Source organism: Ectothiorhodospira shaposhnikovii, from assembly GCF_047222355.1.
In the GTDB taxonomy this organism is placed as follows: domain Bacteria; phylum Pseudomonadota; class Gammaproteobacteria; order Ectothiorhodospirales; family Ectothiorhodospiraceae; genus Ectothiorhodospira.
In genome coordinates, this window is the sequence record NZ_CP178333.1 from 2,529,071 (window position 1) to 2,644,413 (window position 115,343).

Below are 115,343 nucleotides of genomic sequence, written 5' to 3' on the forward strand. Positions count from 1 at the left end.
GCCTGGCCAGCTCGTCGCTGGCCAGGGCAATCTGATCGGAACCGGATGAAGTCTGCTCCACGGCCTGGGCAATATTGGTGATATTGCGGTTGATCTCCTCGGTCACGGCCGACTGCTCCTCGGCGGCACTGGCGATCTGGGCATTCATGTCATTGATATTGTTGACGGCGCCGCTGATGACCTTGAGCGACTCACCGGCACGGGCGGCCTGGGTCACGCTCTGACGCGCCCTGCCCCGGCCTTCCTCCATGGCTTTCACCGCACCGGAGGCGCCCGACTGCAGTCGCTCGATCATGGCCTGGATCTCCGTGGTGGAGGTCTGGGTCCGGCTGGCCAGGGTTCTCACTTCATCGGCCACCACCGCAAATCCCCTGCCCTGCTCACCGGCCCGGGCCGCCTCGATGGCGGCATTCAGGGCCAGCAGATTGGTCTGTTCGGCAATGCCCCGAATCACTTCCAGCACCTTGCCGATATCGTCACTGTCCTCGGACAGCCGGGTAATCACCTGGGAGGCATTCTCCACCTCCCTGGCCAGCGCCTCGATGGCACGGATCGTCTCCTTGACCTCCTTCTCACCCTCGGCGGCTTCCCGACGGGTGGAAGCCGCCGCATGCGCCGCCTCGGAAGCGTTGCGGGAGACCTCGTGCACCGTGGCCGTCATCTGGTTCATGGCCGTGGCCACCTGATCGGTTTCGGAGTGCTGGCGCCGAACCTGCTCGCGGGTGGCCTCCGTGGTACTGGATAACTCCTCGGCCGCCGCCGCCAGCTGACTGGACGCCGCGCTTGCCTGCCGGACCAGTTCGCGGATCTTGCCGACAAATTCGTTGAAGGCCCTGGCCAACTCGGACAGCTCATCCCGCCCTCGGGCATCCAGTTGTCGCGTCAGATCTCCCTCCCCCCGGGAAATGTCGTGGAGGGCATTGGACAACTGGAGGATGGGACCGACAATAACCCGGGCCAGAAAAATGGCCACGACCACTCCGACCGCCACCAGCAACAAGATACCCATCACCAGGCGGGTCACCATCTGGTTCACGCCCTGACTGACGATGGCATCGATCTGCTGTCGCGGAATGCCCAGGAACAGGATGCCGATGACCTGATTGGAGGCGTCCTTGATCGGCTCATAGACCGTGAGATGGGATACGCCGAGGATCTGGGCCTCACCGATGTAGCGCTGCCCTGCCGAAACAGGCACAAAGGCCGAACTGGCCTCTCCCAATTGGGTGCCCACGGCGCGACGTCCATCGGGCAGGCGGATACTGGTGGTCACCCGAGTGAAGTCCCTACCGTCCCGGGCAAATACCGTTGCCAGCACACCCAGCTCCTGCCCCAGCCTGTCCACCACCTCGAAACGGTCATTGATCGGCCTGCCCTGGGCGTCCACCAGCTTCCCGTCCACCAGTCGCAGCGCGCCCCACTCGCCGGCGACGTAATTTCCCGCCGACCAGATGTCACCTTCGATCTTCATCCTCAAGGTATGGTCCACCAATACGTGGCCCATGCGTCCAGCCCCCTGACTGGCGATGAGCAAGCTGGCCACACCGATCAGGATCAGCAGGGTCACGGTGACGGCGATCAAGCGCGTGCGGATGGTCAGGTGATTCCACATGGTGTCGGCCCTTGAAAGGCGAGAGTCAGGAAGATTCAGACTGTCACTGGATTCCCACTTGCGTGGGAACGATGCATTCACAGGCATCCCATCCCGGTGCGGTAAACCGCGTACCACCGTCAGTACACACGCACAGCCACCATTCCGAGACCGGCACTCCCAACATTAAGCCGGTATCTGAATGAGCATGATTCTTTTAATAACAATTAAAATCAATGACTTGAGATTTCAAACCAAAGATCCCTGATCCACCATTTTAATAATTATTCTAAATTTTACACCCAGTTTCCGCGCGTACAATGCCGCTTGGTGGTGATTATTCCGCATCCGTCGGATAAGCCCTTTCCAAACCCGTATCGGCCTTGCCGGCAAACGCTGAAATATAGGCATAGCAGGTATGGGCATCCTCGGCCAGTTCCAGCAGACTGATGGTGCGGCGCTGCCACTGGCTGAAATCCAGTTCCCCCGCGGATCGGGACATGTCCTGGAAGCCCATGCTCCAGTCCGAAAACACCCTTGAACGTATCTCCCCCTCCGCCACGATGCGAACATCCTCATGCCGGGGATCCAGACGGATCCGTGCCATCGTCGCATCCACCTGCGCCCTGGGCCCCTCCAACATCTGCATGAACTGGCCATCCTGATAAATCAGAAATCCGGTCACGCCGGAGCGGGCATTGGCGGTGCGCGCGGTTCGCAAAATCGCCTGCAGGGAATCGCCATCCAGCGGCTCGACGGTACGACTGACATACAGCACGAAACTTTCCTCGCCCTGATCCTCCCCATGATCAAAATCAGACTGTGCATCCATCAGGCGCACGAAATCCTCCGGCTTCATGGGGGCGTGAAACAGATATCCCTGAAACAACCCGCATCCCCCGTTGAGCAGTTCCAGATGCTGCCCCTGGGTCTCCACCCCTTCCGCCACCAGGGTCAACCCCAGCGACCGTCCCAGGCCGATGACGGCCCTGACCACCGCGCGGCTCTCATGACGGGTTTCGATCCCATCCACGAAGGCACGGTCAATCTTCAGAATGCTGACCGGCAGACGCGTCAGCTGAGCCAAAGAGGAATACCCCGTGCCGAAATCATCCACGGCCAGGCGCAGCCCCAGATCCGCCAGCCGGCGAAGCACCAGAAGATTGGCGTCGATATCCGCCATCAATGCCGTCTCCGTCACCTCCAGCACAATACGGGACGGATCGGCCTCGGTTTCCCGCAGCACGCGAGACATGTCATCCACCAGAGACTCGTCACTCAACTGGCGGGCGGAGAGGTTGACCGAGACATACGGTGCGTGCGTTCCCCAACGACGGCGCCACTCCACTTCGGCCAGGCATCCGGCCCGAAACACCCAAAGGCCGATGGGCAAAATGGCACCGCTCATCTCGGCGATGGGGATGAAGACGGCCGGAGACACTTCCCCCTGGGGAGGAAACCAGCGCAGCAGCAGTTCAGCCCCGACAATCCGCCCGCGATCCGAAGACAGGATGGGCTGGAAGCGGGCCTGCAATTCCTGATTCTCGATGGCACCCCGCAACCCCAGGGTCACATTCAGCCGCTGCAAGGCCTGGTGATGCTGATAGTCATTGAAAAATTGCCAACCGTCGCGCCCCTTCTGCTTGAGGGCATGCAACGCCGTCTCCGCGCAGCGCATGACATCATCGGCACTGTGAGTGCTGCCCTGCCCCGTTGCCACCCCGATGCTGGCGGTCACGATCACCGGCACTCCGTTGACCTCGAACGGCTGGCGCATGGCCTCGTTGAGGCGCTCGGCAAGACCGGCGATGGCCGCCGGCTGACCCACCTGCTCCGCCAGGATCGCAAACTCATCTCCGGCCAGGCGCGCCACCGTATCGCCGGGACGGACCTGTTCCAGCAAACGTCGAGTCACCGCCATCAGCAACGCATCACCGGTCTGCCGGTCATGACTGTCATTGATCAGCTTGAACCCATCCAGCCCCAGATGCAGCAGGGCGACGTTCAGACCATGGCGGCGGGAGCGTGCCAGGGCGTTACTCAGGCGCTCATGCATCAGGGCACGGTTGGGCAAGCCGGTGAGGACGTCATGGGTGGCGCGCCAGAGCAGTTCCTTCTCCGCCTGCTTGCGCGCCGAGATATCCAGCACGGTCACCACCAGATTCCAGGCGCCTTGCTGATGGAACTTGGCAATGGAAGCCTCCAGGGACAGGAAACTGCCATCCTTGTGATATCCGGTGATTTCCGACCGCTCCGCCATCCGCCGCTCATCTTCCGGGCCTTCGAGGAATCGCCGGTAAAACAGCGCATGACGTTCCCGCAGGTGCGGCGGCACCAGCAGATGCACGGACTGCCCGATCAGTTCGCCGTCCTCATAGCCGAACAGTTCACAGGCCCGCCGGTTGACGTGGGTCAGGATTCCCTGCGCATCCGCCGTCAGGATCGCGATATCCGCCCAGGCCAGGATGTGCCGGGCCAACCCGCCCACTTCCCCATCCTCGGCCGTCGCGGTGGCCATCAGCTGGCCGAACGGAGTCCGCGGCGGCAAACCAGGTACCGGGGAAGAGGACCGATAGCGTTCAGGAATCTCCGGGGGAATGGGACCGAAGCTTTCAATGATGCTGAAACCGCCGTCGCCATTGCAGCGTGCCAGATAGGCGTTGATCTCGGCATGTCGCAGTACCGGGTCCGTACTCACTTGCCCCTGAGGTGCCGATACCCGCACACGGGCAAGGGCTGAACACAATGCATCCGTCGCGCACGTGCCGGCTTGCCGGACGGCCTGGGCAAACGCCTGCACACAGACATGGGTGCCTTCGCCGAAATGGGTGAGGACACCATTACCCCGAGGCCAGATACCGGTCATGCCCGGCAGCCCGGACAGACGCCGGAGAACGTCGCGGTTGGCCGGGGTATCCACCGACATGAAATAACTGTTAACGGCATAGACGCCCTGGCGCGCCTCCCGGGAAAGCTGACCGGCCATGACCTCATCGAAATGACCGGTGACCAGGGCCATGCGCCGATTCAGTCCGATGGCGGCGCAACGGCGGAACAATCTGACCTGATCCTGACCGGCAAAATAGGGTACGAACACATCGGCGCCGGATCGACCGACCTGCTCCAACAGGATCGCCAGATCCTGTTCGCTCGCGTCAAAGGGCAAGTACTCCTCCCCCACCACGTCTCCCCCCAGGGCGAGCAAGGCCCGCTTGGCGGCATCGATGGAACCCCGGGGCCATTCGTAGTTATTGCCGGCAAAAAACATCTTCAAGCCATGACGCCGGGCCATGAATGGAATCATGGGCTCGATCTGCTGATTGGGCAGGGCGGAAAAACTGAAGAAGAAGGGCTCGTGAATGCTGCCCTCATAGAAGGAAAAATTCAGCAGGGGCACGCGCCGGGCCGTGGCCACCCGGGTGGCCACGGCAATGCGGGAATTGGACAGGAGATTACCGATCATGGCCGCGCAGCCATGCTCGTCCACCAGGCGCTGGGCCGCGGGCACCGCCGTTTCGGGCTGACTGCCGTCATCCTCGACCACCAGCGCCAGGGGACGCCCCAGAAGGCCGCCGCTTTCGTTGACCTCGTCCACGGCCATTCGGGCGGCCCGGCAGATTTCCTCGCCATAAAGACCGGCAATCCCGGTCAGAGGGGCCATCAGACCTAGACGGATGGGACCAGACAACGGCAAGGACATGGCGGATATACCACGTGATGCGCCATTACGGCAGGTACGCAGTAATGATAACCGATCAGGCCATGATGGGAACCGAGATTGGAGACCGGCGCGGTCAATCCACATCCCCTCCCGGATGGAATTGAGACCAGAACGACACGGGCGTCCAAGGGGGAATAATTCGCTTCGAATCGGGCGGTGATCAGCGATTAGGGGTGGGAAACAACACCTGGGCGGCAGCGAACGAATCCGCCCGGATCGCCTGGGACATGTGCACTTTCTGAGCTGCCTGGGCGGCCACTCAAGAGCACTCAAGAGTGCCTGTCCCTCTTCCCTGCACTCTTCCCTGCAGACACTGCGCGAGATGTCCGGCTCGGGGTTCGAACCCGTGCACCACCGACACCCACCTATGTCAAAAACGCCCGAACCAAACCCGTAACGATCACGCCCAGGGCGGCGAACAAAAACATCACCGCCAGATCCACCGAGGCTGCAGCCAACCCTATGGCGGCCAGCATGAGCAGAGCGCCTTGAAGCACTAATTTCACGAGTCACCCCGCTCCGGAAGCAAGTAGTAGTAAGGATAACCACCGACATGGGCGAGGTCACCTGCGGGGAGCGCGGAGCGATGCTTTACCAGGACATATCAAACAGCGGCTCATCCCCTCACTTACGGGGAATGCTAGAAACCCTTGTATCGACGTAATTGGCACATCGGTTCATCCCCGCACCCACGGGGAACGCCGTGCCGGCCTGTGCGGCGTCTGTGAAGGTCCCGGTTCATCCCCGCACCCGCGGGGAACGCATGGTCTGTTGCTGATTGCCGTATCCAACTATCGGTTCATCCCCGCACCTGCAGGGAACGCCGCATGCGGTTTTCCCCCACCAGTGGCCTGAACGGTTCATCCCCGCACCTGCGGGGAACGCTTCCGTTGTGTTGGCCCACGGCTCGAACTCGGCGGTTCATCCCCGCACCTGCGGGGAACGCATCATCGACGCCCAGATCAACGGCCAGCTCACCGGTTCATCCCCGCACCTGCGGGGAACGCGGCGCTGAACGCAGGCGACGGGACTTACTGCCCGGTTCATCCCCGCACCTGCGGGGAACGCTGCCGGATCCACCCCGGCAGCTGGGAGGAACGCGGTTCATCCCCGCACCTGCGGGGAACGCATCTGCCCGTGGTACTCCCGCTCTGCTCTACTCGGTTCATCCCCGCACCTGCGGGGAACGCGGACTTCGCGGAGACTTACGGGTTCAGCATCTCGGTTCATCCCCGCACCTGCGGGGAACGCCGGGATCTCGATGGTCCCGTCCTCGAACGCGGCGGTTCATCCCCGCACCTGCGGGGAACGCGCGCCCGTCCCAGAGGGTGAGCTGCATTTCGTCGGTTCATCCCCGCACCTGCGGGGAACGCGTCCGTGACGGCGGCGGACTCGTCCTTGAGGTCGGTTCATCCCCGCACCTGCGGGGAACGCAGCGGGCCTGATCGTGAACCTGACCGCTCTCGCGGTTCATCCCCGCACCTGCGGGGAACGCGACCAGCTGCAGGATGTTGAGGTCGTGCAGGGCGGTTCATCCCCGCACCTGCGGGGAACGCGTCTCCAGGCGGCCCGGTGGCAGGGCCAGCACGGTTCATCCCCGCACCTGCGGGGAACGCGGCCTCGATGACCTGGTCGATCAGGGGGCCGGCGGTTCATCCCCGCACCTGCGGGGAACGCCCCCCGACCGCAAGCAATGGCGGGAAGTCCTGCGGTTCATCCCCGCACCTGCGGGGAACGCTTTGGCGTCGGCCATCACCTGGTCGAACAGGGCGGTTCATCCCCGCACCTGCGGGGAACGCCCCCCGCCCCTGGACACTGGTGGCGGATGAGGCGGTTCATCCCCGCACCTGCGGGGAACGCGCAACCACGGAACGTAGACCCCGCATCAGTTACGGTTCATCCCCGCACCTGCGGGGAACGCATCCGCCAGGAGCTGCAGGAGGGAGTCGTAGGCGGTTCATCCCCGCACCTGCGGGGAACGCACCTCCGGCTTCCAGCGCCACGGCGGCGACGGCGGTTCATCCCCGCACCTGCGGGGAACGCTTGGCGGCGGCGTGGAAGTCGCAGATGTCCGGCGGTTCATCCCCGCACCTGCGGGGAACGCGGCATCCATGCAGGCGCTCGGACGCCTCAAGCCGGTTCATCCCCGCACCTGCGGGGAACGCTTCTCGGGTAGCGCCCGGCCGCCGCGTGGCGGCGGTTCATCCCCGCACCTGCGGGGAACGCCCCCTGGGACCACCAGGCCGCAATCCGTAACGCGGTTCATCCCCGCACCTGCGGGGAACGCGAGCGTACCGGCCGCGGTGACAACCGAAAACCCGGTTCATCCCCGCACCTGCGGGGAACGCGCCGATGGTCCGGCGGTCGATGGGGGTGAGCCCGGTTCATCCCCGCACCTGCGGGGAACGCCCGGCCCCGGCATTGCAGACATCCTCGATCCACGGTTCATCCCCGCACCTGCGGGGAACGCGGCCGGATCCGTGGTCTGCAGGGCCCGGAGCTCGGTTCATCCCCGCACCTGCGGGGAACGCTGCACGCTGGCGATCCGAGTGAGCGCGCCGCCCGGTTCATCCCCGCACCTGCGGGGAACGCCCCTCAGTGTCCGGCCCCAGCGTCAGTTCGCCCGGTTCATCCCCGCACCTGCGGGGAACGCTGGTGAGCGCCATTGTGGTAACGCCGGGGTAGCGGTTCATCCCCGCACCTGCGGGGAACGCTCCACCTCCCACACCAACGTTACGTCCTGAGTGCGGTTCATCCCCGCACCTGCGGGGAACGCTTCACGGCGGCCATTTTGTCGGACAGGTCCAGCGGTTCATCCCCGCACCTGCGGGGAACGCCGCCCCCTCCACCAGAGGGCGGCTGCCAGACTCGGTTCATCCCCGCACCTGCGGGGAACGCATGAGCCATATCTACGATTATCTCCAGGCTGGCGGTTCATCCCCGCACCTGCGGGGAACGCGCCGCCATACCCGGCACTAGCGGGGCAGCCCGCGGTTCATCCCCGCACCTGCGGGGAACGCGCCTGGCTGCACTCGGCTTCAAAGCCCGCGTCCGGTTCATCCCCGCACCTGCGGGGAACGCGATGCCCGCATTCAGGCGGATCATCTCGCTCACGGTTCATCCCCGCACCTGCGGGGAACGCGGGAAATGTATGTAGCCGGGGCCGGGCCGGGTCGGTTCATCCCCGCACCTGCGGGGAACGCTGCGCAAATCCGGATTCACGGGAGCCTGCGCGCGGTTCATCCCCGCACCTGCGGGGAACGCGTTCTCCGGGTACATGGACATCAGATGATCTACGGTTCATCCCCGCACCTGCGGGGAACGCTACTGGAAGCCGCCGAAAGGCGGTGGAATCAGCGGTTCATCCCCGCACCTGCGGGGAACGCCCCGGCAAACCCCACCCCGAAACCTGGGATGCCGGTTCATCCCCGCACCTGCGGGGAACGCCCCCTGCCGGTGACCAGCCTGAACACCTCCAACGGTTCATCCCCGCACCTGCGGGGAACGCTTCGGCAACCTGATCCCTGTGGCTGAGAAGGGCGGTTCATCCCCGCACCTGCGGGGAACGCTCGGGCGCGATCCGGCGCTGGAAGATCAGCGGCGGTTCATCCCCGCACCTGCGGGGAACGCTCGGGCGCGATCCGGCGCTGGAAGATCAGCGGCGGTTCATCCCCGCACCTGCGGGGAACGCGGGCTGGGCGATCATGCCGTGGGCATCGAGGACGGTTCATCCCCGCACCTGCGGGGAACGCATCCGCCGCCGCCCTCGTCGACCCAGTGATGGCGGTTCATCCCCGCACCTGCGGGGAACGCGGCGATGATTCGATAGCCGGCTCCACGTCCAGCGGTTCATCCCCGCACCTGCGGGGAACGCACCTCCCGGCGGAACCTCGCCAGGGCATCACCCGGTTCATCCCCGCACCTGCGGGGAACGCGTAATCCGCTCCGTGCGCTTGGCCCGGTGACCCGGTTCATCCCCGCACCTGCGGGGAACGCGCATCGGGGGCGGGCTCTCTCTCGGGTGTGGGCGGTTCATCCCCGCACCTGCGGGGAACGCCGACAGCCCAGATGTAGACCCACAAGTCCAGAGCGGTTCATCCCCGCACCTGCGGGGAACGCCACTGTTTTCTTCCTCGCAAAGATCCGGCCAGCGGTTCATCCCCGCACCTGCGGGGAACGCGCTTGCCTCTCCGCCTCCGGCTGCGCGCTCCGCGGTTCATCCCCGCACCTGCGGGGAACGCCCAATGAGTGATCGAGTCATCGACCTCATCAACGGTTCATCCCCGCACCTGCGGGGAACGCGTGCATGCAGCCACAACGCGAGTCAATGAAGCCGGTTCATCCCCGCACCTGCGGGGAACGCGCCATCCCAGGCAGGAGGTCTTGGTGGGGCCGCGGTTCATCCCCGCACCTGCGGGGAACGCGTGGTGAGCTCAATGAGCTTGCCAAGCGATGACGGTTCATCCCCGCACCTGCGGGGAACGCCGCTCTGACCCTGATGCTCGTTTCTACTGCATCGGTTCATCCCCGCACCTGCGGGGAACGCTTCTCGTGATTTGATTGCGTTTGGCACCCTCCCGGTTCATCCCCGCACCTGCGGGGAACGCCTGCCGGGTCTGGACCGGAACCTCGTGATCCGCGGTTCATCCCCGCACCTGCGGGGAACGCTTTAAGATTTTTGGCCGTGGCGTCGAAATCTGCGGTTCATCCCCGCACCTGCGGGGAACGCTGCTACTGATGCTGGTTTTGACAGTCTGGAATCGGTTCATCCCCGCACCTGCGGGGAACGCCGGCGGCCCGGCGGGGCCTTGCTCCGCCCTGCCGGTTCATCCCCGCACCTGCGGGGAACGCGGCTACCCGAAGATCCGGGTCCGCAATCATGTCGGTTCATCCCCGCACCTGCGGGGAACGCGAATTCGCGGGCGGCCTGGCTGGCGGATCGCCCGGTTCATCCCCGCACCTGCGGGGAACGCTGAATTCGTCGGCGCTGAGCTGGACGCGCATGCGGTTCATCCCCGCACCTGCGGGGAACGCGGCTTCCACTTGTTCGGCCACGATCTGGCGGGCGGTTCATCCCCGCACCTGCGGGGAACGCGGGTAGGGCGGTGCTGAACAGGGCATCCAGCACGGTTCATCCCCGCACCTGCGGGGAACGCCTTCGGCTATATGTTCCACGCGCAAATTGTTCCGGTTCATCCCCGCACCTGCGGGGAACGCTTCGTCTACGCTGCCAAACTGCGCGACGAATTCCGGTTCATCCCCGCACCTGCGGGGAACGCCTCCACGCCATGGGGGGAAGCTGCCTCGTTCACGGTTCATCCCCGCACCTGCGGGGAACGCGGGCGCCGGCTGGTTCACTCGTCCCCCTTCGCCGGTTCATCCCCGCACCTGCGGGGAACGCTACCGGCAGTTCATCGCGGACGGTGTTGAACACGGTTCATCCCCGCACCTGCGGGGAACGCGTCGGCTTCCGAAAGCTGGATGGGGTCCAGGCGGGTTCATCCCCGCACCTGCGGGGAACGCCTCCCAGGGGCGATTGCCGCCAACCCAGGCCACGGTTCATCCCCGCACCTGCGGGGAACGCGACCTTGGCCAGGGCGAACTCGAATTCGGCGGCGGTTCATCCCCGCACCTGCGGGGAACGCCGGTTCGGCCAGTTGCGACGGCCCAGGGCATGCGGTTCATCCCCGCACCTGCGGGGAACGCGCCTCGATGAAGTCATCCGTGGTGATGCCCATCGGTTCATCCCCGCACCTGCGGGGAACGCAAAGGTGCTCTCCCCGACCTGCAGAGACACCCCGGTTCATCCCCGCACCTGCGGGGAACGCGCGCTGGCCGAAGAGATGGGCGCCTCCACTGTCGGTTCATCCCCGCACCTGCGGGGAACGCCGGTTCGGCCAGTTGCGACGGCCCAAGGCATGCGGTTCATCCCCGCACCTGCGGGGAACGCATGCCACGCACCACGGCCAGCTGGGTGCCTGACGGTTCATCCCCGCACCTGCGGGGAACGCGGCAGCTGATCGAACGTGCCCGGCTCGGCATCCGGTTCATCCCCGCACCTGCGGGGAACGCGGGGTTTGCCCTTCACTCGTGCCGCCCTGACTCGGTTCATCCCCGCACCTGCGGGGAACGCGCGGGTGCGCCACTGCCCCGGTTCGGCGCTGCCCGGTTCATCCCCGCACCTGCGGGGAACGCACGTGGTTCCTCTCGTCATAGGCCGCGACGTTCGGTTCATCCCCGCACCTGCGGGGAACGCGCCCCGGGGTTCTGGATGGGATAGGCCAGCCACGGTTCATCCCCGCACCTGCGGGGAACGCTTCTGGATCTGGTAGCCGTGAGCGGCCATATCCGGTTCATCCCCGCACCTGCGGGGAACGCGTGACCGATGTACCGCTGCACCTGCCCGCTACCGGTTCATCCCCGCACCTGCGGGGAACGCGCCGGGCGCGTAGTCCCAGCCCGGGTCGACCCCGGTTCATCCCCGCACCTGCGGGGAACGCACCGCCTTGCGCAAGTCGGCCAGCAGATCCGCCGGTTCATCCCCGCACCTGCGGGGAACGCGCTGCCCTAATCGCCTCTACCAGGACAGCGACACGGTTCATCCCCGCACCTGCGGGGAACGCACTTCCTCTAACTCTATGAAAAAATTAAATTTTTAAAGCACAAAAAACTCTACCAACACTTATTCCTTTCATGACACTTCCCAAGTTTTTAAAGAGCATTAAAAATCAAATAGTTATATATACCAAACAGAAGAAGTCAGGATTTGTACCAGCACATGCGCATCAGTTTCCTCCTTCATCCCCCACTGGATCGGGAAAAAAAGACACGAGTTTCATCCCGTCATGGTCCAATGGAAGGCGTCTGTTTTTACCGCAGGTCTGAAAATCAAAGCCAGCCTCTGTATTGGTGGACCAAGCCATCACGGCATTGCCATCCTCTATACCGGTTACCACCTGTTCCCAGATCATCTCACGAACCCGACGACTGACCTTCCCAACGTAAACCCCGGCTCGCGTTTCCAATAGCCAGATAGCCAGACGCCCACGCAAGCGCGGCGGCACATTTTCAACCACGATGACCAGCATCACCCAAAGGCTCCGCAAGAGGAATGGCTGGCGCCACAGATTCAGGCGCCGGTTCCGGCACTGCAAGCTCGCCGGCGGCAAGCACCTGTTCGATGGTAGGGATGATGCGCGCAAGCACGCGCTTCTCACGAAACATATCCCGGCAGCCCTGCCTGACCTGCCTTTCAATCTGACGCTGAGGCTTCGAAGCGATTTTGAAAGCGATCGGAACCACAGTATCAAACTTGAACAGGTCAGCGATATCGTAGACGAACGACAGTGGCTTTCCGGTATGAATGAAGCCCACGGCCGGAGCATAACCAGCAGCAAGCACAGCGGCTTCAGTCACGCCATATAGGCAGGCTGTCGCCGCGCTGACAGCTCTGTTGATAGGATCTGCGGAATCCCATTCTCCCGGATCATAATGGCGACGGTCCCATTTGACACCATGTTTGCGAGCAAGCATTTTGTAAATTTCCCGGACGCGCGCGCCTTCGATACCACGAAGCTGCTCCACGCTACGTTTAGCAGGCGCCTTCTCCCCAAATCGAAGCTCATACATCTTGCGCACGACTTTCAAACGGGCATCGGGATCCAGTGCAAGCTTGGCCTGATACAGCAGACGATCCGAGCGGGCGCCCCCAGGTTGCCCGGAGGCATAAAGGCGAACACCGGCCTCCCCCACCCATACCAGTAAAGTTCCCACACGTGCCGCTAGCGCTGCCGCAGCATGAGAGACCCTGGTGCCTGGCTCCAGCATGATGCACGCAACGCTTCCCACAGGGATATGCATGCGTGTACCGGTCTTGTCCACCACGACGAAGGCGCCATCAAGCACATCAATCCGGCCCTTTTCAATGAACACCATGGAAATACGGTCTTTCATCGGGATTGGCCTCAGCGGTGGCAGCACGGTCTACAGCCTCGCCAGGGTCAACAGCCCGCAGCCGAATGCCTTGGCCGGGCCAATACCATGTGACTGCAGGTTCCAGAACCGTTCGGGTGATTCAACTCGCAATACGCCCTCGAAGGTAGTCTGCACAATCTTCCCGGCCTTACCGCCTTTACGGAAGTGAAGCACCTTTCGACTCATGACCATCGTTTCCTGTAGCGAAGCCACACCATCCAGTTTCTTTTGCAACCACAGAGACTGTTGCTGCTCGTCAATCAGAGGGACACGGCAACTTTTAACCCGCCCTTTTCCATTCATGCGGCCAGCCTCATCCTGAATCGTCTTGACTGGATTGGCCACCAGACGAAACCGCAGGGGCTGCCCTTCAGCCACCTGCGGCTGAAACGGTCGAGTTGCAATAACGGTGGAACACCCTCCCGAGGCAACAGGCTCCAGTGAGGACTGCATCAGCACCTCTACCCCACCACGTACCTGACGTTCCAGACGGAAAAGAAACGGACGATAGGCATCCGGTTGATCAGGAAAAAGCGCCCATAAGTTGCGATGCCATTGATAGGGCTGCGTCGCATCCTGTAGCAGGACTTTACTTAGATACATCACCATGCTGCTCCTTGCTGACGATAACCCCAAGCTGCCTGGTACCAAACTGCCGATGCCCCGGCAAGGGTACATCTCTGACCATGCGTCGACTACTCCCCAAGTCTGCATTGCAGCTATACACAAGGCCGTGACCTGGCGATATCTCCGCCAAAGCAGATAGCACACAGTCCGCCTGGCACCATCGCTCAAACAGTGGGCGGGTCAATGGGCAGGAGCGCCGACCGAGAAAAGGGGTGTAAAACGGTTTTTTTACTGCCTCCGCAATGGTTTCCAGATCGAAGACCGCTGCATCCCGTTGCGCCAATACCAAGGTAAAGCCAGCATCACAAAGATACTCCCGGCGCGACACCACGGGATGAGGATTCACACCACCACCTACCTTTCTGGCGTCCAGCACAGTGTGAAAGTCGGTAATGGTTACCGGATCCCTGCGAGGTCTTTGATCTGCCCGGATAGTCACCTCCAGACTATCACCAAGATCAATCAACCTGTCTCGCTCATGGCGATGTATGCCCAGACAGGCACCCAGCAGGCCGATAATAGCACTCAAGGTAGGAAACGGCTGTGTTGGGCGATAGTCTTCAAATGTATGGGTACCCCATGCCTGCATGGGGCCTTCCAATTTGAGAATCAGATAGTCCATGTTCAGACTCCGGCATGTGCCACCCAATCCTTGAGTGCTTTCAAGGTCGGATGTTGGTGACATACCGATTTTTCGGACATCTTTATCGTGGTGCTGAAGACGCCGGTCTCGTCCTCCAAGCCGTAGCCTTCCCGGAGACGCTGAGAATATTCCATCAGCTTTTCCGTGGAAGGCTCAAGGAAACCCTTTCTGCCATTGGAGTGAACCGGCGTTTCAAATGCATTGGCAAGGGAAACGGGCAAGTCGCTGAAACTGACCATGACCACATCGGCCAGGTTATGAGCTGCAAATGCCTGCTGCTTTGCAGACGGCACCACGGTTGCCATCAAATGAATCAGATGCGAGGCAATTTCAAGCACTTCCCGGCGGTCTGCACCACCCAGATTCCGTTGCAACTGTCTCAAATTCAGACTGGCGTAGCGGTAAAATACTCCAGCACTGAATTCCTGAGTATTCAGGTGGCCCGCTCCGGTTTCCTCATCTGCATCCACCAGATCATCCACTGCGGTAAACCAGTCAATGTCGGCGTCCACGGCATGGGTGGTCAGTGCATGGGCCACCGACATGGCGCCGTCTACGGAGGTCATGACACCGGAAGTTGCCATGCGCCCGGATAAGGCCACATCCAAGCCGTGGCGCAGAGCCTCATCAAAGCGTTTGCCCTGTTTTTTCATTTCCTTGCGCAGTTTTTGCTCATCTTCGCCGGCGTCCCGTGCTGCCTTGATCTGTTCACAGTAACTGGCAATTTCTTCCGCCACCCACGGTGCGACTGCCCGGTGCTTGAAATCATCATCGGCCGCCGCCTTGCCTTCATCAAAACCCAACCATTCAATGGCCGTGTCGATCAGGTCCGGTGGATAACGCTCTTCCAAGGCAGCATGCATGCGCTTGCGAAGACGGTCCAGATGGCGAGTACGCATGGATGGTTGCCCCAAATGTTCACAGTAATACTCACTGGTCCGCATGGCCCGCTTGAGGCTCTGGCTGGAGATACGCACCCGGCGTACCCCCCCAAACACCGCAGACTTCTGCATATTCATGTCATCCCGGTTAAGACAGGACGGGCTGTGAGAAATCAGAACATGGATATTGAGGAAGTTTTTTTCAGTCATAGCTTCATCCTTGGTCATTGGGCAGATCAGCAGTTTGAGAAGTATTGGAGGGCAAATCGATTTCGGTTATCAAAAAGTCCCGCAGAAGTTTTTGTTTGTCGAACTGGTTCCAATAACACAGGCTACGACCCAGCATATTGGCATCCATATCCGGTGAGCGGGCTTGCTGGAAGAGTCGGCGCAATTGCTCGATATCGCGGGGAGACTGGCTGCGCAAGACCTGAAAAATACGCATTTCATTGATGCGTGCCTTGCGCAAGGCACGCCCTGGGGAAAGGCCCAGAAGATGATTCCCCATATATGGGAGCAAAAAGGCAAAGCGTTGGAGTCCGGAAGTAGGCTTTCTATGGCCCAGCCAGCGGTAGTAGGCGGGTAGGTCGGCCACGGCATCCAGGTTTTTCACCCGGCGCAGATCAGCCTGGCCACCGGTGCCGAGTCGCTGGTAGGCATCAACCAATGGGATGAAGAAATCCGTTTGCTCCGCCTGATCGTGCTGTGTCATACCACTTTCTCCTTCGATTCAGACTCTCGTAGAGCCACATCCAGTGCGCGCCTGAACTTTGCATAGGCAGTCATACCGTCGACCGAGTGCCGATAGGGTGCCGTCAATTCATCGAACAGCCGACGAGCGATCCGATGTAGAGCGCAAATGAATTCATCCACCGCCATTCGGGCTTCACGTCGATCCATCTGGCGCAACAGTTCATGAAGTCTGTGTCCCGTCGCCTGGTAAAAGTGTTGTTCAGCCAACGGGTAGACAGCAGCGCCGCATTCCTTGGCAAATCCATAGGTTTTGCGGCGAAGCTCATCCTTCACCCGCAGGGCTTCATTAATGGCGCGTTGAACCTGCCTCTCGCTGATACGCCAGTCCATGGGGAGGCTGTAGAGTTCGTGTCGACGCTCAAGCACTGCCGCCTGATTGACCCGATAACCGGCGACAATCATGGCAAAACGTCTTTCACGGGCGCTCAGAGCACGTTCAAACACGTCGAGGAACTGGGTAACCACCTGAGCAGGCTGACGCCCCCCGCCTGCATGCTGCTCTCGTTGAAGCAGATAATGATTCATCCAGGTCCAGGCCGGCGCCATGGTGGTGAACGACAGATAGCGGTCACGGGCGCGTTCACCCTTCTTCAGATCCCATAGCCTGGGACTATGCGGGTGATGCCACAGCCCCTCCACGGTGTAATTGAACTTCTCCTTGTTAAAGGCGGTGTAAACCCGGCTGGTCGGCAGGCCACAGGCATCACAAGACTGGCCCACTTCCGATTCCACAAGCTCCAGACGGGCGGGTTGCCACAGCAGTCCCCTTTCCAGACCGATGTCGGCGGCAGGTATCGTTTTACCGGCCACCAACGGCTCCACCCAGTTGGGGATACACTGCGTTGCATCCCGGTAAATGCGATCACGCTCCTCGGCGGACAGGACATTCAGCCAGACGGTTTCCCGCAGATTAGTGCCGGCCACCAGCGTGGTAACCGGCGCCCCGCCCCGCAATCCCCCCTTAAACCCCCCGCCAAAACTTGGGCAGTTGGAGGCTTGATTGAACAGGGCAATCGCAGCACAGCCGGGACAGACGGCATGAATCTCTCCGGCATCATTAAAAAAGGCGTGATTGTTGCCCTCGGGCAATCCCACAAACAGTTTCTGGATAGGAGTCGGATCCTTGGCTGACACCCCGCGGCTCTGCATGAAGGGGGTCGCAGGATGGTCCAAGCGGAACCAATCCCGGTAAGAAGCGGCGGCTGAATCAAAGGATTCCGGGGTAATGGGTGAGGCGACGCGCTCACGTAAGACTTTTCGGTTCTCGGGGAGAAGAATGGTCTGCACCAGGCAGATCAGCAACTGTATGGCTGCCACTTCCATGTCATCCCGAGACAGGCTCACCGACCATGGGTGATCCTCGGTCAACAACTGGCGTAACCCAATACGCCGGACAGTCATCCCATCCCGACTACGAACAGGAATCCAGTCGGACTCCAGCAGGCACTCCATGGCAAACCTCCTTTGAAGTCGATGGTGAAGCCCTTCGCAGGAAGGACACACCTTGACTCTAGCACTTAAAAACAAAAACACAAGGTATTATCTTGAGGAAAAAAAACCCACCTTTGAGACAATGGTGACGGCCTGATTCAGACAGATAGTATCCCTCACATGAATCAGGTCCGCCCCTTCTTGGGGATGCACCGGTATTTTCTTGTCTCCGGTTTGGAGTATTTTCCCTGTTCCCCAGATCACTGGGGCTGTGACGGGAGGGAGGAATCGCCCTCCCGCCATTCCAGCCCGATCTCCCTGGAATACCTCATCGCACCGACAGACCAACTGCCATCAGCCTGTGGTTCCAGGATCAACCGGTAACGCCCATGTTCATCCGGATTACCCAAGGCCGCCTTCCAGCCTTTGGGCGCATTGACGGCGTTGAGATCCTCGGCTTCGCGGCGTTCAAAATCATCAAGGGCAGATTCCTGACGACCATTCAGGTAGGCAGGACCCTGCGGCATGCTTTGCAGCAGCAGCACCTTAAGTCCATTATCCCCATCACGCGTCATGGCCGCCGCGTTGGCATCGGTATCTTGCAAGGGCATCATGTCGGCTTCGGCAAGCTGGCGAGCACCGAAAAATTTGCCCAATGCTGAATTCTGGAAAGTTTCCCAGTTCTGGACAACGGCTTCCGGCTCATCCAGCCAAGCTTCTTCCGCGTACACGGACTCGATCCAAGGGCGGTAAACATCAGGGAACGTAATCCTGTCCGTTTCCTGCAACCGGCGGTGAGTTCGCCACAACACCCGACGACACTGGTAGATGACTTCGTGCAGACCATATTGCTCATCCGGCGGCAACAGCACCGTGCAGCGGGGGTCTTCAAATCCGGCCGGCCGATCAGTGCGTGGGTGACGATGCAGCCGCCCCATACGCTGGAACAGCAAATCCACAGGGCAGAGCTGAGTGATCAACCAGTCAAAGTCCAGGTCCAGGCTCTGCTCCACCACTTGGGTTGCAACCAGAATGCGGCCGGCGGCCATCCTGTCACGACCATAATATTCCATTACCCGCTGCTCGATGACCTGCCGATCTGCGAACAAATACCGGGCATGGAAAAGATCCACCGGCACATTGAGTGACCTTTCACGCAAACGTCGCCAAAGACCCTGCGCTTCACTCACCAGATTGCAGATCACCGCCACGCATGCTCCTTCATTGGCAGCCTGAATGACCTGATCGATATCCTGATCCGAGAGACGAAGATCAACCCGTTCCCGACATTCCAGGAAAACGGTCCTGGATTCCGGCAAATGCGCAGGTTCCCCTTTCAGATCCCAGTACCTGACGGGCGTGCCGCGCCCTGCCCAGGAAATCAATGGATAGGCACTGGATTGTTGTTCCGGTACTTCGCCACCCCAAGCGTCCAACAGCAGATCCCGCTGGTAGGCCGGCAAAGTGGCAGACATGAGTATGGCACTACCCCCGGCAGTGGCCTGAGCATGAAGGACACGAGTCAGCAGGCCATACATATAGGCATCATAGGCATGCACCTCATCCACAATCAGTACGGCACGACGCACACCGAAGGCACGGACGAAGTGATGACGGACCGCCAGCACGGAAATCAATACCTGGTCGATGGTGCAAACGCCAATCTGCCCGAGAAAGACCCGCTTGCGGCTCTGGGCAAGCCAATCGGCACACTGTACGGCAGCATCTTCCTTGCCCTGAGCAGTCGGGCGCCGACCGGCTTCCTTGAGAGCCATATATCCTTCATGGCGTGAAGCACGCCCATGAGCCAGTACCACGTTTTTCTGGCCAGGAAAGAGACGTGGCGCCACCTTTTCCAGCCGGTTTAGCATGGCATTGGCCGTGGCCTGAGTCGGCAGGGCGAAGATGATCGCCTCCGCCACCTCGGTAGCCAGAAGATGGGCGGCATAGGCTAGGCCAAACTCCGTCTTGCCGCAGCCTGTCGGTCCCTCCACCAGCAACAGACCCGCCTCCCGGGGCAGATCATCGACCAAACACTGGATCTGGCGGGGCGGGTAATCTGGAAAAATTTTTGACATACCTCCTTGGGATGGCCCTTTTCCCAGAATGCCCGTGCTTTCAAGTGCGAACAGAGCTCGTTTTTTTGCCTCGGTTTCCCAATATACCTGGAGAGGGTGAACTGTATCCCGATACTCAAACCAGTCGGCATTGGAACCGACCCAGTCAGCGACTGAACAAAATCCGGCCAAAATCTGGGGACAGATCGGCGGGTCATCCAAGAGGGAAAGCCCGGCAGGTTCCAGAAACAGCCGGGCCAGAGATTGCAGCCAGGCTCTCCTGGCCTCCTTGTCAAAGCGGCAAACCTCTTCGTCTGCATCCGGGTCAGCAGGTATCTTCGGACCGGAAAGATCGCCGTGATGCCCGGCCACGGCCTGCATCCAGGGCTGCCAGCAATCGTAACGATCATCACTGTGCAGGGGCACGGCATGCTCAAGCCAGCCACAACCCGAGGGACCATGAGCGTAAGGCTCCGGCTCCACGCTGTCGAGATCAAAGTCCGGGCGCAGATGCAGCAATGCGGGAATGGATTTGAGCTGGAAGCGGATATCGAACTTGCCCAGATCGTGCAGGGCAACAAAAAACAGCACCCAAGCGTGAATCTCTACCGGATCTGCATCGCCATGCACCAGCATGAGCCGCTGAATGACAGGGCTTGATTGCCACCATGCATCAGCGACTGCGGTAACGTCTAGGCAATGATAGGGAAGAAGATGGCAGAAATCCTGTGCATCTGCTTCCGGACGGGCCTTGCCCCAATATTTGTAAATGGCTTCCATCGCTCTTTTACTTTCCCTGAAAATACGGGCTCACGGCAATACAACCCAATTGAATCGACAATATACCCGGATGACCATGTAAGACTCTCCAATCCTGCCCGGACACCGCCATACCTGACTCCCCTCGGTATTCCATGTATATACATGGACCTACGAAGACAAGCGATTTCGCTACAGTGAGAGAAGATTCATTACAATTGGCTTATTGAAAAACACGGTTATCCTCATAGCCCACACAGAAGACAGCCGAGGCCTGCTGGGACAGCACAACTCGGGATCGTATTGATGTTTTTACGCGCAAACAGCGCCTGCCTCCATCTCCCGCTGCTGGTCTCCCGCTTTCGCGGGAGTGATGGGCAAAGACCCGAACAGGTATGCAGCGCCGGTGAATCGCCTTCAATCCCCCACCACCACCCGGTCCCGCCCTGCCCGCTTGGCCTCGAACAAGGCGTCATCCGCCCGCTTCAGCGCTTCGTCCACGTCTTCTCCCGAGCGCAGCAGGGTGACGCCGAAGCTGGCGGAAAGCCGGATGGGATCATCCTCGCCCACGGTGAGGGTGGAGATGGTCTGCCGGATGCGCTCAAGCACCATCATCGCTTCATCCCGCCTCGTATCCGGCAGCATGAGGAGGAATTCTTCCCCGCCCCAACGGCCATACACATCGTAACGCCGCACGCCTTGGCGAACGGCACCGGCGATCTCGCACAGGGCCACGTCGCCCACTTCGTGGCCGAAACGGTCGTTGATCTGCTTGAAGTGGTCCACGTCCATCAGGGCAATGGCGAGACGCGTATCCTTGCGGGTGGCGCGCTGGGTCTCGTCCTTGAGCCGCTCCATCAGAAAACGTCGGTTGGCCAGTCCGGTCAGGGAATCCTGGTTGGCCGCCTGACGCAGGGTTTCAGTGACTTCCCAGAGATTGCGCTGGTACTGGTCCGAAATGCGGGCGAGCTTTTCCATGCGCCTGAGCTGTTTTTCGCAGCGCTCGGCCAGGGTCAGGCTCTGGTTGTGTTCGAGCAGATGGTAGCCGTCCGATATCCTCAGCAGTCGCTCCATGCGCTGATTCTGACCAAGGATGTGAGCACTCACTTCCTCCAGCAAGGGTCTGAGGGGATGACGGGCGTGGTCGGGCTCTTCCAACGCGGCCTGGATACGTTCCAACAGGATCTTGCCATCCTTGATCGAACCGGATGGCCTAGTCATCGGCGGTGGGGAGGATCTGGAACGGGAAGGTGTAGTCCTCGCGGAATTCTTCCGCCATTTCCATGACCCGTTCATTGCGGGGATCGTAATACCAGTTCACCCGGACTTCCCGGGATTGGGCATGGGCTTCTTCGAGCATGTCGAAGACGTCCATCATGGCCTTCACACTGCTGGTGTTCATGTAGATGAGTTCCAGCTCCAGGTGCAGGGGGCCGTCCGTCTCATCCAGGTACTGCTGGATCCAGGCAAAAATCCGGGCAAAGAATTCGAAGGAGTTCTCGGGATAGGAATTACCCGCCATGTGCAATCGCCCCCGCGCCCGGTCGGTGGCAATGGCGGGGGTGGACTGAGTGCCGGGGATTTCCAGTTCGTGGATCACTGACGACATAAGCATGTATCTTTTTTTGATAATGATAGTTCAGATGACGGCACGCAGGCTGAAGAACACCCGGTCGTCGCCACCATTGACCGGCGAGATCCTGGCGCACAGCGGCTCCAGGGATTTCCGCGCCACATCCACCAGCCCCAGGCCGGCGCCGCTGAGCACGCCCTCGTCACGGGGCTTGCGCAACTGGGCCTTGTAGGCCGCCTTGAGTTCCGCCTTGTCCATGGCCGCCAGTTCCTCCACCCGGTTTCGCAGCAGTTCGCCGTCTTCCCGTTCCACCATGTTACCGGCCATGATGACGTAACGCCCGGCACCGTTGCGGGCGACGATGACGGTGGCGGAGCCATCACGCTCATCGTAGCCCATGCGGGTGACGTAGTGGCGGATGTTCTGGGTCAGTTCAATATAGATGCCGAAGACATCCATCGCCGCGCCGGGGAGTGCGTTATCCGCCTCCAGATAGTTTCTCAGGGCATTGCCGATCTCTTCGATCAGGCTGCGGGAGATGGGGCCGTTGAAGCACAGGAGGATATGGTCCTCGTTGAACTGGCGTCGCAGGCTGAACAGGTCGATCTCGGACATAAGGTGTGTTACCCCGTTGCGTATTTGACTTGCGGCATTTCCACTGGATCAGGATTGGTCGACGCGAAAGGCCAATACCGTGACGTCATCCCGCTGATCATGCTTGCCACGGTAATCATCCAGGGCCTGATCCAGGGCGGCGGCCTGCTCGGCCATGGGGCGGCGGGCGTGGGCCATGAGCAGCGCCTTGAAACGGCTCGTCCCCAGCCCGAAGCCCAGATCCCCCCCGGATTGGTCCAGGTAGCCATCGGTCACCAGGTAGTAGGTGGCGGCCGGGTCCAGTCTGAGTTCGGTATCTTCGTACTGCCCCACCCGACGATCCCCCAGGGCTCGGCGCCCGCCCTTGACGATCTCCACCTCGTGGCCATCGCTATGATAAAGACTGATGCGCGCCCCCGAGTAACGCAGGATACCCCGTCCCCGATCCACGAACACCAGTCCCGCATCCATGTGGGTGGCAATGGCCTGGGTGGTCTCGGCATCCTTGAGCATTTCCCGCACGATGCCGTCCGCATGGTGCAGCACGGCCGCCGGTGAGGCCATGCCCCGGGTGTTGATGGCCTGATCCAGGGCGGCCCGAGCGAGCATGGTCATCAGGGCGCCGGGTACTCCGTGTCCGGCACAGTCCACCACGCCGATCAGATAGCGTTCGCCGTCATTGTGGAACAGGTAGAAGTCGCCTCCCACCACGTCCCGGGGACGCCAGAGCACGAAGTGATGGGGACCCAGCAGATCCGCCATGCGGTTATCCGGCAGGATGGCCCGCTGGATGAGGCTGGCATAGTCGATGGACGCCTGAATCTGGCGCTGGGCCGTGGCCATTTCCTGGTTGGCCTGGCGCAGTTCCGCGGTGCGCTCCTCCACCCGCCCTTCCAGTTCATCGGTATGACTTTTCACCTGTTCGGCCATGCGCCCGAAAGCCCGAGCGAGATCGCCGAGCTCGTCCTTGCCGGCGCGGGGGAGCTGGAGGTCGTAGCGCCCCTGGGACATGGCGCTGGCGGATTGCTGCAGCTCACGCAGGGGACGCAGCACAATGCGATCCACGGCCAGACCAAACCCGATCAACAGGATCAGCAGTACCAGGGCCACCACCAGCAGACCGGCCCGCAGCCAGGCTTCCCGAATCACCGCGGCCGCGGCCAGATCCACCGCGGTGACCACATACCACTGAAGCTCCGGGATGTAGGCCAGGGCCAGCAACTGTTCACGTCCGTCCAGGGTCACCGACAGCAGGGGCACGGTATCGATCCGTTCCCGGGCCTGCTGCATGGCCTGGGCCAGCTCGGTGCGTTGCAGGTCGTCCGGCAGGCGTCGGGCCAGGGTGTATCCGTTGACGGCGCCCGTGGTGGTGGAGGCGAAGCTGATCAGCGTCGGGTCCGGGTGGGCCTGGATGGCACCCCCGTGATCCAGGATCATTGGTGTCACGCCCACCGGGCGGGTATGGATGAAATCCTCCAGAAAGCCGCTCAGGTCAAGGCCTGTTCCGGCCAGGCCGATGCGGCGTTCGCCATCCAGCACCAGGACATTGAGCCAGACCCGGGTGGTACCCAGTTCCAGATCCGGATTGACGTTGATGTTGTAGTCGGCCGCCTGTTCCAGGGTGTTGAAGAACCAGGCATCACTGGGCTTGTCCGGGTCCAGGGTGTAGCGGGGTTGATCACTGAATGGCTGGTCGGCACTGTTGAAATAGTAATGGCTGGTCAGGGCACTGATCAGAAAATAGGAAGCGTCACGAAAGTCGCGACGGTACCCCTCCGCCTCCAGGAAGAACATCGCCCGCTTTTCGGCATTGTCTTCATCCAGCAGCCACCGGCGTGACAGTTCCGAGTCCGCCAGGCGCATGGACAGGGCCAGGTCCCGGGAGACGGGGGCCAGAATCCGTTCCCGGTTCAGGCGCGTGAAGTTCTCGGCAAAGGCCTCGCCGAAGTATTGACGAACACCTTCCAGGAGTTGCCAGCCCAGGAGACCGGCGGGGACCAGGGCCACCAGGCAGGCCAGTGCCAGGGCCAGTATGGACTTGGCTCTGAGGCCCTGGGGGTATTTCAGCATGCGGTATCTCCGGGGACGTCAGGGCACATCGAATGCCTCCCGTTTTTGCATCAGGGTCAAGCACGCGGAAGCCGGCATGGGGCGGGCATAGAGATACCCCTGGGCCTGGTGGCAGCCCCGCTCATGCAGCCACTTGGCCTGATAGTGGTTTTCCACGCCTTCCGCCACGGTGATCAGCGACAGGCTACGGGCCAGGGCCAGCACGGCCCCGGCGATCAGTTCGGCCTCCCCGCCCATTTCCAGCTCCTTGACGAAGCGCTGATCGAGCTTGAGGCTGCTCACCGGAAAACGACGCAGGTAGGCCAACGAGGAGTAACCGGTGCCGAAATCATCCACCGACAAGCTCACCCCGAGCGTGCACAGGGACCGCAGTATCCGTTCCGCCACGTCCATGTCTTCCATCAGGCAGCTTTCCGTCAGTTCCAGCTCCAGCGCCTCGGCGGGCAGGCCGGTGTCGGCCAGGGCACGCTCCACCTGTTCGACGAAGTTGGCCTGGTAGAGCTGGACGGCGGACAGGTTCACCGCCACGGTGAGATCTTCAAACCCCTGCTCGCGCCATGCCTGACATTGCAGGCAGGCCTTGCGCAACACCTGTTCGCCCAGGGGGATGATACTGCCGTTGGCCTCTGCGCGGGGGATGAAGACGTTCGGGGGAATCATCCCTTGATCGGGATGGTTCCAGCGCAGCAGGGCTTCGACACTGACGATCGCGCCGGTGACCAGATCCACCTTGGGCTGGTAGTACAGCTCGAATTCGTCATGCTCCAAGGCCCATTCCAGGTCACGATCCATCTGCAGCAATTCGCTATGACGGGACATGATCACGGGCTCGAAGATGCTGTGACGACGCAGCAGGTCGTCCTTGGCGTTCTGCACGGAAAAGGCCAGATAGGCCAGCAGTTCCGAGGCATCAGTGGGATACGGCGGGCACAGGACGATGCCGATGTTGCCCTTGACCTCGATGCGTCGGGGGCCGATCTCCACGGGGGGCCGGAGGGCCCCCAGCAGATCCGCCGCCAGGCGTTCAGGGCTGTCCAGCTGGGGAGAATCGTAGAGCACCACGCCGAACTGATCACCATAGATGCGGGCCATCAGGACATCCGGCCCCATCAGTCTGCATAGACGCTCCGATACCCGGCACAGCAGTTCATCCGCCACCGACTCCCCCCAGATGCGGTTGATGTCGGTAAACCCTTCCAGGTCCAGCAGGAAGACGCCCAGGGACCGCTTTTCCGATCTGGCCAGGAACAGCAGTTGGTTCAAGTGTTCCTTGAAGTGATCCCGATTGGGAAGGCCCGTGAGGGCGTCGTGGGAGGCCAGAAACTGGATGCGCTGCATGGCCTGTGCGTGTCGGTCATGGCGTTGCAACAGCGTCCTGGCAATGGTCAGGGACAGTGCCAGGGTGAGAATCAGGAGAGCCAGGGTGACGCCGAGCAAGGTGATCCATTGACGCTGACTGGCGGCCTTGATGTCGCGGCCGGTATCGAGGATGTCGCGCACCAGCGTTCGCTCCAGCTGATGAAGTCCGTCGATCCGCTCCGAGGTGACCTGGAACCAATGCAAACCGTTCAGCCCGGCCGGCTTTTGTGTCTCGCCCTGCTGAGTGATGGCGGCGCGGATGGCCATCACTTCCTGGTGAGCCGGCTGTTGCTCCAGGGCATGGAGTCTGTCCACGTAAATGTCGGGCGCAAGCTTGAGAAACTGGCTGCGTTGCAGTTCCTGGACCGCCACCCGCTGCAGGTAATTACGAAAGATGACCGGATCCGGGGTGCCGGCGGTCAGCCAGGCACTGCCCAAGGAACGTTCACGGGCGGCCTGTTCCTTGAGCATGAGCAAGCGACGGTAGGCGGCCAGAAGGCTCAGCATGCCCGGGGTGGCGCCGGCCTCGGGCGTGGAAGAGGCGATCAGGATCAGGGGATCGATCAGACGGCCATAGGGCTCGGCGCTTTCCAGGGGATGGAGCAGATGGCGGTCCACCCGCTCGCGATGGGCCTCCAGCCGGGCCGCGCCTTCTTCCAGTTGCCGTCGGAACACCGCCAGGTCGGCGCCGGTCACCCGCTGATAAATGGTTTCATCCCGCTGATAGCGGCGCAGTGCCTGGTCCGTGGCATCCCGATGCTCGTCCAGGATCGCGCGAAAGTCATTGTCCAGGGCACTGAGATAACCGGCGGTGCTACCCCGTTCCGCCTGCAGCGCATGGATCAGGGCCTTGCCGTCCAGGGCCAGTTGGGCCACCTGGATCATGCGGGTGCGCTCCTCGTGGCGTTGATGATGCTCCCCAAGGGCAATGGTCGCCATGATCAGAAATGCCGTCATGGGTATTGCCACAGTGGCAGCGATGCGAAGCCACAGCCTGTCCATGCCTCCCCCGAGTGGTGATAAAACCGCTTGATTCACAGGATACATAATCGCAGCATATCCGAACCATGAATTCACCTTTTCACAACCGTTTATCCAAGAACTTTCGCCACTGGTCAAAATGGGCCAGACGGCGAGGCGTCGAGTGCTTCCGCGTCTATGACCGGGACATCCCGGAGTATCCCGTGGCGGTGGATGTGTACGCCGGCATCCCCCATGTGCAGGTTTACGAGACCCGTTGGGAGGCGGATGACGCCGCCTATGACACCTGGCTGAAGGAGGTCCGCGAGACGGTGGGGGCCGTTTTCGGGCTGTCGCCGGAGGCGCTGGCGATGAAGGTCCGGCGGCGCCAGAAAGGGACCGAGCAGTATGAGAAGACCGGGCAGGAAGGTGATGAGCTGATCGTGTCGGAGGACGGACTGAGGTTCTCGGTGAACCTGCACGCCTATCTGGACACGGGGCTGTTCCTGGATCATCGCCAAACCCGGGCGATGGTGCGGGAACGCAGTCAGGGCAAGCGGTTTCTGAATCTGTTTGCCTATACCGGGAGTTTTTCCGTGCATGCGGCGGCCGGGGGCGCCTCGGAGAGTCTAACCCTGGACCTGTCGCGGACCTATCAGGAGTGGTCGTTGCGGAATTTCCAGCTCAACGGGCTGGACCTGACGCGTCATCGGCTGGAGCGGGTGGATGTGATGCAGTGGCTGGAGGATGCGCCGCGACTGGGCCGGCGCTATGACCTGATCGTGATGGACCCGCCCTCCTTTTCCAATTCCAAGAAGATGACGGCGACACTGGATGTGCAGCGGGATCATGCCTGGATGATCAACCGCTGCCTGGGTCTGCTTTCGGCCCATGGGGAGCTGTTCTTTTCCAACAATCGGCGCGGTTTCAAGCTTTATGAGGACGAACTGGCCCCCTGCCGGGTGGAGGAGATCACCCGGCAGACCGTGCCCGAGGATTTCGGTCGCGGCCGACCGCACCGATGCTGGATCATCCGGCGGTTGGAGGATTAGCGCCGCTTCCCCGTTAGAGAACCCAGCAGGCCCCGCACGATCTGGCGCCCGATCTGGGTGCCTACCGCCCGGGCGGTGCTCTTGGCAGTGGCCGCCAGCACGCTGTCGCCCCGCCGGGATGCACCGCCGCCACTGCCGCGACGACTGCGCGCCGCCTGCTGGGTGGTGACCGTCGTGGTGGGTTCGCTCAGGGCCGCTTCCGCCTGTCGCTGCAGGATTTCATAGGCCGATTCCCGATCCACCGGGGTGTCGTAGACACCTGCCAGGGGCGAGGACTGAATCAGCGCCCGCCGCTCGGCATCGTTCAACGGGCCAATGCGGCTGGCGGGGGGGCGAATCAGGGTGCGCTCCACCGGCGTGGGCTGGCCCCGCTCGTCCAGCACGGAAACCAGGGCGGTGCCGGTGCTCATGGACAGGATCTCCGCCTCCGTATTCAGGCCCGGCTTGGCCCGGAAGGTCTGTGCCGCCGCCCTCACCGCCTTCTGATCCCGAGGGGTGAAGGCCCGCAGGGCATGCTGGATGCGATTGCCCAGTTGCCCCAGCACCGGTTCGGGCAGATCCAGGGGATTCTGGGTGACGAAATACACCCCCACCCCCTTGGACCGGATCAGCCTCACCACTTGCTCGATGCGGTCGGTCAGGGACTTGGGGGCATCCTTGAACAGCAGGTGGGCCTCGTCGAAGAACAGGACGAAACGGGGCTTGTCCGCGTCGCCCACCTCGGGCAACTGCTCGAACAGCTCCGACAGCAGCCACAGCAGCAAGGTGGAGTACACCAGGGGACTGGCCCGGTACAGACGCTCCGCGTGCAGGATGTTGACCACGCCCCGCCCCTGCTCGTCGGTCTGCAGGAAATCCTCCAGGGTCACCGCCGGCTCACCGAAGAACTGCTCCGCGCCCTGGGACTCCAGGGTGAGCAGACTGCGCTGGATGGCCCCCAGGCTGGCGGGGGCGATGTTGCCGTAGGTACGGCTCAAGGTCTGACGCTGCTCCCCCACCCAGTTGACCATGGCGCGCAGGTCCTTCAGGTCCAGCAGCAGCCAGCCGTTGTCGTCGGCCACCCGGAACACCAGCTGCATCAGCCCGCTCTGGGTCTCGTTGAGGTTCATCAGCCGGCTGAGCAGGGTGGGTCCCAGGTCGGCGATGGTCAGGCGCAGGGGATGGCCCTGTTCGCCGAACACATCCCAGAACACGGTGGGGGCGCCGTGCATGTCCAGGTCATCCAGGCCCACCTGCCCTGCCCGTTCCCGTACCCGGTCATTCATCTGGCCGGGGACGGCGATGCCGGAAAAGTCACCTTTGATGTCCGGCACGAACACCGGCACCCCCAGGTCCGAGAAGGACTGGGCCAGTGTCTGCAGGGTGATGGTCTTGCCGGTACCGGTGGCGCCGGCGATGAGGCCGTGGCGATTGGCCATGCGCGGGGTGATGGCCACCGGGTGGCCGTCCGCGGCACCGATCAGCAGGGGATGTGCGTTCAAGGGCGGTCTCCTTGTTCATGGGTCACGTAGATGAGTCCGTCCACGTCGTAATCCAGTTCCCGGGCCTGCGCGACCAACCGCCGGACCACGTCGGGGTCCAGTTCGGGGCTGCGCGCCAGGATCCAGAGATAGGAACGGGTGGGACCGGTCACCATGGCGTACTGGTAGTCGTCCTTGTCCAGGGCAATGATGTTGTAAGCGCCATGAAACGGTCCGAAGAAGGATACCTTGAGGCGGCCCACGGTGGGAGACTCAATGAACCGGGCCACGCCTCGCGCCTCCCGCCAGACCTCCCGATCCGGGTGATAGCCCCGGTTGAGCACGCTGATGGCGCCGTCTTCGCGCAGTTCGTAATGGGCCGTGACATCGGTCAGGCGCCGTTCAAAGGAATGATCCAGCCGGGCGATGGAGTACCAGGTACCCAGATAGCGTTCGGCCTCCAGCCCCCGGACCGGCTCCACGCCCTTGGGGATGCCGGTGCAGCCGGCCAGCAGGAACAGGGCCGTCGCGGACAGGCACAGACGCGCCCATACGGACAGGGTGTTGCGGGAAAGCCCGTAGTTCATCAGTTTGCCTCGCTTTCAAACAGGATGCGGTAGGGATGGGCGTCGAACAGGGCTTCGATCCTTGCAATACGCCCTTCCCTGACCTGCGCCCACTGCACCACGTCGACCTTCATCTTTTCGGAGATCTGGACATGGAACACCATGAAATGGCACACATCAGGCCCATCCACGAACTGCTTGCGGATCTCGATGCGCTGCAGGATGCCGCCGGTCAGCGACATGTGTTCGATGAAACGCTCGACGTCATCGAAGCGACTGATGGGGCTGACGTAGCGGAATGACCGCTCGTCCAGCAAGGCGCGCGCACGGTCATAGTCATGCCGCTCGATGGCTTGCAGATAATGATCGACCACCGTTGCCGGGGCCGGATGTTCGGCAAATGACGTCATTGGATCCAGGCAACCTCTCACGGTAGCGATTGACGCTAGCCCGGGCACCCGGGGGTGTCAAGGGAGCAAGGCCCGACCCACGTGCCGGGTCCGACACGTGGCCTTCGTCTCGTTCATGTTGTGTTCAGCCATGCGGGAGGAAACTGTACCCGAGGCTGGAGGAAGGACCGTCATCTCCCCGGCCAGTGTTCTGAAACTTCAGCGAGAAGGAGAATGACCATGAAAACCCTGAACGACAACGTGAGCCGCCGCCGTTTCCTGCAGTTCGGTGCCTATGGCCTGGTGGCTGTTCCGGTGGTGGGCGCCCTGGGCTGGGCCACCGCCGCACAGGCCGCCACCAAGGTGGACGAGAACTCGGACACGGCCCAGGCCCTGGCCTATCGCCATGATGCCGCCACGGTGGACCATCCGGCCTTTGTGGAAGGTAGCAACTGCGCCAACTGTCTGCTGTACACCGATACCGGTGGTGACTGGGGTCCCTGTGCCGTGTTCCCCGGCCAGCAGGTGGCCGCCAAGGGCTGGTGCACGGCCTGGGTGGCGCGGTCGTAAGGTCGCCCCCCTCCCCTCATCTCCTTCTCCCCTCGCGGGAGAGGGATTGGGGGGAGAGCCATGGATTTGAGGGCACGCCAAAATTGACCCAGCCAAGGGTGGCCCCACACGCTGAATGATGTAGACTTCCGGGCTGTCTGCCCGCCTTTCCGGCCTGCCGGACAGTGGGTGTGGCCCCAATGTCTACATAGAGCAGCTAAACCATGGCATCGACCGAACGTCTTTTGTTGAGCGGCAACGAGGCAGTCGCGCTGGCCTCCCTGCATGCCGGTGTACGCCTCGGAACCGGATACCCGGGCACCCCCTCCACCGAGATCCTGGAAGCCTTCTCCCTGATCGGCGGACCCGCCCAGTGGTCCCCCAACGAGAAGGTGGCCCTGGAAGTGGCCCTGGGCGTCTCCTTTGCCGGCGGCCGCACCCTGGTCACGATGAAGCACGTGGGTGTGAACGTGGCCGCCGACCCCCTGTTCACCGCCGCCTACATCGACCTGACCGGCGGCCTGGTGCTGATCTCCGCCGATGATCCGGGCATGGCCTCCAGCCAGAATGAGCAGGACAACCGCCACTACGCCCGCGCCGCCATCGTGCCCATGCTGGAGCCCTCCGATTCCCAGGAGGCCTATGACTTCACCCTGGCCGCCTTCGAACTCTCCGAGCGCTGGCGGGTCCCGGTGATCCTGCGCATGACCACACGCATCTGTCACGCCAAGACCGAAGTGATTCCGGGTGAACCCCGGCCGTCCACCATGGCGCCTCATTTCGAGCGGGACATCCCCGGCCGCGTGATGATTCCCGCCTATGCCCGTCCGGCGCACCACAAGGTCCGCGCCAAAATGGAAGAAATCGCCCGCTGGAACGAAGAGAGCGGTCTGAACCGCATCTATCCCGGCGACAAGTCCCTGGGCATCATTGCCTCGGGCATCTCGGTGATGCACGCCCGCGAGGCCGCGCCCGATGCCACCGTGCTGGCCCTGGGACTGACCTGGCCGCTGCCCATGCAGATGATCACCGACTTCGTCAACAGCGTGGACCGCTGCATCGTCATCGAGGAAGGGGATCATTTGCTGTACGAAGCCCTCACGGTGGCCGGACTGAAGGTGGAAGGCAAGCCGGAGATGTACCGCTTCAGTGAACTGAACGTGACCCGGGTGCGTCGCATCATCGCCGGCGATGTGAGCCCCGAGGCGCCCCGTCCCCGCGGCAAACCCCCGGAACTGTGCCAGGGCTGCTCCCACCGGGAGGTGTTCGAGGCCCTGAGCCGCCTGGACTGCATCGTCGCCGGCGACATCGGCTGCTACACCCTGGGCGTGCTGCCTCCCTTTGAGGCCATGGACACCTGCGTGTGCATGGGCGCCGCCATCGGCGTGGGCCTGGGCCTGCGGCATGTGCTGCCCGAGGCCGAGGCCCGGCGGGTGGTCAGCGTCATCGGTGACTCCACCTTCGTGCACTCCGGCCTGACCGGCATCGCCGAAATGGTGTACAACCCGCCGCCCACCGGCCATGTGGTCCTGATCGTGGACAACAGCACCACCGCCATGACCGGACGCCAGGAACATCCGGGGACCGGCCGCAGCCTGAACCACGAACCGACCAACAAAATGGACTTCGTGGCCGTGTGCAAGGCCATGGGCGTGAAGAACGTCGAGGTGGTGGATCCGCAGAAGGATGAAGCGAAGTTCGAGGAGATCCTCAAGGACATGATGGCCCGGGACGAGTTGTCCGTGCTGATCGCCGAGCGGCCCTGCATCCTGGCGGCACCGCTGATCCGCAAGCTGGAAAAGGCCGAGGCGGAAAAGCATTGTGCTGCCGGTTGTGCGGCCGCACCGGTGGAATGACCCATCCAACGAATCTTTAGGGGATCATCAATGGCAGTTACCAACGTAGTGCTGGCCGGCCTGGGCGGACAGGGCGTGGTCAAGGCATCCGACCTGCTCTCCACCACCGCCTTCTCCAGCGGGTTGCAGGTCAAGAAGAGCGAAGTCCACGGTATGAGCCAGCGTGGCGGCTCCGTCACCACCGACGTGCGCTTCGGCAAACAGGTCCTCAGCCCCATGGTGCCCATGGGCGAGGCGGATTTCCTGATGGTGTTCGAATCCACTCAGGTGGATCTCAACCTGGGCTGGCTGCGTCCCGGCGGCGTCCTGATCACTCCGGACCTGATCCCGGAGGGCGAGCTGAAGAATCGCAAGAGCCTGAATGTGGCCCTGCTGGGTGCCGCCTCCATGGTGATGGACTTCTCCGAACAGGAATGGGTGGCGGCCATCCATCAATGCTTCCCGCCCAAGCTCCATGCCGTCAATGAACACGCCTTTGCCCTGGGGCGCAAACTGGGGGCGGGACTGTCCCGCCCGGAAGTGATCGAGGGGGTTTGAATGCTGAGCGAACGCTGGAACGACGTGGAGGGTGGATTCCACCCTGCCAGTGCACCCGACTATCTGCCCGTGGAACGCCTGCGGGAAGTGCAGCTACGGCGCCTGCGCGCCGTGGTGACCCGCGCCTACGACAACGTGGACCTGTTCCGCTCCCGCATGCGGGAGCGGGGGCTGACCCCGGCGGACATCCGGACCCTGGACGACATCGCCCAGCTGCCGTTCACCGTCAAGGTGGATCTGCGCGACACCTACCCCTTTGGCCTGTTTGCCAGCCCCATGAGCGAGATCGTGCGCCTGCACGCCTCCTCCGGGACCACCGGCAAGCCCATCGTGGTGGCCTACACCCGTGAAGACCTGAATGTCTGGGCCGAGGTGATGACCCGCACCTTCGCCGCCTGCGGCTTGCACCGGGGCGACATCGTGCAGAACGCCTTCGGCTACGGCCTGTTCACCGGCGGTCTGGGCGCCCACTACGGGGCCGAGGCCCTGGGGGCAACGGTGATCCCCGTTTCCGGCGGCAACACCGAGCGCCAGCTGATGGTGATGAAGGACTTCAACGTCAGTGCCGTCTGCGCCACCCCCAGCTACTTCATCCATGTGATCGAACGGGCCAACGACATGGGGCTGGACCTGCGGGAACTGCCCCTGCACACCGGCATCTTCGGCGCCGAACCCTGGAGCGAGGAAATGCGCCGGCGTATCCAGGAAGGGGCCGGCATCCGGGCCTACGACATCTACGGCCTGTCGGAGATCATCGGCCCCGGGGTGGGCAGCGAGTGCGAGCACCAGGACGGCCTGCACATTTTCGAGGATCACTTCTACCCGGAGATCATCGATCCGGAGACCGGCGCGGTGCTGCCCGACGGCGAGGAAGGGGAACTGGTGCTCACCACCCTGAGCAAGCAGGCCATGCCCATCATCCGCTACCGCACCCGCGACATCACCCGCATCATCACCGAGACCTGCGGCTGCGGCCGTAGCCTGCGCCGTATCCGTCGCGTGGGACGCCGCTCGGACGATATGTTCATCATCCGCGGTGTGAACGTGTTCCCGTCCCAGGTGGAAGCGGCGCTGCTGGCGGTGGAAGGCACCCTGCCCCACTACCAGATCATCCTCACCCGCGACCATGGCCTGGACCAGATGGCGGTGGAAGTGGAAGTGACGCCCGAAGTCTTCAGCGACAAGGTCCGCGCCCTGGAGGATGTCCGCGCCGAACTGGCCAAGGCCATCGAGCAGATCATCGGCATCCGCGTGGCCCTGCGCCTGGTGGAACCCCGCACCATCGCCCGCAGCGAAGGCAAGGCCAAGCGGGTGATCGACAAGCGTGCCATCTAGTCGGCCCGCATCAAGGAGTATCGCTTCATGAAGCTGCAACAGCTTTCCGTGTTTCTGGAGAATCGTCCCGGGCACCTGGCCGAGCCCCTGGCCCTGCTGTCCCGGGAAGGCATCAATATCCTGAGTCTGTCCCTGGCGGACACCTCGGACTTCGGCATCCTGCGCATGATCGTGCGCGACTGGGAGCGGGCCGCGCAGGTACTCAAGGCGGATGACTGGGTGGTCAAGCTCACCGAGGTGGTGGCGGTGGACGTGGAGGACCGTCCCGGCGGCCTGGCCGAGGTGTTGCAGGCGGCCGGCAAGGCGGAACTCAAGATCGAGTACATGTACGCCTTCTCCCTGCGGCGCAACCACCGGGCCGCCCTGATCTTCCGCTTCGAGGAACCGGACCGGGCCATCGACGCCCTCTCGGCCGCCGGTTGCCATGTGATCGAAGCCGAAGCACTCTTCGCCGCGGTGGAATAAACAGGACGCTCACGGCCATGCCGCTGCCCTTCAAGGAACACCCCCTGCGCCATGCGGTCACCACCGAGCTGCATGCCCGTACCTTTGAGCCCATCAAGGCACCGGCCAGGGTCTCGCACCTGGCCTTCATCTGCGGGGAACGGGGCAGCGGCCGCAATACCGGGCACCTGATCAAGCTGCTGGAGTTCTTCGGTGCCCCGGTGCCGGAGTCCGTGGGTCAGTACCACGTGGCGGATCTGGGCGGCATCCGCCTGCACTGGGAGCGGCATACCGAGTTCGTCACCTATACCTTCACCGAGCCCGGACCTTACACGCACCCCTTTGACAACCCGGTCATCGAGCGGCTGCCGCCCCAGTGGCTGGCGGCCTCTCCGGGGGAGCTGGTCAGCGCCGTTTCCGTGGCGCTGGAGTCGAAGGACATGCCCGAACGCAGCCCGGCGGAGCTGTCCGAACTGTTCGGTCACAACATCATCATCGGCTCGGAAGTGGTGGGGGGACTGGGACGGGCCTGGTCGGATCTGCGCATCCACACCGACGGTTATGCCCGCATCCTGCTGCGCAACGAAGGCCTCACCGATGCCCAGGCCGGCCGCATGGTCAAGCGGGTACTGGAACTCAACGCCTACCGCTCCATGACCCTGCTGGCCCTGCCCGTGGCACGCAAGGTCAGCCGCACCCTGGACATGGCGGACCGACGTCTGGCGGAACTGGCCGCCGTCATGACGGAGCAACCCTCCCAGACCCCGGGCCAGCCGGTGGAAAGCCGACTGCTGGCGGAACTGACCGGCCTGGCGGCGGAAATCGAGTCGGCGGCGGCCCAGACCACCTTCCGCTTCGAGGCCTCCAAGGCCTATTACCGGGTGGTCAAGCAGCGTTTGGAACAATTGCGTCAACGGCGTATCGTCGGCCTGCAGACCTTCACCGAATTCCTGGATGCCCGGCTGGCGCCGGCGGTGGCCACCTGCGAATCCGTGGGCAGCCGGCAACGGGACCTGGCGGAGCGGGCGGCCCGTCTCACCGCCCTGCTGCGGGCTCGGGTGGAGGTGAGCCTGCAGGCCCAGAACCGCAACCTGCTCGAATCCATGGACCGCCGCGCCAAGCTGCAGCTACGGTTGCAGGAGACGGTGGAAGGCCTGTCGGTCATCGCCATCGGTTATTACGGCGTGGGCCTGGTGGGGTACCTGCTCAAGGGCCTGGAGTCCCAGGGTCTGCCCGTCAACGCCACCCTGGGCATGGGGATTGCCATGCCCATCGTGGTACTCAGTGCCTGGTTCTTCCTCAAACGGGTGAAGAAGCGCCTGATGCAGGGACACGGCGAATAGATCAGGTGAGGTATTTCTCCCGCAGGGCCACCTTGTTGGTCTTGCCCACGGAAGTCTTGTCCACCTGATCCACGAAGCGCACCTTGAGCAGGATGGACTCCTTGGGCAGCATGCCCTTGTCCACGAACTCACGGACATGGTGGGTCAGTTCGCGCTCACCCGGCTCGGTGCCGGCACGGGGCACCACCAGGGCCAGGGGGATCTCGCCCCAACGCGCCGCCGGCTGTCCGATGACCGCCACCTCGGAGACATCCGGGTGCTGCATGAGCACATCTTCCAGCTCCAGGGAACTGAGCCATTCCCCGCCCACCTTGATCACGTCCTTGGTGCGATCCGTGATGCGGATGCTGCCGGTATGGTCGCGGCAAGCCACGTCGTGGGTATGCAGCCAGCCACCGGCCCAAAGACGCTCGGATTGTTTTTCGTCCTTCAGGTACCCACGGGTCAGCCAGGGCGCACGGACCTGCACCTCGCCCGGGGCATGATCATCGGCCGTCACTTCCCTGCCCTCGGCATCCACCACGCGCAAGGCCACCAGCGGCAGCGGACGGCCGGTGCGGACCCGGCGCTCGATCTGTTCGTCCATCGGCAATGCCAGTTCGTCATCGCTCAGTTGGGACAGGGTGAGGATGGGACAGGTCTCGGACATGCCGTAACCGGTATAGATGTCCACGCCACGGCCCATGGCCTGACGGCACAGGGCCTTGGGCAGGCTGGAACCGCCGATCAGCACCTTCCAGCGCGAGAGGTCACAGTCCGCATTCTTCGCATCGTTGAGCAGCATGTGCAGAATGGTGGGCACGCAATGGCTGAAGGTGACCCCTTCCGTCTCGATGAGCCGGGCCAGCTGGTGAGGGATGTACTTGCCCGGATAGACCTGCTTCACCCCCAGCAGGGTGGCCATGTAGGGGATGCCCCAGGCATGGACATGGAACATGGGTGTGATGGGCATGTAGACGTCTTCCCGGTGAAAACGCCCCTGGGTGCCGTTGGAGGCCAGAGTCAGCAGGCTGGTCAGCGTATGCAGCACCAGCTGGCGATGGCTGAAATACACCCCCTTGGGCAGACCCGTGGTACCGGTGGTGTAGAAACAGGTAGCCCGGGTGTTCTCGTCCAGGTCAGGGAAGGTCTCCAGGGGCTGTGCCGCCTGCAGCAGCTGCTCGTACTCACCCACGAAATTCAGTCCCGCCGGATCGACCCGATCGTCGCTTTCGTCGGAGGTTTCATCCGTCAGCCGGATGAACTTCCGCACCGATTCGATCCGGCCGCGGATCGGGGCCAGCAAGGGGATGAACTCGTCGTGGACCAGGATCAGATCATCCTCGGCGTGGCTGATGGTATAGACCAGCTGTTCGCTGGACAGTCGCACGTTGATGGTGTGCAACACGGCCCCGATCATGGGCACGGCAAAGTAGCACTCCAGGTAACGATGGCTGTCGTAGTCCATTACCGCCACGGTATCCCCCGGCTCGACGCCCTGGGCTTTGAGCATGGCCGCCAGCCGGGCGACCCGCTGCCGAAACTCCGCATAACTGAAACGATGCTCGCCCTTGTAGACGATCTCTTGCGCCGGATCGTAATGGACGGGAGAAAACAGCAGGTGCTTGATCAGCAGCGCAGGCAGGGAACCCATGGGCATGGCATGAAATCTCCTTGTGGGCAACGTTGCCTGAGACTATACAGGATGCATCCGCACCGATTGTCGGACATTCTCTGCCGGTAATGGGGCTCAATGACAAAACTCAAAACCTGATCGCCCGATACGGCGCACAATAAGCCGTCGTACAGTCCACATTAGCCTTCCCGACAGGATGTTTCCAAGGATCGGCCCGATGTGTCACCACGGGACGAGTACTGTCGATCCGGAAAAATGCCTTGCCGCGCGACTCTGCCGGCAACAGGCCATCAACTTCTTGCCAACGCGGCCGATATCTACTCCATGCAGGGGCTGTTCAGGGCAGTGCCGCAATGATCAATGGGTATCCTGGGGAACCAACATGCAGCGTATCAATGACTTGCCGATCTGGGTCCGCCTGGTGGGGGCCATGTGGCTCATCCTGGTGCTGGCCTGGGGCGGCATGACCTTCTGGACGGTCCAGGAACAGCGGCAAACGGCCGTTCGTCAGGCAGAGTCTTTTTCCGAGACCCTGCATGAGATCACCATGGCCGGCCTGACCACGATGATGATCACCGGCACCATCAATCGGCGTGCCGAATTCCTCGACCAGATCATCGAACTCCAGAACGTCCACGATCTCAGGGTGCTGCGCGGTGATAACGTCTCCCGCCAGTACGGTCCCGGCGGCGAGCATGAAAGACCCCGGGATGCCATCGAGCGCAACGTGCTGGAAACCGGAGAGCCCTACATTGCCCTTTCCGAAGATCGCTCCACCCTGCGGGCGGTCATGCCGGTGAAGAATTCACGCCAGTATCTGGGCAAGAACTGCACCTTGTGTCACGCGGTGGCGCCGGAGGGCGCGGTGCTGGGCGGGGTGAGCCTGCAGATCAGCCTTGAGGATGTCAATACCGCCTCGCGTCGGTTCGGCTTCAACTTCCTTGCCGTGGCCACCCTGATCAGTTTGCCGGTGCTGCTGTTCCTGTTCCTGTTCACCCGCCGCTTCGTCACCAACCCCCTGCATGAAATGACCCGCGGGCTGCAGGGCATCGCCCAGGGCGACGGCGACCTGTCCCATCGTCTGCCCATCCACGGCAAGGACGAGATCGGCCAGGCCGCACAGGCCTTCAACGCCATGATGGACAATTTCCGCGACCTGATCAGCCGGGTCCTGCAATCCACCAGTCAACTGGCCAGGGCCGCCAGTGATCTGGCCTCGGTCACCGAGCGCACCAACGACGGCGTCTCCCGCCAGCGCAGCGAGATCGATCAGCTGGCCACCGCCATGAACGAGATGAACAGTACCGCCCATGAGGTGGCGCGCAACGCCCAGCAAAGCTCGGATTCCACCCGGCAGGCGGAAGAGGCGGCCCAGGAAGGCAAGCATATTGTCTCCGGCACCATGAAGCGCATCGAGCAGTTGGCCAAGGAAGTGCAGAAGGCGGCCGATGTCATCCGTGAACTGGACAACGGCAGCGAGGAGATCGGCAAGGTGCTGGACGTGATCCGGGGCATTGCCGAACAGACCAACCTGCTGGCGCTCAATGCCGCCATCGAGGCGGCCCGTGCCGGCGAGGCCGGTCGCGGCTTCGCCGTGGTGGCCGACGAGGTCCGCTCCCTGGCCAACCGCACCCAGAGTTCGACCCAGGAGATTCAGGCCATGATCGAACGGCTGCAGCAGGCCAGTCGTCGCGCGGTGACGGCCATGGACGAAAGCCGGCAGTCGGCCCAGGCCAGCCGCGACAGCGCCGCCCAGGCGGATGCCTCGCTGGATGCCATTACCCTGGCGGTCACCACCATCAGCGACGTGAACGCCCAGGTGGCCAGTGCCGCCGAGGAGCAAAGCGCCGTGGCCGAGGAGATGAACCGCAATGTGACCAGCATTTCCGATGCGGCCGAACTCAACGCCCAGGGCGCGGAGGAAACCACCCTCGCCTCCGAACAGCTGGCCCGACTGGCGGACGAACTGCAGGATCTGGTGGGCCGGTTCAAGGTGTGAAAACGACGCGGGGCGGGCCATGGGCCCGCCCCGCGTGACCATCAGCCCCACTCCACCGAATGGGGGCCGTGATGAATTACTCGGCGTCCACCTCGGACATCTCCAGGATGGAGGCGACGATGTCGTTCATCGTCACCAGCCCCACCAGGGTGTTGTCCTTGAGCACGACGATGCGGCGAATCCCCTGATTGACCATCAGCTTGGCCACGTGCTTGACCTCAAGCCCCTCCGGCACACTGATCACCGGCTTGGAGCAGACGTCGTAGACATTGATCAGGTCGATGTCCCCTTCCTCCGCCACGATGGTGCGCAGGATGGTGGTATAAGTGATGATGCCGTAGGCATCATGCTCATAGCGCTTGTCCACCACCAGGGACTTGACCTGGTGCCGGCGCATCTCGCGCATGGCCTCGCGAATGGTGGCGAGGGGGGAAATCATCGCCACGTCCTTCACCATGATATCTTTGACCAGCATGGGTTACCTCGGGCTTACAGCTCGTCCTTGAGACGGTCTTCAAACTGTTCGATCTGGCGCATGTCGATACCGGCAATATGCTCCAGGGGCACGGTGAACACCACGCCGTGGCTATGAGACTTCAGATCCAGTTCATCCCGCAGCGCCTTCATCACCGCCAGGGACAATTTCTTCTCCAGGACCATCAACAGAATCGACTGGCTGCCCTCATAGGTCAAGCCGAAGAAGGTTTTCTTCTCCTTGGCGCCGATCCCCCGGGCATCGATGATGGTCACCCCGCCGGCCCCCGCCTGCTTGGCGACGTCGATGGCCTTTTCTTCCAGGTTGTCGGCCACAATGGCCACCAGAACGGCAAACTTCATGATTCAGCTTCCCTCCACCCAGTGGTGAGTTCAACCGCGGTAGCATAGATCATCACGCCGATGATCGGGAAGACGATGATTTTAAGACGCGTTCCCGGCGCCACCGGAAAGCCGCCCGGGTCGGCATGCTGCAATCCGGTCAGTCCGTGATGGGCTTGACCGGCATTTGAGGTATGCTTGCCCCCTGACCGGAGCATTCAGAATCAAAAGGCGATCATGTCCCTTAAACTGCCCCACGAAATCATTCGCGAATCCGTCAAACTGGCCCTGATCGAGGATATCGGAGGCGGCGACCTCACCGCCGGCCTGATCCCGGAACAGACCCGGTGCCGGGCTCATGTGGTCTGCAAGGACCAGGCAATCGTCTGCGGACAGGCCTGGTTTGACGAGACCTTCAGACAACTGGACCCGACGGTGGAAATCACCTGGCATTGCCGGGAAGGCGAGGCGGTGGAGCCCGACACCCGGCTGTGCACGCTGAGCGGACCGGCCCGGCCCATTCTCACCGGGGAGCGCACGGCGCTGAATTTCCTGCAGACCCTCTCGGCCACGGCCACCCGGACCCGGCGCTACGTGGATGCCGTGGCCGGCACTCCCGCCAATATCCTGGACACCCGCAAGACCCTGCCCGGCCTGCGTCTGGCACAGAAATACGCGGTCAGCTGCGGCGGCGGCATGAACCATCGCCTGGGTCTCTACGATGCCGTGCTGATCAAGGAGAATCACATCATGGCCGCCGGCTCCATTGCCGCGGCCGTGGCACAGGCCCGCGCCCTGCCCGGCCAGGTAAAGGTGGAAGTGGAAACGGAAACCCTGGACGAGGTCCGTCAGGCGCTGGAGGCCGGCGCCGATGTGATCATGCTGGATGACTTCGACCTGGAAGGGATGCGCGCCGCGGTCGCCATGGTGGGCGATCGTTGCAAGCTGGAAGCCTCCGGCGGCGTGGACCTGTCCAGGATCCGGGAAATCGCCAAGACCGGCGTGCACTTCATCTCCGTGGGCGCCCTGACCAAGCACATCCAGGCGGTGGATTTGTCCCTGCGCCTGGAGGCCTGATCCTTTTCTTCTTTCTCTAGCCCACCCGGGTCTTGGCCAGCTGCCAGAGGGCTTCCAGGGCCTCCAGGGATTCGTCTTCCATGCGGCTGCCCTCCCGGGTCAGGGTCTCCTCCATGAAGCGGAAACGGCGCTCGAACTTGGCATTGGTGCGCCGCAAGGCCGCCTCGGGGTCCACTTTCAGGTGGCGGGCCAGGTTCGCCACGGCAAACAGGACATCCCCCAGCTCGTCCTCCAGGCGGGCATGGGGGGCTCCGGCCCCCATCTCCGCCCGCACTTCGTCCAGTTCCTCATGGATCTTGTCCAGGATGGGAGCGGCATCGGCCCAGTCGAACCCCACCCGGGCGGCACGCTTCTGGATCTTGGCGGCACGGGCCAGGGCCGGGAGTGTCAGGGCAATGCCGTCCAGAACACCGGATGCCGGTTCATTTCCGCCGCTGCCTGCGCCCTGACGGTCGGCCCGCTCCCGGGCCTTCTCCGTCTCCCAGGCCGCATGCTGGGCGTCTTCCGACTCGAACCGGACACCGGCAAAAACATGGGGGTGACGGCGGATGAGCTTGTCCGCCAGGGTGCGGGCCACATCATTGAAATCGAAACGCCCCTCCTCTTCCGCCATCCGGGCATGAAACACCACCTGCAACAGCAGATCCCCCAACTCCGAGCGCAGCTCATCAAAATCGCGCCGGGCAATGGCATCGGCCACCTCATAGGCCTCTTCCAGGGTATGGGGGACGATGCTGTCGTAGGTCTGCTTCAGATCCCAGGCACAGCCCCGCTCCGGATCCCGGAGTCGGGCCATGATGCCGAGAACCTCATCCAGTGCGGGAGATGATGAGGGTTTCATGGCTAGAAACTGAAACGGATGCCGAAGTGAATGTTGTCGTCCAGTTTGTAGTTCTTCTTGTAGTCCAGATCCGTCTCGATCCGCCGGTAACCGATGAATCCGGCCGCGCCCGGCGTCACTTCCAGTTCATAGCGCAGGGAAACGTCCCACAGATCATCGGCATCGCCGAAGCTGGTGATGGGCGGGGCATAGTAGGCTTCCAGGGCAAAGTACATGGGCGTATTGGCCGGTATCGTGTACCTCACCTCGCCCCCCAGCCCCAGGGCCTGGAACTTGTCGTCCGGCTCATCGATGAAGCCAAAGTAGAGCTTGCCGCCGACACCGAAGGTCAGCGGCTGTTCACCGGCGGGGACACCCCGTACGTGCATGCCGGTGGTCAGCATGTAATCACTGTCTTCATTAAAGAACAGGCCGAAGAACAGGTCGGCGCCGCCGAACCCGACGGCGCTGGAGTCGGTGATGAAGTTGAACTGGGCCGTTTCCTTGCTCAAATAGATGTCAAGGGTGTGGGCCGAGGCCATGGGGGCCATCCCCATCAAACAGGCCGCTGCCAGCAGTTTTGCGCGCATAGAGGTGTTCCAATGAGTGTTTAAAAAGTCAGGACGCAATTGTAACGCTTCACGCTGATATCGGCCCTTGTTGCTATCAGCCCTTGGGCTGTTCGTCCCGGGTCTTGTTCAGCCCTGGCGGTGACATCAGGGTCTGGGTCTTGTGATCATAACGCCCCTTGAGCTCATCCTTGATGGTACCCGACCACATGGGGACACCCACGAAATATCCGGCACGTCCGATCAGATGGGCCGCCACCGGACCGGTCAGCACCAGGAACACGATGATGGCCGCGGCCTTGGCGGCCACCGCCACGTCACCGAAAAATTCCAGCCCCACGGCGATCATCAGCAACCCTCCCCCCAGGGCACCGGCCTTGGTGGTGGCATGGAGCCGGATGGGCAGATCGGGCATGCGCAGCAGGCCCAGGGCCGCCACGAACATGAAGCCGACCCCGGTAAGCAGGAACAGGCTGATCAGGATTTCCACCAACAGATCAATCATCATCCCGGCTACCTCCCTTGGCAATCAGACGGGCAAATCCCACCGCGGCCAGAAACGCCGTCAGGGCCAGCACCATGGCCACGTCCAGGAAGGCCGTCACGCCGCTGGAGAGGGTGTAGACGGCGATGAAGCCCACCGTCAGCGTTGCCAGCATCTCCAGGGCCACCACCCGATCCGGCAGGCTGGGCCCCAGGATCAGACGAAAGAAGATCAACACCAGGGACACCCCCAGCACCAGATAGGCAATGAATATGGAGAACTCAAGCATGGCTGCCCCCGCTGCAAATTCTTGAATGCCGATCCTGTCCCGCACACCTCACCGCAGCACCTCCAGGGCACGATATTCCATGTAGCGGATGCTCTCGATCACCGCTTCCTCGTTTTCCAGGTACATCACATGGATGTACAGCACCTTGCGGTCACTGGAGACGTCCAGGCTCAGGGTGCCCGGCGTCAGGGAGATGAGATTGGCGACCACGGTGATTTCCGCATCCGTCCTGGCCTCCAGCGGAAACGCGATCACGCCCGGCTTCATGTAATACGTCGGCGTGAGCACATCATAAGCCACCTTGAGATTGGAAAGGATCAGCTCCTTGATGAAAAAACCGATGAAAAGGATCGCCTTGGGAATCTTGCCGGTATAGGCGGCAAAACCCGGTTGATCCCGCAGGGCGGAGGCCAGGATCAGATAACCCAGCACCAGGCCGATGAACAGGTTGGTACCCGTGAAGCTGCCGGTCAGGCCCATCCAGACCAGGGCCAGCAGGATATTCGAGGCCAGTGGACCGATCATTACCGTTCCCCCAGGACTGCATCAATGTACAGGCTCGGATTGAGCAGCTGATGGGCTGCCGCATCCGCGATCCGGTAGATGGGCTCCGCTCCCAGACCGATGAAGACCGTCAGGGCCGCCATTCCGCCGATGGTCAGATAGAGCACGCCGGAGCCGACGCTGCCATGGACCGGACGATCGGCATGTTCCTCCGGCTGAGCCTTCCAGAACACCTCGGCCCAGATCTTGATCATGGAGTACAGCGTCAGCAGACCCACCACCAGGGCCACACCCACGATCCACCAGGCCTCGGCCTCCACGCCGGCCCGGATGAGGATGAACTTGGCGAAGAACCCGGACAGGGGCGGTATCCCGGCCAGGGACAGGGCCGGGATCAGGAACAGGATGGCCAGCATGGGATGGGACCGATACATGCCCCCCAGTTCCTTGAGCTCGTAGGTCCCCTTGAGCCGGTACACCAGACCGCTGACCAGGAACAGATTCGCCTTCACGATGATGTGGTGCATGATGTAGAACACCCCGCCGACGATGGCCAGGGGCGTGAACAGCGCCAGTCCCATGATCATGTAACCGATCTGGCTGATGATGTGAAACGACAGGATGCGGCGGAACTCGAACTGGGCCGCCGCGCCCAGCACCCCGGTGAGCATGGTGGCGGCGGCCACCCACAGCAGGATCTCATGGGTGTAGTCCACGTCCTGGGTGAAGATGAGGGTGAACACCCGGAACAGGGCATAGACCCCCACCTTGGTCAGCAGGGCCGCGAACAGGGCCGAGACCGCCACCTGGGGCGTGTGATACGAGGCCGGCAGCCAGAAGAAGAAGGGAAAGGCACCGGCCTTGATGCCGAAGGACACCAGGAACAGCATGGCGATCACGGTGATGATGCCCGGATCTTCGGCATAACTGAGCTTGTCGGCAATGTCCGCCATGTTCAGGGTGCCCGTCAGGCCGTAGAGCAGGCCGATGGCGGACAGGAACATGGCCGAGGACACCAGGTTCAGGGTCACATACTTGATGGCCCCTTCCATCTGCGCCCGTTCCCCACCGAGGATCAGCAGGGCAAAGGAAGCCACCAGCATCACCTCGAACCAGACGTAGAGGTTGAAGATGTCGCCGGTGAGGAAGGCCCCGTTCACCCCCGCCAGCAGCAGGTGCAGTAGCGGATAGTAGCCGAAGGCCTCATGGCGCTTGCTCATGGAGGTCAGGGAATAGACCGCCGTGGCAAACCCGCTGATGCCCGCCAGCACCACCATGATGGCGCCGAGCAGGTCCGACACCAGCACGATGCCGAAGGGGGCCTGCCAGTTGCCCATGTGCATCACCAGGATGCCGTCCTGCCAGGTGGCGGACAGCAACCACAGGGCGGACAGCAGCATGAGCCCGGTCCCGACCACGGTGGTCACGCGCTGGGCAAGGCGCCAGCGCCAGAGGATCAGCGTCAGGGCGCCGAAGAACAGGGGAATGATGACAGGCAGCGCGACCTCGAGCCTCATGTGTCGGTATCCTTCATCTGGTCCATATCGTCAGCCTGCACCACTTCGTAGGCGCGGTGGATCAGCACCACCGCAAAGGCCAGCACCCCGAACCCGATCACGATGGCGGTCAGGATCAGGGCCTGGGCCAGGGGATCGGCCACCACGCCCGCCGGCTGCATGGCACCCTCGGGCACCAGGGGCGGCGCACCGCGCAACAGACCGGCCTGGGTGAACAGCAGCAGGTTGGCGGCATTGGACAGCAGCACCAGCCCGATCACCAACTTGACGATCGAGCGTCGCAGCATCATGTAGATGGCGGCGGCAAACAGGCCGCCGACGGTAAACGCCATCAAGGTTTCCATGGGTGATCTCCTGTCATCATCACTCTTCCACCTCGGCCAGGGACAACAGGATCAGCAGTACCCCGCCGATCACCACCAGATAGACCCCGATATCGAACAGCAACGGCGTCCCCACCTTCAGATCACCCAGCACCGGCAAGGTCAGCTCCAGCCACTGGGAGGTGAAGAAGGGCTGCCCCATGAAGACCGCGGGCACCCCGGAGATCACGCCGAACAGCAAACCCCAGCCCAGCAGGTCCCGGGGTTCGAAGCGCAACACCCGCTTGGCGCTGCGGATATCCAGGGCGAACATGTACAGGGCAACGGCGGAGGCCGCCACCAGTCCGGCAATGAAACCGCCGCCGGGCTCGTTATGGCCCCGCAGCAGCAGGAACACGGAGAAGATCAGCAGCAGCGGCAGCAGAAAATGGGCTGCCGTGCGCAGGATCAGTGACTGCAGGGTGAACTGTGGGCTCATCGTCTTCTGTCCTCGGCACGGAACTTGATCATGGCGTAGACCCCCACCGCGGCCAGGGCCAGCACCACGATCTCACCCAGGGTATCCAGGGCACGGAAGTCCACCAGGATGACGTTGACAATGTTGCGGCCATAACCGGAAGGCTGACTTTCCTGGATGAAGTACTCGGAAATACTGTCCGCATACCGGGTGGTACTGGCGGCCAGCTTGAGCACAGCCATCATGGCCCCCACGGCCAGGGCGATGACCGCATCCCGGACCCGCAGCACCATGGGTGTCAGGCCGAGGAAACCCGGCAGGCGGAACAGCACCAGCACCAGCATGATGACGGTGAGCGTCTCCACCAGCACCTGGGTGATGCCCACATCCGCGGCACTGAACAGCACGTAGATCAGGGCCACGCAGAACCCCACCACCCCCAGTGAGGCCACCGCCCCCAGGCGGGAACGGGTGGTCACCGACACCAGGGCCGCCATCAGCAGCACCGCGACAATGAAGGCCTCGTGCACCAGGATGCCGGACAGGTCCAGATCGATATGCACATCGGTGCGAGTGAGCAGGGTCACCATGACCAGGCCCACGGTGGAGATCAGGATGGTGAGCAGGTAGTAGCGCAGATAACCGTTCTGCAGCACCCGGGTCTGCCATTCGGACAGCCACACCATCCCGGCCATGGTCTTTTCATAGGCCGCTTCGGGACCGTAGCGATTGACCACCTCCATGAAGCCGGTGAAGCGGCGGAACCGTTCCCAGTTGAGATAGAGCAACAGACCCAGGGCCAGACTCACCCCGCTCAGCAGCAGGGGCAGGTTGAAGCCGTGCCAGAGGGACAGGTAGGGCGATACCGGCGCCCCGTATACCGCCGCCGCCGCCCAGGCGATCAGGCCCTGATCCACCAGCCCCGCGCCCAGTCCGAACAGCAGCCCCAGGGAGGCCAGGACCACGGGGCCCGCCAGCAGGGCCGGCGGCGCCTCATGGGCTGGAATCTTGGGGGTGTCGGCCCGGGGACCGTACCAGGGACGAATGCCGACGATGGCCGCCACCGCCACCACCATGACGGCGGAGACCACGGCAAAAACACTGAGCAACCCGGCCAGGGCCGGTGCCTCCAGCACCGCCTCGAACAGCAGTTCCTTGGCCACGAATCCGAACATCGGCAACACCCCGGCCAGGGACAGGGCGGCCAGACCGGCAAAGACGGTGGTCACCGGCAGCGCACGGCGCAGCCCGCCGGTCTGCAGGAAGTCCTTGCAGCCCGCCTCGTGATCCAGGATGCCGGCCACCAGGAACAGCGCACCCTTGTAGAGGGAATGGGCCAGCAGGAAGGCCATCGCGGCCAGCATGGCGGTCTCGGTGCCCACGCCGATGAGCATGGTGAGGGTACCCAGGGCCATGACGGTGGAGTAGGCCAGCACCTGCTTGACACCGGTGGAACGCAACGACAGGAAGATCCCGGCGAACATGGTCACGGCCCCGAACAGACCCAGCAGCAACATCCAGGCCTCGGTCCCACCCAGGGAGGGATTCAGGCGGGCCATCAGATAGACCCCGGCCTTGACCATGGTGGCGGAGTGCAGGTAGGCGGAGACGGGTGTGGGTGCCGCCATGGCATTGGGCAACCAGAAATGGAAGGGATACTGGGCCGACTTGGTGAAACACCCCAGCAGGACCAGCAGCAGGATGGCCAGATACCAGTCGTGCTCGCGGAAGATGTCGCCGGAGGTGAGGAGTTCGTGCAGCTCGTAGCTGCCTCCCACCAGGGCCATCATGACCAGGCCGGTGAGCAGGGCCAACCCGCCGGCCACGGTGACGAACAGCCCCTGCAGGGCGGACTTGCGGGCCTTGGCGTCCTCATGGTTGTAGCCGATGAGCAGATAGGACGTGATGCTGGTGAGTTCCCAGAACACGAACAGGGAGATCAGGTTGCTGGAGAGCACCAGCCCCAGCATGGAGGCCATGAAGGCGAGGATCAGGACATAAAAGCGCCCCAGGTCCCGATGACCTTCCAGATAGCGGCCCGCGTAGGCCACGACGAAGAAACCGATCCCCGAGATCAGCAGGGCAAAGAGCAGGCTGAGACCGTCGACAAGGAAGGTGAGCTGGATGCCCAGACTGGGAATCCAGTCGTATTCCATGATGATCCGCCCGCCGTCGGCCTCGCGTAGCGCGGGCAGGAAGGAGGCGAAGTAGATGAACAGCACCGCGGGCAAGGCGGCCAGCGCCCAGCCACTGTGGCGACCCAGGCCCCGATGCACCCAGGGCGCAACCGCGGCAATCAGAAATCCGGACAGGACGGCAAGCAGCATGGGTTGTCTGATGGGCGATTCAGCAGAGGCCGGCGCGGTGTTCGGCACCAATACCCCCTGCCCCGCGTCAAGGACCGACCGCGGATGCCTCTCTCCTCCAGGTTGAACGTGGATGGATGCAATATTGCCCCCGGACATCGGGCAGGCAAAAATTAGCGGCACACGACTCCGTGAGCCTTCACTCAGGCACGTTTTATGCTAACCAAACTTGCTTTTTGTTTGCAATCCCTTTCTGCTGCGACGCAGCAGAAAGGGATGTCGCCGCCGGGATCAGTCGATCCAGCCACTTTGCCGACGGCGCCAGCGAATACGGGTCAGGATGATCCCCAGCAGCAGGCTGCCGATGGATACACCGGCTCCCACCAGAAACCAGTCCCTGCGCACATTTTCCTGTAAGGCACGATTCTGATCCTGGAGCGCCCCGACCCGGGCCTGTTCCCGGGTCAGCGCGTCGGTCAGGGCCTCGTTGCGACGGGCGGTTTCCAGTGGATCCGCCGCCACCTCGCGCAGGGTTTCCAGTTCCCGCTCCAGCTCCGCCAGCCGCGCACTCAAGGCGTTGGCCCGCTGGGTTTCATTGTCCCGTTCAGCCGTCAGACCACGAATCCGGTCGCCCTGTTCCCCGCGATTTTCCTCCAGCTGCTGTATACGACGCTCTGCCTGGGCCAAACGTTCCCTGGCGTGGGGACGGTTCATGAGAAAACGGCTCTCGATCCACCCCTCGGTCCCGTTGGCCGTCCGAACCAGGCTATAGCCGTCGTCATCCACCTGCAGCACGGTCACCGCCGTGCCGCTGGTGAGAAACTGCAGGATGCGATGCTGCAGCGTCTTGCCGGTACGGATATGGGCGCTGAGTTCGTCGGAGATATAGGCCGTGCTCTGGGCCTGGGCCAAGCCGGACCAGGCAGTTGTCAGCAGCAGGATGACCAGGATCAGAGGCGGCAGGGATACCAGAGGGTGTTTCACGAAAGATGTCCTTTGCTTGTCGGTCATGGATCAGGCGCGCCTATTGTAATCGTCCCCCCGGCAGGGCCGGGGACAGCAGGACTGTTACTTGTGCCGAAGGTCACAAAAACACGGCCGGCCCTCACCGCGTGCGGGGTGACGGACGAGCGCCACTCCCCTACTCTATCAGCCTTGCAGGCCTGAAACCTGAACGCCTGCCCCAGGATCACGTCACACCAACCACTGGAATCACAGCCCATGGCAGAGAAAGACCCTGCTCACCTGAGTCCGCGGGAAGCCCATGAATTGCTCAGGGAAAATCCGAGAGCCCTGCTGATCGACATCCGCTCCAGCATGGAATTCCTGTTTGTCGGGCACCCGGTCGGCGCCGTGCACATCCCCTGGATGGACGAGCCGGACTGGACCCTCAACCCGAGGTTCGTGCCCGAGGTACGCAAGCTGCTGCTGGGCAGCGTCGGGAGTGAGTCAGCCCCGGAAACCGGTGCCCCGGTGATCCTCATCTGCCGTAGCGGCAAGCGTTCCCTGGATGCGGGTCGACTGCTGATCAGGGAGGGGATTCCCAACGTCTACCACATCGGCGAAGGCTTTGAGGGAGAACTGGACGAGAAGCACCAACGCTCCAGCCTGGGCGGCTGGCGCTTCCACGGTCTGCCCTGGGAGCAGTGCTGATCCCTTCGGCCCGGCATGGCGGCCCGGGACATCACGTCTTCGTGGATGCCCTGGACCGCTGCCATCGCCGTACCCGGTGCTCCAGTTGCAGGGGCAGGAACAGGATCAGGTCATAGACTACCGGCAGGAACCAGGACAGCAACCGCATCGTGCGGGCAAGATGGAAGCTCAGGAACGCCAGTACCTGCAGCACCACCACGACCCACCACCCCCCCAGCACCCCCATGGCCTGCATGAACAACTGCAGCGGCAACGGGGTCAGCGCCAGCAGCAGGGTCATCAACCCGCCCAGGGACAGCAGCGTCAACAGGGAAAGCCATTCCAGCGGCGGCAGCGCCAGTTCCGGCTCACCTTCCAGCAGTCGGCCCAGGGCGTCCTCGTGCAGGATGAACAGATCACGGGACGCGGCCAGCGCGCCGGACAGCCAGGCCAGCAGGATCAGCAATAGAATGCCGCCCCACATCAGGCGCCGCCTCCCCGCCGCGTCCCAGCCGGCAACCATGGGCAACAAAGAGGTCACGCCCCGGGACTCCAGAATCATGCCACCGGCCATCGCCGGCATGAGCAGAAACAACAGCGTTGCCAGGGAGGCCAGGCCGGGGCCACCCGCTTCCCCGGGATGCCAGCCCAGCATTTCCGTGACGGGCATGAGCAGCAGGTGATACCCCGTCGCCCCCGCCATCAGGATCAGACCCAGCAGTAGCAGGCTCACCAGCAGCTGGCCCAGCGAGGCCAGGGTCAGGGCGGGCGGGGGCATGCTCCGGTCCCTGAAGCGCTGGTACTGGGACAGCGTCACATCCAGGTGTCGCGCCTGATCCCGCACCGCGACCACGCCTTTTTCCAGGTCGGTCAGACGGTCGCCCAGGGCACGCCATTCCGGCAATAAACCACGGAGTATCTTCAGTCGCTCCCGGTTGCCCTGGCGATACTCCTCCAGGGTATCCCGGCCCACGCGGGCCAGGGTGTCGTGGATCTCCTGCAGCATGGTGCCGACACGAGGATCCGGTTTTGGGGGGGCCTCGGCCAGGGCGCGGGCGGTATGGATCCAGGCGGGCTCCTCGGGAATCTGGTCCCGGGTCTGGCGGTAGTCCTCTTCGATCCTTTCGATCTGTTCGGCAATGCGTCGCTGCAGGAGGGCATACCCTCCCAGATCCCGGTTGAGACGATGATGGATGCCCAGATATTCCCGTTCCACCCTCAGCTGCAGACGGCGCAGCGCCACGCCACGCAGATAGGCCTGGTGACGATGACGCACCTTGCGACCGGCAAATCGCAGGCCATGGGCGGCAGCTCGGAACTGCCATTCCAGCAGATGAAAGAGCTGCCGCAATCCACGGCGCAGCCAGGGGCGACTGAAGTAAAGGACCAGGATCCCGATCACCACCCAGATCAGGATGGAAATACCCAGGCTGTCCGCCCACAGGCCCCATAGATCGTTGCTGCTCATTCATCAACTCCCGGTTTTCGGTACGGGTGGCCGGCAGACGGCTTAAAGTTTTCCGATGGACGGCCGACAAATCTATTGAGGCCATCCTGTTCCAGGCTACCCCGTTGTACACCACCTGGACTGACAGGCGCATGCATGTTCACGCATGAATATGCCGAAATACAATCGGATCATGCAATTCAATAGAGACCGACCCATGGACCGAAGCCAACTGGAACTGAAAATGGGCGCCCAGCTCACCCCCTACCGGGAACTGCCGGACATGACGGCCGGGGCTGCCGTGCTGGGTTTTCTCCCCGCGTTCATGGACGTGCAGACGCACGAAACACACCTGTCCATCAACGAGGATGGTTCGCTGGCGGTCATCCACCTGCTGGATGGGCTGCCGGATCACTGGGTGATCGAACGGGATGAACAGGGCCGCATCACCGCCCTGAAGGACGGCATTGTCGCCGGCTTCATGCGTCAGGGCCGGTTCTTCACCCGTTCGGAACTGGCTCAGCTACGCTGGGACGCCTGAAACCGGATTTCCCCTTGTGCCCGGGGGCGTAATCCGGTCCAATAGGCGGCTCCTTATCGCCAGACACCCAACCCATGCGAAAGAACAGTTACGAGCGCGAAGAACTTCTGCAATGCGGCCACGGAGAGATGTTCGGCCCCGGCAATGCTCAGCTGCCGGTCCCGAACATGCTGATGATGGATCGCATCAACCATATCAGTGACGAGGGCGGCGCCTTCGGCAAGGGTGAGATGCGTGCCGAACTGGACATCAATCCCGATCTCTGGTTCTTCGACTGCCATTTCCCGGGTGACCCGGTCATGCCCGGCTGTCTGGGCCTGGATGCCATGTGGCAGCTGGTGGGCTTCTACCTGGCCTGGATCGGCAATCCCGGTCGCGGCCGCGCCCTGGGCGTGGGTGAAGTGAAGTTCACCGGTCAGGTCCTGCCCAGCGCCCAAAAAGTCACCTATCAGGTGGACGTCAAGCGCGTCATCACCCGCAAGCTGGTGCTGGGTATCGCCGACGGTCAGGTGCTGGTGGATGATCGCCTGATCTACACCGCCAAGGACCTGCGGGTCGGCCTGTTCACCTCCACCGACGGTTTCTGACGCCACTTTCCTCCCGTTTGACCTGTGAGCCCTGATCGACGACGATCAGGGCTCACGCACATCCGGGGGATGACCGTGGGCCAGGAGATCGACCACACGCACTTCAAGGCCGGCGATTTCGCCCGCTTCCGGGCCTATCTGGAGGCTGAAACCCGGCTGGCCCACGACCTGTTCCAACAAGGTCGTTTCGATCACGGCGATCCACTGGCAGGATTCGAGATCGAAGCCTGGCTGCTGGACCGGCATGAAGGACCCGCGCCGCTCAATGAGGCCTTCCTGCAGCAATTCGACGACCCCATGGCCACCCCCGAGCTGGCCGCCTTCAACATTGAAGTCAACACCCGCCCCCACCCCCTGATCGGTCGCGCCCTCACCCGGATCCACCGGGAGATGTCGGCCACCTGGCAGCAAGCCCGTCAGGCCGCGGCCGCCGTCGGCGCGCGCGTCCTGATGACCGGCATCCTGCCCACCCTGCGCCCGGAACATCTGCGCTTGGGCAACATGTCATCCATGAAACGCTACCGGGCCCTGAATCGGGAGGTCTTCCGCTCCCGGCAGGGACGGCCGGTGCGGCTGGACATCGCCGGCCGGGAGCATCTTCTGCACCTGCACCGGGATGTCATGCTGGAAGCCGCCACCACCTCGTTCCAGATCCATCTGCAGACGCCACCGGATACGGCCCACCAAGTCTATAATGCAGCCATCATCGCTTCGGCTCCCATGGTGGCTGCCGGCGCCAATGCCCCCTTCCTGTTCGGCAAGGACCTGTGGGACGAGACCCGGATTCCCGTCTTTGAGCAGGCCGTGGAGATCGGCGGCTACGAGGACGCGGCCCGGGGCCCCCTGCGCCGGGTCAGCTTCGGCTCCGGCTATGCCCGGGAATCCATCCTGGAATGCTTCGACGAAAACCAGGCGCACTTCCCGGTCCTGCTGCCCATGTGCAGTGACACCCCGCCGGAGCAGTTCGCCCACCTACGCCTGCACAACGGCACCATCTGGCGCTGGAACCGTCCATTGATCGGGTTTGACGATGAGGGCCGGCCCCACCTCCGGATCGAACACCGGGTCCTGCCGGCCGGCCCGACCCTCACCGACAGCGTGGCCAACACCGCCTTCTTCTACGGGCTGGTGGAGGACCTGATCACCGAGCCCGGCGGACCCGAAACCCTGATTCCCTTCGCCGCCGCCAAGGACAACTTCTACCAGGCGGCCCGCCTGGGCCTGGGTGCCGTCCTGCAGTGGCGCGACGGGCAGCGCATCGGCACACGGGACCTGATTCTGGACGAGCTGCTGCCCCGGGCCCGTCATGGCCTGCAGCGCCTGGGACTGGCCCGGGCGGACAGCCATCACTACCTGGAGATCCTGGCCGAGCGGGTGCGGACGGGCCGCAACGGCGCCCGGTGGCAGCGGGACTTCGTTGCCCGGCACGGGCGGGACATGATCGCGCTGACCCGGGCCTGCCGCCGACACCAGGCCACCGATGCGCCTGTGCATCAATGGGATCTTCAACTCGTCGCCGCAGAGGACTCAGAATCATGCTGAGACAGCAGGAAGGATTGCCCGCAGGCTTTCTGGATACCCCCGCCGAGGCCCTGCATCGCATCGTCCCGGAACCGACCCTGTTTCATCTGCCAGGACGCCGTTCGCCCGCCCTGTTCGTCTCCATCCTGCTGCACGGCAACGAACCGGTCGGCCTGCACGCCATCCAGCAGATGCTCGGTACACTGCCGACGAGCGAACTGCCCAGGGGCCTGAGCCTGTTCGTAGGTAATGTGGCGGCCGCCCGGGACGGTGTACGCCGTCTGGAAGGACAGGCGGACTTCAACCGCATCTGGCCGGGCACGGAGGCACCGGACGGCCCCGAATCCCGGCTTGCCGCCGAAGTGCTGGAAACCATGAGGTCACGGGGCGTCTTTGCCAGCGTGGACATCCACAACAACACCGGCCTGAACCCCCACTATGCCTGCATCAACCGGCTCGACCATCGCTACCTGCGTCTGGCCACCCTGTTCAGCCGCACGGTGGTGTACTTCATACGCCCCCGGGGCGTGCAGTCCATGGCCTTTGCCGAGTTGTGTCCGGCGGTGACCCTGGAATGCGGCAAACCCACCGACCGGCACGGGGTGATGCATGCGGCGGACTATGTCCGTGCCTGCCTGAACCTGGCGGAACTGCCGGATACCCCGGTTCCCGCCCATGATCTGGACCTGTTCCATACCGTGGCCCAGGTAAAGATCCCGGCCGAGATCCGGATCAGTTTCGAGGACAGAAGGACGGACCTGCTGTTCGCCCCGGACCTGGACCACATGAACTTCCGGGAACTGCCCGCCGGCACCGTGCTGGGCACGGTCAACGGGGGCCGCCCGCTACCGGTCACGGCCCATGACGAACAAGGGGCGGAGGTTTCCGCCCACTACTTCGCGGTGGAACACGGCCGTCTGGTACTCACCCGTCCCATGATGCCCTCCATGCTCACCCTGGATGAACGGGTGATCCGCCAGGACTGCCTGTGCTACCTGATGGAGCGGATGGATGCCGAAATCAGGACGGGGTTTCACCGATCGGCACTGTGATCTGCTCCACGGACACTTCCATCCGGGACGGCAGCACCAGCGGACCGAACTGATTGAACACGGGAACATCTGCCGCATCCCGCCCATAGCCCAGGCGAACCCGGCCTGCATCCGGCCTTGCCCGGGTAGGATCAAAGGAATACCACTGCCCTCCCACGAAGGCCTCGAACCAGGCATGCAGATCCATGGGTTCCAGTTGATTCAGGTAACCCACCACATAACGGGCCGGGATGCTCAGACTCCGACACAGGGCGATGCCGACGTGACTGAAATCCCGACAGACACCATTACGCCGTTCGATGGCCTCCAGCGCGGAAATCGGCGCCGGATCGGAATCGGTGAGGTAGCCCAGGTGCTCATGGGTCCAGCGGGTGATCGCCTCCACCTGGTCATAGCCGGGAATGCAGCCTGCCACAATCTCACCAGCCAGCCGGCCCAACCGGTCCGAGTCGCAGTAACGACTGGGCGTCAGGTACATCAGGGCCTGATCCGGCAGGTCCTGGATCAGGACGAAGGGCGCGCCGGGCGCCTGCTCCAGGGTGGCCGGCACCTGCACATCGGAACGCACTTCCACCTTGAAGTGACCGGGCGGTGCCGTCAGGCGCTGCCACAGGTTACCGTACATGTCGGTGTACTCGATGATCGGCATGCCGGGAAAGACGGCATAACGATCCTGCGCCACCCATTGATGGGCATCACTGCGCGGCCTGAGCAGGAGCAGCATGGGACTTTCCACCTGAAAACTCATTTCCAGGGTACAACCGACTCGCAACCACATGGACCGTCCTCGCTAGATTTGAGTGACCCATGCGCCTCAGCCCAGGTCCACCTCGACTTGGTGTGTCCGACGGTCATCGACGAGGGGAATCCTGCCCCATCCGGCCTCGAACGCGGCGGCATCCGGGATCTCGGTCCCGTCAAGGGACACGCGGATGACCCGCCGGGACGCCCCGGTCGTACCGCTCACCTTGATATGGTATAGGGTTTCACGATACCGGTAGTGGATGGTATACGCATTCCAGTCATCGGGGATGCACGGCGCGATGCGCAGATGATCCCCCCGCAGTTGCAGACCCAGCAGGGTTTCCAGGGTCAGCCGATACATCCAGCCTGCCGCCCCGGTATACCAGGTCCAGCCGCCGCGGCCCGTGTGGGGCGGCGCGCCATAGACGTCCGCGCTCATGACATACGGCTCAACCTTGTAACGCGCCACCGCCGCGGGCGTGTCGCCGTGATTGACGGGATTGAGCAGGGCGTAGCATTCCCAGGCCCGCCGCCTGTCGCCCATCCGGGCGAAGGCCATCGTGGTCCAGATCGCGGCATGGGTATACTGACCGCCGTTCTCACGCACCCCCGGCACATAGCCCTTGATGTACCCGGGCTCCAGGGCCGACCGGTCAAAGGGCGGGTCGAGCAGACGGATCAGGCCGTCATCCCGACTCACCAGGTGTCGGTCCACCGCATCCATCGCCTCGCGGGCGCGCCGGGGATCCCCGGCGCCGGAGAGGATCGCCCAGCTCTGGCTGATGGCGTCAATGCGGCATTCGTCATTGACGGCGGACCCCAAAGGTGTACCGTCGTCGAACCAGGCCCGCCGATACCAGGCGCCGTCCCAGGCGCTCGCTTCGATATGACCCCGCAGCTGCTCGGCCTGGTCATGGCAGAACTCGGCAAACTCGCCGTCATCCCGACCCCGGGCAAGATCGGCAAACTGCTGCAGGACGTCGAACAGGAACCAGGCCAGCCAGACACTTTCGCCCCGACCCTCATGGCCCACCCGGTTCATACCGTCGTTCCAGTCCCCGCAGCCCATCAGCGGCAACTGATGCACACCGAAACGCAGGCCATGCCTGAGGGCGCGGACACAGTGCTCATAGAGACCGGCGACTTCCGGGGAGCGTTGCGGCTGGTTGTAGTAAGCCTCTTCGTCGGGATTGAGCTCGCGGCCCTCCAGGAAATGGACCGGCTCGTCCAGGACACCGGTGTCGCCGGTGGCGGCCACGTAATGGCAGGTCACATAGGGCAGCCAGAGATAGTCATCGGAAAAATGGGTACGTACACCCTGGCCGCCGGGGGGGTGCCACCAGTGCTGCACGTCACCCTTGAGGAACTGGCGCCCGGCGCAGCGGATCAACTGCACCCGGGCCAGCTCGGGGGTGGTATGGATCAGGGCCATGACATCCTGCAACTGGTCACGGAAGCCGTAGGCGCCGCCGGACTGATAGTAGCCACTGCGCGCCCACAGCCGGCTGGACAGGGTCTGATAGACCAGCCAACCGTTGGCCAGCACATTCAGCGCCGGATCGGGTGTCTCCACCTGGACCGCGCCCAAGGTGTGATTCCAGTACTCCCACACCCCTTCCAGGGCCTGGTGCGCCCCCGCCCGACCACCGAATCGGTGGATGAACTCGCCGACCTCGTCCACGCTCGTCGCCGCGCCGAACAGGAACACGACTTCGGCGGACTGTCCCGCCTCCAGTTCCACCCGGCCCTGCACCGCCGCGCAGGGATCCAGGCCCGCGCCGGTCCTGCCCGACAGGCGCTTGCGGCGCATGGCCGCCGGCTTGGCCATGGAACCGTTGCGGCCGATGAACTCGGTCCGCCCACCACTGATCGAGCGATCCCGTTCGCTCACATGGGCGAACACCAGCCGATGAGCACACTCGCGCCCGTAGGCATTGCGAGCCAGCAAGGCCCCGGTGTGGGGCTCCGTCTCAGTGACGATATGCATCAGATTGGCATGCCGCCACTCGCCGAGCACCAACTCCCAATAGCCTGTCAGAGACAGTCGGCGTGTGCGCCGGGAATGATTATGCAACTTGATCACCACACACTTGACCGGCGCATCCAGGGCGACATAGGTGGTCAATTCCGAGTCGATCCCCGACTCCCGGTACTCGAATACGCTGTAGCCGAAGCCATGCCGACAGACATAGCCGTTGCGCCCCCGGGCCGGCAACGGCGTCGGCGACCAGAAGGCCCCCGTTTCCTCATCCCGGATGTAGAAGGCCTCGCCGCCGGTGTCGGACAGCGGATCATTGTGCCAGTGGGTCAGCCGGAACTCGTGGGCATTGTCCACCCAGGTATAGGCACTGCCCGCCTCACTCACCACCGTACCGATGTGCGGACCGGCAATCACGTTCACCCAGGGAGCCGGTGTCTGCTGCCCCGGCGCCAGGGTGATCACGTATTCCCGTCCGTCCGGCGTGAAGCCACCCAGACCATTGTTGAAAATAAGTTTCCGCGGCACCGGGTTCGACGGCGGCTCGGTCATCACCGGGTGCACCGGCTCCAGCCGATCCGACCGGCGACCCGCGGAGATGCGGCGCTCCACCGGCTCGATCAGTGTGTCCGCCGTATCGCTGAAAATGATGCGCGCCACCGTCTGCAACAATACCCGCTCATCCTCCGACAGTTCCTCGGCACGCCGCAGGAAGACCCCGCCCGGCTTGTCCAGCATCTGCGCCTCGGGGCCTGAGTGGATCAGCCCCATGATCCGGTCGTGCAGGACCGCCCGGTAACCCGAAAAGTCCTCATTCAGGATCACCAGGTCGGCGATCAGCCCCTTCATGCGCCAATAGGCGTGGGCCTGCAGCACCTGCTTGACCCGATCGATGCGATGGATATCACCAATATGCAGGAGGACGATGGGCAGATCCCCGGAGATGGCAAAGCGCCACAGACCCGACTGCCCCAGTTGATTGCGGGCGATGACCCCCGGTGCAGCACGACGCAGTGCGTTACCGAAGACCACCGAGTTGGCCAGACGACCGTAGACCTGAGCATCCACCTCGGTGGCGTTGAGCACACGCAACACCTCCTGACTCTGGAACCAGGCCATCTCGAAGGCACGTTCAACGAAATGGCGATCACAATATTTCTCCAGCAACACCAGTGCCGCCTCCCGGGTATCGGCCACGCCGGAGATGATCTGGACGCTCGCCGACTCATCGGGCACCAGAGTCACCGTGCGACGAATGGCAACGATGGGATCGAGCACTGCGCCCGCCGTGTCGGACAGACGCCGGATCGGCGGTGAGGCATCCATCACCACCGGGTTGACGGTCGTGCGACCGCGACCCACGAAGCGGACACGATCGGTTTCAAAGGACGGCGCATCGATCACGGCCCCCGGCGCGGCCATCAGGTGAAACATCCAGGGCACCTGCTCGTCCGGCGTACGCCGTCGCCGCGTACACAGGATGGCCTGCTGCTGAGACAGAATCTCGGTCTGCACGAACAGATTGCTGAAGGCTCGATGGGCCAGGTCGGCGGCCAACGGTGCCAACACCACCTCTGCATAACTGGTCAGTTCGATATGACGCCGCCGGGAAGATTGATTGGTGAGGGTCACGCGCCGGATCTCCACATCATCCTCGGGGGAGACGCAGATCTCGGTGTGGGCATCGATGGCCTGATCCTGTCGCCGGTATTCCGCGCGGGCCTGCACGAAGATGGCCTCATAGTGATCCGCACGGCGCAGCGTCGGCTGATGGGCGCAGGACCAATACTGCCCGCTATCACGGTCGCGCAGGTAGATGAACGTGCCCCAGGCATCGGTGGTGGCGTCCTCGCGCCAGCGGGTCACGGCCAGCCCATGCCGGCGACTGTAACCGCCGCCGGCATGGGTGGCCATGACATGGTAACGACCATTGGACAGCAGATGCACCTCGGGTATCTGCGTGGTGGTTTCCCTGAATACCCGCATGATGCTGCCGAACTCTGCATCCGGCGGCTGAGCGGAGGCACTCACCTCGGCGGCATGGGGATGCAAGGTGGCCCCCTGTCGCGGAACACGCTCCTGCAGCAGCAACTCCGTCGCCCGCACCTCCGGGTCGGCCATGAATCGACGCTGCATGGGCTGATCCAGCAGCACATGGGCAAAGGCCAGCAGGCTCATGCCCTGGTGATGGGCCATGAAGCTGCGCACGACGAACCAGGGTTTGCCCCGCGGCACGCGGGACGGAGTGTAATCCACTGCCTCATAAAAACCGTAGCCACCGATAAAACCCGTCGCGGCCATCCGTTCCAGGTTGCGGCAGGCCGCCTCGGGCAGTACCGTCAATGCCAGCGCCGTGGCATAGGGGGCAATCACCAGATCCTCCCCCAACCCCCGCTTGAACCCCAACCCGGGCACGCCGAAGGCCCGGTACTGATAGACCTGACTCATGTCGGTGACGTTGTAGCAGGATTCAGAAATCCCCCAGGGTACCGCCCGCTGCCGGCCATACTCGATCTGGCGCGACACGGCCGCCTTGCAGGTCTGCGCCAACAGGGTGTTGCCGAAGCTGGGCATGATCAGCTGCGGCATCAGGTACTCGAACATCGAGCCGCTCCAGGAAATCAGGCTGACATCGCCCCCATGGCTGGTCAGCAGACGCCCCAGGGCAAACCAGTGTTTCTGGGGCAACTGTCCCTGGGCAATCAGCAGGAAGCTGGCCAGGCGCGCTTCCGACGCCAGCAGGTCATAGCAGGCCTGATCGCGACGCCGTTCGCCCACATCGTAGCCGATGGCCAGCAACCCGGAAGGCGCATCGTGGAGAAATTCAAAATCCATGCTCGCCAGATCGCGGCAACGCCGGATCAGATCATCGATGATGTCGTGTTGCGCCCGGGATGGACAATCCGTCGCCACGGACCCGCCTGCCGGTGACGCGTGAACCAGTTCATCCCTCAGGGCAGCCACCTGCCGGTCAAAGGCCTGTACCCAATAGGCGGATGCCGCGTCGTCCGAGGGCATACCCGCCGCCGACCATGCGGCCGCCGCGCCCCCGGCCTGCTGAATGTCCTCCAGGGCCTTGATGAGGTCGGGGATGGACAGGTCGGCGTCCCGCATGCCCTGGACCCGGCGTTCCAGTGCGGTCAGGGGTGGCGGTGGTGATAAGGGTCGCTGTTCAGCCAGCACCCCCAGGGTGTCCAGCAGCCCCTGCAACGCCCGGGATGACGGCACCGGCTGATGTTTCAGCTCGGCCAGCCCGGCCTGGAGGGTCAGCAGGGCACCCGCCAGATTACCGCTGTCCACCGAAGAGACGTATCTCGGCTGCAGGGGCTCAAGGGTACGGGTGTCGTACCAGTTGTAGAAGTGTCCCCGGTAGCGCTCCAGACGCTCCATGGTCGACACGGTGCGGTCGATACGTACCAGGCATTCGCCGGTGGTCACATAACCGAAGTCATGGGCGGCCAGATCCGACAGAAGGGCCATACCGATATTGGTGGGCGAGGTGCGTGAAGCCACCATCGGTGCGGGGGTTTCCTGGAAATTATCCGGCGGCAGCCAGTGGTCCTCCGGCCCGACAAAATCGGCAAAGTAACGCCAGGTCCTACGGGCCGCACGACGCAGGAAGACCTCCTGTGCCGCACTCAGACGCGGCATGCGGTCACTCGGCGGTCGACTGATCCACCAACCAATGCCGGGCGATATCAGCCACAGCAACAGAAATGGGGCGGCAAACATCCCCTGCGTAGCCCAGGCATCTCCGGATGTCCAGGCCAGTGCGACTCCCGTCGACAGCGCCAGGACCGGCGCAATCCACATCTCCCGCAAAAAGTCGGTGGGTGTCCGACAGGCATTGCGGCGGGCATAGCTGGGCAGGTGCCAGAGCAGCAACCCCCTCCGGGTAAACAGCATCCGCCCCCAGGAGCAGGCAATGGCCCCCAGGCAGATCCGGGCGTCGTAGGGCAGGAACACCAGGCTCAGCAGGGCCTGGAGCAATGGCCGTACCGCGGCCCTGCCGGTCAGCGTCAGGTGTACCCGGCGATCCCGGTCCCGTGGCCGACGCCACAGATCGATCATGGAGGGCAACAGGGCGGGCACGACCACCAGCGCCAGCATCAGCAGGCTCCAGAACCAGATCGGACCGGCACCCAGCAGCCAGCCCCCCAGCAACAGGATCAGCAAGGCCGGGGGCACCAGGCTGCGGCGCAGGTTGTCGAACAACTTCCAGCGGGAAAGGGCCGACAAGGGATTCGGCACCTGCAACGGCGTACGCCCCCGGGAGGCCGGCACGCGCGGCAGCAGCCAGCCCACCAGTTGCCAATCACCCCGTATCCAGCGGTGGCGACGACTGGCCTCCGCAGTATACGTGGCCGGATGCGATTCCAGCAGATCCACATCCGTCACCAGCGCCGACCGGGCGTAACCCCCTTCCAGCAGATCGTGACTCAGGATCAGGTTTTCCGGCAAGCGACCATCAATGGCCCGGCGAAAGGCATCCACGTCATAGATACCCTTGCCGACGAAGGATCCCTCGCCAAACAGATCCTGGTACACATCGGAGACCTCCCGTGTGTAGGGGTCCATGCCCGGCTCACCCGCGAATAATCCGGAAAAGCGCGACTGGTGGGCACTGCTCAGGCTGATGGAAGTACGGGGTTGCAGGATGCCGTGACCTTCGACGATGCGCCCCCGGTCCGGATCAAAAACCGGACGGTTGAGTGGATGCGCCAGGTTACCCGCCAATTGACGCGCCGCATCCCGCGGCAGCTGGGTATCGGTGTCCAGGGTAATGACGAAACGGATGGTGGTCAGCAGACGGGTATCCCCGACGATCTCCGAGAAGGCGGTGGTCCCCTCCCCTCTGAGGCGGGCGTTGAACTGCTCCAGCTTGCCTCGCTTGCGCTCGTAGCCCATCCACACCCGTTCGAACGGATTCCACACCCGAGGCCGATGAAACAGATAAAAGATGCCGGGTCGATCTTCCCGATACTTGAGATTGAGTCGTTCCACCGCCGTGCGTGCCTGCTCAAGCAGGGCCGTGTCCCGAGGCAGCGCTTCCTGGGGGGCATCCGGAAAATCCGTCAACAAGGCAAAGAACAGATTGGGGTCCCGATTACCCAGATAGCGGATCTCCAGCGCCTCCAGCAGGTGATCGATATCCTCGGGGCCGGTCAGCAGCGTAGGCACGACCACCATGGTGCGCCGATCCTCCGGAATCCCGCTGGAAAAATCCATCCGTGGCAGGGCCTTGGGCGACAAGAGCAACGTGACCAACAGATTGACCAGTGAGACGGCCGGCGCCGAGACGGCAATCAGTAACGGCAGTGCCAGATACCAGGTCCAGGCGGTATCCGGATTGAATCCGTCCAGAAGCAGCAGCACGCCCCCTGCCGCAAGCAGCGTGAGCAAAGTCACCGTCCCCAGATACAAGGGTAGGCAGGCCGGTCGACAACGGCGTCCGAGCCGGGATGTCCAGGGCATCCGGCAGCCCACCGCCCGCTCCAGCGCCGGTCGTCCCCGGTCGATCAGGTAGTACCCTACATGGGCACTGCGATCCTCTTCTCCGCGCTGGGCCGCAGCGGCACGGGCAAGCTCGATCGCCGCCCGGGCCACATCCGGCTCCGGGCAAACAGCCTCCCGGGCCACGCCCTCCACCACGTGCCGGTAGCGATCTCGCGTGGCAAAGTCCTGGCCGGCATGCATGCCCACGGGGTCATCCCGCAGGATCCGCTCGACCACGCTCAGAGACTCGACATAATCCTTCCAGTCCATGCTGCCGATAAAACGCAGGCTGCCGATGCTGTTAGCCATGGAGATCTGGTTGGCCGCGGCCGTGCGTCCGGCCACTTCCGACAACTGCTCGGCCGTCACGCCCTGTTCCAGCAGCTTGTGCTCCACCCAGGTCCGGATAAAGGCCAGGGCCGGACCCTGGGTCTGGAGGACGGCGTAAAATGCTTCCACGAACGGGGCCGTCAGCGGCACGTCCGCCCGGGCGAACTCGGCCAGCAACTGAATCAGCTGTTTGGGTTCCTGCTCGGCCGTCACCAGCATGCGATCCGCCCAGGCGAGGGCCGCGTCACGCTCCTGGCGACGCCGTGCAATACTGACCCCGACCCGGCGCAGGTTTTCCAGCAAGGCTAGCTGCAGCATGATCGGAAAGGCCCACAATTCGCCGATCTTGAGGGGTGCAACGGACTGATAGGCGGCGATGAACTGGGTGGCATTGTCGCCGTCCACACGGCCATCCATATGGGAAATCAGCGCCAGTGCCAGATCATGGACGCGGGGAAAACCAGCCGATGGGCCATCGGCCAGTCGCGGCAACTGCCGGCTGTATCCGCGCGGCAGGTGTCGGCGTACCTGGCTGATCTGCTGCTCGATCAGATAGAAATTATCCAGCAGCCAGGCCTCTGCCGGTGTGACCCGCTGACCCGGCGAAGCGGCCGCCGTGACCACATCGTAGGCCGTCAGCAGGCGCCGAGCATTGTCCGCCAGCCTGGGCAACAACCGGTCGGGGCCGGGACGGGAAGAGAGGTGATGTCGCTGTGCCAGCAAGGCCCCGTGGCGCTTGAGCTGCTCAAGACTGAACAGCTCCGCGCGCAGCAGCTCGCCATCACCGGCATCGATGGATGGATACCGCCGCCCCTTCGACCACGGGAAACCGCTCACTTGACGCGCATGTCGTTCTTCACATCCTTCACGCCGCCGACGCCTCGGGCCACCTCCATCGCCCGGTTGATCTCGGCCCTTGAACTCACAAAGCCGCTGAGCTGGACCACGCCGTCATAGGTCTCGACACTGATTTCGTTCACCCGCAGATCGGGGTTATTGAGTATCGCCGCCTTGACCTTGGTGGTGATCACGGCATCGTCGATGTACTCCCCTGCCGACTGCTGCTTGGAGGGGGCCGCGCAGCTCACCACCGCCACCAGCGCGAAGGCCATGAAAAATGCGGCGCAATACCTTAACCATGGATTCATGATGACAACTCCAGAAGATGTATGAAAGCAGGTCTGCACCTGCAATTTATTCATCCTATGCGCTACCGCACACAGGGCGGACCTAAAACAGGGCGAACCCTAATCAGTCGGCAGGCCGGAGATACCGCTTCCGACCTACCGATCTCAAACATCCGCCGACCAAGATGAACTAGCGTGAGTCCCCATCCATATCCTCCTTCAGATCCTCCTTCAGATCTCCGTAGTCGGCCTGAACCTTACCGGCGGCCTGCTGAATTTTCCCTTTGCCTTCCAGCTTCTCATTACCGACTATCCGACCGGTGACCTCCTTGACCTTGCCTGTTACCTCTTTCGCACGTCCCTTAACCTGATCTTTGTTCATGACACTCTCCCGCAGACATACATTGGATTCACTTTTTCCTTTCCGGTCACCAGTGTGGCTACTACTCAGCAGAGGCTCGGCGACCTGAACGTATGTGACGCTGCGTGCGCCACCATGCGTTCTGATGTTCATGCTCTGGACTCCTTAACGGTGACCGTGTGAGGCGCCGGATCATCCATCAGGATCATTCAGTCGCCATGGTCCAGAGTAAACACATAACCACCCAAACTCTGTTCGCTGGCGAACAGACCTGAATCCATGGCGAGCCTCAAAAAAAACGGCAGGGACAGTCATCGCCCCTACCGCCTGAGAGCCACCCCAGAGAAATGCGGGGCAACTCAAATTACCGCTGTTTCGATCAGTACCGACTACTGGCCTCCTTCCTGAATTCCGGGGCATCCTTCAACGTATCCTCGGTTGAATTGACGCTGAATTCGTACCCGTCGCCCCGCTTGCTCTTACTGTGTTCGACCGAATCCCAGGAAATCGCGACTTCTTTTGTGCCCATACCCAATATGCCACCCACCTCGACAACCACGGCCAAGATCTGACCGTCCTCATTGATCAGCAGATCACCGACAGTACCAATTTTCGCATCATCCACTCGCGACTTCAGGTCGCTGCCGATCAACTCATCCGCACGGAACGAATTCGCGGGCGGACTCGAAAGATAGGTTCCATGGGCCATGGGCCGCTCTTCAGCCAATGCGGAACCGATGCCGAGTGTAAGCGCAGGGACCACCAATGCTGAGGCTATGAGTGCATGCAGTTTATTCATCAGGTCTCTCCTGTGAATTACGACCGGCGAGATTACCGATCAGGACTCTCACCCTAGGCCCTTAGATGGTCGATGTCTGTTGGATACCGCACATGGATCGCGGTCACCTTCATGGGCGCCCACATCCTTTCTTTCGATGGCGTCGTCAACGCTCTCACCGGCCCCATGGCCGATCACGCCATCCACATGGATGGCATAGGGATGGCAAAATGCCTGGGAAGACACTGGATACCCGCCGCAAGGGGGCCGACAGCGAAAAGATCACAATCAACCTGGGATATGTGGATCTGGGCCAGGTCGACCTGCTGGTACAGGAAGGGTTCTACTCCAACCGAACCGATTTCATCCGTACCGCGATCTGCAATCAGCTCGACCGTCACGACGAGGCGGTACGGCAATCCATCGTCAGGCACCGGCTCGAACTCGGGTTGCGCCGCTATCACCGGGCCGAACTCGAGGCGGCAGTCGCAGCCCATCAGGTGCTGCACATCCAGGTGCTCGGGCTTGCGATCATTGACGCCGATGCCTCCCCGGAACTTGCACGGGCAGCCATCGGATCGCTCCACGTACTCGGAGCGCTGCAGGCCGGTCCCGCCGTGAAGGCCGCCTTGGCGGATCGGATCCACTGATACCGCACACTTCCCCCTGTTACCGCTCTGCATTACGCCGGCACACCCTTGGAGTTGCCGCATGAATGCGCATCGAATGCCCAGGTCATGGCCGAGGTGTGACCCGCCTCACCCGCGCCGGTCGGCTCAAGGAAGCGACGGCACTGCTGCTGCGCGCCCACGGTCGGCCGCACCTCGGCACCGAAAACACTGCACGATCACAACCGGGAGGTGACGGAATCACCTTCAGCTATACCCGCGTTATCCCATGTCTCTGCTCAACCATCCCCTTCCACGATAAGGGAAAGATTCAACGCCAGCAACGATACACGGAGGTTAAGTTAGGTAACGCACAGACCCGATCGCGGGCTTCAACTACCTTGGAAACCTCATCCTGCATCTACATGCGTTAATAGCAAGAGGCAGAATCCAAAAAATCATCATCTGGAGACCGGCTCATGCACAAGAATCAGGATAAAGGTAGTGCGAACAAGGGAAAGGGTAAGACCAAGGAGGTTGCCGGCAAAGTGACCGATATCGAAAACACGGAGCGAAAAAGCAAATCCGATAATAATGGCGGCAAGAATGGGACCGTGTTGGCAAAGATCAGTTGCGACGCCAAAAATGAAACGAAATAAAACCCATATGGACCAACCGTACCGACGAGGTCATGTGTCACTGCCAAAAAGGCAAAGATGGACAATGCCGTATTTACTCCAGAACAACGTCCTTGAACAACGAAATATTGATCCCCCATCAATCGGAAGGAGATAGAAATGGCAAATAACAGAATTCTGGCTCTTGCATTGCTTGTTGTAGGTCTGATCCTGCTTTTCTTTGGGTTTCAGTCATCCCAAGGCCTGGACGATCAGGTGACAGAGGCCGTTACTGGCCGATTCACTGACTCCACCATCTGGTTCCTGATCCTTGGCGCGGTTTCTGTGGTCGCCGGTGCTGGAATGCTGCTGTTCGGTAAATCCGTAAGCAACTGACATAGGAATTCGCTATGCCCCACGACATGGATGTCGGTTCACTTCCCATGGAAGTTTCACCGGCCGCAACCTGATAAGGAGAGATCTCATGAAGAAACTGCATGCGCTCGCAGTCTGTGCATTACTGACCCATGCAACCACACTGGGCATCGGTTCTGCATTGGCCCAAGCGCAACCCTCTGCCCATGGAGTATCCCCACGAAATCATGCAGGGATCCCGGCGGCAAACACGGTTCGTATGGTCGATCTGATGCGCTGTAAGGTGTCGTCGAGGATGTTGGCTGATTCTCGCCGCAGCACTCTCAAGCCCAGGAAAAAATGGGATAACACCCGTCGCTTCGCGGTGTTGGGCTGGTAATGACGGTGGCGTCCCTCATGCTCTGCCGCCAGACCCACCAACCAGGCCGCAAAACTGGCCAGGGCGGCAATCAGCAACAGCACATCAAATCTTTGCGCAGAGCGGGAGCGGGAACGATTCACGCCAAGTCCATAATGCTCATTTTTGCTGGCACGAAAATCCTCTTCAATTTGCATCCTCAGCGAATAGAGCGCTATCACCCGGTCGGTGATCTTCGCCCCTCCAAGCAGGGAGGTGGCAATGACCCAGGGCTCTCTCTGCCCAGTTGCATGCGCGCGACTCTTGCCAGCCTGGGCGCGCCGGCCAGACCGGGTCGCATGAATACGACCCTGAAGGCGCTTGCGCAGGCCATACACCTGGCATTCCAGGGAATCGTGGCGGGTCATGGCAAAGGCACCCATGAAGGTCGGCTGATTTTCATCCAGCAAGCATCCCAATTCGCGGGTATTGAGCCAGATGTCCTCGCCTGGCCGCGTCATCTGGACCAGACCTCGCGCTCGGCCCACCCAGTCCCAGCCCAAAGCTTCCACGGCGCGAAACCAGGGTTTCTTGAAACCGGCGTCCGTGACGATCACCGGGCGGACTCCGGCGGGCAAGACCTCCGAGAGGCGCTTCAAAAAGTCCTCCTGGATCTCGCGGTTAGCGTACTTGGACTGAGGGTGGCACTCCTGGTACAGGGTTCTTCCCTGGCCGCCCACGGGCACCGAGGCGCGCAACACGTGAATGCTCTCATCCACCGCCACCGGCGACCAGTCCACCAAGATCACTGGGCGCTCTTCCTGCCCAACCAGCCAGTGAGCCATGGCCTGATAAACCGTCGCCGCCTCTCGATGCATCCTGGGGTTACCGATGAGCCGATCCATCTGCTTGATGCTCGCCTTTTCGGTGATCTTTCGCTGCGATGCCCGGCCAAGACCGGTGACCGAGGTGGTCTGCCCGTCCAGAGCCGCCGCCGTGGCGATCAGCAGCGCGTTGAAGCGGGTGCGGTGAATGGATTGACAAGCAACCCCCAAGTTTGCGTGAATCAGGTCCGTGGCGTGCATCGGTGTGTTTCGTGGCTCTTTTTTGGCTTCGTCACCTTAAAGAATCACGATCTTGCCGGTGCATGTCCACCCCCACCTCCCCTTATCCCACTGTTTCACAAGGAATTCCGCCCGCAAAAACGTGGGGATAGCCCAGCCTCTGCCCATGGAATCTGCCTTTCGAGCCAACCCGCGAATTCGTTCCATCCGAACACACTGATCGTCAGCGACCTGCTGATCGATGAGGATGGCCAGATCGTGGCCGTGATCGTAAAGGTGGGCGGCTTCTTGGGCATGGGCGCAAAGGAAGTTGCCATTTTCCTGGATTCGGTTGAACCCAGCTTGAACGAGAAAGATAAAGGGTACGACTTCGGCATCCGCTCGACCGAGGATACGTTGAGGGAGGCCCCGGAATTAACCGATGTGGATTCTCGGCCCTTGAGCTCACAAAGCCGCTGAGCCGGACCGCCCACCCCGTCACACGGAGTCTCAACCGTCGAGCGGCCGGAGATGTCATTTCCAGCCGCCCGACTCCAGGCATCCGCAAAACACCTCGGACTAGCGGTTACCCTTCTTGAGATCCTCCTTCAAATCGCCGTAGCCGGCCTGCACCTTACCGGTACCTTTCTGGATTTTCCCTTTATTTTCCAACTCATCATTACCGACCGCCCGACCGGTGACTTCCTTGACCTTGCCCGTTGTTTCCTTGGCACGGCCCTTAACCTGATCTTTGTTCATGACACACTCCCACGGATAATCACGTGACTCATTCACCAAGGCCGAAGTGGCTCTTGACCTTTCTCGCCCAAGTCTCATCCGCCATATTCGGCCAATCATCCTTTTCAAAACCGGGGGCCGATTTAAACTGTTCCACATCCACATCAAGGACAAAATTCTTCGCCCGGATATCCAGCGACAGGGCCTCCCATGGCACGGCGTACAGCTTGTCGCCTATACCGAGAAAACCACCGGCGGAAATGACCGCATAATTGATGCTGCCGCTAGCGGTATTCATCATGAAATCCTTGATAGTACCGAGCTTTTCTTCCTTTACAGTCACAACTTCACTACCGATCAGCGTGTGGGTACTCAACAAAAGTTCATCGGTGGGAGCGGCCTGAGTGTATGTAGCGCTGCTTGCGCCACCATGCGTTCTGACATTCATGCTATCTACTCCTGGCAATAATAGTATGGGGCGCTGAATCATCCATCGGGATCATTCAGTCGCCATAACCCATGGTAAACAAAAAGCCTTGGAAACTCTGTTCGCTGGCGAACAAACCTGAATCCGCGGCACCTCCATCCGGAACCCGGTCATTGCGACAACATACTTTCCCGGTGACACTTTCGACATGAGCAAACAGCCGATCAGTCACGGGCGTCACGACCCGCATCCTGAATGCGATCCCCCGCCCTTTCGAGGGAGTCCCCCGCTTTTTCGACGGCGTCATCGACATTCTCTCCGGCCCTCTGGGCCGGTCCCTTGTCGCAGCCGGATAGCGGGGCGAGCAGTAACCCCAGAACCAACGCGGTGCCTATCACTGTTGAGAACTTCATCATCATCTCTCTCCTGGTTGCGGCAACTTCCAGATCCGGAAGTCGGCCTGTTCACCAGTGCCGAGGCTATGGTGTCCCGGTTCCTCCGTCTGTCTGCTATCGAACACAGCCCGGTGGCAGGGCATCCGGCCATGCCCGTTTCGTACGCCAGCGCACCGACTCCACGCCCGGCAACGGCGAAACTTACCCGAAGCCAGGTGCCGCCAAGCACCGGTGATGTCCATAAGGAGGACACGCATGAATCAGATCCCCATCAAGTCCACTCCAAGCCGAGCCATTCCATCTTTGCGCCTGACAGCTGCCACGACGGGCTTACTCATGCTGGTTGCCTGCGCATCCACGCCGCCGGCCCCCACTCACGCTTTGCAAGCCGCCGAGACCGCCATCACTAGCGCCGAGCAGGCACGTGTCGCGGATTATGCGTCCATCGAACTGAATGAGGCCCGAGAGAACCTCGCGGCAGCCCGAAGGGCCGTGCAGGACGAGGACATGACCCGAGCCGAGCGTCTTGCCGAACAGTCCCGCGTGAATGCGGAACTCGCATCCGCCAAAGCCAGGCTGATGAAGGCCAGGGCGATCAACGAAGAGATGGAAATGAGCATTGATGTTCTGAAACAGGAAATGCAACGCGGATCGGGAGAACGCCCATGAAAACGCCATCTTTCACGCTTTCCCGGCTGGGCACGGTCACTGCCGCCGGCCTGCTCCTTGCGGCTTGCGCGGCGCCGATGACCGTGCCGCCGGGTGCCGACAACGCCCGCGCCAAACTGATGCAACTGCAGGCGGATCCGCAACTGGCCAGCCGGGCACCGGTGGAGCTGAAGGATGCGGAACTCGCGGTGCGGGCAGCCGAGAAACCCCAGGCGGATGGGGAAATGGCCAGACACCAGGTGCTGATCGCCGATCGCAAGGTCGACATCGCCAGGACCTGGGCACAAACCCGCCTGCTGGAAGATCAGCGCGCGGCACTGAGCGAAAAGGGTGCCAGCGCACGTCTGGATTCCCGTACCCGCGAGGTGGACCTCGCGCGGCGTGAAACCGCCGAACTGCAGCGACAGATCGAAGCGATGAACGCCAAACCCACGGATCGGGGCCTGGTCCTGACCCTGGGTGACCTGCTCTTTGCCACGGGTCGTTCGGAATTGCGGGACGGCGCGGTGCGCAACCTCGACCAACTCGCGGTGTTTCTGCGGGAGCATCCGGAACGCACCGCGATCATCGAGGGCCACACCGACAGCGTGGGCAGCGCGAGTTCAAACCTCAGCCTGTCGCAACAGCGTGCCGACTCAGTGAAGCGATACCTGACCCGCCAGGGTGTGGACGCCAACCGCCTGCATGCAACCGGCAGGGGCCAGGACTATCCGGTGGCCGAGAACAATACCGCCCAGGGCCGTCAACAGAACCGCCGCGTCGAGGTCATCATCTCCGACGCTGGAGGCCGTGACAGGTGAATGAACGGGTTCACGCAGTCCTGCGCTGGACCCATTTACACAGAGGAAAATCTCATGCATCAGATCATCTACATCGTCGGCGCCGTCGTCATCGTCCTGTTCATCCTTGGATTCTTCGGACTTCGGTAACCCTCCCCTCCTCGACAAGACCGGATGCTGCCCCTTGCAAGGGGCAGCACTCTGGAAGGCCCCGTCAGGTAAATCCGCTTGCCTACTTAGTCCGACCCCGGTTCCAGCATTTCGGGGGCCGCGCCGCTCGGGGAGCGGGTGGTTGCCTGCGTGCAGCGCTCAGGGGCATCAATCGATGTGGCGTTGGGAAACATGTCCAGAAACGGGATGCGCAAACTGTATCCATTGATGACGACCGGTACCTCCGGGCATTGCTCCTTGATCCGGCTCGCAAGCGCTTGGAGGTCCGCCGAGTCGAATTTAAAATACGGCGGCAAAAAACCGGTATCCTCATTACGGAAGATCAGGGTCTTGGAGGTTCCCGCATAGACCGTTTCAATGCGGTACTGAATTGCCTGTCCATCACCGGTGGTACCGGAAATCTGCACCTCCCAGGAATTCGGCCCCCAGAGGAACCAGATCACTAACAGGACGACAATCAAGATGAAAGTCAGGGTGAGGACAATCTTGTTCTTCATGGCACGCTCGGATTCATTGGATACGCTAACCGGTTGAGGCAACTTCCAAACCTGGAAGACAGCCTTTTCACCGGAACGGGATTACAGCGACCCCGCCCGGAGAGTCAGGATGCCTGGTTGACACCCCGCTCATCTGTGCGGCGGCGTACCGACACGACATCCGATCCAGTCACGGGCTCAAAACCCGGAGCCACCCGCACAAAGGGGACAAGGCGCTGCCGTTCCTCGTCCCACAGGGCGAGCCGGGCGTACCGAAGGCTCTGTCGCGGCGTGATACGACTGATCTCCCGAAGCCGCGGATAATCCTCAAGCACCTCCGGCAGCCGGTAAAACGGAATGCGACTGACAAGATGATGGATGTGGTGCAGACCGATATTCGCAGTGATCCAACGCAAGGGAGCGGGCAGGTCGTAGTAGGAACTTCCGTACAGGGCAGTTTCGTGAAAGGCCCATTCATCATCATGCGCCCAGCGCGTATGCTCAAACTGGTGCTGGATATAGAACAGCCAGACACCGATGGTTCCGGCGAGGATCGCAATCGGCAAATGCACGATAAGGAATGTTCCCGCCCCCACCAGCGAGGTCATTGCGGCGACAAGAATCACGATGGCTGCATTGGTGCCCATGGTACTCACCCAGGGCATCCACCCCGCGCGCATGAAACCCACGGGTACGCGGTTGTAGAACATGAACAGATAAATCGGCCCCAGACCGAACAGGACCAGTGGGTGCCGGTACAGGCGGTAGCGCAGGCGCTGCGCCCGCGACAACGCCTGGTATCCGCGCACACTCAAGGTATCGATGCTACCCGCATGCGCGCGTTCCAGATTGCCGGAGTGCTTGTGATGCAGTGCGTGCGTGTAACGCCAAAAATCGTAGGGCGTCAGTGTCAGTACACCAATGATCCGCCCCACCCAGTCATTGACGCGGCGGGAGGGGAAAAACGCCCCGTGCCCGCAGTCATGCTGGATCATGAACAGGCGCACGAGAAATCCGGCGGTGGGCACGACCAGCAACAGACCGATCCAGTAGCCTGCACTCACGCTGGCCCAGGTCAGGAACCAGAGGAGGCCGAACGGGATCACCGTGATCATCAGCTCAAAAAGGCCGCGTGAGAGGCTCGGCGCACGATAGGCGGCCAGTTCATGCTGTAACGCTCGGGTGTCGACGAGGGTTTTGGAATGAGGTAGTTTCGGGTTCATGACTGGACTCCAAAAGGGATTCGGCACCCGACCCGGGCTTCGAGACCCATCGCCGACGCGCCGGTTTCTGACGCGGGGCTTTTCACCGGATATTACCCGCGGCGGAAGCCCTCCCTGTCCATATTGGACCCAGGCGTTCTCGCTGTATGTTCGGTGCCCCACACTGCGCGGGATGCCGCTGCAACCCCACGGTCGTCTACGCCGGCCCATTGAGGGTGCATCACGAAATCGGCATCAGTCAGGAGTTGGCATTTTTTCCTGCCAAAGTCTGGTTATACTGGCAAAAAAGCAAACATGATCGGCGAAAGGAATTTTCCTCATGCATAGCGTACCGAATCCCAGAGTCAACCAGCTTCTCGCCATGCTGCCGGATGAGGACTACCGGCAACTGCTCCCCGGCCTGGAACTCGTTGCACTACCGCTGGGGCAGGTCATCTATGAGCCCGGCATCCCGATGGACCATGTCTACTTCCCTATCGACGCCATCGTCTCCCTGCTCTACGTCATGGAGGACGGTGCCTCAGCCGAAATCGCGGTGGTAGGCAAAGACGGCGTGGTCGGGGTCGCGCTGTTCATGGGGGGAGAGACCACCCCCAGCCAGGCGGTGGTGCAAAGCGCCGGACAGGCCTATCGGCTCGGCGCCCGGCGCCTCAAGGACGCCTTTCGCCGCGTGGGCGGCCGCCGCCAGGGGGTACTGCACGACCTGCTGCTGCGCTATGCCCAGGCATTGCTCACCCAGATGGCCCAGACCGCGGTCTGTAACCGCCACCACACCCTGGACCAACAGTTGTGCCGCTGGCTGCTCCTGTCCCTCGACCGATTGCCATCAAACCACCTCGTCATGACCCAGGAACTGATCGCCAACATGCTCGGGGTCAGGCGCGAAGGGGTCACGGAGGCCGCCGGCAAACTGCAGCGGGCGGGCCTCATCAAATACCATCGCGGTCACATCACGGTACTCGACCGCGCGGGCCTGGAAGCACGCAGTTGCGAATGCTACGCCGTGGTCAAGCGCGAGTGTGATCGACTGGTACTCCAGGGAACATCCGCCAAACGCGGTAAGACGGGAAGTCCCACCGGTACCGTCAGGGACGGCGCCCGCTGACACCGCCCTCCGGCGGGGGTGTGCCTGAACCCATCGGAGGTGTCCTGAATCCGTCGGAAGTATTCCGAATTCGTCATTCCCGCGAAGGCGGGAATCCAGTCACGGACTGGAAATCCTGGACTCCCGGCTTCGCGGGAGCGAGGGTGCCCGCACCAGCATCCACGGGACGATCGGTACGCTGACGCACAGAGCACGCGCGTCCACCGGAGGCATCATGGGGTTTCAATCCCTGTGCGGAGTGTCCGACCATGAGCCTGACAACCATTTTATTGATCGTCCTGATCCTGATCCTCATCGGCGTCATCCCGGTCTGGCCGCACGCCAGAGCCTGGGGCTACGGCCCCAGCGGTGTGGTCGGGGCCGTGGTGCTGATACTGCTGGTGCTGCTGCTGGTGGGAAGGTAACGAGCCCCTGCCGTAGCCTCGCCGGGCCGCTGGAAGCGGTTAACGGCAGCTGGCTGAAATCGCCGCCGGGACAGGCCCGAGTTCCTGTTCCGGCATCACCATGGGCTCTCAGGCCGTGATTTGCTCAGCGGTCCACCTTCTCCAGCACCTGAGTCACCACATCACCCCGCCGGTAATAGGGTGGCGGCCGGCGCATCTCCCCCATCATGCGATCCCGCTCCCGGGCGCTGTCGAACCACCGGAACTGCTCCCAATGCGCGCCCAGTAGATGGTCGGCGGACAGGGTGTCCCCTTCGGGCAGGGCGACGCGGATGCCGTATCTCTTCATCAGGCTCACTCCAAAACCAGTGGAACGACAGTATCCACACAAGGGGGTGCCCACTCAAGGTGATCATTCAGCGCCCCGTTCCTACCCCGTTGGTTCCATCTCGACCAGTATCCGGTCGACGGGCAGGGGTTTGCCGAACAGGTATCCCTGGGCATAGTCACATTCCGCCTCACGCAACAGCTCGTGTTGCTGATGGGTTTCCACGCCCTCCGCCACCACCTTCAGCCCCAGTCGGTGGGCCATATTGATGATGCTGTGGACGATGGTACGTATAGTGGACCCCGATATCTAGACAGCAGTTTAAGCTCTGAGTGGGGGGCTGAATCGGGATACTAACAAGATGACTGAAAAACGGAAGAGAAACACGTACAACGCTGAATTCAAGGCGAAAGTTGGTCTTGAGGCGATTCAGGGGGTCAAGACCGTCAACGAGATCGGTCAAGCCTACGGGGTCCATCCCGCCCAAGTGACCCAGTGGAAGAAGGCGATCCTCGAGCAGGCTGGCACGCTCTTCGAAGGCAAGCGGGGCCCCAAGCCAGTGTCGGAAAAGGATGCCCCGGACCGTCTCTACGGTGAGATTGGGCGCCTGAAGATGGAACTCGATTGGCTCAAAAAAAAGTCCGGGATCAACCTGCCGTGAACCGTCAAGACTGGATTGACGCGGGTGGCGAGATCTCCATCGTTCGCCAGTGTGCGCTGGCCGGGGTTTCCCGGGCGACCGTGTATGCGCGCTGGCGTTTGTCACCGGATGAGGCCGGCGACCTGCTGCTGTGTGGACTCATCGACGAGATCTACACACGACGGCCGTTCTACGGGAGTCGGCGCATGGTGGTCGAGCTGCGGACCCAGGGCCATAAGGTCAACCGTAAGTGTGTCCAGCGCCTGATGCGTCGGATGGGGTTGGCGGCGATCGCGCCGGGTCCGCATACCAGTCGTCCGCACCCGCAGCACAAGGTTTATCCGTATCGGCTGCGTGGCGTTGTGGTCAACCGGCCCAACCAGGTTTGGAGTACCGACATCACCTACATCCGTCTGGCTCAGGGCTTCGCCTACTTGGTCGCGATCCTGGACTGGTACAGCCGCAAGGTCTTGAGTTGGCGGCTCAGCAACACCATGGATACGACCTTCTGCGTTGACTGCCTCGAAGAGGCCCTGCAGCTGTACGGGCCACCGGAGATCTTCAACAGTGACCAGGGCTCGCAGTTCACGGCTGACTCGTTCACTGGCGTGCTCAAGCGAGAGGGAGTCACTATCAGCATGGATGGCCGCGGAAGGGCCTTTGACAACATCTTCGTCGAGCGACTCTGGCGGACGGTGAAATATGAAGACGTCTACCTCAAGGGCTACGCCAATCTCAAGGAAGTCACGCTGGGACTGATGGACTACTTCGCGTTCTACAACGGCGAACGCCCCCACGCGGCTCTGGCGAACGAGACACCGGATACGGTCTATCGGAACCGGCAGGGCGGAGGCGCACTGATCGTGGATAAGTACGGCCCGTCGGCTGTGACGCCACCCAGTGAAACCGCAGTACCAGGGCAGCGCTGTTCCGCTGCGAGCGACCCCCAAGCTATTGCTTAAACTCATACTCTTTCTGTCTTGACGATGGGGTCCACTTTAACGGTCGGCCATGTCATGGGGCATGTTGTGCACGAAACTCCGGTCGATCTTGAGCAGATCGAAGGGATAGCGCTGCAGATGGGGTATCCCGGCTCTTTTGATGCCGAACTGGCTCAGGGCGATTTTCAGACCGCTGGCATGCACCTCATTGATCCAGGCATCTACCCGACCATCCTCATCCTGAAGCAGTTGCTCGGTCACTTCGATAATGACGCAGTCGGGCGATATCCCCGACTGTGAAAGTTGCTGCTTCCAGATATCAACGGAGACCCCTTCGACGCCGTCAGGGGACGATTCGTTGATGGCGATTTTGAGCGGTAATTCCTGTTCGCCACGGCGGGCGTTCAGCTGCTCCAGGGCGCTCAAGGACTGCTTGAAGACCCATTCATCAATCCGCCCCAGCAGGCCGGCGGCCTCCGCCAGGGCCAGGAACTGATCCGGGTTGAGCTGTCCACGCCGGGGGTGTTCCCAGCGCAGCAGGGCTTCGAACATGACGACCAACCGAGTATCCAGTGCCACAATAGGCTGGAAGCACAGGCTGAACTGGCCGTGCTCGATGGCATCGGGCAGTTCTCTGATCAGCGCTTCGCGTTCCTGCAGGGTGGCGTCCAGCTGCAGCGAAAAATGCGTCATCCGCTGCCCACCGGTCTCCTTGGCTGCGTACATGGCCCGATCGGCACACTTGATGAGACCGGCGGGATCCGTGGCATCCCCGGGACAGAAGGCCGTGCCGATACTGGCTGAGAGTGCGACACGGGTGCCCGCCACCTCGAAGGGCTGGTCCAGGGCCTTGAGGATCTTTGCACCCACTTCATCCACACCACTGCCGCTCTCCAGCCCGCCCATGATCACCGTAAACTCATCACCACTGAGTCGTGCCGTGGTATCACTGGTGCGCACGCACCGACTGATGCGACGGGCTGCCTCCTTCAGCACGGCATCTCCGGCATCGTGTCCCAGTCGGTCGTTGATCTCCTTGAATTTGTCCAGATCGATGAACAACAGGGCCAGGAGCCGACCCCGCCGCTGGGCCTGACGGATGCCGTGGCGCAGTCGATCCAGAAACAGCAGGCGGTTAGGCAGTTCGGTGAGCGGATCATAGTTGGCCTGGCGCCAGATGGCCTCTTCGGCCCGGCGCTGTTCGGTGATGTCCCTGAACACGCTGATATACCGCATCGGGAAACCGCGGTCGTCCCGCAGCAGATGCATGGAGACCCAGGCCATGTACTGCTCCCCCGACGGGCGGCGGTGCAGGATTTCTCCCTGCCAGTGACCGGTGGTGTGGAGATTCCGACGCAGTTGTTCTTCAAAAGCAGGGGACTCACGGTGGGCACGGATCAGTTCGATACTTCGATCCAGGGCCTCGTCGGCGCTAAAGCCGGTCAGGCGGGTAAAGGCGGGATTGACGAGGATGATGCGCTGCCCGGCATTGGCAACCATGACTGCTTCGTCCAGGGTCTCATAGACCGAGGCGGCGACCATCAATGCTTGGCGGGACTCCGCCAGATCGGTGATGTCCACGGCCGCCAGCAGGCAGAGATCCGAACCCACCTGACCGGCGCAGGCCTCCACCCGCAGGATGCGCGAGATACCGGTGAGGGTCGTGACCGGCAGTTCCGCATGTTCCGAGGCCTGACCGGCAAACACCTTATAGATCAGATCCGCCAGCCGAGGGCGGTCCTCCTCATTCACAAAGCCGGTCAGGTGCCGCCCCGCGAGCTCGCTTCGAGTGGTGCCCAGCAGCCTGGCTCCCGCCAGGTTGGTGCGATGCAGTATCCCCAATGAATCCAGGTTGAAATAGGCCATGGGGGCATGGTCGTAGAGCTGCGTGAACAAGTCCCTCGCCGCCTCCGCCTCAATGCGGGCCTGCTGCAAGGTCTCGTTCTGCATCTCCAGTTCCAGTTGATGCACCTGCAGCTCGTGCAGCAAGGCCAAGGCGTTGGACTCCGCGGCCGGATCAGCAGCATCGGATACCCGTTCCCGCAGCTTCTCCTCCGCCCGCCGTCTCAGTCTGCGGGCCTCATCATCCTCGTCTTGCCCGCTCATTGCCTGACTCCCTGCCGGATTCTTCCGGCGTCGATTGAAGACTGCGTAAACGATTTTCCAGGGCTTTGGCCTTGGTGATGTCCGTGAATGTGACGACCACGCCGTCGATGACGTTATCCAGGCTGCGATAGGGCATGATCTTGACCTGATACCAGCGCTCGTCCCGGGTGGGAATCTCCTCTATGGAGTGGGAGAGGGATTGCAGGACTTCCAGGGCATCATGCTGCAGGTCCGGGTATTCCAGTTCGGTGACGATATCACTCAGGGGACGTCCGACATCGGTGGCAATGAGCTTGAAGATCCGCCGTGCCGGAGCGGTGAAGCGTCGAATACGCAGGTCCTTGGTCAGAAAGACCGTGGCGATGTCGGTACTGTCGAGCAGGTTTTTCATGTCGCTGTTGGCCAGGGTGAGTTCTTCCACCTTGGACTGGAGCTCCACATTCACCGTCTGCAATTCTTCATTGAGTGATTGCATCTCTTCCTTGGAGGTGGTCAGTTCCTCGTTGGTGGACTGGAGTTCCTCGTTGGCCGAGCGAAGCTCCTCCTGGGAAGTCTGCATGTATTCCCGGGTCATGCGCAGCTCTTCCCGGGTCTGCTGCAGCGCCAGCTCCATTTCCTGAATGCGGGTATTCTTGTGTTCCTTCGGGTCCCGCGGCTCCGGCAAGGGGGCCGGCTGGGGCGACACGACCTGAAACACGATCATCAACATGCCGCTCAGGACCTGAGGCTCCTCGATGGGATAGACCGTCAGATCGATGAGTTGCATGCGCTCAGCACTGCCGACGCCGATGCCCGGTTGGCTGAAAACCTTTTTTTCCCTCATGGCCCGGGGCAGCAGTAAGGCCAGTTCCTGTCGCAACCCATCCCGAGCCATCACATGGATGTTCCAGTTGGCCCGTCCGGTGGCCGGCTCCAGATAGTCACCCGTGCGACCGAAGATGTAAAGGATGTCGCCGTCCGCGTTCACCAGCAGCGCAGGCGGTGCAAACTCCCTGAGCAGCACCTGTTCCGCCAGGGATTGCAGGCTGCCGGTGGGGGCCCCGCCGGCCCATTGGGCCAGGGTCTCCACCTCCGGTTCAGGCGGGCGGGCATGAAAATCCAGGTCGGCCACCCGGACGCGGGCCTCGGCGCGACGAAACAGATGGGCGCGGGCATCCAGCGCGGTGAACAATTCGTTGCCCCCACCGACACTTTCCGCATTGCCCAGGAAAAGAACGCCGCCCGGCAACAAGCTGTAGTGGAACAGCGGCAGCAGCTTATGCTGGAGCGTCGTATTCAGATAGATAAGCAGATTGCGGCAGATGACCAGGTTCAGCTTGGTGAAGGGCGGGTCCATGATGAGATTCTGGGTGGCAAAAACCACCGTCTCCCGAACGGCGCGATTGACGCGATAGCCGCCGGCCTCTTCCTGAAAGAAATGCTGCAGGCGTACCGGCGAGACATCGGCGACGATACTGGCTGGATACAGCCCCTGACGCGCCCGCTCGATGGCATGTTCGCTGAGATCGGTGGCAAAGATCTGCAGGGTGACGCGACCAACGGGCGCACTTTCTTCCAGCACCTCCCGGAAGGCGATGGCCAGCGAATAGGCCTCCTCACCGGTGGAGCAGCCGGCCACCCAGGCCCGCAGGACGCACCCCCGGGATGGCGCGGACCGGATCAGGGGGGCGAGCACCTGTTTTTGCAGACTCTCCCAGGCCATCGGATCGCGAAAGAAGCTGGTCACGCCGATCAGCAACTCCTTGAACAGCAGATCCAGTTCCTGGGGATTGTCGCGCAGGAAGCGAACGTAGTTGGAGAGCCTGTCCAGCTGGTGCAGGCTCATGCGCCGCTCGATACGGCGATACAAGGTATTGGTTTTGTAATCGGCAAAGTCATGGCCGGTACGGGCCCGCAGCAATACCACGATCTTTTCCAGGGCATGGCGCTGATCCATGTCCCCGGTGCCGGTCCGCCGGGTCCCGATCTGTTGTTTGCGAACCAGATAGTCGCGGATCCGCTCGCCCATGCCGTGAACCGGCATCACCATGTCGGCCAGGCCGGCATCAATGACGCTGCGCGGCATGTCCGGGTATTGAGCCTCTTCGGGAATCTGGGCCAGCGTCAGTCCCGCATGCTCCTTGAGGGCACGCATGCCCAGGGTGCCGTCGCAGCCGGTACCCGACAAAATCACGCCGACACCATGCTCCCCCTGATCCGCCGCCAGTGAGCGAAGGAAGAAGTCGATGGGCAGCCGGGTCCCGCGACGGCCGGCGGGCTCCAGCAGGTACAACACGCCCTTGAGTACCGAAAGATCCTTGCCGGGGGGGATGACGTGAATTCGATTCGGTACCACCGTCATGCCGTCTTCCACCTGTACCACCGGCAGCGGTGTCACCTTCTGTAACAGCTCTGTGAGCATGCCCTTGCGGGTGGGGTCCAGATGCTGGACCACCACGACGGCGAATCCCGGTTGTTCAGGCAACCCCCGCAGCAGCCCCTCCAGGGCTTCCAATCCCCCGGCCGAGGCACCGACACCGACGATGGGAGGGGGCGTATGCGTGGCGGCCAGGGCTTCACGGGGCGGCCCCTGCAGCGTACTGTCCACCGGGGAGCCTGAGTCATGAGGCGGCAAGGGATTCTCGGGTGAAGTCACGGGGAGGGAGTCCTGTCGATATCGAAGGGCATGCCTCCGGACGGCCCGCCCCCGTCCTGCAGATTGAACACCCCCGACTCCGATCCGGCCCGGCGAGCCTGGGTGGCGGTGAGCTTGCTGGATGCGGCCATGGGTTCCTCCCTGGTGGACTGCGGGGATACCCGGGCGGGGCTGCTGTCCCCTGCCCTCTGATATGTCCCTGCATCTATCCCCGCAGCATACTAGGCCAGCGTGGGGATAGATGGAACCATGGACACAAAAAAACCGCGTCATACGCGGTTTTTTTGATTCACCGGACACGGCCGGAAATCTGGATGGTGGCTACGGGTGGATTTGAACCACCGACCCCCGCATTATGAGTGCGATGCTCTGACCAGCTGAGCTACGTAGCCTTGAAAGCGCGCTATTTTGCGCGGATCCAGGATCGTTGTCAAGCGCCCCCTTGCCGTCACTCCCGCGCAGGCGGGAGTCCAGGGTCTTTGGCCTGCACTGGATTCCCGCCTGCGCGGGAATGACGGGCTCTGACGCTCTCCTGACCTTTCTGTGCCTCTTGCTCAAGAGACCTTGAACAGGCTCTTAGACATTAAACCGGAAGTGCACCACATCCCCTTCCTTCATGGTGTATTCCTTGCCCTCCAGGCGCCATTTGCCGGCATCCTTGGCACCCTGCTCGCCCTTGCAGTTGACGTAGTCGTCATAGCCGATGACTTCGGCGCGGATGAAGCCCTTCTCGAAGTCCGTGTGGATGGCGCCGGCCGCCCTGGGCGCGGTGGCGCCGCGCTTGACGGTCCAGGCACGGACTTCCTTGACCCCGGCGGTGAAGAAGGTCTGCAAACCCAGCAGTTCGTAGGCGGCCCGGATCACCCGGTCCAGCCCGGCCTCTTCCAGACCCATCTCACCCAGGAATTCGGCCTTGTCGGCCTCGTCCAACTGGGCGATCTCCGCCTCCATGGCGGCACAGACGGGCACGACCTGGGCCTGTTCCGCGGCAGCGTGTTCCCGCACCCGATCCAGCAGCGGATTATTCCCGAAACCATCCTCATTGACGTTGGCAATGTACATGGTGGGCTTGGCGGTGATGAGCTGCAATTCCCGCAGCAGCAGGCGCTCTTCATCATCCAGCTCGGCACTGCGGGCGGGACGGCCTTCGGCCAGCACCGCCTGCACCTTCTCGGCCACCTGCTTGCGGGCGATGGCATCCTTGTTGCCGGACTTGGCGTTGCGGGTCAGGCGGGTCAGGGCCTTTTCCACGGTCTCCAGGTCCGCCAGGGCCAGCTCGGTGTGAATGACCTCGATGTCGGACAGGGGATCCACCTTGCCGGCCACATGGATCACGTCGTCATTTTCGAAGCAGCGCACCACGTGGGTGATGGCGTCGGTCTCGCGGATGTGGGCCAGGAACTGGTTACCCAAACCTTCGCCCTTGGAGGCACCGGCCACCAGGCCGGCGATGTCCACAAACTCCACGGTGGTGGGCAACACCCGCTCCGGGGAGACGATCCCGGCCAGGACCTTGAGCCGGGGATCAGGCACCGGCACCACGCCCACATTGGGGTCAATGGTGCAGAAGGGGTAGTTTTCCGCCTGAATGCCCGCCTTGGTGAGGGCATTGAAGAGGGTGGATTTGCCCACATTGGGCAGGCCGACGATGCCGCATTTCAAGCTCATGGGAGGGTCCGGGTGGGATCAGGTGGAAAATCAGGATGGAAAAAGAGACAAACCGGGTCAATCACGCCGAGTGCAGTCGGTTCATGGCCTTCTGCAGTCCCTCGGACAACAGCAGGGGCATGAGGTCGGCGGCACGATCAATGGCGTCCATGATCAGGGGCTCTTCCTCGCGGGAGGGACGGTTAAGCACGAACCCGACCACCTGCTCACGATGCCCGGGATGGCCTACCCCCAGCCGCAGGCGCATGAAGTCCTGCCCTTGGTGGGCCATGATGTCCCGCAGGCCGTTGTGCCCACCATGACCACCCCCGCGCTTGAGACGGGCCGTGCCCGGAGGCAGGTCGATCTCGTCGTGGGCCACCAGCACGGAGGTGATGGGAAGCTTGTAGAACTGGGTCAGCAGCCGGATGGGCTGCCCACTGTGATTCATGTAGGTCTGGGGCTTGATCAGCCAGATTTCCTGCCCCTGGATGCGGATGCGCGCCGTTTCGCCGGCAAACTTGTTCTCCAGGCGAAACTGGCCACCATGACGGCGGGCCAGCTCATCCACGAACCAGAACCCGGCATTGTGCCGGGTCATGGCATAGTCGGGGCCGGGATTTCCCAGCCCCGCGATGACCTGAACGGTGTCTTTGTCAGCCACTGGCAGGTGTCATCCTTTCTTGCGGTCGGAAAGATAAGGCGGCTTACGCCTCGCCTTCGCCCTCGCCTTCAGACTCTTCGGCGCTGCTGCCGCCACGGGTCTTCAGCACGCTGACCACCGGCAGGTCATGATCCGGACCCTGGGCCAGGGCCACGATGCTCACGCCTTCAGGCAGCCGGATCTGGGACAGGTGCAGAGAGTCACCCACATTCAGGGCAGCCACGTCCACCTCGATGAACTCGGGCAGATCCTTGGGCAGGCACTCCACTTCCACTTCCACCGCCTGATGGCTGATCATGCCGCCGCCGGTCTTCACGCCCACGCAGCTTTCTTCGTTGATGAAGTGCAGGGGCACATGCACCTTCAGGGTCTGGTCATCGGTGACACGCTGCAGATCCATGTGCAGAACCATCTGCTTGACCGGATGACGTTGCAGGTCGCGCAGGATGACCCGCTCGGACTTGCCATCCATCTTCAGGGTCAGGATGTGGGAATAGAAGGCTTCATGGGCCAGGCTCAGCCACACGGCATTGTGGTCCAAGGTGATGGCCACGGGATCCTTGCCGCCGCCGTAGACGATGGCGGGCAGCTTGCCGGCACGACGCAGGCGGCGGCTCGCACCCTTGCCCTGGTCCGCGCGCGGCTCGGCTTGCAGTTCAAAATTGACACTCATGTCGGTTCTCCAGTCATACAAACAAAAAGCCTCTCCCGCGACCAGGAGAGGCAGTGGCGATCCAGCCTTACCGGTTCATCAGTCGATGAACAGGGAGCTGACCGATTCCTCGCGGTTGATGCGGCGGATGGTTTCCGCCAGCATGCCGGCAACACTGAGCTGCTTGATGCGACCACAGGCCTTGGCCTCGGGACGCAGCGGCAGGGTATCCGTGACCACCAGCTCGTCGAGCTGGGAGTTGTTGATGTTTTCGATGGCGGGGCCGGAGAGCACCGGATGGGTGGCATAGGCCATGACCTTGGAAGCCCCGTGGTCCTTGAGGGCCTTGGCGGCCTGGCACAGGGTGCCGGCGGTGTCCACCAGGTCGTCGATGATGATGCAGGTCTTGTCTTCCACATCCCCGATGATGTGCATCACCTGGGACTCGTTGGGCTTGGGACGCCGCTTGTCGATGATGGCCAGCTCCGCGTCATCCAGGCGCTTGGCCAGGGCGCGGGCGCGGACCACGCCGCCGACATCGGGAGACACCACCAGCAGGTTCGGGATCTTCTGGCGCCAGATGTGGCCCAGCAGGACCGGCGAGGCGTAGACGTTGTCCACCGGCACGTTGAAGAAACCCTGGACCTGATCGGCATGCACGTCCACCGTGAGCACCCGGTCGGCGCCGACGGCCTCAAGCATGTTGGCCACCACCTTGGCGGAGATGGGCACGCGGGCGGACCGCACCCGGCGATCCTGACGGGAATAGCCGAAATAGGGAATGACGGTGGTGATGCGACCGGCGGAGGCCCGGCGCAGGGCGTCCACCATGATCAGCAATTCCATCAGATTGTCATTGGTGGGCGCGCCGGTGGACTGGACGATAAAGACGTCCCGGCCGCGCACGTTCTCGAGGATTTCCACCTGCACTTCCCCGTCGCTGAAGCGACCGACGACGGCCTTGCCCAGCGGCAGGTTCAGGTGATTGACGACACTTTGTGCCAGTTGGGGAGTGGCATTCCCCGCGAAGACCATCATCTTGGATTTTTCCACCACTGTGGACCTGGGCAGCATGATTCCAACAATGTCCGGTTGCGAGCGAAGCGGATGACAGGGCTGCACCAGCAGGGCTGACGCGGGCCACCCTGCCGGCGAAAGGACGCACCGGTCCGCGCCATAGCGTAAACGCCGCCAGCCGATGACCGTCATGGGGACAGTGAACCGGTGGCGGCGCTGGCCTGGCGACGGCAGGCAACGTCCGAAGAATGGCTGGGCCGGCAGGATTCGAACCTGCGAATGCCGGGATCAAAACCCGGTGCCTTACCACTTGGCGACGGCCCAATAAATCGTGTGACTCGTTATTCCTGCGAGGCAGTGACAGCCTGAAGCTGAGCCCTGCGTCGATGCAACGGAGACTGGTTGCAACCACGGGCCACAAACCCCGTCCATCCACCCGGCAGACAGTCACGGGCGGCGCGGGCGACTTCCTCGGTCTCGAAGATGCCGAACACACAGCTGCCGGTACCCGTCATGCGCGCCGTCACACCCTGTCGTTGCAGCCATTCCAGGGCCTTGGCCACCTCCGGAAAGCGCCGACAGACGACCGGCTCACACACGTTGCCTGCTCGTCCTGCAAGAAAGTCCGCTATTTTGATGGGTGGACAGTCCCGTGTCAATCCAGGATCGGTAAAGATCGCCCCGGTGGGCACCATCACGCCGGGATGCACCACCAGATACCAGGGCTCAGGCGGCGACACCGGCGCCAGCCGCTCCCCGACCCCTTCCGCCCAGGCGGCATGGCCGCGCACGAACACCGGCACGTCCGCACCCAGCGTCAGACCCATGTCGGCCAGGGCGTCGTCGTCCAGTCCGGTCTCCCAGAGGGCATTGAGGGCCACCAGCACCGTGGCCGCATCGGAACTACCGCCGCCGAGCCCGCCCCCCATGGGCAGACGTTTATGGACCCGGATGGCCACGCCGCCGGGGTGACCGGTGGCGGCCTTGAGGGCCCGAGCGGCCCGGACGGTCAGATCATCGTCATGATCCACGCCGTCAAGGGCGTGCTCGGCGCACACCCGATCCTCATCCAGCAAACGGAAATCCAGGGTATCCCCATGGGAGAGGAACTGAAACACGGACTGCAATTCGTGATAGCCGTCGGGCCGACGACCGGTGATGTGCAGGAACAGGTTGAGCTTGGCGGGCGCGGGCCAGCCCATGCAAGGGTCTTGTTGCATCATGGTGTCATTTGCCAGTCGTCCACCACCAGGCGGACGCGTATGTCGTCGAATTCCAGCCTCATGCGATCGGGCAGCGGCGCCGGGCCGACGGCCTCGGCATAGCGATCGTACCCCACGTCCCAGCCGGATTGCAGCAGTCGCTGGGCCCTGCCCGCGGAATCCAGGGTCCGCCCTTCCAGGCGGTCGTGGGAGGGTATGCCGAGCACCCAGTAACGCAATCCGCTGACCGGCAGCTGCCAGCCCAGGGCCTGATGCACCAGACGGTCCACGTCCCGGTCCTGATACACGTCGCCCTCGGCATTACGCAAGGTCACGCCGGTGGCATTGCCCTCCAGGGTGGCGGCATGACGTCCGAACGGTCCGAACAACTGGATGTCGTAGTCATCCCCCCGCTGACGCCAGCGCAGATGGGCATTCCACTGCTCGTTCTCCAGGAACAACGCGATCCGGCCGCTCAGGGTCCAATCATTCTGGGCGGAGAGCAACTGCACCCGCTCTCGCCAGGCCTGCTCCCGATCATCCACCGGCACCGGTGGACGCACGGCACAGGCGGTGAGCAGCAGGCTCACCAGACAGACAAGCAGGAGTGTCCTCATGGATCCAGACGCTCCTTGAGCCTGAGCAAACGCGCATGATCGGGATCCCGCTCCAGGGCCTGGTAGAGGATCTCCAGGGCTTCCTCCCGCTCGCCCCGATCCCACAGCAGGGCCGCCAGATTACTGGCGATCTCGCCGTCCTCCATCATGTCGTGGGCACGCCGCAGGTAGACTTCCGCCTCATCCAGGCGACCCAGGCGGTAGAGGACCCAGCCCATGCTGTCGATGATGGCCGCGTCATCCGGGCGCTGGGCATAGGCCCGACGGATATAGCCGTAGGCCTCCTCGTGGCGATCGGTACGATCCGCCAGGGTGTAGCCCAGGGCATTGAGAGCGGCCGGGTTATCCGGATCCTGGGCCAGGATCTGGTTCAGATCCGCCTCCACCAGATCGATCCGGTCCAACCGCTCCGCCATGAGCGCCCGGGAGTACAGCAGGTCCGGATTACCGGGGTATTCCCGCAAGGACTGATTGAGCAGGTCCATCCCGGCTTCATAGTCACGCACATCCCGAAGCAGACCGGCCTCGGCCAGATAGACCCGCACCCGATCACCCGGCTCGGCCAGACGATCCCGCAACGCCGACAGATCGGCACGAGCCCGCGCCACCTGCCCGAGCTCCCCCCTGAGCAGGGCGGCGCGAATGACGGACTCGTCACGGTGATCTCCCCGAGTCACCTGCTCATAGAAGCGGATGGCCCGTTCACGGTCACCGGTGGTCTCTGCGATCCGTCCCAGGTAATAGCGGGCCTCCTGGGCACGCCGCCCGGTCTGCAGCACCCGCTCCAGATAACGCTGCGCGTCCTCGTACTGTTCCACCTCGATGTTCAGCAGCCCCAGGGTATAGAGCAGGTCGGCATCCCCCGGCCGCTCGCGGGCAACCCGCTCGAACTGTTGACGGGCCTCCTCATAACGCTCCGATTGCAGCAGCAGGCGGGCATAGGTGATGCGCAGATCCACATCCCCGGGATAGCGCGCCACCAGATCCCCCATGGCCCGCAGGGAGGCTTCCTCGTCACCGGCATGCCCCAGGGCACGGGCGCGCAGGACGTGAGCTTCCCTAAGCCCGCCGTCCAGGGTCAGCGCCCTTTCGGCCGCCGCCACGGCCGTCAGGGGGCGATCCTGCTGCAGGGCCAGGCTGGCCACCGCCAGATAGGCATGGGCCTCGTCGCCACGGCCCTCCGCCACCAGGGCAAGGGCCTCTATCGCGGCATCACCGTTCTGACTGCGGGACAGCATGTTCACCAGCAGGCCGTAGCCGTCACCCTCCACCGCCTCCATGCGCTCAAGCACGGTGAGCAGATGGGTGGCGGCTTCTTCCGGGCGGCCCTCGTTGACCAGCAGCGCGGCCAGGATCTGACGGGCCTCCAGATTCTCCGGCTCCAGCGCCAGCCAGCGCTCGGCACCCGGCAGGGCCGCGGCCGGGTCGCCGGCGAACAGGGCGATGCGGGTCGCCCGCTCAGCCACTTCGGGGTTGCGTGTACGCTGGGCCGCCCGCAGATAGTGCTCGATGGATACCTGCAATTCACCCTGGTGCCCGGCAATCTCGCCCACCAGCAATTCATAGAACAAATCGGCGACACCGTTCTCCTGCGCCTGCAGCGGCAGCAGATGGCCTTCGGCAAGAGGCCGCCAGGGTTCATGGTCCTGACCGTCCCGGGGCAACCCCGCACAGGCGGTCAGCAATCCGCACAGCGCCACCGCCATCCCCATGCGGGGTAGCGGGCGACGCGGGGGGAACCAAGGGAAAACGGATCTTTGATCGGGCAGCATGGAAAGACTATAAACCCATTTGCTTGAAAAATGATCGCCCCATGGGGCGTGCCAAAATCGCCGGACAGTGTAAACTAGACTGGACACGCCCCGGCTCGACGTCGTGTCAACCGGATCAACCGAAAGTCAAGCCCCACTGACCACGAAATCGCAAGCTCTTGATGCGGGACATGGACGATCAGCGGGCAATCCACCACATTGGAGTGGATCTGATACGGTCGACGACAGAACCGGGCCAGGGCAACGGAACGAAAAATGACGCACCGCGATGCAAGCGCATTTTTCCTTCCCATGTTCCTTAGCACCCCACGGCGGCCGATAAGTTCCCGCCGCGACAGGTCAATTTTGGGCAGACCGGTTTTACGAGCGGACTCAAAGGGTTGAAAATCCGGGACATCTTGTCATGACTTCAATGCTGGCGCAGAATACGCTATTCCACAGGTCCTCACGTGCGATGCTTTTTACTCTCGGAGTCAATCATAAATCCGCCCCGGTGGGAATTCGTGAACGCGTCGTGTTCTCCCCGGACCGCATGGATGAAGCCCTCACCGGTCTGACCCGCTCCACTCCGGTGGAGGAAGCGGCGATCCTGTCCACCTGCAACCGGACGGAGATCTACTTCCGCTCCGAAGCCCACCAGCCAACGGACCGGGTGCTGCACTGGATGGCGGACTTCCACCGCCTCAAGCCCGGCGAGATCCAGCCCTACATCTATCGTCACTCGGAAGCCGACGCGGTCAAGCACCTGCTCCGCGTGGCCTGCGGCCTGGACTCCCTGGTGCTGGGCGAACCCCAGATCCTGGGCCAGCTCAAGGGCTCCTATCAGAGCGCCGGCGCCGCCGGCACCCTGGGCCGCCAACTGGGACGACTGTTCCAGCATGCCTTCTCGGTGGCCAAGAACGTCCGCACCTCCACCGCCATCGGGTCCAGCCCGGTCTCGGTGGCCTTTGCCGCCGTCTCCCTGGCCAAGCAGATCTGGGGCGACATGAAGCCCCTCACCGCCCTCATGATCGGCGCCGGTGAAACCATCGAACTGGCGGCCCGCCACCTGCACAGCAACCAGATCGGCCGTATCATCGTCGCCAACCGCACGGTGGAACGGGCCAAGGTACTGGCCAGCGAGTTCGACGCCGAAGTCATCACCCTGTCCGAGATCCCCGCCCGTCTGGCGGAGGCCGACATCCTCATTTCCTCCACCGCCAGTCCCCTGCCGATCCTGGGCAAGGGCGCTGTGGAGCGCGCCCTGAAGGCCCGCAAGCGCCGCCCCATGTTCATGGTGGACATCGCCGTGCCCCGGGACATCGAGCCGGAGGTGGGCAATCTGGACAACGTCTTCCTCTATACCGTGGACGACCTGGAAGAGGTCATCCAGGAAAACCTCCAGTCCCGCCGCGAGGCGGCGCGTCAGGCGGAGGAGATCATCGAATCCCAGGTCAGCACCTTCATGGGCTGGTTGCGGGCCCAGAGCGCGGTGAGCACCATCTGCGCCTTCCGCGACAAGGCCCACGGCGTGCAGATGGAGGTGCTGGAAAAGGCCAATCAGATGGTGGCCGCCGGCAGGTCGCCGGAAGAGGCTCTGTCCTTCCTGGCCCATACCCTCACCAACAAGCTGCTGCATGACCCCTGCCACACCATGAACGAGGCCGCCCGCGAAGGCCGTCTGGAACTGGTGGACGCGGCCCATGCCCTCTTCAAGCTGCCGAGTTCCACCGACAAGATCCATTCGTGAAAGACTCCATTCGCCGCAAGCTTGAAGACATCGCGGATCGTTTCGAGGAACTCAGCGGCCTGCTGGCGGACCCGCAGGTCATCGGGGATCAGGATCGCTTTCGCCGGTATTCCATGGAATACAGCCAGCTCGAACCGGTGGTTCAGAGCTGGAAGGCCTATGCCGCCGCACTCGATGAGCTGGAGGCGGCCCGCCAGATGGCCCGCGATCCGGACCCGGACCTGCGCGCCATGGCCGAGGAGGAGATCCCCGCGGTCTCGTCCCGGCTGGAGTCCCTGGAACTGGACCTGCAGCGGCACCTGATCCCGAAAGACCCCCACGACGAGAACAACACCTTCCTGGAAATCCGTGCCGGCACCGGCGGGGACGAGGCCGCCATCTTTGCCGGCGATCTGTTCCGCATGTACAGCCGCTATGCGGAAACCCGGGGCTGGCAAGTGGAACTCTTGTCCGAAAGCGAGGGCGAGCATGGCGGTTACCGGGAGGTCATCGCCCGCATCATTGGGCGCGGGGTCTATTCCCGCCTCAAGTTCGAGTCCGGCGCCCACCGGGTACAACGGGTGCCGGATACAGAGTCCCAGGGTCGCATCCACACCTCCGCCGCCACCGTCGCCGTGATGCCGGAACCGGACGAGATGGAGATCCCCGAGATCAATCCGGCGGACCTTCGCATCGACACCTACCGGGCCAGCGGCGCCGGCGGCCAGCACGTCAACCGTACCGATTCCGCCGTGCGTCTCACCCACCTGCCCACCGGCCTGGTGGTGGAATGCCAGGACGAGCGCTCCCAGCACAAGAACAAGGCCCGGGCCATGAGTCTGCTCGCCGCCAAGCTGATCGAGCGGGAAGAGACCCGCCGCTTCCAGGAACAAAGCGCCACCCGCAAGAGCCTGGTGGGCAGCGGGGATCGCTCCGAGCGCATCCGCACCTACAACTTCCCCCAGGGGCGGGTCACGGATCACCGCATCAACCTGACCCTCTACAAGCTGGAAGCCATCATGGCCGGCGATCTGGATCCGGTCATCGATCCGCTGGTGAACGAACATCAGGCGGAACAACTGGCCGCCCTGGCGGACTGAAGCCGGCCTTGCCCGCCATCACCCTCAAGGCCCTGCTGGTCGAGGCGAGATCCGCCCTGGCCCAGGGGGACGCCCCCCGCCTGGAAGCCGAGTTGCTGCTGGCCCATGTCCTGGGCAAGGACCGCGGCTGGCTCTATGCCCATGGCGATGACATCCTGGAAGACCCGGACGCCCTGGCGATCTTTCGGACCCTGGTGCGGCGTCGCGGCGAGGGCGAACCGGTCAGCTACCTGCTGGGCTGCCGGGAATTCTGGTCCCTGAACCTCACGGTCCGCCCCGGCGTGCTGATCCCCCGCCCCGATACTGAAACCCTGGTGGAGGCCGCCCTGTCTCGGCTGGCCGAAGACTTTTCGGGCCGGCTGGCGGACCTGGGCACGGGCACGGGTGCCATCGCCCTGGCCCTGGCCGTGGAGCGCCCTCGATGCCGTATCGTTGCCGTGGACCGCTCGCCCCAGGCACTGGCGGTGGCACGGGAAAACGTGACGCGGCTGGGTCTGGAGGCACGGGTCGAATGCCGCCAGGGCAGCTGGTTCGCGCCCCTGACCGGCGAACGGTTCGATCTGATCGTCTCCAACCCCCCCTATATCGCCGACGCAGACCCCCATCTGACCCAGGGTGATCTGCGCTTCGAACCACGCTCGGCCCTGGCCTCCGGGCCGGACGGGCTGACGGACATCCGCCGGATCGTCGAGCAGGCCCCCGGTCATCTCGGACCAGGCGGCGCATTACTGCTGGAACACGGAATGGATCAAGGCGAGGCCGTGCGGGCGCTGCTGGAGCAGCGGGGGTTTACCGAAGTGGACACGGTGCGGGATCTGGGCGGCAGGGACCGGGTGACACTGGGAATCATGGGGCAATGAGCGGCCTTTGCAACCGCCGTGACAAGGCGTTCGTCAGCCCCTGGGCCGCCAGGCCCCAGTCCGTCCGCACGCCCAGCGCCGCCAGCGAGGTGGTCGCCAGGCCCCGATAGCCGCAGGGATTGATGCGATCAAAGGCGGACAGGTCCGGGTCAAGGTTGAAGGCCAGCCCATGATAACTGCCCCCTCGCCTGACCCGAAGCCCCAGGGCGGCAATCTTGGCCCCATCCACATAGACGCCCGGTGCATCCGGCCTGGCCCGGGCGGTGATGCCCTGGGTGGCCAGATAATCGATCACCGCCGACTCCAGCGCGGTGACCAGGGCCCTCACCCCCAGGCCCGAGCGCCGCAGATCCAGCAGGGTGTAAATGACCACCTGCCCCGGTCCGTGATAGGTCACCTGACCACCCCGGTCCACCGAAATCACCGGGATGTCACCCGCATCGAGAATGTGCTCGGACTTGCCGTTGAGGCCCAGGGTGAACACCGGAGGATGCTCCACCTGCCAGAGTTCATCAGCGGTGGTTTCATCCCGGACATCGGTGAAGGCCTGCATCCGCCGCCAGGTGGAAGCATAGTCCCGGCGCCCCAGGCGGCGTACGAGAATGGCGGACATCAGACCGGACTCAGAGGGTCATCTGCACCAGCTCACAGGCATTGAGCTCAAGGTAGAGGGCATCCATCTGGGCCTGGCTGCGAGCGTGGACACGGATGGTGATGGCCTGGTAGCGCCCGCCCTTGGAGGCACGCATGGAGAAATCCGACTCCCGGATGTCCGGCACGTGCTTGCCGACGATGGCCCGCACCCGTTCCCCCAGTTCCGGCACCGAGGCACCGAATACCTTGACCGGGAACTGGCAGGGAAACTGCAACCCCATCTCTTCAGGCTTTTGCATCATGCGGTCTCCCGCAGTCGGGCCTTGTAATCCTGGTACAGGCCGTGCACGCGGCGCCACACCGGACCGGGCACGCCCGCCCCCACCGGCCGACCGTCCAGACGGGTCACGGGCAGGATCTCCCGGGTGGAACTGGTCAGCCAGATCTCCTCCGCCACCCGCAGGGACTGCTCCGGAATGGTGGACTCCATCAACGGCAGCCCCGCCTCCTGGGCCAGTTCCACCACCAGATCACGGGTGATGCCGGGCAGGAGGGATCGGTCCTTGGGCGGGGTGACGATGACGCCGTCTCCCACCACGAACAGATTGCTTGCCGCCCCTTCCGTTGCCAGCCCCTGACGGATCAGGATGGCTTCCGTCGCCCCGGCATCCAGGGCCTCCTGACGGGCCAGCACGTTGGGCAGCAGGGTGATGGCCTTGATGTCGCAACGGGACCAGCGATGGTCGTCGACCACCACCGCCGCCACCCCCTGCTCCAGTACCGCCGGATTCTGGGGGACGATGGGGTTGACCATGGCAAAGACCGTGGGCCGGACGCCGGTCGGAAAGGCGTGATCACGCCGGGCCACGCCCCGGGTCACCTGGACGTAGAGGCTGCGGTCCCCGCCCGGATTTTTCTCCAGCAAGGTCGTGAACAGGGACTCCCATCCCGACCGATCATGGGGATTGTCGATGCGCACCTCGGCCAGACTACGCGTCAGGCGCTCCAGATGCTCCGCCAGCCGCAAAGGGCGGCCGCCGAACACGGGGATCACCTCGTAGACCCCGTCACCGAACAGAAAACCCCGGTCGAACACGGACACCCGGGCCTGTGTTTCCGGAACGAACTCACCATTGAGATAGATGATCATGTCTTGAACCATCCGCAGTGTTAGCGCACCAGCATCCAGGCACTGTCGATCAGGCGCCGGAACAGGCCGCCCTCCTCGACGCCCTGCAAGGCCACCAGGGGCAATACCCGCAGCGGTTCGCCGTCCAGCATGATGCGCAGTTCGCCGTAGGCACGCCCCTGCTCGATGGGGGCTTCCAGCTTGCTGCCCAGGGAAATCTCGGCCTGGAGGCGATCATAGCTGCCGCGGGGGATGGTCACGTGAAGATCCTGCACCAGACCCAGCTGGACCTTGTTCTGCTCTCCCTTGAAGACCCGGGCTTCGGTCAGGGCCAGCCCGCCGTCATAGAGCTTGTGGCCCTCGAACTGCCTGAAGCCCCAGTTGAACAGGGCCTGGGACTCATTGGCGCGGATGCGTCCACCCTGCTCGTGATCACCGGCCTGGATACCCATGACGGCGGCCACCAGACGCATGCCGTCCCGCTGGGCGGAAGACACCAGGTTATAACCGGCATTGCTGGTCCAGCCGGTCTTGCCCCCGTCCACGGAGTCATCCCGCCACAGCAGGATGTTGCGATTGGACTGGGAGATGCCGTTGAAGGTGAAGCTGCGTTCGGAATAGTAGGAATAGTATTCGGGAAAATTCCGGATCAGGGCTTGCATCAGCACGGCGATGTCGTGGGCCGTGGTGTACTGGGCCGCGTCACTGGGCAGGCCGTGGCTGTTCTGGAATTGGGTATCGTACATCCCCAGGGCGCGGGCCTGGGCGTTCATCATGTCCACGAAGGCGCCTTCCGTACCGGCAATGCGCTCCGCCAGGGCGACGCAGGCGTCGTTGCCGGACTGCACGATCATGCCGCGGATCAATTCCTCGACCCCGACCTGGGTGTTCACCTCGATGAACATGCGCGATGCCCCCCGCATGCCGGTTCGCCAGGCCCGTTCACTCACGTCCACCGGTTCGTTCAGAGCCAGCCGACCGTCCTGCAATTCCTTGAAGACGATATAGGCGGTCATGATCTTGGTGAGGCTGGCGGGCTCGACCCGCTCGTTGGCGGCCCGCTCGGCGAGTACCATGCCGCTGACCGCATCCAGCAGCACATAGTTGCGCGCGGTCAGGTCCGAGGGGGGGGAGACACGCAGGCTGGCGCCGGCCAGTCCGGGCAACAGGAGGGCAAGCAACAGAACGCTGACGACGAGTCTTGGCATCATGGCATCTTCAGGGGCTGTAAAACCGACGGAATGGGTATTCGGATCGAAAAGGGTAACACACCAGGGACACCCCGGATGCGAAGGGGTTCAATCGGCGACGACCCGATAGTCTCCAAGCCCCATGGACTGCAGGATCCGGACCGTATCCCGCTTGCTGCGCACGTCCGACAGGGGACCGACACGCACACGGTAAAGCGTGGTGTCGTCCTGGCGACTTTCCAGCACGGCCACCTGGTCGAGCCGCGCGTGCAGACGGTCGCGCAACTGCTCCGCGTTCACGCGGCTGGAAAAGGCGCCCACCTGCAGGAATACGGGTCCGGCCAGGCCGGATTCGGACGGCCCGGCGGGCGGCGACGGCTCCACCCAGCCGGCCTGGATGACATTCGGGCCGGACGGTTCGGGCGTCAGGGCCTTGACCTCCACCCGCGCCGTGCCCCGATCCAGCATGCCGATGCGATGGGCCGCCGCATAGGAAAGGTCGATGATGCGGTTGTCCACGAACGGTCCGCGGTCATTCACCCGCACCACCACGCTGCGGCCGTTTTCCAGGTTGGTCACCCGCACGTAGGTGGGCAGGGGCAAGGAAGTATGGGCCGCGGTCATGGCGAACATGTCATAAGGCTCGCCGCTGGAAGTGCGCCGGCCATGGAACTTGGTCCCGTACCAGGAAGCCACGCCGCGCTCGCGATACCCTTGCGCGCTGTCCAGGGTGGTGTAGCGGCGCCCGAATACCACATAGGACTCCGGGTTGCCGTAACGGCTCATGGGCTCCACCCGGGGCACCGGCTCGGGGATCCGGGACAGATCCGGGATCCGGCTGGGATGGGGGGCGCCGTCGCGCTCTTCCGGTGTGTACCCGGAAACAGGGGCCGGACCGCGGCTGCCGCTGCAGGCTGCCAGGATCAGCGCCAGCAAGATGACCGGCAAAAGACGCATGGCACCGTGCCGTGTCACCGCGCCCCACCCTCCGCCAGGGCCTGCTCCCGGGCCTTGCGAATCTCCCGAGCCAACTCATACACCGCCATGGCATAGAGCGGACTGCGGTTGTAGCGGGTGATGACGTAGAAGTTCTCGTAACCCAGCCAGACCTGGGTCCCCTCCTCCGCCTGCAGTTCGATCACGGAGAAGCGGGCGTCGGGGGCGACCCGACCTTCCGGCACGATGCCGTGGCGGGCCAGTTCGTCGAGGCCGTATCGGGCCTGGTAGCCGCCGCCGACCAGGGACTTGTAGGCATCGCCCTCCACCCGGGCCCGCACCACCACGGGCGCGCCCATGGTCCAGTGATGACGACGGAAATAATTGGCCACGCTGCCGATGGCATCGGGCCAGGAGTTGAGCAGGTCCCGACGGCCGTCGCCGCTGAAGTCCACGGCATATTCACGATAGCTGGAAGAGATGAACTGCCCCCGGCCCATGGCCCCGGCATAGGAACCGAGCGTGCCTCGCAGGTCCAGCCCTTCCTCCCGCGCCAGATGCAGGTAGTGGCGCAGTTCGGAACGGAAGAAATTCGCCCGGGGCGGATAGTCAAAGCCCAGGGTCACCAGGGCGTCCAGCACCGGGAAGGTGCCCTGATGGCGGCCGTAGAAGGTTTCCACGCCGATGATGGCGACGATGATCTCCGCATTGACCTGGAAGGTCTCCTGGGCACGCAGGATGGTGGCCTCATGCTCCTGCCAGAAACGCTCCCCGGCACGGATACGCTGCTCGGTGAGGAAGATCGGACGGTAATCCTTCCAGGGCCGGGCCTCGGCCGGGGTGGAGATCAGATCCAGGATCCGCTGCTGCGGCCTGGCCTCGGCAAACAGGCGCTCCAGCTCGCGGGCATCGAAGCCGTCTTCCCGGGCCAGGGTGCGGATGAACTCCCGGACGTCATCGCGCTCCAGGTAGGGCGGATCACCGGCCACCAGGCCGCGAGGGTTGGCCCCGGCCGCGGCACAGGTGCCCAACAGCAGCGCCGTCAGCAGCAGGGAGAGGATACGACGGTGGAAAGGCACTGGAGAAGCGCACAGGGAAGTCATCGGGCGAGTAGTCTGCGATGGGAGTTGATGGACATGAGAATACCGAAAGCCGCCATCAGGGTCACCATGGACGTACCGCCGTAGCTGAATAAGGGCAAGGGGACCCCGACCACCGGCAGCAGTCCCGACACCATGCCCGTGTTGACGAATACGTAGACGAAGAAGGTGAAGCTCAGGCTGCCGGCCAGCAGGCGCGAATAGGTATCCTGGGCCCGCAGGGCGATGGTCAGCCCGCGCAGGATCACCAGCAGGTAGAGGGACAGCAGCAGCAGGATGCCCATCAGGCCGAACTCCTCGGCGTAGACGGCGAAGATGAAGTCGGTGGAACGCTCCGGCAGGAACTCGAGCTGGGACTGGGTACCGTTGAGCCAGCCCTTGCCGTAGAACCCGCCGGAACCGATGGCGATCTTGGACTGGATGATGTGATAGCCGGCCCCCAGGGGGTCGCTCTCCGGGTTCAGCAACGTGAGTACCCGCCGACGCTGATAATCCTGCATGAAATGCCACAGCAACGGTGCCGCCACCAGGGCCAGGGCCCCCAGCCCCATGAGAATACGCCAGCGCACCCCGGCCAGAAAGATGATCACCAGACCGGATCCCGCCACCAGCAGGGCGGTACCCAGGTCCGGCTGCTTGGCGATGAGCACGGCCGGCACCATCACCAGCAAAGCCGCCGCCGCCACTTCCAGGAACCGGGGCGGCAGGGGGCGGTCGGCGAAATACCAGGCCACCATCATGGGCACGGCGATCTTCATGAACTCGGAAGGCTGGAAACGCACCACGCCCAGATCCAGCCACCGCTGCGCTCCCTTGCCCACTTCGCCGAAGAACATCACCGCCAGCAACAGCAACACCCCGCCGGCATACACCCATGGCGACCACTGGCGCAGATGGTTGGCCGGGATCTGCGCCATCACCATCAGCACGGTGAAGGCAATACCCACCCGCACCCCCTGGCGATACAGGGTATCCAGGTCTTCCCCGCTGGCGCTGTAGAGCACCACGAAGCCCATGGCCAGCAACAGCGCCACCCCGCCCAGCAACAGCAAATCCAGGTGCAGGGCACGGACGATGGCGCGCCCCAGGCCGTGTTCTTCCGCGGTGCCGTTGAGCATCAGGGGGTCATCTCCAGTATGAAATAGTCCATCACCTTGCGGGCCACCGGTGCCGCCACCCGGCCACCGCTGCCGCCGTTCTCCACCAGCACCGCCACCGCGATGCGGGGATCATCCGCCGGCGCAAAACCGATGAACAGGGCGTGATCCCGCAGGTGCTTGGCCACGGACGCCTCATCGTATTCCTCGTCCTGCCCCAGGCCGAACACTTGTGACGTCCCCGTCTTACCGGCGATGCGATAGGGCGCGTCGCGGCCCGCCGAATGATAGGCGGTGCCGTTGGGACGGTGCATGACATGCTCCATCGGGGTCAGCACCTGGTCCCAGAACTCCGCGCGGGACACCTGCACCGGGGCCAGGAACTCCGGCTCGGCCACATGCAGTTCCTCGCCGTCCTCGCCCAGCATGCCGCGCAGCAGATGGGGACGCACCCGCTGGCCCCGCATGGCCAGGGTACTGCTGATGGAGGCCAGCTGCATGGGCGTGGCCAGCATGTAGCCCTGTCCGATGGAGGCGATCAGGGTCTCGCCGGGAAACCAGGGCATGCCCTGGGCGGCCCGCTTCCATTCCCGGCTGGGCAACAGGCCGCGACGTTCGCCCGTACTGTCGATGCCCGTGGCCTCCCCCACCCCGAAACGGCCCAGAAACTCCGACATGCGATCGATCCCCAGCCGGAAGGACATGTCATAGAAATACACGTCGGAAGACTGGGTGATGGCCTTGTCCAGGTCCACCCAGCCATGGCCGTGTCGACGCCAGTCCCGGTAGCGGCGGGTGTCGTTGGGCAGGGTGTAGTAGCCGGCGGCGAACATCATGCGGTCGGCCCGGATCACCCCATGCTCAAGCCCCGCCAGACCCACCAGCATCTTCAGGGTGGAACCCGGCGGGTACTGACCGGAGAGGGCACGGTTGAACAGCGGCTGACGGCGGTTGTTGCGCAACTCCTGGAAGGTTCGGGCCGGAATCCCGTGCACGAAGAGGTTGGGATCGAAAGTGGGCATGCTGACCATGGCCAGGACCTCGCCGTTGCGGGGATCCATGGCGACGATGGCGCCGGCCATGCCGTCCAGTGCCTCCTGGGCCACGGCCTGCAGGCGCACGTCCAGGCTCAGCACCAGATCACGCCCCGGTACCGGCGGCTCCCGCTCCAGTACCCGCAGGGTCCGGCCCTGGGCATTCACCTCCACCTTCTGGAACCCCACATGACCATGCAGGTGATCTTCGTAATAGCGTTCCACCCCCAGCTTGCCGATGTGGGTGGTGCCGGCATAGCGACGGGTATCGATGCGTGCCAGTTCCCGCTCATCGATACGTCCCACGTAGCCGATGACATGGGCCAGGGCCTCGCCATGAGGATAATGACGTGCCACCCCGGCCTGCACGTCCACGCCGGGGAACAGATGCCGATTAACGGCAAAGTTGGCCAGTTCCTCGTCGGTGAGATTGAGCTTGAGCGGCACCGCCTGGAAAGGGCGTTTGCCCCGCAGGGAGCGGCGAAAGCGATCTATCTCGGCCGGTTCCAGATCCAGCAGCGCCGACAGGCGATCCAGGGTGTCCTGGAGGTTGTCCACCTGCTCCAGGGTCACCTCCAGCTGATAGGTCGGACGATTCTCCGCCAGCACCACGCCGTTGCGGTCATAGATCAGCCCCCGGGGCGGCGGCAGGGCTTCCAGGCGCACCCGGTTATTCTGGGACAGGGTGGAAAAATGGGAATGATTGATCACCTGCAACTGCGTCAGCCGCACCCCGACAAGACCGAACAGCAGGACGATGATGACACCCAGGGTGATGATCCGGGCCAGGAACAGCCGCTGCTCCTGGTGATGATTCTTGATGGGTTGACGCGACGACATGCCCTTGATCCGGAAGACTCATGGCCACACGGGCAGGAGGAGGTATAGGGGCCGGCGTGCCTGAAAAGAGTGGGCAAACGCACCGGGGAGGCCTCGGGCCTCCCCGGCAACGAGATCAGGCCTGGGCCTGGTAACGCTTGACGGAACTCTCGATCTCCGCCCGGGCCTCGTCGACGCCGACCCAGCCTTCGACCTTCACCCATTTGCCGGGTTCCAGTTCCTTGTAGTGCTCGAAGAAGTGCTTGATCTGGTCCAGTAACAGGGCGGGGACATCATCGGGTCCCTGGATGTGATCATATTCCCGGGACAACTTGGACACGGGCACCGCCAGCAGCTTGGCATCCTCGCCCGCCTCGTCGGTCATCTTGAGCATGCCCACGGGGCGGCAACGGATCACGCTGCCGCTGGCCACCGGGAAGGGGGTCATCACCAACACGTCCACCGGGTCACCGTCATCGGACAGGGTATGGGGCACGAACCCGTAGTTGCAGGGATAGAACATGGGGCTGGCCATGAAGCGATCCACCAGCAGGGCACCGCTGTCCTTGTCCACCTCGTACTTGACCGGGGAGGCATACGCGGGAATCTCGATGATCACGTTGATGTCGTTGGGCAGGTCTTTGCCTGCGGAGATCTTGTCGATGTTCATTGGATCAGGCCCAAGAGTGAGTGAATCGGGAGGCGGCATTATAACGGCAACCCGGCCGACGAAAAGCCATATCCCCAAGGGGAGTGCTTGCGTGCCGGGCGCTTGAGCAGGTATAAGTTTCGGCCTAATGTCTTTATAACCCATGCAACACACGCCTATATACTAAAGAGGAAATGCCATGCGTATCGTGCTTCTGGGCGCACCGGGGTCCGGCAAGGGAACCCAGTCCAAGCTGATCATGGAGCGTTACAAGGTGCCTCAGATCTCCACCGGGGATCTCCTGCGCGCTGCCGTTTCCGCCGGAACGCCCCTGGGCCAGCAGGCCAAGGCCGCCATGGACGCGGGCCAGCTGGTGACCGACGATATCGTTCTGGGCATGATCCGTGAACGCCTGGCCATGCCGGATACCCAGCAGGGCTACATTCTGGACGGGTTCCCCCGCAACCTGGCCCAGGCCGGGGCGCTGGACGACCTGCTCAAGGAACTGGGCAAGCCGCTGGATGTGGCGCTGCTCATCGACGTGGACTTCGACAATCTGATGCAGCGCCTCACCGGCCGCCAGACCTGCGGCTCCTGCGGCGCCGTCTTCAACCGTCACACCAACCCCTCCCGGAAGGAAAACGTGTGCGATGTCTGCGGCGGTGAACTCACCCACCGCGCGGACGACAACGAAGAAACCATCGGCAAGCGTCTCAAGGTCTACGAAGAGCAGACCCGCCCCCTGGTGCAGTATTACAGCGAACGCAGCCTGCTGCAGACAGTGAAGGGTGAAGGTGAGATCGAGTCCATCTACAAGGCGGTCTCCGAGGTGCTGGAGTCCTGCCGCAAGTAAGGACGTGCTCCGCCCCGAGACACACTCCGGGTGTCTCGGGGTCATCTCACCCCGATGTCTCCCCGGTCCCCATGCATTCCAGCGCAATTCATCCAGGCACCACGCCACCCGGCCTCTTCCCGGTGGTTCAGGCGCACCAGCGCGCATGAACCCTCGCAAGCTTCTCTCCTGCTGCCTGCTCATGACCTGCTGCGTCACCACGGTCCAGGCGAATGACTGGTCCCTGTGCCGCTACCAGCCGCAATCCCTGGACTATCCGTTCCCCCGGGATGATCAGACCCGTTTCTTCGCCGACCGTGCCTTCATCGACCGGGACGGGATCTCCCGCCTGGAAGGGGATGTCACCCTCTATGACCGGGGTCGCATGCTGCGGGCGGATCTCATCACCTACGAGGAAGGCCGCTCCTTCCTGGAAACCCGGGGGGACGTCCGGTTCCAGACCGATACCGGACTGTTCTTTGAAAGCCCCGGCGGTTTTCTGCACCTGGACACGGAAACCGGCCGGTTCGAGCATGCCCGCTACCGCTACGACCCCCGCCATGCCCGGGGTGAAGCCCGGGCGCTGGAGCCCCGCGGCAGCGACACCCTCTACCTTGAGGGAGCCACCTTCACCACCTGCGATCCCGGCCGGGACGACTGGCTGCTCAGCGCGCGTCATGTGCAGCTGAATCAGGACAGCGGCCAGGGCACGGCCCGGAATGTCCTGCTGCGCTTTCAGGGGGTGCCCCTGTTCTACACCCCGTGGATCACCTTCCCCATCGATGACCGCCGTAAATCCGGCCTGCTGCCGCCCAGTTTCGGCACCTCGGACAATACCGGCGCCGATCTGCTGATCCCCTTCTATCTGAACCTGGCGCCCCATCGGGATGCCACCCTGGGTCTGCGCCTGATGGACAGCCGGGGCGCCATGCTGATGTCGGAGTTCCGTTACCTGAATCCCGACAACCGGGGCAAAATCCAGCTGGATTACCTGCCCAACGACACGAGCTATGGCGAGGATCGCGTCCTGGTGGCCTGGGATCACCACTGGCGCATCGCCCCCCGGCTGCACTTTCATACGACGGGCACCGACGTCTCCGATGAGCGCTACTTCCGCGACCTGGGCGACTCGCTCGACGATACCAGCATCACCCACCTGGAACGGCGGGCGGATCTCGTCTACAGCGGTCAGGGATGGAGCCTGCTGGGGCGGGTGCAGGATTTCCAGATCGTGGACGAGACCCTCGCCAGCACCAGCCGCCCCTACAAGCGTCTGCCCCAGTTGCTCTTCCAGGGCCGCAGGCCCCTGCAAGCGGGTGGATTCGACTATCGCCTGCGGGCCGAGTGGGTGGCCTTCGAGCGGGACGACACCGTCACCGCCCAGCGCACGGACCTGATGCCGGAGATCAGCCGCCCCACACACGGTGCAGCCTGGTTCCTGACTCCGAGCCTGAAATACCGCGTCACCCATTACGCCCTGGAGGACCAGCCCGCCGGGGTCGACCGTCGCCTGACCCGATCCCTGCCCATCGCCAGCCTGGATGCCGGCATCTTCCTGGACCGCCCCCTGGCGAGCGGGAACCTCCAGACCCTGGAACCCCGCCTGTACTACCTCTATACCCCGCGCCGGGACCAGGACGACATCCCGCTGTTCGATACCGCGCAATTCGATTTCAGCTTTGACCAGCTGTTTCGCGACCACCGTTTCAGCGGACCCGACCGGGTTGCCGACGCCAACCAGCTCACCACCGCCCTCACCACGCGAATCATCGACAGCCGCTCCGGCGAGGAACGCCTGCGCGCGAGCCTGGGACAGATCCACTACTTCGACGATCGTCGCGTGACCCTGCGCGAGGATGATCGCGGCGAAACCGCGGAAAGCTCATCCCTGGTGGGTGAGGTGGGGGCACGGCTGGGTGCGCGCTGGAACGCACGCGCCAGTGCGCAGTGGGACCCGCGACGGGAACAAATTGAACGTTCATCCACTCATCTGCAATACCGGGTGGATGGACGTCGCGTGGTCAACCTGGGCCATCGTTACCGCGAGGACCTGCTGGAACAGACGGACCTCTCGTTTGCCTGGCCCCTGTCCCGTCACTGGGATGTGGTGGGTCGCTGGGCCTACAGTCTGGAGGACAACCGGGAACTGGAAGTCCTGGCGGGCCTGGAATACAAGAGCTGCTGCTGGGCCTTCCGCCTCGTCTCCCGCCGATTCCTCAACGACGGCGTCACGGGTGAGTACAATGAAGGCATCTATTTTCAACTTATCCTCAAGGGACTCGGCAGCCTGGGCACCGGCCTGGGTGACCTGCTGAGCGAGGGCGTGCTGGGTTATGAAACTGATTACTAGACTGTTGATCCTCCTGGTCCTGGCCGGGTCCACCGGCCTCGGCGCCCAGGTGCCGGAAGACGGCCGACTGATGGACCGGATCATCGCCGTGGTGGAAGAAGACGTCATCATGCAGAGCGAGCTGCTGCGGCGCATGGATGAGATCGGACAGCAGCTGGCCGCCCGCGACGGCCAGGCCCCGCCCCGGGAGGTGCTGATCCGCCCGGTGCTGGACCGCCTGATCCTGGAGCGCCTGCAACTGCAGGAGGCACGGCGCATCGGCATCCGCATCGACGACATCACCCTGAACAACGCGATGGAAAACATCGCCCGGGAAAACCGCATGACCCTGGCGGAATTCCGGGACAGGCTGGTGGCCGACGGTGTGGATTTCCCCGCCTTTCGCGAACAGATCCGGGATGAACTGGCCATCAATCAGTTGCGACGCCGGCAGGTGGACAGCCGCATCCAGGTCAGTGAACAGGAAATCGACGACCTCATCGCCAGTGAAAGCGGTGCCATCGACAGGGATGTGGAATACCGCCTGCTGCATCTGCTGATTTCTCTCCCCGAAGGGGCGACCCCCGACAGGATCCAGGCCGCCCGGGAACAGGCCCGGAAGATCCGCGAGGAAGCCGCCGACGGGGCCGACTTCACCGCCCTGGCCCTGCGGGAATCCGCCGGCCAGCACGCCCTGGACGGCGGCGACCTGGGCTGGCGCAACGCCGCCCAGGTACCCACCCTGTTCGCCCGTCATGTGGTCCTGATGCGAGAGGGCGAAGTCAGCGAGGTGATCCGTTCCCCTTCCGGCTTCCACATCATCAAGCTGGCGGAACGCCGGGGCGGAACACGGGCCCAGATCCGCCAGACCCGGGTGCGTCACATCCTCATTACCCCCACCGAGGTGCTGAGCAGCGATGAAGCCCTGGAACGCCTGTCCAGCCTGCGCAGCCGCATCGAGGACGGCGCCGACTTCGCCGAACTGGCCCGCGCCCACTCCGACGACCGGGGCAGCGCCCTGCGGGGCGGCGACCTGGGCTGGACCGACCCCGGTGATCTGGTGCCCCAGTTCGAGGACATCATGAACCGCCAGCCCCCGGGGCGGGTCAGCGAGCCCTTCCGTTCCCCGTTCGGCTGGCACATCCTGGAAGTGCTGGAACGACGGGATCACGACGGCTCCCGGGAGCTGATGCGTGCCCAGGCCCGGGAGATCATCCGGGATCGCAAGCGTGACGACGAACTGGAACTGTGGCTGCGCCGACTGCGGGACGAATCCTTCGTGGAGCTGCGCCTGGACAGACTGGCCCTGGGTGGTCCGACCACTCCCATTGAGCCGCCGGCACGATGATGGCCCACCCCATCCCCCGTATCGCCATCACGCCGGGAGAACCGGCGGGCATCGGCCCGGATCTGGTGGCCATGCTGGCTCAGGAACCCTGCCCGGCCCAGCGGGTCGTGATCGGTGACCCGCTGGTGCTGCAGGACCGGGCCGCGGCCCTGGGCCTGCCACTGACACTGGCCCCCTTCGAGCCGGACAGTCCACCCCACGCCGACCTCCCCGGCTGCCTGAGCATCGTCGGCGACTGCCAGGTGAACCGCCCCGTCAGAGCCGGCCAGCTGGATCCGGCCAACGGGGACTACGTGCTCAAGACCCTGCGCCGGGCCGCCGACGGCTGTCTGGCCGGCACCTTTGACGCCCTGGTCACCGGGCCGGTGCACAAGGGCGTCATCAACACGGCGGGCATCCCCTTTACCGGACACACGGAATATCTGGCCGAGCGTTGCCGCGCCCCCATGCCGGTGATGATGCTGGCCGCCGGCACCCTGAGGGTGGCCCTGGCCACCACCCATCTGCCCCTGTCCAGGGTTGCCGCCGAGATCACCCCGGCACGACTCCTGAGCGTGCTACGGGTGCTGCACCAGGATCTGCGGGCGCGTTTCGGCTTGCCCAGACCCCGCATCCTGGTCTGCGGCCTCAACCCCCACGCGGGCGAGGGTGGCCACCTGGGGGACGAGGAGATCCGGGTCATCGCCCCGGTGCTGGAACAGCTGCGCACCGAGGGCATGGACCTGCGCGGCCCCCTGCCCGCCGACACCCTGTTCACCGAGCGCTATCTGGGCGAGGCGGACGCGGTGCTGGCCATGTATCATGACCAGGGACTGCCGGTACTCAAGCATGCCGGCTTCGGCCGGGCCGTGAACATCACCCTGGGGTTGCCCATCATCCGCACCTCGGTGGACCATGGTACCGCCCTGGAGCTGGCCGGCACCGGCAGGGCCGAAGTCGGCAGCTTCGTGGAGGCCCTGTCCCTGGCCATCCACCTGGCCGAGCAAAGATCATCCTGACCATCCGTTCCGAGGAATCCCCCATGTCCCGAGCCATGCGCATCGGCACCCTGTCCCTGCTCAGCCTGACCCTGATGCTGGGCGGCTGTACCTTCGTCAAGCTCACTCCCGGCGGTGAACGGGTCCGCATCCTGGATGCCCAGGATGTGACCCAGTGCGAGCGGGTCGGCAACACCTCCGCCACGGTGGCCGAGCAGGTGGGCATCTTCAAGCGCCCCCCGGAAAAGCTGGCCCAGGAAGTGGAGCATGCCGCCCGCAATGCCGCCGCCGAGATGGGCGGTGACACCCTGGTCCCCCGCGGCCCCCTGCGGGAAGGGCGACGGGGCTATGACGTCTATCGCTGCATCCGCTGACAGGCCATCCGGAGACACCCACCCCAGTGGAACACGCCCCCAGAAAACGTTTCGGCCAGCACTTCCTGCATGACCCCGGCATCATCGGGCGCATCGTCGGGGCCATCGATCCCCAGCCGGGACAGACCCTGCTGGAGATCGGTCCCGGCATGGGCGCCATCACCCGGCCCGTGCTGACCCGGTGCCGGCAACTGCATGTGGTGGAACTGGACCGGGATCTGATTCCCCGTCTGCAGACGGAGTATGCCGATGCCGGTGAACTCGTCGTGCACGCCGCCGACGCCCTGAAGTTTGACTTCGGCGCGGTACCGGTGCCCGCCGGCCGCAAGCTGCGGGTGATCGGCAACCTGCCCTACAACATCTCCACCCCCCTGATCTTTCACCTGCTGAAATGGGCCGACGGCATCCAGGACATGCATTTCCTGCTGCAGAAGGAGGTGGTGGATCGGCTGACCGCCCGTCCCGGCACGGCCGAATACGGGCGACTGGGGATCATGGTGCAGTATCGCTGTCGGGCCGAATCCCTGTTCCATGTCGGCCCGGGCGCCTTCCGCCCACCGCCTCGGGTGGATTCCGCCGTGGTCCGGCTGGTGCCCTGGGAGGCCCTGCCCTGCCCCGCCCGGGACGAGGCCCTGTTTGCCGCCCTGGTCCACCAGGGCTTCACCCGCCGACGCAAAACACTGCGCAATGCCCTGCAGGGGCTGGCGGAACCCGCCGCCATGACGGCGGCGGACATCGATCCCGCCCGGCGCCCGGAGACCCTGTCGGTGGAGGAATTCGTCCGTCTGGCCAACGAGGTGGCCGCCAGCCGCACTTAAGCCGGCCCCCATGAGGGGTTACAATGCATCTTTATCCGCCATCGGCGAGGACACAATGGCAGAACACAATCCGCTGCTTCGCTTGAGAGAACTGGGCCAGAGCGTCTGGTACGACTACATCCGCAGTGACCTCATGGCCTCCGGGGAACTGGATCGCCTGATCCGGGAGGACGGCCTGGGCGGTCTGACCTCCAACCCCGCCATTTTCGACAAGGCCATCACCGGCAGTGATCTCTACGATACCGCGATCCGGGACTGCCTGACCCGGTCTCCGGACCTGACCACCCAGGCCCTGTTCTACCAGCTCGCCATCCGCGACCTCCGGGCAGCCGCCGACGCCTTTGCCCCGACCTATCACGACACCGACGGACGTGACGGTTTCGTCAGCCTGGAAGTCTCCCCGGAACTGGCCTTCGACACCGAGGGCACCGTGCGCGAGGCCCTGGAACTGGCCGCCCAGGTGGATCGGGCCAACCTCATGATCAAGGTGCCCGGCACCCTGCCCGGCCTGGCCGCCATCGAGCAGCTGACCGCCGCCGGCATCAACGTCAACGTCACCCTGCTGTTCTCCGTCACCCGCTATCAGGCGGTGCTGGAGGCCTTCCTCAAGGGACTGGAGACCCGCCTGGACCGGGGCGAGCCGGTGACCTCCATCGCCTCCGTGGCCAGCTTCTTCGTCAGTCGGGTGGATACGGCCCTGGACGCCCTGTTGGAAGAGCGCATCCGCGAGGGCCGTCCGGTGGAGCACATGCAGGGCCTGCTGGCCATCGCCAATGCCAGGCTGGCCTATGCCCACTTCCAGCAGGTCCGCGACAGTGAGCGCTGGCAACGGCTGGCCCGGGCCGGCGCCCGGCCCCAGCGACTGCTGTGGGCCAGCACCGGCACCAAGAACCCCGCCTACAGCGATGTCCTCTATGTGGACTCGCTGATCGGCCCCGACACGGTGAATACCCTGCCGCCGGCCACCTATGAGGCCTTCCGGGATCACGGCAATCCGGCCCTGACCCTGACCGAGGGACAGGAACAGGCCCGCGCCCTGATTCAGGGGCTGCCCGACCTGGGCATCGACCTGGAAAGCGTCACCGACCGTCTGGAAGCCGAGGGCGTCCAGGCCTTTGCCGATGCCTTTGCCCATCTGATCCAGGGCCTGGAAGACAAGCGCCGCCGCCTGGCGGCCTGAAGAGCCGTGGCCCAAGGAGACGATCGTGGACGTACTGGCGGGAGACATCGGGGGCACCAAGACCCTGCTCATGCTGGCCAAGGTGGAGGACGGTCGGCTGATCCCCGGGGAAATCCGGCGCTATGCCAGCGCCGACTACCCCGGCCTGGCCCCCATGGTCCGGACCTTTCTGACGGATACCGGCCATGGTACGCCGGTTGCCGCCGCCTTCGCCCTGGCCGGCCCGGTCGCACGCCGGGATGACGGCCAGCAGGCACGCCTCACCAACCTGCCCTGGCAGCTGGACTCCCGGCAACTGGCCCGGGACCTGGGTCTGCCCCGGGTCACCCTGGTCAACGACTTCGAGGGCATCGCCCACAGCCTGGACGACCTGCCCGCTGACAGCCTGCATGCACTACAGCAGGGGGAAAGGGATCCGGACGGGGTGCGCCTGGTGGTGGGTGCGGGCACGGGCCTGGGGGTCTGCATCGTCTGTCCCGGGCGGCCGCCGCGACTCATTCCCACCGAGGCGGGCCATGGCGAACTGGCGCCCGCCGACACGCGCCAGTCCCGCCTGTGGGCGGCCGTCACCCGGCGGGAAGGGCGATGCAGCCGGGAGCACCTGCTCAGCGGCCGGGGAATCGCCCGGATCGCCGATTTCCTCATCAGCGAAAGTCCCCAAAGGCCGGGCAAGGCCCTGGCCGAGGCCATGGCACAGCCGGACCCGGCCCCCGAACTCACCCGGCTCGCCCTGGCGGGCGGCGACCCCCTGGCCGTGGAAACCCTGTCCCTGTTCTGCAGCCTTTACGGCGGCCAGGCGGGCGATCTGGCCCTGGGCTGCCTGCCCTTCGGCGGGGTCTATGTCGCCGGCGGCATTGCCCCGCGCATCCTGCCCCTGCTGGATGCCGGAGGCTTCGTGGAGGCCTTCCGCCGCAAGCCGCCCATGACCCACCTGCTGGAAAGGATGCCGATCCAGGTCATTACCGATCCCCGCTCGGGACTGCTGGGCGCCGCCCGGCTGGCGGCCTCGCAGATCCCCCGGGACCGCGGCTGAAATCCGTTCCGGGCTACAACTTCCCACGCCGATCCGGCAAGATACAGGCTCTTGCCCGGGCTCCCGCCGGGCCATCGGAGACAGCCCATGTCGGAAAGCGGCGACCACCATATCCAGGTCCAGGTCAACTGCAGTTACGTGGAATCCCAGTCCGACCCCATGCACGGCCGCTTTGTGTTTGCCTACACGGTCACCCTGCGCAATCTGGGCAAGCAGGGAGCGAGACTCGTCAGTCGCCACTGGATCATCCATGACTCCAACGGCAAGGTGCAGGAAGTCCGGGGCGAAGGCGTGGTGGGCGAGCAACCCCACCTGGATCCCGGCCAGGGCTTTCAATACACCAGCGGTGCCATGATCGAAACCCCGGTGGGTACCATGCACGGGACCTACCAGATGGTCGCCGACGACGGCACCCGGTTCGAGGCCGTCATTCCCACGTTCACCCTGTCCGTGCCCAGGGTGCTGCACTGAATAAATCCGACCTGGATCAAGCCTGCAAACCCCTACTTTAGACAGGGGCATGGTCACTGACTACAATCGTGAGCACTGGAAAATAACGATACAAGACTCATCCACAACCACGGGCTAACCTCATGCGCATCCCTTATACCCTCTGGGCACCCATCTACGATCGACTGATTGAAAAACCTTCAACAGGCGTCAGACAGCGCAGCCTGGAACGGCTGGGCAACGTGGAAGGTCGATCCATCCTGCTGGCGGGCGTGGGCACCGGGCTGGATTTTCCCTTCCTGCCCCAGGGCGCCCATTACACCGGCGTGGACCTGACCCCGGCCATGCTCAAGAAGGCGACCGAACGCGCCCAGTCCCTGAACCTGGGCATCGAACTGCATGAAGGCGATGCCATGGCCCTGCCCTACGAGGATGCCCAGTTCGACGTGGTCGTCATGCACAACATCCTGGCCGTCGTCCCCAATGCCGGCAAGGCACTGACCGAGGCCACCCGCGTGCTCAAGCCCGGTGGCCGGATCCTGATCCTGGACAAGTTCCTCAAGCCCGGCGAAAGCGCTCCCTTCCGCCGCCTGCTGGGCCTGGTGTCCCAGTTCATGGCCACCCGCACCGACGTGGTGTTCGAGAACCTGATGAAGAAGCGCACCGACCTGACCCTGCTGGAAGACAGCCCGGCGATGCTGCGCGGCTGGTTCCGTCACATCCTGCTGGAAAAGAAGGCCTGACCCCGCCTCATGGCACTGTATGCCGTCGGCGACCTGCAGGGCTGCCTTGACCCGCTGAAACAGCTCCTGGACCGGGTCCGTTTCGACCCGGCCCGGGATCGGCTGTGGCTGGTGGGGGATCTGGTCAATCGGGGGCCGGACTCCCTGGGCTGCCTGCGGTTCGTGCAGTCCCTGGGAGAGGCGGCGGTGACGGTGCTGGGCAACCACGATCTGCATTTGCTGGCCATCCACGCCGGTCTGCACAAACCCCGGCGCCGGGATACCGTCCAGCCCATCCTGGACAGCCCGGACCGGGACGCACTCATGGACTGGCTGCGTCGGCAGCCGGTGCTGCACCATGATGCCCTGGTCGGCTGGACCATGGTCCATGCCGGCCTGCCCCCCCAGTGGGACCTGGCCACGGCCCTGGCCTGCGCGGACGAACTGCACCGGGTACTGCGCGGCCCCGACTACCGCACCCTGCTGCAGCGGATGTACGGTGACCAGCCCGACCGCTGGGACCCGGCCCTGTCCGGCTGGTCCCGCCTGCGCTTCATCACCAACTGTTTCACCCGCCTGCGCTACTGCACCCGGGACGGCACCCTGGACATGGATCACAAGGGGGCACCGGGCACCCAGCCTTCCGGCCTGCTGCCCTGGTTCCAGGTACCGGGCCGGGCCAGCGCCGACCTGAAGCTGGTGGTGGGTCACTGGTCCACCATCGGCTGCCGTTATGAACAGCAGGTCCTCACCCTGGACACCGGCTGCGTCTGGGGCGGGCGGATGACCCTGGCCCGTCTGGATACCCCCACACCGGACATCGTCCAGCAGGCCTGCCGGGCCCACCGAACCCCCTCCCCGATCATCTGATCCATCGCAGGCTTACAGGGGCACCGCACCCCCCATCCCCCACAGACTGATCAGGGCCACCGTCGCACCGATGGCGGCACCGGCCAGCACGTCGGTGGGATAATGCAGCCCCAGCACCAGGCGGGACAGGGCCACCATCAGGGTGAAGGGCAACACCAGCCAGGCCCAGACCGGCAACCAGGCCAGCAGCACCACGGTGAAGGCCACCGCATGCAGGGTATGACCGGAGGGGAAGCTGAACCGGTCCAGCGGCGCCATGTGCAGGCTGATGTCGGTGCTATGCCGGAACGGCCTGTCCCGCCCCGTGGTCGCCTTCAGAAACTTGTAGATGGGCAGGCACAAAAGCCCCACCAAGGCCATGTGCAGACTCACATGGAGGGCCTGCATGCCGTGGATCAGGGGCAGGCAAACCATCAGGGTATACCAGAAGATCCCGTCCCCCAGCCGACTGATCCCCGCAAATATCCGGTTGATGAGCCACCGGTGTCCCATGCGGTTGAAGGCCAGGCATACCGGAATCTCCGCCTCGGTCACTCGTTGCATCAGTCCCATGTTGACCTCTCTTGAGCACACTCGAAAAACAGCGCTTCCAGCCGATCATGGATACAGCGCCAGTCCAACGACTCGGCCACGGATCGGGCCTGTTGGCCCAGGCCCCGGATCCGCGCGGGATCGGTGATCAGCTCCCGTGCCAGACCAACGAACCGATCCCGGTCCCCCAGGGGCGGCAACAATCCGCTCTCACCGTGGCGCAGATGCTCCCGCGGCGCCGCATAATCGAAGGCCACCACCGCCAGTCCCGAGGCCATGGCCTCCAGGACCACGTTGCCGAAGGTGTCGGAGGTGGAGGGAAACAGAAAGATATCGCCGCTGGCGTAGTGACGGGCCAGGTCTTCCCCGGTCCGGGACCCCACCAGGATCAGGTCCGGATGCAGGCGCCCCAGCTCCCCGGCCTCGGGGCCGTCACCCACCAAGATGAAGCGCGCCCGGGGCTGATGGGACTGCATGGCCCGAAAGGCCTCCACCGCCAGGGAAAGATTCTTCTCCGCCGCCAGGCGCCCCACATGGATCACTGCCGGATCCCCCTCCTCCAACCCCCACTCCCGGCGTAGCGCCGGATCCCGACGAGCGGGATTGAAAAGCGCCGTATCCACTCCCCGGGCCAGTACCCGGCAATTCAGATATCCCTGCGCCGTGAGATGGGCACGCAATGACTCGGTCGGCACCAGGGTGCAGTGGGTACGGTTATGGAAGCGGCGGAGAAAATGGCCGATGGCGGGTTCCAGAAACCCCACCCCGTAATAGCGGCTGTAACTGTGGAAGTTGGTATGAAATCCGCTGATCACCGGGATATTCAGGCGGCGGGCGGCGGCCACCGCCGAGCCTCCCAGGGGGCCCTCCGTGGCCACATAGATCACATCCGGTGGGTCCTCGCGCCAGACATCCAGGATCGCGCCGCGGGCGGGCAGGCCGAAATGCAATCCCTTGTAGCCGGGCACGGGAAGACCGGCCGTGGCCTGCTCCCGTAGCGCCCCCTGCCCGCCCCCGACATCATGCCGGTGCTGGCGAGGCCGGATGAGATGGACCTGATGTCCCCGTGCCAGCATGCCCTGCACCATGTGATGCAGGGTGTGGGCGACGCCATTGATTTCCGGGGGATAGGTCTCGGTCACCACGGCGATGCGCAGCCGGGGCACCTCATCGTCATCGGGTGGGTCCTGGAAACCCTCGGC

102 protein-coding genes, 2 tRNA genes, 2 pseudogenes and 1 CRISPR repeat array (2 of these 107 running past the window's edge) are annotated in these 115,343 nt (G+C 63.2%); of the genes and pseudogenes, 37 read left to right on the forward strand and 69 right to left on the reverse strand.

What is annotated here, in order from left to right; translation table 11 throughout:
* The 16 genes from ACLF6L_RS11545 to ACLF6L_RS11620 all read right to left on the reverse strand — a co-directional run.
* A protein-coding gene (locus tag ACLF6L_RS11545; protein ID WP_412851707.1) for a methyl-accepting chemotaxis protein crosses the window boundary here: on the reverse strand, positions 1–1,612 show its 5' portion. Its footprint begins 44 nt before the window's first position; the window shows 1,612 of its 1,656 coding nt (coding positions 1–1,612); it begins with the start codon at positions 1,610–1,612; the stop codon falls past the left edge of the window.
* Between the two features lie 316 nt (positions 1,613–1,928).
* Positions 1,929–5,252, reverse strand: a complete 3,324-nt coding sequence (locus tag ACLF6L_RS11550; RefSeq protein WP_412851708.1) for an EAL domain-containing protein — start codon at positions 5,250–5,252, stop codon at positions 1,929–1,931.
* A 425-nt stretch (positions 5,253–5,677) separates the two neighbouring features.
* On the reverse strand, positions 5,678–5,818 hold the full coding sequence (locus ACLF6L_RS11555; RefSeq protein WP_412851709.1) for a hypothetical protein: 141 nt from the start codon (positions 5,816–5,818) through the stop codon (positions 5,678–5,680).
* A 106-nt stretch (positions 5,819–5,924) separates the two neighbouring features.
* Positions 5,925–11,935: a CRISPR direct-repeat array (repeat unit 29 nt; unit sequence CGGTTCATCCCCGCACCTGCGGGGAACGC).
* Between the two features lie 162 nt (positions 11,936–12,097).
* Positions 12,098–12,400: a type I-E CRISPR-associated endoribonuclease Cas2e gene (cas2e, locus tag ACLF6L_RS11560; RefSeq protein ID WP_200172756.1), complete on the reverse strand. Its 303-nt coding sequence runs from the start codon at positions 12,398–12,400 to the stop codon at positions 12,098–12,100.
* Complete coding sequence (gene cas1e, locus ACLF6L_RS11565; protein ID WP_090202307.1) at positions 12,381–13,292, reverse strand: type I-E CRISPR-associated endonuclease Cas1e; 912 nt, start codon at positions 13,290–13,292, stop codon at positions 12,381–12,383. Before cas1e ends, cas2e begins: the two co-directional genes overlap by 20 nt.
* A gap of 3 nt (positions 13,293–13,295) precedes the next feature.
* On the reverse strand, positions 13,296–13,895 hold the full coding sequence (gene cas6e, locus ACLF6L_RS11570; protein WP_412851710.1) for a type I-E CRISPR-associated protein Cas6/Cse3/CasE: 600 nt from the start codon (positions 13,893–13,895) through the stop codon (positions 13,296–13,298).
* Positions 13,876–14,535: a type I-E CRISPR-associated protein Cas5/CasD gene (cas5e, locus tag ACLF6L_RS11575; protein ID WP_412851711.1), complete on the reverse strand. Its 660-nt coding sequence runs from the start codon at positions 14,533–14,535 to the stop codon at positions 13,876–13,878. The genes cas6e and cas5e overlap by 20 nt, the downstream gene beginning before the upstream one ends.
* Before the next feature lie 2 nt (positions 14,536–14,537).
* Positions 14,538–15,647, reverse strand: coding sequence for a type I-E CRISPR-associated protein Cas7/Cse4/CasC (gene cas7e / locus ACLF6L_RS11580; protein ID WP_412851712.1), 1,110 nt, complete (start codon positions 15,645–15,647; stop codon positions 14,538–14,540).
* A 4-nt stretch (positions 15,648–15,651) separates the two neighbouring features.
* Positions 15,652–16,149 carry a type I-E CRISPR-associated protein Cse2/CasB gene (gene casB / locus ACLF6L_RS11585; RefSeq protein ID WP_412851713.1) on the reverse strand — a complete coding sequence of 166 codons (498 nt, stop codon included), beginning with the start codon at positions 16,147–16,149 and terminating at the stop codon, positions 15,652–15,654.
* Positions 16,146–17,642 (reverse strand): type I-E CRISPR-associated protein Cse1/CasA, encoded by a 1,497-nt coding sequence (gene casA, locus ACLF6L_RS11590; protein ID WP_412851714.1) that lies wholly within the window; start codon positions 17,640–17,642, stop codon positions 16,146–16,148. Before casA ends, casB begins: the two co-directional genes overlap by 4 nt.
* Before the next feature lie 239 nt (positions 17,643–17,881).
* Positions 17,882–20,458 carry a CRISPR-associated helicase/endonuclease Cas3 gene (cas3, locus tag ACLF6L_RS11595; RefSeq protein ID WP_412851715.1) on the reverse strand — a complete coding sequence of 859 codons (2,577 nt, stop codon included), beginning with the start codon at positions 20,456–20,458 and terminating at the stop codon, positions 17,882–17,884.
* A gap of 396 nt (positions 20,459–20,854) precedes the next feature.
* The gene (siaD, locus tag ACLF6L_RS11600) at positions 20,855–21,658 is read right to left on the reverse strand and encodes a biofilm regulation diguanylate cyclase SiaD (protein WP_238615831.1); all 804 of its coding nucleotides are present in this window, start codon (positions 21,656–21,658) and stop codon (positions 20,855–20,857) included.
* The gene (gene siaC, locus ACLF6L_RS11605) at positions 21,651–22,046 is read right to left on the reverse strand and encodes a biofilm regulation phosphoprotein SiaC (RefSeq protein ID WP_276315641.1); all 396 of its coding nucleotides are present in this window, start codon (positions 22,044–22,046) and stop codon (positions 21,651–21,653) included. Before siaC ends, siaD begins: the two co-directional genes overlap by 8 nt.
* A gap of 30 nt (positions 22,047–22,076) precedes the next feature.
* On the reverse strand, positions 22,077–22,625 hold the full coding sequence (gene siaB, locus ACLF6L_RS11610) for a biofilm regulation protein kinase SiaB (RefSeq protein WP_238615830.1): 549 nt from the start codon (positions 22,623–22,625) through the stop codon (positions 22,077–22,079).
* A 48-nt stretch (positions 22,626–22,673) separates the two neighbouring features.
* Entirely contained in the window at positions 22,674–24,674 is a 2,001-nt protein-coding gene (gene siaA / locus ACLF6L_RS11615) for a biofilm regulation protein phosphatase SiaA (protein ID WP_238615829.1), read from the reverse strand.
* 18 nt (positions 24,675–24,692) lie between these two features.
* Complete coding sequence (locus ACLF6L_RS11620) at positions 24,693–26,990, reverse strand: putative bifunctional diguanylate cyclase/phosphodiesterase (protein ID WP_412851716.1); 2,298 nt, start codon at positions 26,988–26,990, stop codon at positions 24,693–24,695.
* 110 nt (positions 26,991–27,100) lie between these two features.
* Between ACLF6L_RS11620 and ACLF6L_RS11625 the strand changes: the two genes are divergently transcribed.
* Positions 27,101–28,045 (forward strand): class I SAM-dependent methyltransferase, encoded by a 945-nt coding sequence (locus ACLF6L_RS11625; protein ID WP_412851717.1) that lies wholly within the window; start codon positions 27,101–27,103, stop codon positions 28,043–28,045.
* Here ACLF6L_RS11625 and ACLF6L_RS11630 read toward each other — a convergent pair.
* From ACLF6L_RS11630 to ACLF6L_RS11640, 3 genes are read right to left on the reverse strand one after another with little or no spacing between them, the layout of a single operon-like run.
* Positions 28,042–29,526, reverse strand: a complete 1,485-nt coding sequence (locus tag ACLF6L_RS11630) for a helicase HerA-like domain-containing protein (protein WP_238615826.1) — start codon at positions 29,524–29,526, stop codon at positions 28,042–28,044. The genes ACLF6L_RS11625 and ACLF6L_RS11630 overlap by 4 nt on opposite strands.
* Positions 29,523–30,092, reverse strand: coding sequence for a lipocalin family protein (locus ACLF6L_RS11635; RefSeq protein WP_412851718.1), 570 nt, complete (start codon positions 30,090–30,092; stop codon positions 29,523–29,525). The genes ACLF6L_RS11630 and ACLF6L_RS11635 overlap by 4 nt, the downstream gene beginning before the upstream one ends.
* Positions 30,092–30,481, reverse strand: coding sequence for a nuclear transport factor 2 family protein (locus tag ACLF6L_RS11640; protein WP_412851719.1), 390 nt, complete (start codon positions 30,479–30,481; stop codon positions 30,092–30,094). The genes ACLF6L_RS11635 and ACLF6L_RS11640 overlap by 1 nt, the downstream gene beginning before the upstream one ends.
* A gap of 219 nt (positions 30,482–30,700) precedes the next feature.
* Between ACLF6L_RS11640 and ACLF6L_RS11645 the strand changes: the two genes are divergently transcribed.
* The 6 genes from ACLF6L_RS11645 (at position 30,701) to ACLF6L_RS11670 (ending at position 36,524) form a co-directional block, all read left to right on the forward strand.
* Positions 30,701–31,030: a high-potential iron-sulfur protein gene (locus tag ACLF6L_RS11645; protein ID WP_412851720.1), complete on the forward strand. Its 330-nt coding sequence runs from the start codon at positions 30,701–30,703 to the stop codon at positions 31,028–31,030.
* A gap of 203 nt (positions 31,031–31,233) precedes the next feature.
* Positions 31,234–32,865 carry a thiamine pyrophosphate-dependent enzyme gene (locus ACLF6L_RS11650; RefSeq protein WP_412851721.1) on the forward strand — a complete coding sequence of 544 codons (1,632 nt, stop codon included), beginning with the start codon at positions 31,234–31,236 and terminating at the stop codon, positions 32,863–32,865.
* 30 nt (positions 32,866–32,895) lie between these two features.
* The gene (locus ACLF6L_RS11655) at positions 32,896–33,402 is read left to right on the forward strand and encodes an indolepyruvate oxidoreductase subunit beta (RefSeq protein WP_238615821.1); all 507 of its coding nucleotides are present in this window, start codon (positions 32,896–32,898) and stop codon (positions 33,400–33,402) included.
* Positions 33,403–34,737, forward strand: coding sequence for a phenylacetate--CoA ligase family protein (locus ACLF6L_RS11660; protein WP_008932551.1), 1,335 nt, complete (start codon positions 33,403–33,405; stop codon positions 34,735–34,737).
* Between the two features lie 27 nt (positions 34,738–34,764).
* The gene (locus ACLF6L_RS11665) at positions 34,765–35,202 is read left to right on the forward strand and encodes an ACT domain-containing protein (RefSeq protein WP_090209239.1); all 438 of its coding nucleotides are present in this window, start codon (positions 34,765–34,767) and stop codon (positions 35,200–35,202) included.
* A 17-nt stretch (positions 35,203–35,219) separates the two neighbouring features.
* Positions 35,220–36,524: a DUF3422 family protein gene (locus ACLF6L_RS11670; protein ID WP_412851722.1), complete on the forward strand. Its 1,305-nt coding sequence runs from the start codon at positions 35,220–35,222 to the stop codon at positions 36,522–36,524.
* A 1-nt stretch (position 36,525) separates the two neighbouring features.
* Here the strand turns inward: ACLF6L_RS11670 and ACLF6L_RS11675 are convergent, their stop codons facing one another.
* Entirely contained in the window at positions 36,526–38,163 is a 1,638-nt protein-coding gene (locus tag ACLF6L_RS11675; protein WP_412851723.1) for a fatty acid--CoA ligase, read from the reverse strand.
* A 358-nt stretch (positions 38,164–38,521) separates the two neighbouring features.
* Between ACLF6L_RS11675 and ACLF6L_RS11680 the strand changes: the two genes are divergently transcribed.
* Entirely contained in the window at positions 38,522–40,138 is a 1,617-nt protein-coding gene (locus ACLF6L_RS11680; protein WP_412851724.1) for a methyl-accepting chemotaxis protein, read from the forward strand.
* A 76-nt stretch (positions 40,139–40,214) separates the two neighbouring features.
* Here the strand turns inward: ACLF6L_RS11680 and ACLF6L_RS11685 are convergent, their stop codons facing one another.
* Entirely contained in the window at positions 40,215–40,613 is a 399-nt protein-coding gene (locus tag ACLF6L_RS11685) for a CBS domain-containing protein (protein ID WP_238615817.1), read from the reverse strand.
* A 14-nt stretch (positions 40,614–40,627) separates the two neighbouring features.
* Positions 40,628–40,975 carry a P-II family nitrogen regulator gene (locus tag ACLF6L_RS11690; protein ID WP_238615816.1) on the reverse strand — a complete coding sequence of 116 codons (348 nt, stop codon included), beginning with the start codon at positions 40,973–40,975 and terminating at the stop codon, positions 40,628–40,630.
* A gap of 216 nt (positions 40,976–41,191) precedes the next feature.
* Between ACLF6L_RS11690 and nadC the strand changes: the two genes are divergently transcribed.
* Positions 41,192–42,031, forward strand: coding sequence for a carboxylating nicotinate-nucleotide diphosphorylase (gene nadC / locus ACLF6L_RS11695; protein WP_238615814.1), 840 nt, complete (start codon positions 41,192–41,194; stop codon positions 42,029–42,031).
* Positions 42,032–42,047: 16 nt separating this feature from the next.
* On the opposite strand, the gene mazG is transcribed toward nadC, so the two are convergent.
* The 10 genes from mazG to ACLF6L_RS11745 all read right to left on the reverse strand — a co-directional run bounded on the left by mazG (position 42,048) and on the right by ACLF6L_RS11745 (position 50,284).
* The gene (gene mazG / locus ACLF6L_RS11700) at positions 42,048–42,872 is read right to left on the reverse strand and encodes a nucleoside triphosphate pyrophosphohydrolase (RefSeq protein WP_412851725.1); all 825 of its coding nucleotides are present in this window, start codon (positions 42,870–42,872) and stop codon (positions 42,048–42,050) included.
* 2 nt (positions 42,873–42,874) lie between these two features.
* Entirely contained in the window at positions 42,875–43,441 is a 567-nt protein-coding gene (locus ACLF6L_RS11705; RefSeq protein WP_412851726.1) for a YfaZ family outer membrane protein, read from the reverse strand.
* A 76-nt stretch (positions 43,442–43,517) separates the two neighbouring features.
* Complete coding sequence (gene mnhG / locus ACLF6L_RS11710; protein ID WP_412852786.1) at positions 43,518–43,913, reverse strand: monovalent cation/H(+) antiporter subunit G; 396 nt, start codon at positions 43,911–43,913, stop codon at positions 43,518–43,520.
* 4 nt (positions 43,914–43,917) lie between these two features.
* Complete coding sequence (locus ACLF6L_RS11715; protein ID WP_238615810.1) at positions 43,918–44,193, reverse strand: cation:proton antiporter; 276 nt, start codon at positions 44,191–44,193, stop codon at positions 43,918–43,920.
* A gap of 48 nt (positions 44,194–44,241) precedes the next feature.
* Positions 44,242–44,718 carry a Na+/H+ antiporter subunit E gene (locus tag ACLF6L_RS11720; RefSeq protein ID WP_238615809.1) on the reverse strand — a complete coding sequence of 159 codons (477 nt, stop codon included), beginning with the start codon at positions 44,716–44,718 and terminating at the stop codon, positions 44,242–44,244.
* Positions 44,718–46,214 carry a Na+/H+ antiporter subunit D gene (locus ACLF6L_RS11725; protein ID WP_238615808.1) on the reverse strand — a complete coding sequence of 499 codons (1,497 nt, stop codon included), beginning with the start codon at positions 46,212–46,214 and terminating at the stop codon, positions 44,718–44,720. Before ACLF6L_RS11725 ends, ACLF6L_RS11720 begins: the two co-directional genes overlap by 1 nt.
* On the reverse strand, positions 46,211–46,558 hold the full coding sequence (locus ACLF6L_RS11730; RefSeq protein WP_008932565.1) for a Na+/H+ antiporter subunit C: 348 nt from the start codon (positions 46,556–46,558) through the stop codon (positions 46,211–46,213). Before ACLF6L_RS11730 ends, ACLF6L_RS11725 begins: the two co-directional genes overlap by 4 nt.
* Positions 46,559–46,577: 19 nt before the next feature.
* Positions 46,578–47,015, reverse strand: a complete 438-nt coding sequence (locus ACLF6L_RS11735) for a Na+/H+ antiporter subunit B (RefSeq protein WP_412851727.1) — start codon at positions 47,013–47,015, stop codon at positions 46,578–46,580.
* Positions 47,012–49,321, reverse strand: coding sequence for a putative monovalent cation/H+ antiporter subunit A (locus ACLF6L_RS11740; protein WP_412851728.1), 2,310 nt, complete (start codon positions 49,319–49,321; stop codon positions 47,012–47,014). The genes ACLF6L_RS11735 and ACLF6L_RS11740 overlap by 4 nt, the downstream gene beginning before the upstream one ends.
* Before the next feature lie 270 nt (positions 49,322–49,591).
* Positions 49,592–50,284, reverse strand: a complete 693-nt coding sequence (locus ACLF6L_RS11745; protein WP_238615805.1) for a TIGR04211 family SH3 domain-containing protein — start codon at positions 50,282–50,284, stop codon at positions 49,592–49,594.
* A gap of 237 nt (positions 50,285–50,521) precedes the next feature.
* Between ACLF6L_RS11745 and ACLF6L_RS11750 the strand changes: the two genes are divergently transcribed.
* Positions 50,522–50,953, forward strand: coding sequence for a rhodanese-like domain-containing protein (locus ACLF6L_RS11750; protein ID WP_238615804.1), 432 nt, complete (start codon positions 50,522–50,524; stop codon positions 50,951–50,953).
* 31 nt (positions 50,954–50,984) lie between these two features.
* Here the strand turns inward: ACLF6L_RS11750 and ACLF6L_RS11755 are convergent, their stop codons facing one another.
* On the reverse strand, positions 50,985–52,400 hold the full coding sequence (locus ACLF6L_RS11755; protein WP_412851729.1) for a hypothetical protein: 1,416 nt from the start codon (positions 52,398–52,400) through the stop codon (positions 50,985–50,987).
* A gap of 196 nt (positions 52,401–52,596) precedes the next feature.
* Between ACLF6L_RS11755 and ACLF6L_RS11760 the strand changes: the two genes are divergently transcribed.
* The 4 genes from ACLF6L_RS11760 to ACLF6L_RS11775 all read left to right on the forward strand — a co-directional run bounded on the left by ACLF6L_RS11760 (position 52,597) and on the right by ACLF6L_RS11775 (position 56,080).
* A complete protein-coding gene (locus ACLF6L_RS11760) occupies positions 52,597–52,920 on the forward strand; it encodes a hypothetical protein (RefSeq protein ID WP_008932571.1) in 324 nt (107 codons plus the stop codon).
* Positions 52,921–52,994: 74 nt separating this feature from the next.
* Positions 52,995–53,507 (forward strand): 3-hydroxyacyl-[acyl-carrier-protein] dehydratase FabA, encoded by a 513-nt coding sequence (gene fabA, locus ACLF6L_RS11765; protein ID WP_412851730.1) that lies wholly within the window; start codon positions 52,995–52,997, stop codon positions 53,505–53,507.
* A gap of 75 nt (positions 53,508–53,582) precedes the next feature.
* Positions 53,583–55,049, forward strand: coding sequence for a glutamate--cysteine ligase (locus ACLF6L_RS11770; protein ID WP_238622560.1), 1,467 nt, complete (start codon positions 53,583–53,585; stop codon positions 55,047–55,049).
* Positions 55,043–56,080 (forward strand): M14 family metallopeptidase, encoded by a 1,038-nt coding sequence (locus tag ACLF6L_RS11775; RefSeq protein WP_412851731.1) that lies wholly within the window; start codon positions 55,043–55,045, stop codon positions 56,078–56,080. Before ACLF6L_RS11770 ends, ACLF6L_RS11775 begins: the two co-directional genes overlap by 7 nt.
* On the opposite strand, the gene ACLF6L_RS11780 is transcribed toward ACLF6L_RS11775, so the two are convergent.
* From ACLF6L_RS11780 to ACLF6L_RS11800, 5 genes are all read right to left on the reverse strand, one after another.
* Positions 56,049–56,858: a transglutaminase domain-containing protein gene (locus ACLF6L_RS11780; protein ID WP_412851732.1), complete on the reverse strand. Its 810-nt coding sequence runs from the start codon at positions 56,856–56,858 to the stop codon at positions 56,049–56,051. The two genes, ACLF6L_RS11775 and ACLF6L_RS11780, sit on opposite strands and share 32 nt — an antisense overlap.
* Before the next feature lie 36 nt (positions 56,859–56,894).
* Positions 56,895–65,402: a GH36-type glycosyl hydrolase domain-containing protein gene (locus ACLF6L_RS11785; RefSeq protein ID WP_412852787.1), complete on the reverse strand. Its 8,508-nt coding sequence runs from the start codon at positions 65,400–65,402 to the stop codon at positions 56,895–56,897.
* Positions 65,403–65,461: 59 nt separating this feature from the next.
* Positions 65,462–65,776, reverse strand: coding sequence for a BON domain-containing protein (locus ACLF6L_RS11790; protein WP_200172851.1), 315 nt, complete (start codon positions 65,774–65,776; stop codon positions 65,462–65,464).
* A 169-nt stretch (positions 65,777–65,945) separates the two neighbouring features.
* Positions 65,946–66,269: a CsbD family protein gene (locus tag ACLF6L_RS11795; RefSeq protein ID WP_412851733.1), complete on the reverse strand. Its 324-nt coding sequence runs from the start codon at positions 66,267–66,269 to the stop codon at positions 65,946–65,948.
* 226 nt (positions 66,270–66,495) lie between these two features.
* Positions 66,496–66,915: a PRC-barrel domain-containing protein gene (locus ACLF6L_RS11800; RefSeq protein ID WP_200172853.1), complete on the reverse strand. Its 420-nt coding sequence runs from the start codon at positions 66,913–66,915 to the stop codon at positions 66,496–66,498.
* A gap of 209 nt (positions 66,916–67,124) precedes the next feature.
* On the opposite strand from ACLF6L_RS11800, the gene ACLF6L_RS11805 reads away from it, so the two are divergent.
* The 3 genes from ACLF6L_RS11805 (at position 67,125) to ACLF6L_RS11815 (ending at position 68,515) form a co-directional block, all read left to right on the forward strand.
* Entirely contained in the window at positions 67,125–67,544 is a 420-nt protein-coding gene (locus tag ACLF6L_RS11805; protein ID WP_200172855.1) for a CopG family transcriptional regulator, read from the forward strand.
* A gap of 437 nt (positions 67,545–67,981) precedes the next feature.
* Complete coding sequence (locus tag ACLF6L_RS11810; protein WP_200172856.1) at positions 67,982–68,161, forward strand: CsbD family protein; 180 nt, start codon at positions 67,982–67,984, stop codon at positions 68,159–68,161.
* Between the two features lie 138 nt (positions 68,162–68,299).
* The gene (locus tag ACLF6L_RS11815; RefSeq protein ID WP_200172858.1) at positions 68,300–68,515 is read left to right on the forward strand and encodes a DUF3185 family protein; all 216 of its coding nucleotides are present in this window, start codon (positions 68,300–68,302) and stop codon (positions 68,513–68,515) included.
* A gap of 204 nt (positions 68,516–68,719) precedes the next feature.
* On the opposite strand, the gene ACLF6L_RS11820 is transcribed toward ACLF6L_RS11815, so the two are convergent.
* On the reverse strand, positions 68,720–69,916 hold the full coding sequence (locus ACLF6L_RS11820) for an IS4 family transposase (protein ID WP_412851734.1): 1,197 nt from the start codon (positions 69,914–69,916) through the stop codon (positions 68,720–68,722).
* Between ACLF6L_RS11820 and ACLF6L_RS11825 the strand changes: the two genes are divergently transcribed.
* Positions 69,893–70,354 (forward strand): PRC-barrel domain-containing protein, encoded by a 462-nt coding sequence (locus tag ACLF6L_RS11825; RefSeq protein WP_412851735.1) that lies wholly within the window; start codon positions 69,893–69,895, stop codon positions 70,352–70,354. The two genes, ACLF6L_RS11820 and ACLF6L_RS11825, sit on opposite strands and share 24 nt — an antisense overlap.
* Before the next feature lie 99 nt (positions 70,355–70,453).
* Here the strand turns inward: ACLF6L_RS11825 and ACLF6L_RS11830 are convergent, their stop codons facing one another.
* The 3 genes from ACLF6L_RS11830 to ACLF6L_RS11840 form a co-directional block, all read right to left on the reverse strand.
* Positions 70,454–70,633: a CsbD family protein gene (locus tag ACLF6L_RS11830; RefSeq protein ID WP_412851736.1), complete on the reverse strand. Its 180-nt coding sequence runs from the start codon at positions 70,631–70,633 to the stop codon at positions 70,454–70,456.
* Between the two features lie 28 nt (positions 70,634–70,661).
* Entirely contained in the window at positions 70,662–71,060 is a 399-nt protein-coding gene (locus ACLF6L_RS11835; RefSeq protein WP_242467000.1) for a PRC-barrel domain-containing protein, read from the reverse strand.
* A 203-nt stretch (positions 71,061–71,263) separates the two neighbouring features.
* Positions 71,264–71,452 carry a hypothetical protein gene (locus tag ACLF6L_RS11840; RefSeq protein WP_412852788.1) on the reverse strand — a complete coding sequence of 63 codons (189 nt, stop codon included), beginning with the start codon at positions 71,450–71,452 and terminating at the stop codon, positions 71,264–71,266.
* Between the two features lie 237 nt (positions 71,453–71,689).
* On the opposite strand from ACLF6L_RS11840, the gene ACLF6L_RS11845 reads away from it, so the two are divergent.
* Both ACLF6L_RS11845 and ACLF6L_RS11850 read left to right on the forward strand, forming a co-directional pair.
* A complete protein-coding gene (locus tag ACLF6L_RS11845) occupies positions 71,690–72,103 on the forward strand; it encodes a DUF4398 domain-containing protein (protein WP_200174612.1) in 414 nt (137 codons plus the stop codon).
* Positions 72,100–72,903, forward strand: coding sequence for an OmpA family protein (locus ACLF6L_RS11850; RefSeq protein ID WP_412851737.1), 804 nt, complete (start codon positions 72,100–72,102; stop codon positions 72,901–72,903). The genes ACLF6L_RS11845 and ACLF6L_RS11850 overlap by 4 nt, the downstream gene beginning before the upstream one ends.
* Positions 72,904–73,118: 215 nt before the next feature.
* On the opposite strand, the gene ACLF6L_RS11855 is transcribed toward ACLF6L_RS11850, so the two are convergent.
* On the reverse strand, positions 73,119–73,550 hold the full coding sequence (locus ACLF6L_RS11855; RefSeq protein WP_200174616.1) for a DUF1523 family protein: 432 nt from the start codon (positions 73,548–73,550) through the stop codon (positions 73,119–73,121).
* 104 nt (positions 73,551–73,654) lie between these two features.
* Positions 73,655–74,752: a fatty acid desaturase gene (locus ACLF6L_RS11860; RefSeq protein ID WP_412851738.1), complete on the reverse strand. Its 1,098-nt coding sequence runs from the start codon at positions 74,750–74,752 to the stop codon at positions 73,655–73,657.
* Positions 74,753–75,071: 319 nt separating this feature from the next.
* On the opposite strand from ACLF6L_RS11860, the gene ACLF6L_RS11865 reads away from it, so the two are divergent.
* Positions 75,072–75,857: a Crp/Fnr family transcriptional regulator gene (locus ACLF6L_RS11865; RefSeq protein WP_412851739.1), complete on the forward strand. Its 786-nt coding sequence runs from the start codon at positions 75,072–75,074 to the stop codon at positions 75,855–75,857.
* A gap of 248 nt (positions 75,858–76,105) precedes the next feature.
* Positions 76,106–76,261 carry a DUF3309 family protein gene (locus tag ACLF6L_RS11870; protein WP_200174622.1) on the forward strand — a complete coding sequence of 52 codons (156 nt, stop codon included), beginning with the start codon at positions 76,106–76,108 and terminating at the stop codon, positions 76,259–76,261.
* 124 nt (positions 76,262–76,385) lie between these two features.
* On the opposite strand, the gene ACLF6L_RS11875 is transcribed toward ACLF6L_RS11870, so the two are convergent.
* Both ACLF6L_RS11875 and ACLF6L_RS11880 read right to left on the reverse strand, forming a co-directional pair.
* Entirely contained in the window at positions 76,386–76,589 is a 204-nt protein-coding gene (locus ACLF6L_RS11875; protein ID WP_412851740.1) for a hypothetical protein, read from the reverse strand.
* A gap of 120 nt (positions 76,590–76,709) precedes the next feature.
* Positions 76,710–76,859: pseudogene (locus tag ACLF6L_RS11880) on the reverse strand (EAL domain-containing protein); the annotation flags it as partial.
* Between the two features lie 70 nt (positions 76,860–76,929).
* Between ACLF6L_RS11880 and ACLF6L_RS11885 the strand changes: the two are divergent.
* Positions 76,930–78,170, forward strand: a pseudogene (locus ACLF6L_RS11885) (IS3 family transposase).
* Between the two features lie 36 nt (positions 78,171–78,206).
* Here ACLF6L_RS11885 and ACLF6L_RS11890 read toward each other — a convergent pair.
* The 12 genes from ACLF6L_RS11890 to ACLF6L_RS11945 form a co-directional block, all read right to left on the reverse strand.
* Entirely contained in the window at positions 78,207–80,255 is a 2,049-nt protein-coding gene (locus ACLF6L_RS11890; protein WP_412851741.1) for a putative bifunctional diguanylate cyclase/phosphodiesterase, read from the reverse strand.
* The gene (locus tag ACLF6L_RS11895; protein WP_412851742.1) at positions 80,233–82,890 is read right to left on the reverse strand and encodes a chemotaxis protein CheB; all 2,658 of its coding nucleotides are present in this window, start codon (positions 82,888–82,890) and stop codon (positions 80,233–80,235) included. The genes ACLF6L_RS11890 and ACLF6L_RS11895 overlap by 23 nt, the downstream gene beginning before the upstream one ends.
* On the reverse strand, positions 82,887–83,021 hold the full coding sequence (locus tag ACLF6L_RS11900; protein ID WP_255721711.1) for a hypothetical protein: 135 nt from the start codon (positions 83,019–83,021) through the stop codon (positions 82,887–82,889). Before ACLF6L_RS11900 ends, ACLF6L_RS11895 begins: the two co-directional genes overlap by 4 nt.
* Before the next feature lie 184 nt (positions 83,022–83,205).
* A tRNA-Met gene (locus ACLF6L_RS11905) sits at positions 83,206–83,282 on the reverse strand.
* 184 nt (positions 83,283–83,466) lie between these two features.
* Positions 83,467–84,558: a redox-regulated ATPase YchF gene (ychF, locus tag ACLF6L_RS11910; protein ID WP_412851743.1), complete on the reverse strand. Its 1,092-nt coding sequence runs from the start codon at positions 84,556–84,558 to the stop codon at positions 83,467–83,469.
* A 61-nt stretch (positions 84,559–84,619) separates the two neighbouring features.
* On the reverse strand, positions 84,620–85,201 hold the full coding sequence (gene pth, locus ACLF6L_RS11915) for an aminoacyl-tRNA hydrolase (protein WP_008931086.1): 582 nt from the start codon (positions 85,199–85,201) through the stop codon (positions 84,620–84,622).
* 43 nt (positions 85,202–85,244) lie between these two features.
* Positions 85,245–85,874, reverse strand: a complete 630-nt coding sequence (locus ACLF6L_RS11920; RefSeq protein ID WP_412851744.1) for a 50S ribosomal protein L25/general stress protein Ctc — start codon at positions 85,872–85,874, stop codon at positions 85,245–85,247.
* A gap of 78 nt (positions 85,875–85,952) precedes the next feature.
* The gene (locus tag ACLF6L_RS11925) at positions 85,953–86,891 is read right to left on the reverse strand and encodes a ribose-phosphate diphosphokinase (RefSeq protein ID WP_200174853.1); all 939 of its coding nucleotides are present in this window, start codon (positions 86,889–86,891) and stop codon (positions 85,953–85,955) included.
* 228 nt (positions 86,892–87,119) lie between these two features.
* Positions 87,120–87,194, reverse strand: a tRNA-Gln gene (locus ACLF6L_RS11930).
* Positions 87,195–87,211: 17 nt separating this feature from the next.
* A complete protein-coding gene (gene ispE / locus ACLF6L_RS11935) occupies positions 87,212–88,090 on the reverse strand; it encodes a 4-(cytidine 5'-diphospho)-2-C-methyl-D-erythritol kinase (protein WP_412852789.1) in 879 nt (292 codons plus the stop codon).
* Positions 88,090–88,689 carry a lipoprotein insertase outer membrane protein LolB gene (gene lolB / locus ACLF6L_RS11940; protein WP_412851745.1) on the reverse strand — a complete coding sequence of 200 codons (600 nt, stop codon included), beginning with the start codon at positions 88,687–88,689 and terminating at the stop codon, positions 88,090–88,092. The genes ispE and lolB overlap by 1 nt, the downstream gene beginning before the upstream one ends.
* A complete protein-coding gene (locus ACLF6L_RS11945; RefSeq protein ID WP_412851746.1) occupies positions 88,686–90,461 on the reverse strand; it encodes a tetratricopeptide repeat protein in 1,776 nt (591 codons plus the stop codon). The genes lolB and ACLF6L_RS11945 overlap by 4 nt, the downstream gene beginning before the upstream one ends.
* A gap of 454 nt (positions 90,462–90,915) precedes the next feature.
* Here ACLF6L_RS11945 and hemA point away from each other — a divergent pair, with 454 nt between their 5' ends.
* From hemA to prmC, 3 genes are read left to right on the forward strand one after another with little or no spacing between them, the layout of a single operon-like run.
* The gene (hemA, locus tag ACLF6L_RS11950; protein WP_040404872.1) at positions 90,916–92,190 is read left to right on the forward strand and encodes a glutamyl-tRNA reductase; all 1,275 of its coding nucleotides are present in this window, start codon (positions 90,916–90,918) and stop codon (positions 92,188–92,190) included.
* Positions 92,187–93,269, forward strand: coding sequence for a peptide chain release factor 1 (prfA, locus tag ACLF6L_RS11955; RefSeq protein WP_238615794.1), 1,083 nt, complete (start codon positions 92,187–92,189; stop codon positions 93,267–93,269). The genes hemA and prfA overlap by 4 nt, the downstream gene beginning before the upstream one ends.
* A gap of 8 nt (positions 93,270–93,277) precedes the next feature.
* Positions 93,278–94,129 carry a peptide chain release factor N(5)-glutamine methyltransferase gene (gene prmC, locus ACLF6L_RS11960; protein ID WP_412851747.1) on the forward strand — a complete coding sequence of 284 codons (852 nt, stop codon included), beginning with the start codon at positions 93,278–93,280 and terminating at the stop codon, positions 94,127–94,129.
* Here the strand turns inward: prmC and lipB are convergent.
* The 9 genes from lipB to ppa all read right to left on the reverse strand — a co-directional run bounded on the left by lipB (position 94,116) and on the right by ppa (position 102,698).
* Entirely contained in the window at positions 94,116–94,742 is a 627-nt protein-coding gene (gene lipB / locus ACLF6L_RS11965; protein WP_412851748.1) for a lipoyl(octanoyl) transferase LipB, read from the reverse strand. The two genes, prmC and lipB, sit on opposite strands and share 14 nt — an antisense overlap.
* Before the next feature lie 10 nt (positions 94,743–94,752).
* Complete coding sequence (locus ACLF6L_RS11970) at positions 94,753–95,025, reverse strand: YbeD family protein (RefSeq protein ID WP_040404875.1); 273 nt, start codon at positions 95,023–95,025, stop codon at positions 94,753–94,755.
* On the reverse strand, positions 95,022–95,873 hold the full coding sequence (locus ACLF6L_RS11975) for a D-amino acid aminotransferase (protein WP_412851749.1): 852 nt from the start codon (positions 95,871–95,873) through the stop codon (positions 95,022–95,024). The genes ACLF6L_RS11970 and ACLF6L_RS11975 overlap by 4 nt, the downstream gene beginning before the upstream one ends.
* Before the next feature lie 20 nt (positions 95,874–95,893).
* Positions 95,894–97,063, reverse strand: coding sequence for a D-alanyl-D-alanine carboxypeptidase family protein (locus ACLF6L_RS11980; protein WP_008931098.1), 1,170 nt, complete (start codon positions 97,061–97,063; stop codon positions 95,894–95,896).
* Between the two features lie 87 nt (positions 97,064–97,150).
* Positions 97,151–98,017, reverse strand: coding sequence for a septal ring lytic transglycosylase RlpA family protein (locus tag ACLF6L_RS11985; RefSeq protein ID WP_238615790.1), 867 nt, complete (start codon positions 98,015–98,017; stop codon positions 97,151–97,153).
* Entirely contained in the window at positions 98,014–99,081 is a 1,068-nt protein-coding gene (mltB, locus tag ACLF6L_RS11990) for a lytic murein transglycosylase B (RefSeq protein WP_238615789.1), read from the reverse strand. The genes ACLF6L_RS11985 and mltB overlap by 4 nt, the downstream gene beginning before the upstream one ends.
* A complete protein-coding gene (gene rodA / locus ACLF6L_RS11995; RefSeq protein ID WP_238615788.1) occupies positions 99,078–100,196 on the reverse strand; it encodes a rod shape-determining protein RodA in 1,119 nt (372 codons plus the stop codon). Before rodA ends, mltB begins: the two co-directional genes overlap by 4 nt.
* A complete protein-coding gene (gene mrdA / locus ACLF6L_RS12000; RefSeq protein ID WP_412851750.1) occupies positions 100,196–102,049 on the reverse strand; it encodes a penicillin-binding protein 2 in 1,854 nt (617 codons plus the stop codon). The genes rodA and mrdA overlap by 1 nt, the downstream gene beginning before the upstream one ends.
* Before the next feature lie 115 nt (positions 102,050–102,164).
* A complete protein-coding gene (gene ppa, locus ACLF6L_RS12005; protein WP_238615786.1) occupies positions 102,165–102,698 on the reverse strand; it encodes an inorganic diphosphatase in 534 nt (177 codons plus the stop codon).
* A 178-nt stretch (positions 102,699–102,876) separates the two neighbouring features.
* On the opposite strand from ppa, the gene ACLF6L_RS12010 reads away from it, so the two are divergent.
* The 11 genes from ACLF6L_RS12010 to ACLF6L_RS12060 all read left to right on the forward strand — a co-directional run bounded on the left by ACLF6L_RS12010 (position 102,877) and on the right by ACLF6L_RS12060 (position 113,610).
* Complete coding sequence (locus ACLF6L_RS12010) at positions 102,877–103,530, forward strand: adenylate kinase (protein ID WP_238615785.1); 654 nt, start codon at positions 102,877–102,879, stop codon at positions 103,528–103,530.
* Between the two features lie 145 nt (positions 103,531–103,675).
* Positions 103,676–105,859 (forward strand): LPS-assembly protein LptD, encoded by a 2,184-nt coding sequence (locus ACLF6L_RS12015; RefSeq protein WP_412851751.1) that lies wholly within the window; start codon positions 103,676–103,678, stop codon positions 105,857–105,859.
* Positions 105,843–107,186, forward strand: coding sequence for a peptidylprolyl isomerase (locus ACLF6L_RS12020; RefSeq protein WP_238615783.1), 1,344 nt, complete (start codon positions 105,843–105,845; stop codon positions 107,184–107,186). The genes ACLF6L_RS12015 and ACLF6L_RS12020 overlap by 17 nt, the downstream gene beginning before the upstream one ends.
* Positions 107,183–108,184: a 4-hydroxythreonine-4-phosphate dehydrogenase PdxA gene (gene pdxA, locus ACLF6L_RS12025; protein ID WP_238615782.1), complete on the forward strand. Its 1,002-nt coding sequence runs from the start codon at positions 107,183–107,185 to the stop codon at positions 108,182–108,184. The genes ACLF6L_RS12020 and pdxA overlap by 4 nt, the downstream gene beginning before the upstream one ends.
* A 23-nt stretch (positions 108,185–108,207) precedes the next feature.
* Positions 108,208–108,537 carry a DUF4156 domain-containing protein gene (locus ACLF6L_RS12030; protein WP_238615781.1) on the forward strand — a complete coding sequence of 110 codons (330 nt, stop codon included), beginning with the start codon at positions 108,208–108,210 and terminating at the stop codon, positions 108,535–108,537.
* Positions 108,538–108,563: 26 nt separating this feature from the next.
* The gene (rsmA, locus tag ACLF6L_RS12035; RefSeq protein ID WP_238615780.1) at positions 108,564–109,355 is read left to right on the forward strand and encodes a 16S rRNA (adenine(1518)-N(6)/adenine(1519)-N(6))-dimethyltransferase RsmA; all 792 of its coding nucleotides are present in this window, start codon (positions 108,564–108,566) and stop codon (positions 109,353–109,355) included.
* A gap of 55 nt (positions 109,356–109,410) precedes the next feature.
* Complete coding sequence (tal, locus tag ACLF6L_RS12040; RefSeq protein ID WP_238615779.1) at positions 109,411–110,535, forward strand: transaldolase; 1,125 nt, start codon at positions 109,411–109,413, stop codon at positions 110,533–110,535.
* 25 nt (positions 110,536–110,560) lie between these two features.
* Positions 110,561–111,568 carry a glucokinase gene (gene glk / locus ACLF6L_RS12045; protein ID WP_412851752.1) on the forward strand — a complete coding sequence of 336 codons (1,008 nt, stop codon included), beginning with the start codon at positions 110,561–110,563 and terminating at the stop codon, positions 111,566–111,568.
* An 87-nt stretch (positions 111,569–111,655) separates the two neighbouring features.
* Positions 111,656–112,039: a Co2+/Mg2+ efflux protein ApaG gene (apaG, locus tag ACLF6L_RS12050; protein ID WP_412851753.1), complete on the forward strand. Its 384-nt coding sequence runs from the start codon at positions 111,656–111,658 to the stop codon at positions 112,037–112,039.
* Between the two features lie 122 nt (positions 112,040–112,161).
* Complete coding sequence (locus ACLF6L_RS12055) at positions 112,162–112,761, forward strand: class I SAM-dependent methyltransferase (protein ID WP_008931113.1); 600 nt, start codon at positions 112,162–112,164, stop codon at positions 112,759–112,761.
* A 9-nt stretch (positions 112,762–112,770) separates the two neighbouring features.
* Positions 112,771–113,610: a symmetrical bis(5'-nucleosyl)-tetraphosphatase gene (locus ACLF6L_RS12060; protein ID WP_412851754.1), complete on the forward strand. Its 840-nt coding sequence runs from the start codon at positions 112,771–112,773 to the stop codon at positions 113,608–113,610.
* A 12-nt stretch (positions 113,611–113,622) separates the two neighbouring features.
* Here the strand turns inward: ACLF6L_RS12060 and ACLF6L_RS12065 are convergent, their stop codons facing one another.
* Positions 113,623–114,162 (reverse strand): phosphatase PAP2 family protein, encoded by a 540-nt coding sequence (locus tag ACLF6L_RS12065; RefSeq protein WP_412851755.1) that lies wholly within the window; start codon positions 114,160–114,162, stop codon positions 113,623–113,625.
* Positions 114,153–115,343: the 3' portion of a glycosyltransferase family 4 protein gene (locus ACLF6L_RS12070; protein WP_412851756.1), read on the reverse strand. It continues 48 nt past the right edge of the window; the window shows 1,191 of its 1,239 coding nt (coding positions 49–1,239); its start codon lies off the right edge, out of view; its stop codon occupies positions 114,153–114,155. The genes ACLF6L_RS12065 and ACLF6L_RS12070 overlap by 10 nt, the downstream gene beginning before the upstream one ends.

Excerpts from the sequence above, each read along its gene's own strand:
- ACLF6L_RS11650 (WP_412851721.1), top strand. The coding sequence starts at position 31,234 with ATGGCATCGACCGAACGTCTTTTGTTGAGCGGCAACGAGGCAGTCGCG.
- rodA (WP_238615788.1), bottom strand. The coding sequence starts at position 100,196 with ATGCTCAACGGCACCGCGGAAGAACACGGCCTGGGGCGCGCCATCGTC.
- ACLF6L_RS11640 (WP_412851719.1), bottom strand. The coding sequence starts at position 30,481 with ATGACGTCATTTGCCGAACATCCGGCCCCGGCAACGGTGGTCGATCAT.
- mrdA (WP_412851750.1), bottom strand. The coding sequence starts at position 102,049 with ATGTCGTCGCGTCAACCCATCAAGAATCATCACCAGGAGCAGCGGCTG.
- cas7e (WP_412851712.1), bottom strand. The coding sequence starts at position 15,647 with ATGACTGAAAAAAACTTCCTCAATATCCATGTTCTGATTTCTCACAGC.
- ACLF6L_RS11820 (WP_412851734.1), bottom strand. The coding sequence starts at position 69,916 with ATGCACGCCACGGACCTGATTCACGCAAACTTGGGGGTTGCTTGTCAA.
- ACLF6L_RS12060 (WP_412851754.1), top strand. The coding sequence starts at position 112,771 with ATGGCACTGTATGCCGTCGGCGACCTGCAGGGCTGCCTTGACCCGCTG.
- ACLF6L_RS11855 (WP_200174616.1), bottom strand. The coding sequence starts at position 73,550 with ATGAAGAACAAGATTGTCCTCACCCTGACTTTCATCTTGATTGTCGTC.
- ACLF6L_RS11645 (WP_412851720.1), top strand. The coding sequence starts at position 30,701 with ATGAAAACCCTGAACGACAACGTGAGCCGCCGCCGTTTCCTGCAGTTC.
- ACLF6L_RS11800 (WP_200172853.1), bottom strand. The coding sequence starts at position 66,915 with ATGAATAAACTGCATGCACTCATAGCCTCAGCATTGGTGGTCCCTGCG.
- ACLF6L_RS12055 (WP_008931113.1), top strand. The coding sequence starts at position 112,162 with ATGCGCATCCCTTATACCCTCTGGGCACCCATCTACGATCGACTGATT.
- ACLF6L_RS11810 (WP_200172856.1), top strand. The coding sequence starts at position 67,982 with ATGCACAAGAATCAGGATAAAGGTAGTGCGAACAAGGGAAAGGGTAAG.
- ACLF6L_RS11875 (WP_412851740.1), bottom strand. The coding sequence starts at position 76,589 with ATGAAGAGATACGGCATCCGCGTCGCCCTGCCCGAAGGGGACACCCTG.
- ACLF6L_RS11660 (WP_008932551.1), top strand. The coding sequence starts at position 33,403 with ATGCTGAGCGAACGCTGGAACGACGTGGAGGGTGGATTCCACCCTGCC.
- ACLF6L_RS11975 (WP_412851749.1), bottom strand. The coding sequence starts at position 95,873 with ATGATCATCTATCTCAATGGTGAGTTCGTTCCGGAAACACAGGCCCGG.
- ACLF6L_RS11730 (WP_008932565.1), bottom strand. The coding sequence starts at position 46,558 with ATGGAAACCTTGATGGCGTTTACCGTCGGCGGCCTGTTTGCCGCCGCC.
- ACLF6L_RS11735 (WP_412851727.1), bottom strand. The coding sequence starts at position 47,015 with ATGAGCCCACAGTTCACCCTGCAGTCACTGATCCTGCGCACGGCAGCC.
- fabA (WP_412851730.1), top strand. The coding sequence starts at position 52,995 with ATGCGAAAGAACAGTTACGAGCGCGAAGAACTTCTGCAATGCGGCCAC.
- siaA (WP_238615829.1), bottom strand. The coding sequence starts at position 24,674 with ATGCTGAAATACCCCCAGGGCCTCAGAGCCAAGTCCATACTGGCCCTG.
- ACLF6L_RS11980 (WP_008931098.1), bottom strand. The coding sequence starts at position 97,063 with ATGATGCCAAGACTCGTCGTCAGCGTTCTGTTGCTTGCCCTCCTGTTG.
- ACLF6L_RS11740 (WP_412851728.1), bottom strand. The coding sequence starts at position 49,321 with ATGCTGCTTGCCGTCCTGTCCGGATTTCTGATTGCCGCGGTTGCGCCC.
- cas2e (WP_200172756.1), bottom strand. The coding sequence starts at position 12,400 with ATGCTGGTCATCGTGGTTGAAAATGTGCCGCCGCGCTTGCGTGGGCGT.
- casA (WP_412851714.1), bottom strand. The coding sequence starts at position 17,642 with ATGGAGTGCCTGCTGGAGTCCGACTGGATTCCTGTTCGTAGTCGGGAT.
- mltB (WP_238615789.1), bottom strand. The coding sequence starts at position 99,081 with ATGACTTCCCTGTGCGCTTCTCCAGTGCCTTTCCACCGTCGTATCCTC.
- ACLF6L_RS11945 (WP_412851746.1), bottom strand. The coding sequence starts at position 90,461 with ATGCTGCCCGATCAAAGATCCGTTTTCCCTTGGTTCCCCCCGCGTCGC.
- ACLF6L_RS11685 (WP_238615817.1), bottom strand. The coding sequence starts at position 40,613 with ATGCTGGTCAAAGATATCATGGTGAAGGACGTGGCGATGATTTCCCCC.
- ACLF6L_RS11775 (WP_412851731.1), top strand. The coding sequence starts at position 55,043 with ATGCTGAGACAGCAGGAAGGATTGCCCGCAGGCTTTCTGGATACCCCC.
- ACLF6L_RS11795 (WP_412851733.1), bottom strand. The coding sequence starts at position 66,269 with ATGAACATCAGAACGCATGGTGGCGCACGCAGCGTCACATACGTTCAG.
- siaC (WP_276315641.1), bottom strand. The coding sequence starts at position 22,046 with ATGTCGTCAGTGATCCACGAACTGGAAATCCCCGGCACTCAGTCCACC.
- ACLF6L_RS11850 (WP_412851737.1), top strand. The coding sequence starts at position 72,100 with ATGAAAACGCCATCTTTCACGCTTTCCCGGCTGGGCACGGTCACTGCC.
- ACLF6L_RS11625 (WP_412851717.1), top strand. The coding sequence starts at position 27,101 with ATGAATTCACCTTTTCACAACCGTTTATCCAAGAACTTTCGCCACTGG.
- cas3 (WP_412851715.1), bottom strand. The coding sequence starts at position 20,458 with ATGGAAGCCATTTACAAATATTGGGGCAAGGCCCGTCCGGAAGCAGAT.
- ACLF6L_RS11680 (WP_412851724.1), top strand. The coding sequence starts at position 38,522 with ATGCAGCGTATCAATGACTTGCCGATCTGGGTCCGCCTGGTGGGGGCC.
- ACLF6L_RS11900 (WP_255721711.1), bottom strand. The coding sequence starts at position 83,021 with ATGGCCGCATCCAGCAAGCTCACCGCCACCCAGGCTCGCCGGGCCGGA.
- ACLF6L_RS11725 (WP_238615808.1), bottom strand. The coding sequence starts at position 46,214 with ATGAGGCTCGAGGTCGCGCTGCCTGTCATCATTCCCCTGTTCTTCGGC.
- ACLF6L_RS11780 (WP_412851732.1), bottom strand. The coding sequence starts at position 56,858 with ATGTGGTTGCGAGTCGGTTGTACCCTGGAAATGAGTTTTCAGGTGGAA.
- apaG (WP_412851753.1), top strand. The coding sequence starts at position 111,656 with ATGTCGGAAAGCGGCGACCACCATATCCAGGTCCAGGTCAACTGCAGT.
- ACLF6L_RS11865 (WP_412851739.1), top strand. The coding sequence starts at position 75,072 with ATGCATAGCGTACCGAATCCCAGAGTCAACCAGCTTCTCGCCATGCTG.
- ACLF6L_RS11830 (WP_412851736.1), bottom strand. The coding sequence starts at position 70,633 with ATGAACAAAGATCAGGTTAAGGGCCGTGCCAAGGAAACAACGGGCAAG.
- siaD (WP_238615831.1), bottom strand. The coding sequence starts at position 21,658 with ATGACTAGGCCATCCGGTTCGATCAAGGATGGCAAGATCCTGTTGGAA.
- tal (WP_238615779.1), top strand. The coding sequence starts at position 109,411 with ATGGCAGAACACAATCCGCTGCTTCGCTTGAGAGAACTGGGCCAGAGC.
- ACLF6L_RS11755 (WP_412851729.1), bottom strand. The coding sequence starts at position 52,400 with ATGAGCAGCAACGATCTATGGGGCCTGTGGGCGGACAGCCTGGGTATT.
- ACLF6L_RS12065 (WP_412851755.1), bottom strand. The coding sequence starts at position 114,162 with ATGGGACTGATGCAACGAGTGACCGAGGCGGAGATTCCGGTATGCCTG.
- ppa (WP_238615786.1), bottom strand. The coding sequence starts at position 102,698 with ATGAACATCGACAAGATCTCCGCAGGCAAAGACCTGCCCAACGACATC.
- ACLF6L_RS11870 (WP_200174622.1), top strand. The coding sequence starts at position 76,106 with ATGAGCCTGACAACCATTTTATTGATCGTCCTGATCCTGATCCTCATC.
- ACLF6L_RS11890 (WP_412851741.1), bottom strand. The coding sequence starts at position 80,255 with ATGAGCGGGCAAGACGAGGATGATGAGGCCCGCAGACTGAGACGGCGG.
- ACLF6L_RS11835 (WP_242467000.1), bottom strand. The coding sequence starts at position 71,060 with ATGAATGTCAGAACGCATGGTGGCGCAAGCAGCGCTACATACACTCAG.
- mazG (WP_412851725.1), bottom strand. The coding sequence starts at position 42,872 with ATGAAACCCTCATCATCTCCCGCACTGGATGAGGTTCTCGGCATCATG.
- ACLF6L_RS11715 (WP_238615810.1), bottom strand. The coding sequence starts at position 44,193 with ATGCTTGAGTTCTCCATATTCATTGCCTATCTGGTGCTGGGGGTGTCC.
- ACLF6L_RS12015 (WP_412851751.1), top strand. The coding sequence starts at position 103,676 with ATGAACCCTCGCAAGCTTCTCTCCTGCTGCCTGCTCATGACCTGCTGC.
- ACLF6L_RS11790 (WP_200172851.1), bottom strand. The coding sequence starts at position 65,776 with ATGAATCCATGGTTAAGGTATTGCGCCGCATTTTTCATGGCCTTCGCG.
- ACLF6L_RS11550 (WP_412851708.1), bottom strand. The coding sequence starts at position 5,252 with ATGGCCCCTCTGACCGGGATTGCCGGTCTTTATGGCGAGGAAATCTGC.
- ACLF6L_RS11665 (WP_090209239.1), top strand. The coding sequence starts at position 34,765 with ATGAAGCTGCAACAGCTTTCCGTGTTTCTGGAGAATCGTCCCGGGCAC.
- ACLF6L_RS11720 (WP_238615809.1), bottom strand. The coding sequence starts at position 44,718 with ATGATCGGTCCACTGGCCTCGAATATCCTGCTGGCCCTGGTCTGGATG.
- ACLF6L_RS11925 (WP_200174853.1), bottom strand. The coding sequence starts at position 86,891 with ATGATGGTCTTCGCGGGGAATGCCACTCCCCAACTGGCACAAAGTGTC.
- ACLF6L_RS11655 (WP_238615821.1), top strand. The coding sequence starts at position 32,896 with ATGGCAGTTACCAACGTAGTGCTGGCCGGCCTGGGCGGACAGGGCGTG.
- nadC (WP_238615814.1), top strand. The coding sequence starts at position 41,192 with ATGTCCCTTAAACTGCCCCACGAAATCATTCGCGAATCCGTCAAACTG.
- ACLF6L_RS11620 (WP_412851716.1), bottom strand. The coding sequence starts at position 26,990 with ATGACGGCATTTCTGATCATGGCGACCATTGCCCTTGGGGAGCATCAT.
- ACLF6L_RS11860 (WP_412851738.1), bottom strand. The coding sequence starts at position 74,752 with ATGAACCCGAAACTACCTCATTCCAAAACCCTCGTCGACACCCGAGCG.
- ACLF6L_RS12020 (WP_238615783.1), top strand. The coding sequence starts at position 105,843 with ATGAAACTGATTACTAGACTGTTGATCCTCCTGGTCCTGGCCGGGTCC.
- hemA (WP_040404872.1), top strand. The coding sequence starts at position 90,916 with ATGCTTTTTACTCTCGGAGTCAATCATAAATCCGCCCCGGTGGGAATT.
- cas6e (WP_412851710.1), bottom strand. The coding sequence starts at position 13,895 with ATGGTGATGTATCTAAGTAAAGTCCTGCTACAGGATGCGACGCAGCCC.
- ispE (WP_412852789.1), bottom strand. The coding sequence starts at position 88,090 with ATGCAACAAGACCCTTGCATGGGCTGGCCCGCGCCCGCCAAGCTCAAC.
- pdxA (WP_238615782.1), top strand. The coding sequence starts at position 107,183 with ATGATGGCCCACCCCATCCCCCGTATCGCCATCACGCCGGGAGAACCG.
- ACLF6L_RS11845 (WP_200174612.1), top strand. The coding sequence starts at position 71,690 with ATGAATCAGATCCCCATCAAGTCCACTCCAAGCCGAGCCATTCCATCT.
- siaB (WP_238615830.1), bottom strand. The coding sequence starts at position 22,625 with ATGTCCGAGATCGACCTGTTCAGCCTGCGACGCCAGTTCAACGAGGAC.
- ACLF6L_RS11690 (WP_238615816.1), bottom strand. The coding sequence starts at position 40,975 with ATGAAGTTTGCCGTTCTGGTGGCCATTGTGGCCGACAACCTGGAAGAA.
- ACLF6L_RS11840 (WP_412852788.1), bottom strand. The coding sequence starts at position 71,452 with ATGAAGTTCTCAACAGTGATAGGCACCGCGTTGGTTCTGGGGTTACTG.
- ACLF6L_RS11675 (WP_412851723.1), bottom strand. The coding sequence starts at position 38,163 with ATGCCCATGGGTTCCCTGCCTGCGCTGCTGATCAAGCACCTGCTGTTT.
- cas5e (WP_412851711.1), bottom strand. The coding sequence starts at position 14,535 with ATGGACTATCTGATTCTCAAATTGGAAGGCCCCATGCAGGCATGGGGT.
- ACLF6L_RS11670 (WP_412851722.1), top strand. The coding sequence starts at position 35,220 with ATGCCGCTGCCCTTCAAGGAACACCCCCTGCGCCATGCGGTCACCACC.
- casB (WP_412851713.1), bottom strand. The coding sequence starts at position 16,149 with ATGACACAGCACGATCAGGCGGAGCAAACGGATTTCTTCATCCCATTG.
- ACLF6L_RS11760 (WP_008932571.1), top strand. The coding sequence starts at position 52,597 with ATGGACCGAAGCCAACTGGAACTGAAAATGGGCGCCCAGCTCACCCCC.
- lolB (WP_412851745.1), bottom strand. The coding sequence starts at position 88,689 with ATGAGGACACTCCTGCTTGTCTGTCTGGTGAGCCTGCTGCTCACCGCC.
- ychF (WP_412851743.1), bottom strand. The coding sequence starts at position 84,558 with ATGAGCTTGAAATGCGGCATCGTCGGCCTGCCCAATGTGGGCAAATCC.
- ACLF6L_RS11705 (WP_412851726.1), bottom strand. The coding sequence starts at position 43,441 with ATGCGCGCAAAACTGCTGGCAGCGGCCTGTTTGATGGGGATGGCCCCC.
- ACLF6L_RS11970 (WP_040404875.1), bottom strand. The coding sequence starts at position 95,025 with ATGATGCAAAAGCCTGAAGAGATGGGGTTGCAGTTTCCCTGCCAGTTC.
- ACLF6L_RS11805 (WP_200172855.1), top strand. The coding sequence starts at position 67,125 with ATGCCTGGGAAGACACTGGATACCCGCCGCAAGGGGGCCGACAGCGAA.
- ACLF6L_RS11635 (WP_412851718.1), bottom strand. The coding sequence starts at position 30,092 with ATGAACTACGGGCTTTCCCGCAACACCCTGTCCGTATGGGCGCGTCTG.
- ACLF6L_RS11920 (WP_412851744.1), bottom strand. The coding sequence starts at position 85,874 with ATGAGTGTCAATTTTGAACTGCAAGCCGAGCCGCGCGCGGACCAGGGC.
- lipB (WP_412851748.1), bottom strand. The coding sequence starts at position 94,742 with ATGTCCGCCATTCTCGTACGCCGCCTGGGGCGCCGGGACTATGCTTCC.
- ACLF6L_RS12030 (WP_238615781.1), top strand. The coding sequence starts at position 108,208 with ATGTCCCGAGCCATGCGCATCGGCACCCTGTCCCTGCTCAGCCTGACC.
- ACLF6L_RS11750 (WP_238615804.1), top strand. The coding sequence starts at position 50,522 with ATGGCAGAGAAAGACCCTGCTCACCTGAGTCCGCGGGAAGCCCATGAA.
- ACLF6L_RS12010 (WP_238615785.1), top strand. The coding sequence starts at position 102,877 with ATGCGTATCGTGCTTCTGGGCGCACCGGGGTCCGGCAAGGGAACCCAG.
- ACLF6L_RS11815 (WP_200172858.1), top strand. The coding sequence starts at position 68,300 with ATGGCAAATAACAGAATTCTGGCTCTTGCATTGCTTGTTGTAGGTCTG.